The organism is Microbacterium shimangi (genome assembly GCF_043556445.1).
Taxonomy (GTDB): domain Bacteria; phylum Actinomycetota; class Actinomycetes; order Actinomycetales; family Microbacteriaceae; genus Microbacterium.
In genome coordinates, this window is record NZ_JBIGII010000002.1 from 113,884 (window position 1) to 223,512 (window position 109,629).

At 68.6% G+C, this 109,629-nt stretch carries 117 protein-coding genes and 3 tRNA genes (2 of these 120 cut by a window edge); 56 read left to right on the plus strand and 64 right to left on the minus strand.

Annotated elements, in window-relative coordinates; translation table 11 throughout:
- The 3 genes from chvE to ACFXQA_RS01050 form a co-directional block, all read right to left on the minus strand.
- On the minus strand, nt 1-944 hold the 5' portion of the coding sequence (chvE, locus tag ACFXQA_RS01040) for a multiple monosaccharide ABC transporter substrate-binding protein (RefSeq protein ID WP_394517931.1). It extends 181 nt beyond the left edge of the window; 944 of the gene's 1,125 nt are visible here — the first part of the coding sequence; its start codon is at nt 942-944; the stop codon falls past the left edge of the window.
- A gap of 44 nt (nt 945-988) precedes the next feature.
- Nucleotides 989-1,789 carry an L-ribulose-5-phosphate 4-epimerase gene (locus ACFXQA_RS01045; RefSeq protein ID WP_394517932.1) on the minus strand — a complete coding sequence of 267 codons (801 nt, stop codon included), beginning with the start codon at nt 1,787-1,789 and terminating at the stop codon, nt 989-991.
- Between the two features lie 117 nt (nt 1,790-1,906).
- Nucleotides 1,907-2,914, minus strand: coding sequence for a LacI family DNA-binding transcriptional regulator (locus tag ACFXQA_RS01050; protein ID WP_394517933.1), 1,008 nt, complete (start codon nt 2,912-2,914; stop codon nt 1,907-1,909).
- A 138-nt stretch (nt 2,915-3,052) separates the two neighbouring features.
- Between ACFXQA_RS01050 and ACFXQA_RS01055 the strand changes: the two genes are divergently transcribed.
- The gene (locus ACFXQA_RS01055) at nt 3,053-3,619 is read left to right on the plus strand and encodes a hypothetical protein (protein WP_394517934.1); all 567 of its coding nucleotides are present in this window, start codon (nt 3,053-3,055) and stop codon (nt 3,617-3,619) included.
- Here the strand turns inward: ACFXQA_RS01055 and ACFXQA_RS01060 are convergent.
- Complete coding sequence (locus tag ACFXQA_RS01060; RefSeq protein ID WP_394517935.1) at nt 3,603-4,874, minus strand: M20/M25/M40 family metallo-hydrolase; 1,272 nt, start codon at nt 4,872-4,874, stop codon at nt 3,603-3,605. The two genes, ACFXQA_RS01055 and ACFXQA_RS01060, sit on opposite strands and share 17 nt — an antisense overlap.
- An 89-nt stretch (nt 4,875-4,963) precedes the next feature.
- Between ACFXQA_RS01060 and ACFXQA_RS01065 the strand changes: the two genes are divergently transcribed.
- Complete coding sequence (locus ACFXQA_RS01065; RefSeq protein WP_394517936.1) at nt 4,964-5,953, plus strand: Gfo/Idh/MocA family protein; 990 nt, start codon at nt 4,964-4,966, stop codon at nt 5,951-5,953.
- Between the two features lie 12 nt (nt 5,954-5,965).
- Nucleotides 5,966-6,829, plus strand: coding sequence for an NYN domain-containing protein (locus ACFXQA_RS01070; RefSeq protein ID WP_394517937.1), 864 nt, complete (start codon nt 5,966-5,968; stop codon nt 6,827-6,829).
- 14 nt (nt 6,830-6,843) lie between these two features.
- Here ACFXQA_RS01070 and ACFXQA_RS01075 read toward each other — a convergent pair whose 3' ends face one another.
- The 6 genes from ACFXQA_RS01075 to ACFXQA_RS01100 all read right to left on the minus strand — a co-directional run bounded on the left by ACFXQA_RS01075 (nt 6,844) and on the right by ACFXQA_RS01100 (nt 14,465).
- Nucleotides 6,844-8,367, minus strand: a complete 1,524-nt coding sequence (locus ACFXQA_RS01075) for an ATP-dependent DNA ligase (protein ID WP_394517938.1) — start codon at nt 8,365-8,367, stop codon at nt 6,844-6,846.
- A gap of 196 nt (nt 8,368-8,563) precedes the next feature.
- Entirely contained in the window at nt 8,564-9,535 is a 972-nt protein-coding gene (locus ACFXQA_RS01080; protein ID WP_394517939.1) for an epimerase, read from the minus strand.
- Nucleotides 9,532-9,954 (minus strand): DoxX family protein, encoded by a 423-nt coding sequence (locus ACFXQA_RS01085; RefSeq protein WP_394517940.1) that lies wholly within the window; start codon nt 9,952-9,954, stop codon nt 9,532-9,534. Before ACFXQA_RS01085 ends, ACFXQA_RS01080 begins: the two co-directional genes overlap by 4 nt.
- 23 nt (nt 9,955-9,977) lie before the next feature.
- Nucleotides 9,978-10,958 (minus strand): aldo/keto reductase, encoded by a 981-nt coding sequence (locus ACFXQA_RS01090; protein ID WP_394517941.1) that lies wholly within the window; start codon nt 10,956-10,958, stop codon nt 9,978-9,980.
- 41 nt (nt 10,959-10,999) lie between these two features.
- A complete protein-coding gene (locus ACFXQA_RS01095; protein WP_394517942.1) occupies nt 11,000-11,779 on the minus strand; it encodes an LLM class flavin-dependent oxidoreductase in 780 nt (259 codons plus the stop codon).
- Nucleotides 11,780-11,882: 103 nt separating this feature from the next.
- Nucleotides 11,883-14,465, minus strand: a complete 2,583-nt coding sequence (locus ACFXQA_RS01100; RefSeq protein ID WP_394517943.1) for an ATP-dependent Clp protease ATP-binding subunit — start codon at nt 14,463-14,465, stop codon at nt 11,883-11,885.
- A gap of 151 nt (nt 14,466-14,616) precedes the next feature.
- On the opposite strand from ACFXQA_RS01100, the gene ACFXQA_RS01105 reads away from it, so the two are divergent.
- Nucleotides 14,617-15,762: a class I SAM-dependent methyltransferase gene (locus ACFXQA_RS01105; protein WP_394517944.1), complete on the plus strand. Its 1,146-nt coding sequence runs from the start codon at nt 14,617-14,619 to the stop codon at nt 15,760-15,762.
- On the opposite strand, the gene ACFXQA_RS01110 is transcribed toward ACFXQA_RS01105, so the two are convergent.
- Entirely contained in the window at nt 15,759-16,619 is an 861-nt protein-coding gene (locus ACFXQA_RS01110) for a hypothetical protein (protein WP_394517945.1), read from the minus strand. The genes ACFXQA_RS01105 and ACFXQA_RS01110 overlap by 4 nt on opposite strands.
- A gap of 111 nt (nt 16,620-16,730) precedes the next feature.
- Between ACFXQA_RS01110 and ACFXQA_RS01115 the strand changes: the two genes are divergently transcribed.
- Together ACFXQA_RS01115 and ACFXQA_RS01120 are read left to right on the plus strand one after the other, a co-directional pair.
- Entirely contained in the window at nt 16,731-17,108 is a 378-nt protein-coding gene (locus tag ACFXQA_RS01115) for a VOC family protein (RefSeq protein ID WP_394517946.1), read from the plus strand.
- Nucleotides 17,109-17,163: 55 nt separating this feature from the next.
- Nucleotides 17,164-17,925 (plus strand): EI24 domain-containing protein, encoded by a 762-nt coding sequence (locus ACFXQA_RS01120; RefSeq protein WP_394517947.1) that lies wholly within the window; start codon nt 17,164-17,166, stop codon nt 17,923-17,925.
- On the opposite strand, the gene nhaA is transcribed toward ACFXQA_RS01120, so the two are convergent.
- A complete protein-coding gene (gene nhaA, locus ACFXQA_RS01125) occupies nt 17,922-19,793 on the minus strand; it encodes a Na+/H+ antiporter NhaA (RefSeq protein WP_394517948.1) in 1,872 nt (623 codons plus the stop codon). The genes ACFXQA_RS01120 and nhaA overlap by 4 nt on opposite strands.
- A 122-nt stretch (nt 19,794-19,915) precedes the next feature.
- On the opposite strand from nhaA, the gene ACFXQA_RS01130 reads away from it, so the two are divergent.
- Entirely contained in the window at nt 19,916-20,080 is a 165-nt protein-coding gene (locus ACFXQA_RS01130; RefSeq protein WP_394517949.1) for a hypothetical protein, read from the plus strand.
- 233 nt (nt 20,081-20,313) lie between these two features.
- Here ACFXQA_RS01130 and ACFXQA_RS01135 read toward each other — a convergent pair whose 3' ends face one another.
- Entirely contained in the window at nt 20,314-20,772 is a 459-nt protein-coding gene (locus ACFXQA_RS01135) for a DUF3817 domain-containing protein (RefSeq protein WP_394517950.1), read from the minus strand.
- A gap of 265 nt (nt 20,773-21,037) precedes the next feature.
- Here ACFXQA_RS01135 and ACFXQA_RS01140 point away from each other — a divergent pair, with 265 nt between their 5' ends.
- Nucleotides 21,038-21,289, plus strand: coding sequence for a DUF4287 domain-containing protein (locus ACFXQA_RS01140; protein WP_394517951.1), 252 nt, complete (start codon nt 21,038-21,040; stop codon nt 21,287-21,289).
- 41 nt (nt 21,290-21,330) lie between these two features.
- Complete coding sequence (locus ACFXQA_RS01145; protein WP_394517952.1) at nt 21,331-21,552, plus strand: hypothetical protein; 222 nt, start codon at nt 21,331-21,333, stop codon at nt 21,550-21,552.
- Between the two features lie 69 nt (nt 21,553-21,621).
- On the opposite strand, the gene nrdF is transcribed toward ACFXQA_RS01145, so the two are convergent.
- The 4 genes from nrdF to nrdH are packed head-to-tail and all read right to left on the minus strand — an operon-like array spanning nt 21,622 to nt 25,490.
- A complete protein-coding gene (gene nrdF / locus ACFXQA_RS01150) occupies nt 21,622-22,602 on the minus strand; it encodes a class 1b ribonucleoside-diphosphate reductase subunit beta (protein ID WP_394517953.1) in 981 nt (326 codons plus the stop codon).
- Nucleotides 22,603-22,654: 52 nt separating this feature from the next.
- A complete protein-coding gene (gene nrdE / locus ACFXQA_RS01155) occupies nt 22,655-24,811 on the minus strand; it encodes a class 1b ribonucleoside-diphosphate reductase subunit alpha (RefSeq protein ID WP_394517954.1) in 2,157 nt (718 codons plus the stop codon).
- Nucleotides 24,793-25,257 (minus strand): class Ib ribonucleoside-diphosphate reductase assembly flavoprotein NrdI, encoded by a 465-nt coding sequence (gene nrdI / locus ACFXQA_RS01160; protein WP_394518063.1) that lies wholly within the window; start codon nt 25,255-25,257, stop codon nt 24,793-24,795. Before nrdI ends, nrdE begins: the two co-directional genes overlap by 19 nt.
- Nucleotides 25,257-25,490 carry a glutaredoxin-like protein NrdH gene (gene nrdH, locus ACFXQA_RS01165; protein WP_394517955.1) on the minus strand — a complete coding sequence of 78 codons (234 nt, stop codon included), beginning with the start codon at nt 25,488-25,490 and terminating at the stop codon, nt 25,257-25,259. Before nrdH ends, nrdI begins: the two co-directional genes overlap by 1 nt.
- Before the next feature lie 344 nt (nt 25,491-25,834).
- On the opposite strand from nrdH, the gene ACFXQA_RS01170 reads away from it, so the two are divergent.
- The 3 genes from ACFXQA_RS01170 (at nt 25,835) to ACFXQA_RS01180 (ending at nt 29,292) form a co-directional block, all read left to right on the plus strand.
- Nucleotides 25,835-27,040, plus strand: a complete 1,206-nt coding sequence (locus tag ACFXQA_RS01170) for an MFS transporter (RefSeq protein WP_394517956.1) — start codon at nt 25,835-25,837, stop codon at nt 27,038-27,040.
- Between the two features lie 88 nt (nt 27,041-27,128).
- Nucleotides 27,129-28,028, plus strand: a complete 900-nt coding sequence (locus tag ACFXQA_RS01175; protein ID WP_394517957.1) for an intradiol ring-cleavage dioxygenase — start codon at nt 27,129-27,131, stop codon at nt 28,026-28,028.
- Nucleotides 28,029-28,077: 49 nt separating this feature from the next.
- Nucleotides 28,078-29,292, plus strand: a complete 1,215-nt coding sequence (locus ACFXQA_RS01180; protein ID WP_394517958.1) for a glycosyltransferase family 4 protein — start codon at nt 28,078-28,080, stop codon at nt 29,290-29,292.
- A 6-nt stretch (nt 29,293-29,298) separates the two neighbouring features.
- Here the strand turns inward: ACFXQA_RS01180 and ACFXQA_RS01185 are convergent, their stop codons facing one another.
- Entirely contained in the window at nt 29,299-29,703 is a 405-nt protein-coding gene (locus ACFXQA_RS01185; RefSeq protein ID WP_394517959.1) for a pilus assembly protein CpaE, read from the minus strand.
- Between the two features lie 227 nt (nt 29,704-29,930).
- Here ACFXQA_RS01185 and ACFXQA_RS01190 point away from each other — a divergent pair, with 227 nt between their 5' ends.
- From ACFXQA_RS01190 to ACFXQA_RS01200, 3 genes are all read left to right on the plus strand, one after another.
- A complete protein-coding gene (locus ACFXQA_RS01190) occupies nt 29,931-31,094 on the plus strand; it encodes an acyl-CoA dehydrogenase family protein (protein WP_394517960.1) in 1,164 nt (387 codons plus the stop codon).
- 55 nt (nt 31,095-31,149) lie between these two features.
- Nucleotides 31,150-32,433 (plus strand): DUF445 domain-containing protein, encoded by a 1,284-nt coding sequence (locus ACFXQA_RS01195; RefSeq protein WP_394517961.1) that lies wholly within the window; start codon nt 31,150-31,152, stop codon nt 32,431-32,433.
- Nucleotides 32,434-32,529: 96 nt separating this feature from the next.
- Nucleotides 32,530-32,997, plus strand: coding sequence for a SixA phosphatase family protein (locus ACFXQA_RS01200; RefSeq protein WP_394517962.1), 468 nt, complete (start codon nt 32,530-32,532; stop codon nt 32,995-32,997).
- Nucleotides 32,998-33,033: 36 nt separating this feature from the next.
- Here ACFXQA_RS01200 and ACFXQA_RS01205 read toward each other — a convergent pair whose 3' ends face one another.
- Complete coding sequence (locus ACFXQA_RS01205; protein ID WP_394517963.1) at nt 33,034-34,041, minus strand: LacI family DNA-binding transcriptional regulator; 1,008 nt, start codon at nt 34,039-34,041, stop codon at nt 33,034-33,036.
- 148 nt (nt 34,042-34,189) lie between these two features.
- Here ACFXQA_RS01205 and ACFXQA_RS01210 point away from each other — a divergent pair, with 148 nt between their 5' ends.
- The 4 genes from ACFXQA_RS01210 to ACFXQA_RS01225 are packed head-to-tail and all read left to right on the plus strand — an operon-like array spanning nt 34,190 to nt 39,450.
- Nucleotides 34,190-35,428 (plus strand): sugar ABC transporter substrate-binding protein, encoded by a 1,239-nt coding sequence (locus ACFXQA_RS01210; RefSeq protein WP_394517964.1) that lies wholly within the window; start codon nt 34,190-34,192, stop codon nt 35,426-35,428.
- A 7-nt stretch (nt 35,429-35,435) separates the two neighbouring features.
- On the plus strand, nt 35,436-36,596 hold the full coding sequence (locus ACFXQA_RS01215; protein WP_394517965.1) for a carbohydrate ABC transporter permease: 1,161 nt from the start codon (nt 35,436-35,438) through the stop codon (nt 36,594-36,596).
- A complete protein-coding gene (locus ACFXQA_RS01220; protein ID WP_394517966.1) occupies nt 36,593-37,516 on the plus strand; it encodes a carbohydrate ABC transporter permease in 924 nt (307 codons plus the stop codon). The genes ACFXQA_RS01215 and ACFXQA_RS01220 overlap by 4 nt, the downstream gene beginning before the upstream one ends.
- Nucleotides 37,513-39,450 carry a glycogen debranching N-terminal domain-containing protein gene (locus ACFXQA_RS01225; RefSeq protein ID WP_394517967.1) on the plus strand — a complete coding sequence of 646 codons (1,938 nt, stop codon included), beginning with the start codon at nt 37,513-37,515 and terminating at the stop codon, nt 39,448-39,450. Before ACFXQA_RS01220 ends, ACFXQA_RS01225 begins: the two co-directional genes overlap by 4 nt.
- 290 nt (nt 39,451-39,740) lie before the next feature.
- On the opposite strand, the gene budA is transcribed toward ACFXQA_RS01225, so the two are convergent.
- From budA to galU, 6 genes are all read right to left on the minus strand, one after another.
- Complete coding sequence (gene budA / locus ACFXQA_RS01230; RefSeq protein WP_394517968.1) at nt 39,741-40,472, minus strand: acetolactate decarboxylase; 732 nt, start codon at nt 40,470-40,472, stop codon at nt 39,741-39,743.
- 62 nt (nt 40,473-40,534) lie between these two features.
- Nucleotides 40,535-40,610: transfer RNA gene (locus ACFXQA_RS01235), tRNA-Ala, on the minus strand.
- Between the two features lie 67 nt (nt 40,611-40,677).
- Complete coding sequence (locus tag ACFXQA_RS01240) at nt 40,678-41,622, minus strand: large exoprotein (protein WP_394517969.1); 945 nt, start codon at nt 41,620-41,622, stop codon at nt 40,678-40,680.
- An 84-nt stretch (nt 41,623-41,706) separates the two neighbouring features.
- Nucleotides 41,707-42,579: an LLM class F420-dependent oxidoreductase gene (locus ACFXQA_RS01245; RefSeq protein ID WP_394517970.1), complete on the minus strand. Its 873-nt coding sequence runs from the start codon at nt 42,577-42,579 to the stop codon at nt 41,707-41,709.
- Nucleotides 42,580-42,631: 52 nt separating this feature from the next.
- Nucleotides 42,632-43,261 (minus strand): GNAT family N-acetyltransferase, encoded by a 630-nt coding sequence (locus ACFXQA_RS01250; RefSeq protein ID WP_394517971.1) that lies wholly within the window; start codon nt 43,259-43,261, stop codon nt 42,632-42,634.
- Nucleotides 43,262-43,282: 21 nt separating this feature from the next.
- On the minus strand, nt 43,283-44,173 hold the full coding sequence (gene galU, locus ACFXQA_RS01255) for a UTP--glucose-1-phosphate uridylyltransferase GalU (protein ID WP_394517972.1): 891 nt from the start codon (nt 44,171-44,173) through the stop codon (nt 43,283-43,285).
- Between the two features lie 64 nt (nt 44,174-44,237).
- Between galU and ACFXQA_RS01260 the strand changes: the two genes are divergently transcribed.
- Genes ACFXQA_RS01260 through mscL form a run of 3 tightly spaced genes read left to right on the plus strand, consistent with a single transcriptional unit; the run spans nt 44,238 to nt 45,621 of the window.
- A complete protein-coding gene (locus tag ACFXQA_RS01260) occupies nt 44,238-44,834 on the plus strand; it encodes a 5-formyltetrahydrofolate cyclo-ligase (protein WP_394517973.1) in 597 nt (198 codons plus the stop codon).
- A gap of 19 nt (nt 44,835-44,853) precedes the next feature.
- Nucleotides 44,854-45,156: an FmdB family zinc ribbon protein gene (locus ACFXQA_RS01265; protein WP_394517974.1), complete on the plus strand. Its 303-nt coding sequence runs from the start codon at nt 44,854-44,856 to the stop codon at nt 45,154-45,156.
- 33 nt (nt 45,157-45,189) lie between these two features.
- A complete protein-coding gene (gene mscL, locus ACFXQA_RS01270) occupies nt 45,190-45,621 on the plus strand; it encodes a large conductance mechanosensitive channel protein MscL (protein WP_394517975.1) in 432 nt (143 codons plus the stop codon).
- Between the two features lie 16 nt (nt 45,622-45,637).
- Here mscL and ACFXQA_RS01275 read toward each other — a convergent pair whose 3' ends face one another.
- Nucleotides 45,638-45,844: a hypothetical protein gene (locus ACFXQA_RS01275; protein ID WP_394517976.1), complete on the minus strand. Its 207-nt coding sequence runs from the start codon at nt 45,842-45,844 to the stop codon at nt 45,638-45,640.
- On the minus strand, nt 45,831-49,541 hold the full coding sequence (locus tag ACFXQA_RS01280; protein WP_394517977.1) for an AAA family ATPase: 3,711 nt from the start codon (nt 49,539-49,541) through the stop codon (nt 45,831-45,833). Before ACFXQA_RS01280 ends, ACFXQA_RS01275 begins: the two co-directional genes overlap by 14 nt.
- 193 nt (nt 49,542-49,734) lie before the next feature.
- Here ACFXQA_RS01280 and ACFXQA_RS01285 point away from each other — a divergent pair, with 193 nt between their 5' ends.
- The 7 genes from ACFXQA_RS01285 to ACFXQA_RS01315 all read left to right on the plus strand — a co-directional run bounded on the left by ACFXQA_RS01285 (nt 49,735) and on the right by ACFXQA_RS01315 (nt 52,473).
- Nucleotides 49,735-50,250, plus strand: a complete 516-nt coding sequence (locus ACFXQA_RS01285) for a methylated-DNA--[protein]-cysteine S-methyltransferase (RefSeq protein ID WP_394517978.1) — start codon at nt 49,735-49,737, stop codon at nt 50,248-50,250.
- Between the two features lie 214 nt (nt 50,251-50,464).
- Entirely contained in the window at nt 50,465-50,809 is a 345-nt protein-coding gene (locus ACFXQA_RS01290; RefSeq protein WP_394517979.1) for a histone-like nucleoid-structuring protein Lsr2, read from the plus strand.
- 221 nt (nt 50,810-51,030) lie between these two features.
- Nucleotides 51,031-51,384 carry a DUF7882 family protein gene (locus tag ACFXQA_RS01295; RefSeq protein ID WP_394517980.1) on the plus strand — a complete coding sequence of 118 codons (354 nt, stop codon included), beginning with the start codon at nt 51,031-51,033 and terminating at the stop codon, nt 51,382-51,384.
- Nucleotides 51,385-51,389: 5 nt separating this feature from the next.
- The gene (locus ACFXQA_RS01300) at nt 51,390-51,671 is read left to right on the plus strand and encodes a hypothetical protein (RefSeq protein WP_394517981.1); all 282 of its coding nucleotides are present in this window, start codon (nt 51,390-51,392) and stop codon (nt 51,669-51,671) included.
- A gap of 43 nt (nt 51,672-51,714) precedes the next feature.
- Nucleotides 51,715-51,786, plus strand: a tRNA-Arg gene (locus ACFXQA_RS01305).
- Between the two features lie 101 nt (nt 51,787-51,887).
- The gene (locus ACFXQA_RS01310) at nt 51,888-52,223 is read left to right on the plus strand and encodes a DUF7882 family protein (RefSeq protein WP_394517982.1); all 336 of its coding nucleotides are present in this window, start codon (nt 51,888-51,890) and stop codon (nt 52,221-52,223) included.
- Entirely contained in the window at nt 52,210-52,473 is a 264-nt protein-coding gene (locus ACFXQA_RS01315; protein WP_394517983.1) for a hypothetical protein, read from the plus strand. Before ACFXQA_RS01310 ends, ACFXQA_RS01315 begins: the two co-directional genes overlap by 14 nt.
- Here ACFXQA_RS01315 and ACFXQA_RS01320 read toward each other — a convergent pair.
- Nucleotides 52,470-52,820: a hypothetical protein gene (locus ACFXQA_RS01320; RefSeq protein WP_394517984.1), complete on the minus strand. Its 351-nt coding sequence runs from the start codon at nt 52,818-52,820 to the stop codon at nt 52,470-52,472. The genes ACFXQA_RS01315 and ACFXQA_RS01320 overlap by 4 nt on opposite strands.
- A 107-nt stretch (nt 52,821-52,927) precedes the next feature.
- Here ACFXQA_RS01320 and ACFXQA_RS01325 point away from each other — a divergent pair, with 107 nt between their 5' ends.
- A complete protein-coding gene (locus tag ACFXQA_RS01325) occupies nt 52,928-53,911 on the plus strand; it encodes an arsenic resistance protein (protein ID WP_394517985.1) in 984 nt (327 codons plus the stop codon).
- Here ACFXQA_RS01325 and ACFXQA_RS01330 read toward each other — a convergent pair.
- Nucleotides 53,899-54,402 (minus strand): DUF4188 domain-containing protein, encoded by a 504-nt coding sequence (locus ACFXQA_RS01330; RefSeq protein ID WP_394517986.1) that lies wholly within the window; start codon nt 54,400-54,402, stop codon nt 53,899-53,901. The genes ACFXQA_RS01325 and ACFXQA_RS01330 overlap by 13 nt on opposite strands.
- A 73-nt stretch (nt 54,403-54,475) precedes the next feature.
- On the opposite strand from ACFXQA_RS01330, the gene ACFXQA_RS01335 reads away from it, so the two are divergent.
- Nucleotides 54,476-55,096 (plus strand): MerR family transcriptional regulator, encoded by a 621-nt coding sequence (locus tag ACFXQA_RS01335; RefSeq protein ID WP_394517987.1) that lies wholly within the window; start codon nt 54,476-54,478, stop codon nt 55,094-55,096.
- A gap of 11 nt (nt 55,097-55,107) precedes the next feature.
- Here the strand turns inward: ACFXQA_RS01335 and ACFXQA_RS01340 are convergent, their stop codons facing one another.
- The 8 genes from ACFXQA_RS01340 to ACFXQA_RS01375 all read right to left on the minus strand — a co-directional run bounded on the left by ACFXQA_RS01340 (nt 55,108) and on the right by ACFXQA_RS01375 (nt 64,772).
- Nucleotides 55,108-55,470 carry a UBP-type zinc finger domain-containing protein gene (locus ACFXQA_RS01340; RefSeq protein ID WP_394517988.1) on the minus strand — a complete coding sequence of 121 codons (363 nt, stop codon included), beginning with the start codon at nt 55,468-55,470 and terminating at the stop codon, nt 55,108-55,110.
- A 28-nt stretch (nt 55,471-55,498) separates the two neighbouring features.
- On the minus strand, nt 55,499-59,005 hold the full coding sequence (locus ACFXQA_RS01345; protein ID WP_394517989.1) for an error-prone DNA polymerase: 3,507 nt from the start codon (nt 59,003-59,005) through the stop codon (nt 55,499-55,501).
- Between the two features lie 39 nt (nt 59,006-59,044).
- Entirely contained in the window at nt 59,045-60,679 is a 1,635-nt protein-coding gene (locus tag ACFXQA_RS01350; RefSeq protein ID WP_394517990.1) for a DNA polymerase Y family protein, read from the minus strand.
- On the minus strand, nt 60,679-61,398 hold the full coding sequence (locus tag ACFXQA_RS01355; RefSeq protein ID WP_394517991.1) for a hypothetical protein: 720 nt from the start codon (nt 61,396-61,398) through the stop codon (nt 60,679-60,681). The genes ACFXQA_RS01350 and ACFXQA_RS01355 overlap by 1 nt, the downstream gene beginning before the upstream one ends.
- 86 nt (nt 61,399-61,484) lie before the next feature.
- Nucleotides 61,485-62,060, minus strand: a complete 576-nt coding sequence (locus ACFXQA_RS01360) for a cysteine hydrolase family protein (RefSeq protein WP_394517992.1) — start codon at nt 62,058-62,060, stop codon at nt 61,485-61,487.
- A gap of 37 nt (nt 62,061-62,097) precedes the next feature.
- Nucleotides 62,098-62,595, minus strand: a complete 498-nt coding sequence (locus ACFXQA_RS01365) for an HNH endonuclease (protein WP_394517993.1) — start codon at nt 62,593-62,595, stop codon at nt 62,098-62,100.
- 341 nt (nt 62,596-62,936) lie between these two features.
- Entirely contained in the window at nt 62,937-63,686 is a 750-nt protein-coding gene (locus tag ACFXQA_RS01370; protein ID WP_394517994.1) for a M23 family metallopeptidase, read from the minus strand.
- A 387-nt stretch (nt 63,687-64,073) separates the two neighbouring features.
- A complete protein-coding gene (locus ACFXQA_RS01375) occupies nt 64,074-64,772 on the minus strand; it encodes an iron-dependent transcriptional repressor DtxR (RefSeq protein WP_394517995.1) in 699 nt (232 codons plus the stop codon).
- A gap of 104 nt (nt 64,773-64,876) precedes the next feature.
- On the opposite strand from ACFXQA_RS01375, the gene serC reads away from it, so the two are divergent.
- The gene (gene serC / locus ACFXQA_RS01380) at nt 64,877-65,989 is read left to right on the plus strand and encodes a phosphoserine transaminase (RefSeq protein WP_394517996.1); all 1,113 of its coding nucleotides are present in this window, start codon (nt 64,877-64,879) and stop codon (nt 65,987-65,989) included.
- 100 nt (nt 65,990-66,089) lie between these two features.
- Here the strand turns inward: serC and ACFXQA_RS01385 are convergent, their stop codons facing one another.
- A complete protein-coding gene (locus ACFXQA_RS01385) occupies nt 66,090-66,629 on the minus strand; it encodes a DUF3027 domain-containing protein (RefSeq protein ID WP_394517997.1) in 540 nt (179 codons plus the stop codon).
- Nucleotides 66,613-66,996: a cold-shock protein gene (locus ACFXQA_RS01390; protein WP_394517998.1), complete on the minus strand. Its 384-nt coding sequence runs from the start codon at nt 66,994-66,996 to the stop codon at nt 66,613-66,615. Before ACFXQA_RS01390 ends, ACFXQA_RS01385 begins: the two co-directional genes overlap by 17 nt.
- A gap of 116 nt (nt 66,997-67,112) precedes the next feature.
- Between ACFXQA_RS01390 and ACFXQA_RS01395 the strand changes: the two genes are divergently transcribed.
- From ACFXQA_RS01395 to ACFXQA_RS01420, 6 genes are all read left to right on the plus strand, one after another.
- Nucleotides 67,113-67,379 carry a multidrug ABC transporter ATPase gene (locus ACFXQA_RS01395; protein ID WP_394517999.1) on the plus strand — a complete coding sequence of 89 codons (267 nt, stop codon included), beginning with the start codon at nt 67,113-67,115 and terminating at the stop codon, nt 67,377-67,379.
- A gap of 2 nt (nt 67,380-67,381) precedes the next feature.
- The gene (locus ACFXQA_RS01400; RefSeq protein ID WP_394518000.1) at nt 67,382-69,103 is read left to right on the plus strand and encodes a helicase-associated domain-containing protein; all 1,722 of its coding nucleotides are present in this window, start codon (nt 67,382-67,384) and stop codon (nt 69,101-69,103) included.
- 53 nt (nt 69,104-69,156) lie between these two features.
- Nucleotides 69,157-70,806: a DNA repair helicase XPB gene (locus tag ACFXQA_RS01405; RefSeq protein ID WP_394518001.1), complete on the plus strand. Its 1,650-nt coding sequence runs from the start codon at nt 69,157-69,159 to the stop codon at nt 70,804-70,806.
- 56 nt (nt 70,807-70,862) lie between these two features.
- Entirely contained in the window at nt 70,863-71,555 is a 693-nt protein-coding gene (locus tag ACFXQA_RS01410; protein WP_394518002.1) for a response regulator transcription factor, read from the plus strand.
- 157 nt (nt 71,556-71,712) lie between these two features.
- On the plus strand, nt 71,713-73,374 hold the full coding sequence (locus ACFXQA_RS01415) for a sensor histidine kinase (RefSeq protein ID WP_481825240.1): 1,662 nt from the start codon (nt 71,713-71,715) through the stop codon (nt 73,372-73,374).
- A gap of 236 nt (nt 73,375-73,610) precedes the next feature.
- Complete coding sequence (locus ACFXQA_RS01420) at nt 73,611-73,898, plus strand: WXG100 family type VII secretion target (protein ID WP_394518004.1); 288 nt, start codon at nt 73,611-73,613, stop codon at nt 73,896-73,898.
- 83 nt (nt 73,899-73,981) lie between these two features.
- On the opposite strand, the gene groL is transcribed toward ACFXQA_RS01420, so the two are convergent.
- The 5 genes from groL to ACFXQA_RS01445 form a co-directional block, all read right to left on the minus strand.
- Nucleotides 73,982-75,601, minus strand: coding sequence for a chaperonin GroEL (gene groL / locus ACFXQA_RS01425; RefSeq protein WP_394518005.1), 1,620 nt, complete (start codon nt 75,599-75,601; stop codon nt 73,982-73,984).
- A gap of 176 nt (nt 75,602-75,777) precedes the next feature.
- Complete coding sequence (locus ACFXQA_RS01430) at nt 75,778-75,978, minus strand: cold-shock protein (RefSeq protein ID WP_394518006.1); 201 nt, start codon at nt 75,976-75,978, stop codon at nt 75,778-75,780.
- A gap of 136 nt (nt 75,979-76,114) precedes the next feature.
- Nucleotides 76,115-76,705 (minus strand): LytR C-terminal domain-containing protein, encoded by a 591-nt coding sequence (locus ACFXQA_RS01435; RefSeq protein ID WP_394518007.1) that lies wholly within the window; start codon nt 76,703-76,705, stop codon nt 76,115-76,117.
- Between the two features lie 35 nt (nt 76,706-76,740).
- Nucleotides 76,741-77,010, minus strand: coding sequence for a DUF3263 domain-containing protein (locus tag ACFXQA_RS01440; RefSeq protein WP_394518008.1), 270 nt, complete (start codon nt 77,008-77,010; stop codon nt 76,741-76,743).
- 9 nt (nt 77,011-77,019) lie between these two features.
- Nucleotides 77,020-78,021, minus strand: a complete 1,002-nt coding sequence (locus ACFXQA_RS01445) for a DUF2332 family protein (protein WP_394518009.1) — start codon at nt 78,019-78,021, stop codon at nt 77,020-77,022.
- 74 nt (nt 78,022-78,095) lie between these two features.
- Here ACFXQA_RS01445 and msrB point away from each other — a divergent pair, with 74 nt between their 5' ends.
- Genes msrB through ACFXQA_RS01460 form a run of 3 tightly spaced genes read left to right on the plus strand, consistent with a single transcriptional unit; the run spans nt 78,096 to nt 79,668 of the window.
- A complete protein-coding gene (gene msrB / locus ACFXQA_RS01450; protein ID WP_394518010.1) occupies nt 78,096-78,503 on the plus strand; it encodes a peptide-methionine (R)-S-oxide reductase MsrB in 408 nt (135 codons plus the stop codon).
- Nucleotides 78,500-79,075: a nitroreductase family protein gene (locus ACFXQA_RS01455; RefSeq protein WP_394518011.1), complete on the plus strand. Its 576-nt coding sequence runs from the start codon at nt 78,500-78,502 to the stop codon at nt 79,073-79,075. The genes msrB and ACFXQA_RS01455 overlap by 4 nt, the downstream gene beginning before the upstream one ends.
- 47 nt (nt 79,076-79,122) lie before the next feature.
- Nucleotides 79,123-79,668, plus strand: coding sequence for a cysteine hydrolase family protein (locus ACFXQA_RS01460; protein WP_394518012.1), 546 nt, complete (start codon nt 79,123-79,125; stop codon nt 79,666-79,668).
- 34 nt (nt 79,669-79,702) lie between these two features.
- Here the strand turns inward: ACFXQA_RS01460 and ACFXQA_RS01465 are convergent, their stop codons facing one another.
- The 4 genes from ACFXQA_RS01465 to ACFXQA_RS01480 form a co-directional block, all read right to left on the minus strand.
- Entirely contained in the window at nt 79,703-80,248 is a 546-nt protein-coding gene (locus ACFXQA_RS01465) for a CPBP family intramembrane glutamic endopeptidase (protein ID WP_394518013.1), read from the minus strand.
- A gap of 114 nt (nt 80,249-80,362) precedes the next feature.
- On the minus strand, nt 80,363-80,533 hold the full coding sequence (locus tag ACFXQA_RS01470; RefSeq protein WP_394518014.1) for a hypothetical protein: 171 nt from the start codon (nt 80,531-80,533) through the stop codon (nt 80,363-80,365).
- Nucleotides 80,534-80,649: 116 nt separating this feature from the next.
- On the minus strand, nt 80,650-82,083 hold the full coding sequence (locus ACFXQA_RS01475; protein WP_394518015.1) for a sensor histidine kinase: 1,434 nt from the start codon (nt 82,081-82,083) through the stop codon (nt 80,650-80,652).
- On the minus strand, nt 82,080-82,784 hold the full coding sequence (locus ACFXQA_RS01480; RefSeq protein WP_394518016.1) for a response regulator transcription factor: 705 nt from the start codon (nt 82,782-82,784) through the stop codon (nt 82,080-82,082). The genes ACFXQA_RS01475 and ACFXQA_RS01480 overlap by 4 nt, the downstream gene beginning before the upstream one ends.
- Nucleotides 82,785-82,876: 92 nt before the next feature.
- Between ACFXQA_RS01480 and ACFXQA_RS01485 the strand changes: the two genes are divergently transcribed.
- The 4 genes from ACFXQA_RS01485 to ACFXQA_RS01500 all read left to right on the plus strand — a co-directional run bounded on the left by ACFXQA_RS01485 (nt 82,877) and on the right by ACFXQA_RS01500 (nt 85,745).
- Nucleotides 82,877-84,325 (plus strand): DUF2079 domain-containing protein, encoded by a 1,449-nt coding sequence (locus tag ACFXQA_RS01485; RefSeq protein WP_394518017.1) that lies wholly within the window; start codon nt 82,877-82,879, stop codon nt 84,323-84,325.
- Nucleotides 84,326-84,371: 46 nt separating this feature from the next.
- Nucleotides 84,372-84,881, plus strand: a complete 510-nt coding sequence (locus tag ACFXQA_RS01490) for a DUF1990 family protein (protein WP_394518018.1) — start codon at nt 84,372-84,374, stop codon at nt 84,879-84,881.
- A gap of 66 nt (nt 84,882-84,947) precedes the next feature.
- A complete protein-coding gene (locus ACFXQA_RS01495; RefSeq protein WP_394518019.1) occupies nt 84,948-85,175 on the plus strand; it encodes an RNA-binding S4 domain-containing protein in 228 nt (75 codons plus the stop codon).
- Nucleotides 85,176-85,334: 159 nt separating this feature from the next.
- Nucleotides 85,335-85,745, plus strand: a complete 411-nt coding sequence (locus tag ACFXQA_RS01500; RefSeq protein WP_394518020.1) for a hypothetical protein — start codon at nt 85,335-85,337, stop codon at nt 85,743-85,745.
- 156 nt (nt 85,746-85,901) lie between these two features.
- On the opposite strand, the gene ACFXQA_RS01505 is transcribed toward ACFXQA_RS01500, so the two are convergent.
- On the minus strand, nt 85,902-86,396 hold the full coding sequence (locus ACFXQA_RS01505; RefSeq protein ID WP_394518021.1) for a MarR family winged helix-turn-helix transcriptional regulator: 495 nt from the start codon (nt 86,394-86,396) through the stop codon (nt 85,902-85,904).
- Nucleotides 86,397-86,485: 89 nt separating this feature from the next.
- Here ACFXQA_RS01505 and ACFXQA_RS01510 point away from each other — a divergent pair, with 89 nt between their 5' ends.
- Complete coding sequence (locus tag ACFXQA_RS01510; protein ID WP_394518022.1) at nt 86,486-87,415, plus strand: NADP-dependent oxidoreductase; 930 nt, start codon at nt 86,486-86,488, stop codon at nt 87,413-87,415.
- Nucleotides 87,416-87,433: 18 nt separating this feature from the next.
- Here the strand turns inward: ACFXQA_RS01510 and ACFXQA_RS01515 are convergent, their stop codons facing one another.
- Entirely contained in the window at nt 87,434-88,486 is a 1,053-nt protein-coding gene (locus ACFXQA_RS01515; RefSeq protein ID WP_394518023.1) for an SDR family oxidoreductase, read from the minus strand.
- Between the two features lie 85 nt (nt 88,487-88,571).
- Between ACFXQA_RS01515 and ACFXQA_RS01520 the strand changes: the two genes are divergently transcribed.
- Nucleotides 88,572-88,886, plus strand: coding sequence for an ArsR/SmtB family transcription factor (locus ACFXQA_RS01520; protein ID WP_394518024.1), 315 nt, complete (start codon nt 88,572-88,574; stop codon nt 88,884-88,886).
- A 40-nt stretch (nt 88,887-88,926) separates the two neighbouring features.
- Here ACFXQA_RS01520 and ACFXQA_RS01525 read toward each other — a convergent pair.
- Both ACFXQA_RS01525 and ACFXQA_RS01530 read right to left on the minus strand, forming a co-directional pair.
- Nucleotides 88,927-88,999, minus strand: a tRNA-Thr gene (locus tag ACFXQA_RS01525).
- Nucleotides 89,000-89,032: 33 nt separating this feature from the next.
- Entirely contained in the window at nt 89,033-90,001 is a 969-nt protein-coding gene (locus tag ACFXQA_RS01530) for a DsbA family protein (protein ID WP_394518025.1), read from the minus strand.
- A gap of 247 nt (nt 90,002-90,248) precedes the next feature.
- Between ACFXQA_RS01530 and ACFXQA_RS01535 the strand changes: the two genes are divergently transcribed.
- Together ACFXQA_RS01535 and ACFXQA_RS01540 are read left to right on the plus strand one after the other, a co-directional pair.
- Nucleotides 90,249-91,352, plus strand: a complete 1,104-nt coding sequence (locus ACFXQA_RS01535; protein ID WP_394518026.1) for an ABC transporter ATP-binding protein — start codon at nt 90,249-90,251, stop codon at nt 91,350-91,352.
- A gap of 94 nt (nt 91,353-91,446) precedes the next feature.
- Nucleotides 91,447-92,751, plus strand: coding sequence for a DUF4032 domain-containing protein (locus ACFXQA_RS01540; RefSeq protein ID WP_394518027.1), 1,305 nt, complete (start codon nt 91,447-91,449; stop codon nt 92,749-92,751).
- A gap of 91 nt (nt 92,752-92,842) precedes the next feature.
- On the opposite strand, the gene ACFXQA_RS01545 is transcribed toward ACFXQA_RS01540, so the two are convergent.
- The 3 genes from ACFXQA_RS01545 to cysS are packed head-to-tail and all read right to left on the minus strand — an operon-like array spanning nt 92,843 to nt 95,950.
- Nucleotides 92,843-93,484 (minus strand): NAD(P)-dependent oxidoreductase, encoded by a 642-nt coding sequence (locus ACFXQA_RS01545; protein WP_394518028.1) that lies wholly within the window; start codon nt 93,482-93,484, stop codon nt 92,843-92,845.
- A 38-nt stretch (nt 93,485-93,522) separates the two neighbouring features.
- Complete coding sequence (gene rlmB, locus ACFXQA_RS01550) at nt 93,523-94,524, minus strand: 23S rRNA (guanosine(2251)-2'-O)-methyltransferase RlmB (RefSeq protein ID WP_394518029.1); 1,002 nt, start codon at nt 94,522-94,524, stop codon at nt 93,523-93,525.
- Entirely contained in the window at nt 94,517-95,950 is a 1,434-nt protein-coding gene (cysS, locus tag ACFXQA_RS01555; protein ID WP_394518030.1) for a cysteine--tRNA ligase, read from the minus strand. Before cysS ends, rlmB begins: the two co-directional genes overlap by 8 nt.
- Nucleotides 95,951-96,012: 62 nt before the next feature.
- On the opposite strand from cysS, the gene ACFXQA_RS01560 reads away from it, so the two are divergent.
- Nucleotides 96,013-96,933, plus strand: a complete 921-nt coding sequence (locus ACFXQA_RS01560; protein ID WP_394518031.1) for a DMT family transporter — start codon at nt 96,013-96,015, stop codon at nt 96,931-96,933.
- 16 nt (nt 96,934-96,949) lie between these two features.
- On the opposite strand, the gene ispD is transcribed toward ACFXQA_RS01560, so the two are convergent.
- Nucleotides 96,950-98,143 carry a 2-C-methyl-D-erythritol 4-phosphate cytidylyltransferase gene (gene ispD / locus ACFXQA_RS01565; RefSeq protein WP_394518064.1) on the minus strand — a complete coding sequence of 398 codons (1,194 nt, stop codon included), beginning with the start codon at nt 98,141-98,143 and terminating at the stop codon, nt 96,950-96,952.
- 26 nt (nt 98,144-98,169) lie between these two features.
- Nucleotides 98,170-98,652, minus strand: coding sequence for a CarD family transcriptional regulator (locus ACFXQA_RS01570; RefSeq protein WP_394518032.1), 483 nt, complete (start codon nt 98,650-98,652; stop codon nt 98,170-98,172).
- Nucleotides 98,653-98,783: 131 nt separating this feature from the next.
- Here ACFXQA_RS01570 and ACFXQA_RS01575 point away from each other — a divergent pair, with 131 nt between their 5' ends.
- Nucleotides 98,784-99,290: a DNA modification methylase gene (locus tag ACFXQA_RS01575; RefSeq protein WP_394518033.1), complete on the plus strand. Its 507-nt coding sequence runs from the start codon at nt 98,784-98,786 to the stop codon at nt 99,288-99,290.
- 54 nt (nt 99,291-99,344) lie between these two features.
- Here the strand turns inward: ACFXQA_RS01575 and ACFXQA_RS01580 are convergent, their stop codons facing one another.
- Nucleotides 99,345-100,028 (minus strand): winged helix-turn-helix domain-containing protein, encoded by a 684-nt coding sequence (locus ACFXQA_RS01580; protein WP_394518034.1) that lies wholly within the window; start codon nt 100,026-100,028, stop codon nt 99,345-99,347.
- Nucleotides 100,025-101,242 carry a sensor histidine kinase gene (locus ACFXQA_RS01585; protein WP_394518035.1) on the minus strand — a complete coding sequence of 406 codons (1,218 nt, stop codon included), beginning with the start codon at nt 101,240-101,242 and terminating at the stop codon, nt 100,025-100,027. Before ACFXQA_RS01585 ends, ACFXQA_RS01580 begins: the two co-directional genes overlap by 4 nt.
- 171 nt (nt 101,243-101,413) lie before the next feature.
- Between ACFXQA_RS01585 and phoU the strand changes: the two genes are divergently transcribed.
- Entirely contained in the window at nt 101,414-102,073 is a 660-nt protein-coding gene (gene phoU / locus ACFXQA_RS01590) for a phosphate signaling complex protein PhoU (RefSeq protein WP_394518036.1), read from the plus strand.
- Nucleotides 102,074-102,273: 200 nt separating this feature from the next.
- Here phoU and ACFXQA_RS01595 read toward each other — a convergent pair whose 3' ends face one another.
- Nucleotides 102,274-103,023 (minus strand): phosphoglyceromutase, encoded by a 750-nt coding sequence (locus tag ACFXQA_RS01595; protein ID WP_394518037.1) that lies wholly within the window; start codon nt 103,021-103,023, stop codon nt 102,274-102,276.
- A 41-nt stretch (nt 103,024-103,064) separates the two neighbouring features.
- Here ACFXQA_RS01595 and ACFXQA_RS01600 point away from each other — a divergent pair, with 41 nt between their 5' ends.
- Nucleotides 103,065-103,868, plus strand: a complete 804-nt coding sequence (locus tag ACFXQA_RS01600) for a class I SAM-dependent methyltransferase (RefSeq protein ID WP_394518038.1) — start codon at nt 103,065-103,067, stop codon at nt 103,866-103,868.
- 41 nt (nt 103,869-103,909) lie between these two features.
- On the opposite strand, the gene ACFXQA_RS01605 is transcribed toward ACFXQA_RS01600, so the two are convergent.
- The 4 genes from ACFXQA_RS01605 to ACFXQA_RS01620 form a co-directional block, all read right to left on the minus strand.
- Nucleotides 103,910-105,025, minus strand: a complete 1,116-nt coding sequence (locus ACFXQA_RS01605; protein WP_394518039.1) for an FUSC family protein — start codon at nt 105,023-105,025, stop codon at nt 103,910-103,912.
- Nucleotides 105,026-105,032: 7 nt separating this feature from the next.
- Nucleotides 105,033-106,139, minus strand: coding sequence for a CAF17-like 4Fe-4S cluster assembly/insertion protein YgfZ (gene ygfZ, locus ACFXQA_RS01610; RefSeq protein WP_394518040.1), 1,107 nt, complete (start codon nt 106,137-106,139; stop codon nt 105,033-105,035).
- Entirely contained in the window at nt 106,139-106,738 is a 600-nt protein-coding gene (locus tag ACFXQA_RS01615) for a nitrobindin family protein (RefSeq protein ID WP_394518041.1), read from the minus strand. The genes ygfZ and ACFXQA_RS01615 overlap by 1 nt, the downstream gene beginning before the upstream one ends.
- A gap of 127 nt (nt 106,739-106,865) precedes the next feature.
- Nucleotides 106,866-107,177, minus strand: a complete 312-nt coding sequence (locus ACFXQA_RS01620) for a hypothetical protein (RefSeq protein ID WP_394518042.1) — start codon at nt 107,175-107,177, stop codon at nt 106,866-106,868.
- A gap of 107 nt (nt 107,178-107,284) precedes the next feature.
- On the opposite strand from ACFXQA_RS01620, the gene ACFXQA_RS01625 reads away from it, so the two are divergent.
- From ACFXQA_RS01625 to ACFXQA_RS01635, 3 genes are all read left to right on the plus strand, one after another.
- A complete protein-coding gene (locus ACFXQA_RS01625; RefSeq protein WP_394518043.1) occupies nt 107,285-107,971 on the plus strand; it encodes a response regulator transcription factor in 687 nt (228 codons plus the stop codon).
- A 45-nt stretch (nt 107,972-108,016) separates the two neighbouring features.
- Nucleotides 108,017-108,649 carry a LysE family translocator gene (locus ACFXQA_RS01630; protein WP_394518044.1) on the plus strand — a complete coding sequence of 211 codons (633 nt, stop codon included), beginning with the start codon at nt 108,017-108,019 and terminating at the stop codon, nt 108,647-108,649.
- A 96-nt stretch (nt 108,650-108,745) separates the two neighbouring features.
- Nucleotides 108,746-109,629, plus strand: the start of a protein-coding gene (locus tag ACFXQA_RS01635; RefSeq protein ID WP_394518045.1) for an RNA degradosome polyphosphate kinase. It continues 1,282 nt past the right edge of the window; the window shows 884 of its 2,166 coding nt (coding positions 1-884); its start codon is at nt 108,746-108,748; the stop codon falls past the right edge of the window.

The following is a 109,629-nucleotide window of genomic DNA, read 5'->3' on the forward strand; positions in this document are numbered from 1 at the left end:
ACGGCCACGTCCGCGAGCTCGCGGGTGTCCTTGAAGATGGTGGCGTACTGCTCGCCGCTGTTGATGGCCTTGACCGAGTCGATCTCGGCATCCTGACCCGAGATGATCGGCCACTCTTCGCCGACCGAGTATCCGGCGTCGGTGAGTGCCGAGATGATGCCGCGCGAGATGCCGTCGTAGGGCGACAGGATCGCGTTGACGGTCGAACCGTCGGAGTAGTTCGCCGTGACGATGTCTTCCATGCGGCTCTGGGCGGCTTCACCCTCCCAGCGGAGTGTGGCGACCTGCTCGATTTCGGTCTGACCCGACTTGACCACGAGTGTTCCGTCGTCGATGAGCGGCTGGAGTACGTCCATCGCGCCGTTGAAGAAGAAGAACGCGTTGTTATCGTCGAGCGAGCCGGCGAACAGCTCGATGTTGAACGGACCCGCGGGTGCGCCCTCGATCGGAGTGCCGTCGAGCTCGGTCAGGCCGAGGCCGTTCAGGACCGACCAGGCCTGCTGCTGGCCCACGAGGAAGTTGTCGAACGAGGCGTAGTAGCTGACGCTGTCGGTGTCGCGCAGGAGGCGGTCGTACGCGATGACGGGGATGTCGGAGTCGGCGGCCGTGTCGAGCACCTCGGTCAGCGTGGTGCCGTCGATCGAGGCAACGATGAGCGCCTCGGCGCCCTTGGTGATCATGTTCTCGATCTGCGAGACCTGCGTGGGGATGTCGTCCTCTGCGTACTGGAGGTCGACGGTGTAGCCCTGCTCCTCGAGCGCGGCCTTGACGGCGTCGCCGTCCTGGATCCAGCGCTCGGAGCTGCGGGTCGGCATGGCAACACCGATGAGTCCGCCGCCGCCGTCACCCTCGCCGCCATCTCCGCCAGCGCCTCCGCCCGCGCATCCGGAGAGCATGAGCGCTCCCACTGCGACCGTCGCGAGGAGAATCTTCTTGCCTTTCACTGTGTATCCCTTTCGTAGGACTTCTTCGTCTTGGTGTTCGTTATTCAGTTATCTGCTGTCCGACCGGAGATCTTCTCCGGTCGGCGACCGCGACGCGCCGGGGTTGCCCGGCGCTCGACGGTGGTCTGGTGGTCGCGATTGCGGCGACGGTCGTACAGGCGATCGATCGCCTCGGCGGGTATCGGCTCGAGCGTTCCGCCATCACGGGCCACGTGCACCGTGCGGGCGATGTCTTCGAGCACGACCGCGACGCGGACCGCGTCTCGCGGCGTCTCGCCGATCGTGAACGGGCCGTGGTTGCGCATCAGCACGGCCTGCGACCGGGAGTCCTGGAGGGTCTCGACGATGCCGTGTCCGATCGAGTCGTCGCCGATGATGGCGAACGGGCCCACCGGAACCGGGCCGCCGAACTCCTCGGCGGCGCCGACGAGGGCGCACGGGATCTCTTCGGCGCGAGCCGCCCACGCCACCGCGTAGGTCGAGTGGGTGTGGACGATGCCGCCGACCTCGGGCATGTTGCGGTAGACGTACGCGTGCGCCGCGGTGTCGCTCGACGGGGCCCGCCCGCTGCCGGGTGTTCCCTCGACGACGTTGCCGTCGAGATCGCACACGATCATGTTCTCGGGCGCGAGGTCGTCGTACGAGACGCCGGACGGCTTGATGACGAAGAGCTCGGCACCGGGTACACGACCCGAGACGTTGCCGCCGGTCCAGACGACGAGTCCGTGGCGCACAAGTTCACCGTGTAGAGCCGCGACATCGGCCCGCACACGGGCGACGGCGACCTCGGTCTTCACGCCTGCCACGTACGGGTCGGGTCGCTCGGCATCACTGCCAGCGCTCATCACGACTCCTTCGTCATCCCCGCAAACCGGCCATGTGACCGTTCACATTGCGCAACTATAGCCAGTTCCGGCGCGTCAGTGTCAAGCGCGGTACATCTCGTCTTGGTAACGCCGCGGTCAGAGGTGCGCGGCGACGCCGCTGGAGGACCGCACGATGAGCTCGGGCATCAACGCCGTGTACGCGACATCGTCAGAGCCGAGCAGCAGATCGACGCATCGGCGACCCAGTTCGCGGAAGTCCTGGCGCACGGTCGTCAGCGGCGGCCAGAAGTGGGCGGACTCCGGAATGTCATCGAATCCGACGATGCTGACGTCGCGCGGAACCTCGAGACCCTCGTCGCGGATCGCGTGGATGAGCCCCAGTGCCATCTGGTCGTTGGAGGAGAAGATGGCCGTGAAGTCGCGGACGCCGAGCAGTTCCCGTCCGGCGTAGTAGCCGAACTCGGCCGTCCAATCGCCGAGGATCGGCGCGGTGGTGGGGATGTCGCTGGCCGACATCTCGGCGAGGAACCCGCGCATTCGCGCCTCGGCCTCGATCCAGTCCTGCGGACCGGCGAGGTGGTAGATGTTGCGATGGCCCAGCTCGATCAGGTGCCTGGTCGCCAGGCGGGCGCCGGCGACCTGATCGACCGAGAGCGTGTGATCCGAGACGAGGTCGGTCGACTGCAACGTCACGTAGGGCACGTCGAGCTGCTCGGCGGCGAGCACGCGCAGCACGCGCGCCTGCGGCGCGATGACGACCAGGCCCTCGACGGACTGCGCCATGAGGTGCGAGATGCCCGCGGGGATCGACTCCGGATCTTTCACGTCGATGTTGGCCGTGCTGACCCAATAACCGCGCGCCCGGGCCGCTGCCTCGATCGCAGCGATGCTCGACGCCGGCCCGTACTGCGTCGACCCGGCGGCGAGAACGCCGATCGTCTGGGAGCGTGAGGTGACCAGTGCGCGGGCGGCGCGGTTCGGTCGGTACTGCAGTTGTGCCATCACCTCGACCACCCGCGCCCGCGTCTCGGGGCGGATGCTCGGGTGGTCGTTCAGAACGCGCGAGACGGTTTGGTGCGAGACCTCGGCCAGGCGCGCGACATCACGGATGCTGGGCCTGCGCCCACCAGCGTCGTCGCTCATCCACGGCCTCCAGCATGTGCACGGTCACATTGAGCACCCGCGTTGGGGCCAATGAGCCGTCATCGAGCGTGTGACTGTCACACCGCACGACTCGAAACGGATTCTGTCACATTCCAGCCGCCCGCTTACACTGACCGAATGTCGGACTTCGCGCGGTTCCTGCCGCTGAACGGGCGCCCTCAGGGTGCCGAGACCGGCGTCTCGAGCGACCGGCGCACAGCCCTCGCCGAGCTGGTCGAGCGCGCGGCAGAGCTCGTCGCCGGCGTTGCATCGGAGCGTGGAGTCGCCACCGACACCCTCGTCGAGGCCTTCATCGACAACGCCGAACTCCGCTCCGATTTCGACGCCGTCGGCCCCGGCCCCGCTGCACTGGGCGCGCTGGCCGCAGCCGTTCGTGACGGCCGGCGGCGCCGCATCCGAGCCCTCTCGGCCGGCGCCCGCGCGCTTCTGCTCCTGCAGCGCGAACTCGACGCCGAGAGCCATCTCGATGCGGGCGTTGCCGGCACCGTCGCGCTGCACCTCGCAGCATCCGCCCCGTTCGCGCGTCGCGCGGCCGTCAAGGGCCACACGATCCGCGCGACGGATGCCGACTGGTCGTTCGGGAGCGGGCCTGTGCTGGAGGGCACGGCCACCGCGATCGCCGCTTTCCTCCTCGGCGTGTCCGACGACCCCCCGCGACCGCCGGCCGTCACCGGTCGCGGATGAGCGCCCGGTAGAAGCCGATCCCCCGCAGCCAGACGTCGACGCCGATGCGCTCGTCGTGGGAGTGCAGGGCGGCGCGCTCGTCGGCAGTGAGCGCGAACGGCGCGAACCGGTACACCGCATCGCAGATCTGGGTGAACCACCTGCTATCGCTCGCGCCGAGCTGCAGGTACGGAAGCGGCACGACGTCGTCGCCGAGCGAGCCGCGCACCGCGCGGGCGACCCTCCCCCACTCTGGGCCCTTCCAGGGTGAGACCGTCGACGGGTTGCTTCCCCGCTGCACATCGATCTCGACGAGCGGGTCGCCGATGGCGCGCCGCACGTGAGCGACGGCCGAGTCGACCGAGTCGCCCGTGAGCAGACGGATGTCGACCGTCGCACGGGCCCGCGTCGCCAGCACATTCTGTCCGTCCGAGCCCGACAGCTCCGTGACCACGGCCGTGGTGCGCACGACCGCGTTCATCTCGGGACCGAGATTCGAGAACACCCGCGCGAGTACCGGGCCGAACGTGTCGAGCCGCCGGAGCACGTGCCGAAGCGGCCCCGCAGCGTGGGGCGCGGCCGTGGCGAGCATCGCTCTGACGGGCGGCGCGACCCGCCGCGGGAACGGCCGACGCTGCAGACGGTCGACGGCGCGTGCGAGCCGCGCCGTCGCGGGCATCGCCGGAGGAGTCGATGCGTGTCCGCCTCGCTCGCGGACGGTGAGTCCGAGAGCGAGGATGCCACGCTCGGCGACGCCGATCATCGCCGTGGGAGCCGTCACACCGGGCAAGACCCCGCGCACGACGGCGCCGCCCTCGTCGAGGACGAGGGAGGGGCGGACACCGCGGGAGCGCAGCACCTCGACGATCGCCCGCGCACCGCCGCCCGCCACTTCTTCGTCGTGGCCGAAGGCGAGGTAGACGTCTCGCGGCGGGGTCTCGCCGTCGGCGAGGAGCGACTCCACCGCCTCGGCGATGGCGACGAGCGCACCCTTGTCGTCGATGGCGCCGCGGGCGTGGATGGTCGCGTCGGGCCCTTCGCCCGTGATCTCGGCGGCGAACGGCGGATGCTGCCATTCCTCGGGCACCACGGGCACCACATCGATGTGCGCCATCAGCACGAGAGGGTCCGCGGCCGAGAGACCCGGCCATCGATAGAGCAGGGAGTGGCCGTTCACGACCTCACGCTCGAGGGCCGCGTGCAGCAGCGGGTAGAGACGCTCGAGGGTGGCCGCGAACGAGTCGAACGCGGCGATGTCGACTCGACCGACATCCACGTGAGAAACCGTGGGGATCCGCAGCAGTTCGCGGAATCTCTCGACCGGGGACGACACCCGACGAGACTACGCCCCGATAGTCTCGGACCATGGACGGACTTCGATGGGGCATCCTCGCCACGGGTGGGATCGCGCACGCATTCACCACTGATCTGAAGACGGCGGGTCGCACCGTCACGGCCGTGGGCTCGCGCCGCCCCGAGGCGGCGAAGGAGTTCGCCGCCGAGTTCGACATTCCGCACGCACACGGTTCGTATGAGGCGCTGGTCGCGGATCCCGACGTCGACATCGTCTACATCGCCACGCCGCATCCGTTCCACGCCGAGAACGCCCTTCTCGCGCTCGACCACGGCAAACACGTCCTCGTCGAGAAGCCGTTCACTCTCAACGCGGCCGAGGCCGCCGCCGTCCGCGACCGCGCCGCCGAGCGAGGCCTCCTCGCGATGGAAGCGATGTGGACGCGGTACCTGCCGCACATGATCCGGATCCGCGAACTCATCGCCGCCGGCGCGCTCGGCGAGGTGCGGACCCTCTTCGCCGACCACACCCAGCAGATCTCCGACGACCCGGCGCACCGACTGAACGCGATCGAGCTCGGCGGCGGTGCGCTGCTCGATCTCGGTATCTACCCGGTCTCGTTCGCGTGGGACATCTTGGGCGCACCCACCCAGGTCAGCGCGCAGGCGCGGATGTCCGACGCCGGCACCGACGCCGAGATCGCGACCATCTTCCGTCACGCCGGCGGGGCGCTCTCGACGACGATCTCTTCGTCGCGGGGGGCCGGCCCCAACACCGCGCACATCGTCGGCACCGAGGCGCGGATCGACATCGACCGGGTCTGGTACTCGCCGACCAGCTTCCGCCTGACCTCTCCGGACGGCGAAGTCCTCGAGGAGTACCGCGACGAAACCGAGGGCCGCGGAATGCAGTACCAGGCGCTCCACGCCGAGAAACTCGTGGCCGAGGGCCGACTGAGGGGCGACCTGCTTCCCATCGACGAGACCGTGCAGATCATGGCAACCCTCGACGAGGTGCGCGCGCAGATCGGGCTCCGGTACCCCGGGGAGCACGCGGAGTAGCAGACTGGGTGAATGCCTGAAACGCAGACAGCCCGCGTCGCCGTCTACCTGGACTTCGACAACATCGTGATGTCGTGGTACGACCGCGTGCACGGTCGGAACGCCTACTCCCGCGATCGCCAGCGCATCGCCGAGAGTCCGATCGCCCCCGAGGTCGCCGAGCGTCTCGCCGCAGCCACCATCGACGTCGGCGCGATCATCGACTACGCCGCCTCCTTCGGCACTCTCGTGCTTACGCGGGCATATGCCGACTGGTCGGCGCCCGTGAACGCCGAGTACCGCACCCAGCTCGTCGCCCGATCGATCGATCTCGTGCAGCTCTTCCCCGCGGCGGCGTACGCGAAGAACGGCGCCGACATCCGTCTGGCCGTGGATACCGTCGAAGACATGTTCCGGCTCCCCGATCTGACCCACGTCGTCATCGTGGCGGGTGACTCCGACTATGTTCCGCTCGCACAGCGCTGCAAACGGCTCGGTCGCTACGTCGTCGGAGTGGGGGTCGCGGGCTCGACCGCGAAATCGCTGGCCTCGGCGTGCGACCGCTTCGACGCCTACGACTCGCTTCCCGGCGTCGTGAGAGAAACGCCGACGAAGAAGGATGCTGCGCCCTCACGGACGCGAGTGCGCAAGCGCTCGACCGACCCGGCCGTCGATCTTCTCGAGCGCGCCCTGCAGCTGGAGAACGAGCGCGCCGACGAGGAATGGCTGCACGCTTCGGCGCTGAAGGATCTGATGAAGCGCCTCGACCCGTCGTTCAGCGAGAAGGGGCTCGGCTTCCGGAGCTTCTCCGACTTCGTCAAGGCGCACCCCGAGGTCGTCGAAGTGGATGAAGCGTCGAACGTCGTCTTGGTGCGCTCGATCGCGCGCCCGGCCTGACGCCGGCCTGAGCCTCAGTCGCGCAGCATCCGTCGCAACGCCTGAATCGTGTCGGCGTCTGCCGCACGCTTGTCGGAACGGTAGGCCTTCACCCGGGCGAACCGCAGCGCGACGCCGCCGGGGTATCTCGTCGAGCGCTGCACACCGTCGATCGCGATCTCGACGACGGTGACCGGAGCGACCGTGAGACCGTAAGGGGTCTGCGCGGTCTCGATCGTTGGAAAATGTTCGGTCTGCCAACGGAGGAGCTCGTCGGTGAGCCCCTTGAAGGTCTTGCCCACCATCACGAAGCCACCGGGCTCGGTGAACTCGCCCTCGGGGTCGAGCGCACCGAGGTGGAGGTTCGAGAGCCAGCCGGCCCGGCGGCCCGAGCCGTGTTCGACGCCCAGCACGACCAGGTCGAAGGTGTGCACCGGCTTCACCTTCAGCCAGGTCTTTCCGCGGCGGCCTGCCATGTAGGGCGCATCGGTGGCCTTCACCATGACTCCCTCGTGACCCGCTTCGAGCGCACTGCGGGCGAACGTCTCGGCGTCGTCGGCGACGTCGGTGACGAGGGAGGGAATGCGGAGTTCACCGACCACGCGGGTGAGCTCGGCCGCTCTCACCGACTGCGGCTCGTCGAGCAGATCGCGCCCGTCGACGTGGAGGATGTCGAAGAACCGCGGCCGCAGCGCGACCTCGCGCGCGAGGTCTGCCCCGAAGCGGGCCATGGTCTCTTGAAACGGGCGAGGTGCGCCCGACTCGTCGAGCGCGAGGGTCTCGCCGTCGAGGATCACGTCGGTCGCGGGGAGACCACGCACGACGTCGACGATCTCGGGCACCCGGTGCGTCACCTCGGCGAGAGAGCGCGTGTAGACGTGCACGTCATCGCCCCGCCGGTGCACCTGGATGCGGGCCCCGTCGAGCTTGTACTCGATCGAAGCCGTTCCGAACTCGGCGAGAGCGTCGCGCACCGTCGCCGCCGTCGCCGCCAGCATCGGCATCACGGGCCGACCGACGACGAGGCCGACGTCGGCCAAGGCCGCCGGCGGTTCGGTCAGGGCGGTGCGGGCGGTCTCGCCGGTGTCGCCCGAGAGCATGGCGGCGCGGCGCACGATGACCGGGTCGCGCCCGGAGGCGCGGGCGATCGCATCGAGCAGGATTCCTTCGAGCGCACCGGTGCGCAGCTCCCCCAGCATCGCCCGGGTGAGGTAGTTCCACTCGACCGCCGTCGACCGCTCCGCGAGCGCCTCGAGCGTGCGCGTGCGCTCGGCGGCGGAGCCCGCGCCTCCGACGGCCGCGAGGGCGGTGAAGGCCTCGTCGACGTCGCCGATCGAGAGCGAGGGCTCGGCGGCGTGCGTGACGGTCAGACCTGCCAGCGACCGCCACCCCACTCCGAGCCGCCCCTGCCGAAGCGCCGCCGTCAACAGCCCCACGGCGGGCGCGATCTCGACGGGTTCGGCCGACGCGAGCAGACTCGCCAGGGCCTCGGTCTTCGCCAGTCGGGATCGGGTCGCCGTGACCCTGTCGAGGGTCGTGACGAGGTCGGCGAGCAGCATCCTCGAATTCTCACACGGACCCCCGACACCGGTGCGGGAGCCTCCCTCGAATGTGGAACGACCGATTCGTCGGCTCGCGCGGCCCGAAGATGCTCGCGCGGTCCAATTTCTCGGCTCGCGCGGCCTAAAGATGCTCGCGCGGTCCACTTATGCACCGCGTCCGCACGAAACGACCGCGCGACCTCCGCACGAGCGGTCAGCGCGAGGCGATCTCGCGCACGGCCGGTTCGAGCTCGGGGTAGTGGAAGACGAAGCCCTCGTGCAGGAGACGTTCCGGCACGACCCAGCGACTCTTGAGCAGCAGCTCGGATTCGACGCGCAATGCCCACATCGCCGGCTCGAGGATGAAACGGCCCGCGGGCAGACCGATCGGGGCGCCCACCGCACGACGCAGCGTCGCCATGAGGGTGCGGTTGTCGGTCGGGTTCGGAGAGGAGAGGTTCACCGTGCCGGAGAACGTGGGCGTGTCGCGGATGAACCGCATGGCCGCCACGACGTCGTCGATGTGGATCCAGCTGAAACGCTGGCGACCGCGCGAACGGTGCCACGGAGCCCGGCCGTCGCCGGTCGGGTTATTGCCGATGCCGCGGTAACGCCGGTGAGGAAGCCAGGGTCCGTCGTACTGGGGGCCGCCGAGTCCGAGCCGAGCCAGGCGCAGCAGCATCGACGTAGCCGGCCCGTCGCCGAGCACGATCGCCATGCGCAGGGCGACGCGCCGGGTGCCCGGCAGGTCGCCGTCGAACAGTTCGGCCTCCCACGCGCGGGCGACATCGACAGAGAACCCCGCGCCGAGGTCGCCCCCCGAGTCGGTCTGCGGGTGGTCGAGCGCATACCGGTAGATCGTCGCCGTGCTCGCGTTCATCCAGATCGCCGGCGGCGAGGCCGCAGCGGCCACGGCTTCACGCAGAGCCCGGGTCGTCTCCACCCGTGAGCGCAGGATCTCGTCGCGGTTCGCATCGGTGTAACGGCAGGCGACGCTCTTCCCGGCCAGGTTGACCAGCAGCTCCGCGCCGTCGACCGCGCGCCGAAGCCCCGGGGTGTCATCCCACGAGACATCGGGCCCTCGACGCCCGACGCGTGTCAGGGAGTAGCCCTCATCTCGCAGCCAGGCGATGACGGCCTCGCCGATGAAACCGCTGCCGCCCGCCACCACCGCACGCCGGGTCATCGCCGCATCCCGTCGGGCCTCGTGGCCCACACCGCCCACGCGACGAGGACGGGTTGCAGGAAGAGCCGCCAGAACCGGGCCCGGTCGGTGCGCATGCCGGGGACGGGACGGCCGCTCTGCCAGTGATGCACATTGCCCGGGAATACGGCGATGAAGAATGCGGCGATCATGCCGCCGATGCGACTCCGCTCGCGCGGCAGCACCCACAGGGCCGCTCCGAGCAGACCCTCGACCGCGCCGGAAGCGACGACGATCGCGTCTTCGTCGGTGCGCAGCATCCGTGTCGCCCACTCGGGCACGACGATCCGGTACCCGCGCCGACCCCACGTCAGATGGGATACGCCCGCGCCGACGAGGAGCACGGCGAGCGACCACCGGGCTCCGGTGCGCAGGCGTCGCACGACGATCGATTCGCTCATGGCCGTCGTGGGTTCGGTGCGGATCACCAGCGCGGGTGCACGGCCTCGCGGAAGAACCGGTCGTAGATGTCGTGAACGCCGGCGTCGAACTCGGCGGGCAGCTCGACCGATCCGGCGGCGGCATTGCCCTCCGCCTGCGCACGGTTGCGGGCGCCGGGGATCACGGTCGACACGCCGTCGAGGTTCGAGACCCACGAGAGGGCTGCGGCGGCAGGAGTGACGCCCTCGGGCACGAGCGCGGCGAACTCCTGAGCGGCGCGGACGCCGGTCTCGAAGTCGACCCCCGCGAAGGTCTCGCCGACGTCGAACGCGCTGCCGTCGCGGTTGTAGTTGCGGTGATCCGACGCCGGGAAGGTGGTCTCCGCCGTGTACTTGCCGCTCAGGAGCCCCGATGCCAGGGGCACCCGCACGATGATGCCGACTCCGGCAGCCGCGGCGGCCGGGAGCACCTCGTCGAGCGGCTTGAGGCGGAAGGCGTTGACGATGATCTGCACACTCGCGGTGCCCGGCCGCGCGATCGCGGCGAGGGCTTCGTCGCAGGTCTCGACGCTGACGCCGTAGTTCGCGATGCGCTGTTCGGCGACCAGGGTGTCGAGCGCGTCGTACACGGCATCGGAGGAGAAGACCGGCGTCGGCGGGCAGTGCAACTGCACGAGATCGAGTGTGTCGACGCCCAGATTCTCACGCGAGCGATCGGTCCAGGCGCGGAAGTTGTCGAGCGTGAACTGAGCCGGGTCTTGCGGGCCGCGGCGGCCCATCTTGGTCGCGACGGTGATCTCGAGGTCAGGATGCTGCGCCAGGAAACGGCCGATGAACTGCTCGCTCCGCCCGTCGCCGTACACGTCGGCGGTGTCGAAGAAGGTGACCCCCGCGTCGACGGAGGCACGCAACACGTCGAACGCGCTGCTCTCGTCGACGTCGCCCCAGTCGGCGCCGAGCTGCCAGGTGCCGAGACCGATGGCCGAGATCGTGCGGCCGGTGCGTCCGAGAATTCGCTGTTGCATGTCGCGAGCCTAGCCAGTCCCGACCGATTGACCCGGGTCGCCTACGACCCCTGGACGACCGGTGCGGCGCGCGCTATGAACGCCAGCATCGCCCCGATGCTGTCGTCTGCGGTGATCGCGCGCAGGACGACCTCGTCGACCGCCGAGCGGTAGTCGGGCAGGCCGTCGACGAGCGCCGGCTCGTCGCGGAAGGTGGTTGCGGGGGCCGCGACTCCCATGCGCGCGAAGTTCGCGGCGTAGTTCGGGTACGAGGCGTACCGCGCCGTCTCGACGTCGAGCCGGGCCGACGCGGCGGGGTCCACGGCGGTTCGCACGTACACGGCGACATGGGTGTCGGCGGATGCTGCATGGAGCGCCCCCGCTTGAGTTGCGGCGATGCCCGGGGGCACCCAGTTCAGCAGCACCCCGTCGGCCCGTTCGGCGCCGAGGTGGCGCATCTTGGGTCCGAGCGCGCCGACCATCACGCGCGCGCCGAGGGCGCCACGGAGCAGATCGACGGCATCGCCCACGCGGGCCAGCGCGCCTTTGGGCTGCACTCCCGAGCCGATACCGAGAACGAGACGCTCCTGCGGAAGCTCGAGGTCGACGACCTCACGCGCCACGTCTTCAGCCGGACGCCGGTCGACGGGGATGACACCCGTAGCGAGAATCAAGCGGTCGGTCACCGCCGCGGCCGCGGCGAGCGCCACCAGGGCGTCGCCATCGGGTGTGTCGTTGACCCACAGCCCCGCGAACCCCGCGGCCTCGACGGCCGGCGCCAGGCGGGCGATGGCTTCGGGGCCAAGCGCGCCGGCGACCCCTATCGAAACTCGTCCGGTCATGGTCTCACTCTGCCAGCACCGCCCGACCACCGCGAGACCGCACGTCGACGGCGAGACCCCGGTCGTGAGCCGGGGTCTCGCCACGCACATGCGGTCTCGCGGGTCAGGCCGCCTGGGCGATGTGAGCGACGGAGCGCACGACCAGGGCGCCGTCGACGGCGGTCACCGCCACCGCTCCCCCGTCGGTGACCGCGCCGGAGACGAACAGGTCGGCGACGCGATCGTCGATCTCGCGTTGGATCAGCCGGCGGAGCGGCCGCGCGCCGTATTCAGGCTCGTACCCGTGCTCGGCGAGCCAGTCGATCGCCGACTCCGAGACCTCGATCGTCACCTCGCGCTTTGCGAGACGTTTCTCGGTCGCGCCCAGCATCAGCCGGACGATCTGGCGCAGCTGCGGCTGGTCGAGCTTGCGGAACAGTACGATGTCGTCGATGCGGTTCAAGAACTCCGGCCGCATTGCCTCGCGCAGACGTCCCATCACGCGGACGCGCAGGTCGCTCTCCGACCCGAACCCCGTGGCGCCGCCGCCGTCGGCGATGAAACCGATGGCCCCGGCGCGCGACGCGAGGAACTCGCTGCCGATGTTCGAGGTCATGATGACGACCGTGTTGCGGAAGTCGACCGTCCTGCCCTGGCCGTCGGTGAGGCGTCCGTCGTCGAGCACCTGCAGCAGCAGGTTGAACACGTCGGGGTGCGCCTTCTCGATCTCGTCGAACAGCACGATCGAGTACGGGTTGCGACGCACCCGCTCGGTGAGCTGACCGGCCTCGTCGTAGCCGACGTATCCGGGAGGGGAACCGACGAGACGCGACACCGTGTGGCGCTCGCCGAACTCGCTCATGTCGAACCGGATCACGGCCCCGTCATCGTCGAACAGCGATGCCGCGAGCGCCTTGGCGAGCTCGGTCTTGCCGACGCCGGTGGGCCCGAGGAAGAGGAACGATCCGACCGGACGATTCGCGTCGCCCATACCCGTGCGGTTGCGTCGCACGGCGGTGGAGACCGACGCCACGGCGGCGTCCTGCCCGATCACGCGGCCGTGCAGCTCCTCCTCGAGCGTCGCGAGACGCTCCCGCTCGCCCTCGGTGAGCCGGCTGACCGGAATACCGGTGGCACGGCTGATGACCGCCGCGATCTCGGGTTCGCCGACGACCGTCGCCCCGGTCCCTGAGCCTGTCACCCCGGTCCCTGAGCCCGTCGAAGGGCCCGCCGTCGCAGCATCCAGCTTCTTCTGCACCGCGGCGATCTCGTCGCGGATGCGAGAGGCCTCCTCGTAGTGCTCGCTGGAAACCGCCGCGTTCTTGTCGGCCTCGAGCGTGGCGAGGTTCTCGATCAGCCCCGTGATGTCGACCTTCAGACCGAGTCGCAGCCGCAACCGCGCGCCGGCCTGATCGATGAGGTCGATGGCCTTGTCCGGCAGGACGCGGTCGGTCACGTACCGATCCGACAGCTCGACGGCCGCGCGGAGGGCATCGTCGGTGTAGGTGACGCCGTGGTGCTGTTCGTAGGCCGAACGGAGGCCGCGAAGGATGAGCACGGCGTCTTCGACGGAGGGCTCTCCGACCCGCACCGGCTGGAAGCGACGTTCGAGCGCCGGGTCTTTCTCGATCGTGCGATACTCCCGCAGGGTCGTGGCGCCGACCAGGTGCAGGTCGCCGCGCGCGAGTCGCGGCTTGAGTATGTTGCCAGCGTCCATGCCGCCGTCGCCTGCACCGCCGGCGCCGACGACCGTATGCACCTCGTCGATGAAAACGATGAGTTCGCCGTTCTGCGCCGAGACTTCGTCCATCGTCTGGGTCAGACGCTCTTCGAAGTCGCCGCGGTAGCGAGTGCCCGCCAGCATCGCCGGAAGATCGAGCGCGATGACCCGCTTGCCGCGCAGCTGCTCGGGCACCGAACCCGCGACGATCGCCGAGGCGAGCCCCTCGACGACGGCCGTCTTGCCGACGCCCGCCTCGCCGACGAGAACCGGGTTGTTCTTGGTGCGTCGGCTGAGGATCTCGATGGTCTGCTCGATCTCGTCGCTGCGTCCGATCACCGGATCGAGGTTGCCCGCCGCCGCGCGGGCGGTGAGGTCGGTGCCGAAGCGGTCGAGCATGGGAGTCTCGGATGCCGCAGCGCCAGGCTGCGCCGATGAGGGCGCGCCGGTCGGGCTGACGGTTTCACGGACGGCCTGGGTCAGTGCCTCGGCCGTGACACCCGCTTGGGCGAGGATCTGCCCGGCGGGGGCGTCCTGGGCCAGCACGAGCGCGAAGAAGAGGTGCTCGGGGTCGACGTAGGTCGAGCCGGCCGACCGAGCGACCTGGTACGCCAGGAACAGGGCGCGCTGCACCGAGGTGGTGACGACGGCCCCGTCGACGTCGGCGGGGGCGGATGCTGCCGGCAGCCGACCCTCGGCTGCCTGGGCGATCGCGCGCGGATCGGCGCCGATGCGCTGCACGGCCTCGTTCGCCGGCGACTGGTCGACGAGGATCCGGAGCACGTGCAGCGCGTCGAGTTCGCGCTGTCCGCGCTCGAGGGCGAAACGTCCGGCGAGCCGGAGCGCGTCTTGGGTGCGCGAACTGAGGAAGCGGCTGAGGTCTATCGAGCGTTCGGCTCGCGCCTGCTCGCCGGCGAGGTAGCGCGCGAGGAACTCGTCGAACGAGCTCGCGCCGTCGTCGTTCTGGGGTGTGAAGTCTTCGGGCATGTCCCTGTGTCTCCTGGGTGAAGTGAGCCTGTGCGACTCAACTCGACTTTACGTAGTTGAGTGACGCTGTATCAACTTCAACCGGAACGCTCCGGATGTATTCCCGCATGCCCCTCAGGTGACGCCCACGGGAGCCGACTACCGTAGCGGGGTGACCTTCCCCCTTGACACCCTCCGCCGCTGGCCCGATGTCGAGGCGCCCGACCTGCAGGCCGCGGACGCGGCCGACCGCCTCCTGCTCGATGAGTCGGCCGATGCCCGCGCCGGGCTGGCCGACGGTGCGCTCGTCGTCCTCGGCGACGGCTACGGGGCTTTGACGCTGGCCGCGGCCTCTGACGGCGCGCGCGGCATCCGCGTGCACCAAGACGCGCTCACGGGCGAGCGCGCGCTCGCCGCCAACGCCGAGCGGCTCGCCGCCGAGGGCGTGACCGTCGACGGCTTCCGTTCGATGCCGCTCGACGCCGAGGTGCTCAGCGGCGCGGAGGTCGTCCTCCTCCGCCTGCCGCGATCGCTCGACGAACTCGACGATGTCGCCGCTCTGATCGCGCAGCATGCGGCACCCGGTGTGCAGGTGTTCGCGGGCGGGCGGATCAAGCACATGACCGTGGCGATGAACGATGTGCTGCGTCGCTACTTCGACGTCGTCGACGTCACGCACGCGCGGCAGAAATCCCGCGTGCTCATCGCTCGCGGTCCTCGCAACGGGCGCGATCCGCAACCCCGCCGTGCCACGCACGACGGACTCACCGTCTGCGCGCTGGGCGGGGTCTTCGCGGGTACCTCCATCGACCTGGGCACGCGGTTCCTTCTCGACAGCCTCCCCGAGACCTTCGCCGGCGGCGGCACCGCCGATGACCCGGTCATCGACATGGCGTGCGGTTCGGGCGTCGTCGCCACGATCCTCGCCCGACGGGGCCTGCACGCGTACGCGTCCGACCAATCGTCCGCCGCCGTGATCTCAGCCCGGGCCACGGCCGAGGCGAACGGCGTCGCCGAGCTCGTCACGGTGGTGCGGGACGACGCCTTGTCTTCACTCGCCGACGGCAGCGCGTCGTTCATCGCCCTCAACCCCCCGTTCCACGTCGGAGCCGTCGTGCACGAGGGCGCGGCCCCGCGGCTGTTCGAAGACGCTGCCCGGGCGCTCCGGCGCGGCGGCGAACTGTGGACGGTCTGGAACTCCGCGTTGCTCTACCGCCCCGCCCTCGAGCGGATCGTCGGACCCACCCGCCAGATCGCCCGCAACAAGAAGTTCACCGTGACGGCGTCGGTCCGGAGCGCCTCGGCGTACGACCGCTAAGCCGCAGAAGGTTCCGCGGCGACCCGCGCGCGGGGATCGACATCGTTCCAGAACTCGATCGTCTGCACGACCCAGAAGACCGCGAAGAGCAACAGGGCGGCCGCTTCGCCGATGAAGAACAACGGCACAGCCGGTTCGGCCCCGGCGACCACGACGCCGATCACCAGGGCGAGGGCGAGAGCGATCCCCGCGGCGATCACCCCGTACGCGACCCGTAGCCGGGTGCGGCGGGAGTCGCTGCCGGCCGGTTGCCCTGCGGCGAGCGCGGCGACCAGGGCGATGAGCGTGAAGAAGACGACTGCCGCCGCGTTGTGCGCACCGAGCAGGAACGTCGAGGGCGACAGCATCCACCATCCGCCCAGCGCTGCGACGACGACGCCCGCTGCCGCGACCGAGACGATCATCGCGCGGTCGAAGGTTCCCCGGGCGAGGGCGACGATCGACACGGTGGCGATGCCGACGACGGCCACGATGCCGAGCGAGATCAGGCTGTTGGCGATGCCCGGCAGAAACTGCTCGGGGACGCACGAGCTACCGCCGGCGCACCCCGCGGCGATGTCAGCGGGTGCGACCGGGGTGGGCACGAACGCGATGACGGGCGCGAGAAGCGCGGCGACGTCGAGGAGCATCTGCTCGACACTGCGTCCCGACAGCACGAGGAGGGCCAGAGCGACCGCGCAGAGCGACCCGACGAGAACATCGCGGGCCGGCGTGTAGAAGGCGGCGCTGACCGAGGCCAACGGGCCGCCCGTCACGATCTCGACCGTGAGGGAAACGGCGAGGAAGGCGATGACGCCGACGAGCGAGAGACGCACGTACCGGTAGGTGCGTTGCGTCGACGTCGATCGCAGGCGCATGCGTGTGTCCGTTCGTTCGCGTTGCGTGGGAGTCGTCGGTGGTTCTCCGCCGCCCGGGTGATGTCTGCACCCCTTCCTAGGCTGGCCTCATCGACAGGAAGGCGCCAGAGCATGGACTGGAAGATCGAGCTCATCTTCGTACCCGTCACCGACATCGATCGCGCGAAGGAGTTCTACGAGCGCATCGGTTTCCATGCCGACCATGATCAGCAGGTCGACGACGAGCTGAGGTTCGTCCAACTCACGCCGCCCGGCTCCGCGTGCTCGATCGCCTTCGGCACGGGTCTCGGCATCGACCTCGAACCCGGGAAGCAGAACACGATCCAGGTCGTCGTCCCCGACGCCGACCGTGCACTGAGCGATCTGCGCGCCGTGGGTGTCGACGCGCTCGGCGTCGACGAGCAGGCCTGGGGGCGGTTCGTGACGTTCGACGACCCCGACGGGAACACGTGGACGCTCCAGCAACTGCCCGAGCGCGCCGCCACGTAACCCTGGGCGGCGACGCGACCGCAGGCGAGGTGGGCCGCGCGCCTAGGCTGAGCGCATGACGCAGTTCGCCGCGGGAGTCCGCATGCTCGCGCAGGGTTTCGGCTGGTGGCGGCGACGGCCCGGGGTCATGGCCGCCGGGCTTGTCCCCGCGCTGATCGTGGGGGCCGTCCTCCTCGCCGGCGTGATCACTCTCGCCGTGTTCGTCCCCTCCATCGCGACAGCCCTGACACCGTTCGCCGACGAATGGCCGAGCGTCTGGGCGAACGTCGTGCGTTTCGCGGTCGGTGCGGCGACGTTGGGCGCCGCCCTCGTCATCGCGGTCGTCTCGTTCACGGCCTTGACGCTGCTCATCGGCGAGCCGTTCTACGACCGCATCTGGCGATCGGTCGAAGACGCGACGGGGGGCGTGCCCGACGTGCCCTACGGTTTCGCGCGCGCCCTCGCCGATACGGTCTGGCTCATCGCTCGCGGCATCGGCGTCGCCCTCCTCTCGGGCGTCGTCGGATTCGTTCCCGTCGTCGGAAGCGCGGCCGGCGCGGTGCTCGGCATCGTGCTCACCGGGTGGCTCCTGACCGACGAACTCACGTCTCGCGCGCTGACCGCCCGCGGCGTCGACGCCGCACGCCGGCGCCGGTTGTTGCGCGCGCACCGAGGCGAGGCGCTCGGCTTCGGCGTGGCGACGCAGTTGTGCTTCCTCGTGCCGCTCGGAGCCGTCGCCGTCATGCCGGCCGCCGTCGCGGGGTCGACGATGTTGGCCCAGTCGCTGCTCGCCCGCTCACCTATCGACGGCGAGGCCGCGGTCGCGTCCCCGCGCTAGCTCGCCGAGCCCGTGGCCGGGGTCTCCGCGCCCTTGGCCGGGCCGTTCTCCAAGCCCCGGATGAGGCTCGCGGAGTCGTAGGGCCCGATGTGGCGCCGCCCGTTCAGGAAGAACGTCGGCGTCGTGTTCAGATCCATGATCTCGGCGTCGAGCCGGTCATCCTGAATGTGGTGCGCGACCTTCGCCGAGCCGAAGTCGTCGGCGAAGCGCTCGGGGTCGAGGCCCAGCATCTCGGCGTAGCGGAATAGGTCATCGCGCTCGAGGTTGCGCTGGTGGGCGAACAGCTTGCCCGCCATCTCGAAGAACTTCCCCTGCAGCGCGGCGGCCTCGGCCGCCTGCGCGGCCTCTTGCGCGTGCGGGTGCGGCTGATCGAGCGGCAGGTGACGCCAGACCCACCGGATGTCGTCGCCGAAACGCTCGCGGACGGCGTCGACCGAGCCGGTCGCCCGGCTGCAGAACGGGCACTCGAAGTCGCCGTACTCCACGATCTCGTAGGGCGCGTCCATCGAGCCCCTGATGTGGTCGCGCTGCGGGTCGACGGGACGCGCGAGCTTGAATCCGACGGGGCGGGGCGGGCTGATCCGGTCACCGACGGTCAAGATCGCCCACCCGAGGAAGAAGGCGATGACCGATGCCGCGAGCACCGCGACGCGCGCGAGGTCTTGCGTGTGAGGATCGCTGATCGCGATCGGGACGAGGAAGAGCGAGATCGTGAACCCGATGCCCGAGAGCGCCGCACCGCCGGCGACCCTGTGGAGGCTCAGCCCTGGCGCGAGCTGACCGCGTCCGACGACTCCCACCAGCCAGGTGGCCACGGTGATGCCGAAGAATTTGCCGAGGACGAGACCCGCGACGATGCCCCACGCGACGGGCGACATCAGAGCGTCGCGGAGCGTCTCACCGTCGATGTGCACTCCGGCGTTGGCGAGCGCGAAGACCGGCAGCACGCCGTAGGAGATGTACGGGCGGAGGCCGGTGTCGATGCGTTCGTTGATCGAGATGGATTCGCGCAGGCTCCGCGTCACCGCCGCCGCGTATGCCGAGTTCGGCGACTCGCGGAACGCCTGGGTGAGTTCGACCGACCGCTCCACGTCGTTGCGCCGGGGCGGGAAGACGGGGATCAACAGTGCGACGGCCACACCGGCAAGGGTCGGGTGCACCCCCGCGAGGTAGACAGCGACGAACAGGGCAGCTCCGAGGGCGCCGTAGGCGAAACCGCGGCCGACCGGGAGGAACCGCACGAGCGCGATGAGAACCATCAGCACGACCGCGATCACGAACGGGGGCAGGCTCAGGCCGCTGTTGTAGAAGAGGCCGATCACCAGCAGCGCGCCGATGTCGTCGACGACGGCGAGGGTCAGGAGGAAGGTGCGCAGGCGCGAAGAGAACTTCGGGCCGATCAAGGCGAGCGCGCCGAGAAGGAACGCGGTGTCGGACGAGATCACGACGCCCCACGCGTCGAATTCGCCGTCCCCGAGGTTGAACAGGATGAACACCCCCGCGGGCACCACGAGACCCGCGACAGCGGCGGCGATCGGAACGACGGCACGGGAGCGATCGGTGAGCTCGCCGATCGTCAGCTCGCGCTTCACCTCGAGGCCGACCAAGAAGAAGAAGAGCGCCATGAAGCCCTCGTTCACGAGAGCGTGCAGGCTGAACGTCCACGAGGCGTCGCCGAGCGATGCCCCGAGCGGCAGATCCCAGAACTGGTGGTAGCTCTCACCGGGGAGGTTCGCCCACACCATGGCGATCACGACGCCGACGAGCATGAGGGTGGCCGAGAGACGGTCGCCGCCGCGCAGCTTCTTCTTGTGCGGCGTCGGGGAGGGGCGCGGAGCTCCGGTCGGAATCAGCGGAATCGTCGTCACGCTACCCATCCTGGCCCTCGGACATGTCGAGCGGGTCACCGGACGGAGACGCGGATGCTTCGTGCTCGCGGGCTCCGATGAAGCATCCGCGCACGGTAACCTGGGAAGAGGAGGCACCACCCATGTACATCATCGCTTTGATCCTGCTGCTCGGCGGCATCTTCCTGATCGGCATCTCGTTCTCGATCGTCCCGATTCAGGCGCTGGTGTTCATCGTCGGCATTCTGTGCGTCGCGGCCTCGCTGGCGATCCCGTTCCACTTCAGCGGGAGCGCTTCGCACCGCTGACCTCCACCGTCGCCGCCCGCCTTCGCGATAGGCCGGCGGAATCGGGTGGTCTGCGCCTCTTCGGCGTGCCGGGTGACTTCACCCCGGCCTTTCTCGCGTGCATGTCCCGAATTCCGCAAGGAATCGGCCCGATCGTTGCGGAAAATGGGACACGCTCCCGGCCATGTCCCGAATTCCGCCAGGAACCGGCCGATTCGTTGCGGAAAATGGGACACGCACAGCCCTAGGGGGCGTCAGCGCCCGGGCGGGCCCGCCACCAGCAGCACGACGTAGAGCGCGACGACGGCGACGACGAGCAGCCCGACGAAGAGCGGTGCCCGACGCAGGAAGAAGCGCAGCGCCCGGTCGACGGGGCGCCGATCGCGGGGGTCGTCCGTCTCGGTGAGGCGCCAATCGCCGGCCAGGCGACCCGACCGCTGCAGCCACAGCTCCGTCGGCAGCGTCGCGTAGGGAACGACCGCGCTGGCGACGGCGAGAAGGGCGACGCCGATCTGCCACCGCTGGTGCAGCGCGACGATGACGGCAGTCGCCCCGTAGGCGAGGAAGACGAACCCGTGGACGGCCCCACCGATGGTCACGGCGAGCGGCCAGTCGAAAACACCGCGGACGATCAACCCTCCGATCAGCAGTGTCCACGAGATCATCTCGGCGACGGCGAGCGTGCGGAAAAGCGACAGCGGCGTGCGGAACACGTCTCTCCTCGGTCGGGACGGGGAGCGTCCAGCCTACGAAACCGGCGCCCGCCCCGCCGCCCGATGCGGCAACCGTCGAGAGATCAGCGTCGGCGGGCGGCCGCGATTCCGACGAACATCAGCAGGCTGAACGTGCCGATAACGAGGAACGCGAAGGCGAAGAGCTCGAACAGTTCCGGGTCCATGCGGCCAGACTATGGCGGGCGGCCGACGACGGATAGAGGGGATGCTGCGCGCTCCCCGCGGTCGGCCCTACGCTGAGCGCATGAGCAGCCGTGTCAGCGCCCCCGTCTTGGTTCCCGGCGACAAGCCGAAGGGACCGGCGTCGTACTTCCCGAGCATCGAGAAGACGTATGGTCGCCCGATCCAGGACTGGCTCGACCTGATCGTCGAGCAACTCGATGCGGGAAAGCCGCACATGGAGGTCGTGACCTGGCTCAAAGACGACCACCAACTCGGCCACGGTCATGCCAACGCCTTGGTCGCCTACGTGCGCGCCCAGCTCGCCAAACCCTGACCGGTATCGCCGGGCGACGGCCCGAGGCGCACAATTGAGCCATGGGACTGTTCGCGTCAAAACCCGAAGACCCGACCGAGTGGGCGGGGCTCCCCTCCGAGCCGTTGCGTGAACGCACCGAGGCTGACCTGCTCGACGATCCCCCCGTCGCCGCCGGCATTCTCGGGGACACGCCCCCGGGGGTGGCCTGGATCGAGATCCCCGTCGTGCCGCCCGCCGACGGCGAGCCCGCGGGCGACGCCGCAAGCGACCCCACCGACTGAACGAAGCGGCGCAGGACACACGAAGGGGCGGATGCCGCAGCATCCGCCCCTTGGTTTGTTCGCTTCGACTCAGAAGTCCCAGTCGTCGTCTTCTGTCGCCTCGGCCTTGCCGATGACGTACGACGAGCCCGAACCGCTGAAGAAGTCGTGGTTCTCGTCGGAGTTCGGCGACAGGGCCGACAGGATCGACGGGTTCACGTTCGTCACGGTCGCCGGGAACATGGCCTCGTAGCCCAGGTTCATCAGCGCCTTGTTCGCGTTGTAGTGCAAGAACTTCTTGACGTCTTCGGTGAGACCGACGCTGTCGTAAAGGTCTTGCGTGTACTGGATCTCGTTGTCGTAGAGCTCGTACAGCAGCGAGAACGTGTAGTCCTTGATGTCGTCGCGCTCGGCCTGCGTGACCTTCTCGAGACCCTTCTGAAACTTGTACCCGATGTAATACCCGTGCACGGCCTCGTCGCGGATGATGAGCCGGATGATGTCGGCGGTGTTCGTCAGCTTCGCCTTCGACGACCAGTGCATCGGCAGGTAGAAGCCCGAGTAGAACAGGAACGACTCGAGCAGGGTCGAGGCGACCTTGCGCTTGAGGGGTGAGTCGCCGCGGTAGTACTCCATGACGATCTGAGCCTTCTTCTGAAGGTTCGGATTCTCGACCGACCAGCGGAACGCCTCGTCGATCTCGGTCGTCGAGCACAGCGTCGAGAAGATCGACGAGTAGCTCTTGGCGTGCACCGACTCCATGAACGCGATGTTCGTGTACACGGCCTCTTCGTGAGGTGTGATCGCGTCGGGGATGAGCGAGACGGCGCCGACCGTGCCCTGGATGGTGTCGAGCAGGGTCAGGCCCGTGAACACGCGCATCGTGAGGGTCTGCTCGTCGGGGGTCAGCGTGTTCCACGACTGGATGTCGTTCGACAGCGGCACCTTCTCGGGCAGCCAGAAGTTGTTCACCAGACGGTTCCAGACCTCGAGGTCTTTGTCGTCCTGGATGCGGTTCCAGTTGATCGCCTCGACGTGCGAGAGCAGCTTGAGCGGTTGAGGAGGAGTCATGGTTGTTCCTTAATTGGCGCCGGACCTGCCGGTCCGTGAGCCTGTCGAAGGGTCACAGCATGCATGAGACGCAACCGTCGACCTCGGTGCCCTCGAGCGCCATCTGACGGAGGCGGATGTAGTAGATCGTCTTGATGCCCTGGCGCCACGCGTAGATCTGCGCTTTGTTGATGTCGCGCGTGGTGGCGGTGTCTTTGAAGAACAGCGTCAGAGACAGACCCTGGTCGACGTGCTGCGTCGCCGCGGCGTAGGTGTCGATGACCTTCTCGTAGCCGATCTCGTAGGCGTCCTGGTAGAACTCCAGGTTGTCGTTCGTCATGAACGGCGCCGGGTAGTAGACGCGGCCGAGCTTGCCTTCCTTGCGGATCTCGACCTTCGAGGCGATCGGGTGGATCGAGCTCGTGGAGTTGTTGATGTACGAGATCGAACCGGTCGGCGGCACAGCCTGCAGGTTCTGGTTGTAGATGCCGTGCTTCTGGATCGATGCCTTGAGCTCGGCCCAGTCACCCTGCGTGGGGATGTGGTGGCCGGCGAAAAGCTCGGCGACCCGCTGCGTCTTGGGCACCCACTGCTGCTCGAGGTACTTGTCGAAGAAAGACCCCGACGCGTACGTCGAGTCTTCGAAGCCCTCGAAGGCCTGGCTGCGCTCGATCGCGATGCGGTTCGATGCCTGCAGCGCGTGGAAGAGCACCGTGTAGAAGTAGATGTTCGTGAAGTCGATGCCCTCTTCGGAGCCGTAGTGCACGTGCTCGCGCGCCAGGTAGCCGTGGAGGTTCATCTGTCCGAGGCCGATCGCGTGGGTGCGGTCGTTACCGTCTTCGATCGAGCGGACGGAGCGGATGTGGCTCTGGTCGCTGACCGCGGTGAGGGCGCGGATGCTGGTATCCACCGTGAGACCCAGGTTGCCGCCGTCCATCGCCAGGGCGATGTTGAGCGAGCCGAGGTTGCACGAGATGTCTTTACCGATCTGGTTGTACGACAGATCTTCGTTGTAGGTCGTCGGGGTGTTGACCTGAAGGATCTCGGAGCACAGGTTCGACATGTTGATCCGGCCCTTGATCGGGTTGGCCTTGTTCACCGTGTCTTCGAACATGATGTACGGGTAGCCCGACTCGAACTGGATCTCGGCGAGGGTCTGGAAGAACTCCCGCGCGTTGATCTTCGTCTTCTTGATGCGCGCGTCGTCGACCATCTCGCGGTACTTCTCGGAGACCGAGATGTCGCCGAACGGAACGCCGTAGACCTTCTCGACGTCGTACGGCGAGAAGAGGTACATGTCTTCGCCGTTCTTCGCCAGCTCGAACGTGATGTCGGGAACCACGACGCCCAGCGACAGCGTCTTGATGCGGATCTTCTCATCGGCGTTCTCGCGCTTGGTGTCGAGGAACCGCATGATGTCGGGGTGGTGCGCGTTCAGGTACACCGCACCCGCGCCCTGGCGGGCACCGAGCTGATTGGCGTAGCTGAAGCTGTCTTCGAGGAGCTTCATCACGGGGATGATGCCGCTGGACTGGTTCTCGATCTGCTTGATCGGCGCACCCGCCTCGCGGATGTTCGAGAGGAGCAGAGCGACACCGCCGCCGCGCTTGGACAACTGGAGGGCGGAGTTGATGCCGCGGGAGATCGACTCCATGTTGTCTTCGATGCGCAGCAGGAAGCACGACACGAGCTCGCCGCGCTGCGCCTTGCCCGTGTTGAGGAACGTGGGGGTCGCGGGCTGGAAGCGACCCGAGAGGATCTCGTCGACGATCTGCATCGCGAGCTTCTCATCGCCGTCGGCCAGACCGAGACCCGTCATGACGACACGGTCTTCGAAACGCTCGAGGTAACGCTTGCCGTCGAAGGTCTTCAGCGTGTAGCTCGTGTAGTACTTGAACGCGCCGAGGAACGACTCGAAGCGGAACTTCTTGCCGTAAGCGAAGTCGTTGAGCTGCTGGATGAAATCGAGCGAGTACTTCTCGATGACGGCCGGCTCGTAGTACTCCTTCTCGACGAGGTAGTCGAGACGCTCTTTCAACGAGTGGAAGAAGACGGTGTTCTGGTTCACGTGCTGCAGGAAGTACTCCCGCGCCGCGCGCTTGTCGGCGTCGAACTGGATCTTGCCGTCCGCGTCGTAGAGGTTCAGCATCGCGTTGAGGGCGTGGTAATCCATACCCTCGAAGCGCGCTTCCGCCTTGAAATCGAGATCCTTTAGAGCCGTTTCCACCATCGTTCCAATCCTTCGTTGACGCGATCGACGTCTTCCGGCGTGCCGAACACTTCTACCCGGTACAAGTGCGGCACGGAGCACTTGCGGCTGATGACGTCACCGGCGAACCCGAAGTGCTCGCCGAAATTCGTGTTGCCCGCGGAGATGACCCCGCGGATGCGGCTGCGGTTTCCCTGATCGTTCAGAAACCGGATGACCTGCTTGGGAACCGCGCCCTTCTCGACGTCACGGCCCTGACCGCCGCCATAAGTGGGGGTCACGAGCACGTACGGTTCGTCGACGTGGAGCGCGGGTTCGGAGGGGAGAAGAGGAATCCGCACCGCTCGCGCCCCGAGCTTCTCGATGAAACGTGCGGTGTTGCCCGACACGCTCGAGAAGAACACCAGGAGCGGCGCGGCGCGGGATGCGTCGGCCGCGCTGCGCTCAGCGATCGCGGCCTCCACGATCACGCCAGACGCGAGGCGAGCTCGTCGATCTTGTCGGGACGGAAGCCCGACCAGTGGTCTTCGTCGGTGACGACGACGGGAGCCTGGAGGTAGCCGAGCGCCTTGACCTGCTCGAGCGCACCGGCGTCTTGCGAGAGGTCGAGAACCTCGTATTCGATGCCCTTGGAATCCAGCGCGCGGTACGTCGCCGTGCACTGTACGCACGAGGGCTTTGTGTAAACCGTAATAGCCATCAGAACCGTTTCTCCCCTCTAAATCTGTTGGTGTTCCCGGTGGACCTCCGCCGGGACCTCAATACTACATATGGGTGCCGACATCGGAAGCCACCACAAGGGGTAGTAGTTACATTCGTGTAGTTTCGCACCGCTCTCCACAGATACAACACATGTTGTCCACCGTTTCATCCACAGGCGCGGGGTCGATCTCGAACCTGAAGAACGCCTGAACGACGGGCTTTTCGGGCGGGGCTCCCGCATCCCTCCACAGGCGAGACGCTAGGGGGACCCTCCGACATCGCGATACCTGTGGAATGCGCCGCGACGGCGTGTCGCGTCGGAGTGGGTAGCGTAGAGCGGTCATGGCTGGTTACGGAGATCTTCTGCGCACCCGCGGGGTGGCGCGCATCATGGCGGCGCAGCTCACGGCCCGCTTCCCCAACGGAATGACCAGCCTCGCCGTGCTTCTCCACATCGAGCACGTCACGGGCTCCTACGGCGCTGCCGGCCTGGTGCTCGCGGCCACGTCGATCGGCCAAGCCGTCGCGGGCCCCGTCACCAGCCGCTGGATGGGCCGGTGGGGCATGCGTCGCGTCCTGTCGCTGACCCTCGTCATCTGCGCCGCGACCATCGCCGCCCTCGCATTGCTCGACCTCCCCGTCCCGGGCTACATGGCGCTGGGGCTCATCGCGGGGTTGGCGACACCGCCGGTGCAGTCAGCCGTCCGCACCATCTACCCCAAGATGGTGACCTCGAAACAGCTCACCCCGCTCTTCTCGCTCGACGCATCTCTGCAGGAGATCATCTGGATCGTCGCACCGGTCGTCATCACGTTCGTCGCCACACAGGTCGGCACGGTCGAGGCGCTGCTGCTGATCGTGGCGATCCTCCTCGGCGGCGGCTCGTGGTTCATCCTCTCCCCCGAGGTCGGTCGCGTCCGCATCCCCCGGAGCCGTCGCGGCTTCGGCCGTGTTCTCGCCAAACCCCCGGTGATCCTCGCGACCGTGTCGGGCTTCCTCCTGATCGGCGCCTGCTCCGCGGTCGAGGCCGGCGTCGTCGCGACGTTCGGCCACGGCGGACCGGAGGCGGGCATCGTGCTCGCGATCTTCTCGATCGGCAGCCTCGCCGGAGGCCTCAGCTTCGGGCACATCCCGATGGGCCCCTGGGCGATGGCGCGCCGTCTCGCGATCGTCGCGGGCGGCCTGTCGCTCACGATGATCTCGCTCGACATGTGGTGGCTGGGCGGCACGCTCTTCCTCGCCGGAATCGGCATCGCGCCCGCGCTGGCCGTCATCTTCGCGATCACCTCGGCGAGCGTGCGCTTCAGCGAGACCGCGGAGGCCTACGGGTGGGTCGGCACCGGCCAGCTGATCGGAGCGGCGGCGGGCTCCGCCGTCGCCGGGTTCCTCATCGACGCCGGGGGCGCCCAGGGTGCCTACGTCGCCGCGGCCGTGTTCGCGGTCGTCGGCGCCGGCGCTGCCGCCGTCTTCGTGCGCGGATTCCCCGACCTGCGCGGGCGGGATGCGAGCCCGGCGGCCGATACCGAGCCGGTTCCGACGATCACCTGATCCCCCGCACAGGATCGGCATAGCGGCCGCATAGCGAATCGGTCTTGGCTCTTCGTCATCGCCCTACGCCGACGACGAGGAGACCACCATGACCGACCCGCGCTGGACAGACGACGACGGCCAAGAGATCGACGAAGACCATCGAGGACTCGTCTACGACGTGCAGACCCTGATCCACCGTCGCCGCGCGCTCGGCATCTTCGGCGGCGTCGCCCTCACCTCGCTGCTCGCCGCGTGCGGGGTGTCGACCCGAACGGCGGATGCCGCAGCCAGCCCGTCGGCGACGGCCTCGGCGACGGCGACGCCCACCGCCACCGCCACCGCCACCGCCACCGCCACCGCCACGGCTGCAGCATCCGCCCCGCTCGACGAAGTCCCCGACGAGACCGCCGGCCCGTACCCGGCGGACGACTCGAACGGGGTGAACGTGCTCGACGATTCGGGCATCGTCCGGCAAGACATCCGATCGTCCTTCGGCGCGTCCACCGCGACCGCCCCCGGCGTGCCGCTGACGATCGCACTCACCGTTCGTGATGCGGCGACCGGAGCCGCCCTCGCGGGCCGCGGCGTGTACCTCTGGCACTGCGACCGAGCCGGCGCCTACTCGCTCTACAGCAGCGGGATCGAGAACGAGAACTACCTGCGCGGGGTGCAGGAGACCGATGCGAACGGCACGGTGACCTTCACCTCGATCTACCCCGCCTGCTACTCGGGGCGCTGGCCGCACATCCACTTCGAGGTCTACGCCGACGTCGCCACCGCCGTCGCGACAGGACCGATCGTCAAGACCTCCCAGATCGCACTGCCGCAGGAGACGAACGACCTCGTCTACGCCACGAGCGGCTATGAGCAGAGCGTGCGGAACCAGGCGCAGACCTCGCTCAGCCGCGACATGGTCTTCAGCGACGACGTCGGCATCCACCAGATCGCGACGATGGCGGGCTCGGTCGCGGCCGGGTACACCGCCTCGCTCGCGATCGGGGTGTGAACGCCGACGCGTCTTCCACGGCAGAGTGGGAGCGGGCGAAGGGGGAACCATGACGGATGCAGCGGCCGGGACGATCGGGTACGTGATCGAGGTGTTCCCGCGCTTGTCCGAGACGTTCATCGTGACGGAGCTGAACGCCCGGGAAGCCCAGGGCGAAGAACTCGCCGTGTTCTCGCTCCGTCCGCCCGACGATCAGCGTCGCCATGCCGCCGCCGAGACCCTGCGGGCCCCGATCGAGTACCTCCCTCTCCCCCGCCCATCGCCCACCGGCCGATCCGATGTCGACACGGCGACGAGGCGCGACGGCTCCGACCTGCCCACCGGGAATGCCGGCGACCGCGCGCAGGCGATCCTCCTCGCCGAGTCAGCGCGCCGCCGCGGTGTCACGCACCTGCACGCGCATTTCGCCGGCACGGCCACGACCGTGACACGTCTCGCGTCGCTGATCAGCGGCATCCCCTACTCCTTCACCGCTCACGCTGTCGACATCTTCCGCGACTCCGTGTCGATGCCCGATATCGCCCAGAAGGTGCGAGACGCCGCTTTCGTCGTCACCGTCAGCGACTACAACCGGGCGTTTCTCGAGCGTCACGTCGGCCATGCGCACAAGATCCACCGGGTGTACAACGGCATCGACCTCGAGCTGTTCGTCTCCGCGCCTCGACGTCTCCGTGCTCATGCGAGCGACGATCTCCGGCTCCTCGCCGTCGGGCGTCTCGTCGAGAAGAAGGGGTTCGCTCTGCTGATCGAAGCGGTCAGGCGCGTGCGTGAGCGCGGCGGCGCCGTGACACTCGACATCGTCGGGTCAGGCGAACGGGAGCACGAGCTCGCCGAGCAGATCGCGCTCTCGGGGCACTCCGACGCGATTCGGCTTCTCGGCCCGCTCACCCAGGATGATGTGGCTGCGAGGCTGCACGACGCAGACGTCTTCGTCGCACCGAGCATCGTGGCCGCCGACGGCAACGCCGACGGTCTCCCCACCGTCCTTCTCGAGGCGATGGCATCGGGCATCCCCTGCATCTCGACCGACGTCACCGGGATTCCCGAGATCATCCGCCCCGGCGAGACGGGCCTGCTCTGCCGCGGGGGCGAAGTCGATGATCTGGTCGCCGCGATCGACACGACGCTCTCCCCCGGTTTCGACGCGGCCTCGCTCGCCCGCAACGCGCGCGCGCTCATCGAGCGGGAGTTCGACGCCCGCCGTCAGGCCGCGACCCTCGCCGCCCTCACCGCGCCCAGCGGGGCGGAACGAACGTCGGGGTGAGGCCCATCACGCGATCCGGCGCAGATGCTCCAGAACGGCGAGCGCGTACGCGTCGGACGGTTCCGGATGCTGGAACGTCCGGGTCTCCGCACCGATGACGGCTTCGACCTCGAATGTGTCGGCGAGGCGCCGCAGCATCCGGAATCCGCCGCGGAGCATCTCTCGCAGCTGCTCCTCGGTGGGCAGCCAGAGCGCATCCTGCAATGCGACCGAGTCGAGCGCCCACTCCGTCGTCCCGTTGAAGGCGAGGATCGTGCCCGTCGAGTACGCGCGCGGCTCGATCGTCATCTCGCTGACCGTGAAGACGTCGGCGTCGAACTCGGGTTCGTCGAGTTGAAACCGGTCGCCCGACCGTGGCTGCCATTTCAGGCCGGCTTCACGCAGGGCCAGGGCCGACTCGGAGGAGATCATGCTCCAAGTCTGCCGGTCCTGCGCGCCGCAGGCTCCTCCGTTCGCGCTGCGCGTCCTCCGCCCTCCGTTCGGCGGAGGGGATACGGCGGGCGGAGGGCCCGGATAGTGCCGCGCAGCCCTCCCCCAGGCAGATGCCCTCCGCCGAGCGGAGGGGCCGGAGGTGCACCGCGAACGGAGGATGACGCAGATGCGGCCGCCGCCCGCCGACACGGGCGGACAATGGAGGGGTGACCGACACGTTCGACCCCGCCCGTATCCTCCCCGACGCCCTGCTCGAGCGGATCCGCGAGCGCGCGGCGGTGCACGACCGCGACAACACCTTCCCCGAAGACGATCTCCGCGAGCTTCGCGAGGCGGGCTACCTCTCGATGCTCGTCCCCGCCGACCGCGGGGGTCTCGGGCTGGGTCTTGTCGAAGCATCCGTTCTGCAACAGCGCCTGGCGGGAGCCGCCCCCGCCACCGCCCTCGCGATCAACATGCATCTCGTCTGGACCGGCGTCGCGAAGGTGCTGCAAGACCGGGGCATCGACGATCTCGCCTTCGTGCAAGAGGGCGCCGCGGCCGGTGAGGTCTTCGCCTTCGGCATCAGCGAAGCCGGCAACGATCTGGTGCTGTTCGGAAGCGGGACGGATGCGGCGCCCACCGCCGACGGCGGGTACGCGTTCACCGGCACGAAGATCTTCACCTCGCTGTCGCCGGTCTGGACGCAGTTGGGGGTGCACGGGCTCGACACGACATCGCCCGACGGCCCGAAGATGGTCTACGCCTTCGTCCCCCGGAGCGACGCCGTCGTCACCCGCGACGACTGGGACACCCTCGGCATGCGGGGCACCCAGAGCCGCACCACCGAACTGCACGGTGCTGTCGCCCCCGCCGACCGTGTGGTGCGCCGGGTCGAACCCGGCCCGCAGCCCGACCCGATCGTCTTCGGCATCTTCAGCGTCTTCGAGATCCTCATCGCGTCGGTCTACACCGGCATCGCCCGCCGTGCCCTCGATCTCGCGGTGAGCGCGGCATCCGGCCGCCAATCGAAGAAGACGGGCAAGGCTTACAGCCAAGACCCCGACATCCGGTGGCGGGTGGGGGCGATGGCCCTCGAGTACGAGGCCCTGCCGCCGCAGCTGACGGCGCTCGCGCGCGATGTCGACGACCGCGTCGACCACGGCGGTCGGTGGTTCTCGCTGCTCTCCGGGATCAAGCACCGCGCGGTGGTGTCGGCCAAGCACGTCGTCGACGAGGCGATCCTGGTAGCGGGAGGGTCGTCGTTCTTCGCGTCGAACGAGTTGTCGCGGCTCTACCGCGATGTGCTCGCGGGCTTGTTCCACCCCTCCGATCCGGAGTCGGCGCACGGCACGGCCGCGAGCGCATGGCTCGGGCCGATCGAACCCTGATGCACGCCGCGGGCAACCCCCGCTGGCGGCGTCCCGTGCGTGCGAGGATCAGGACATGTTCTCCACTCCCGCCGCACTCCTGACCCCGGCCGATCAGGAGCGGCGACGCGGCCTGCGTCAGATGAAGGGCGTCGCGCTCGGCGCGCTCGTCTTCATGGCGGTGCTGTTCGTCGTGGCGTACCTTTTCCAGGAGCGCTACCCGTGGCTGCAGTGGGTGCGCGCCGCGGCCGAGGGCGGCATGGTGGGCGCCCTCGCCGATTGGTTCGCCGTCACGGCGCTGTTCCGCAGGCCCCTGGGCCTGCCGATCCCCCACACCGCGATCATTCCGCGGCGCAAAGACGAGATCGGCCGCACGCTCGGCGAGTTCGTCGAGACGAACTTCCTCTCCGGACCGATCGTGCGGGCGCGGCTCGAGAACACACCCCTCGCCGCGCGCTTCGGCGGGTGGCTGCGCCAGCCCGCGAACGCCGAGCGTGTCGCCACCGAAGGAGCCTCGGTCGCGACCGCGGTGCTGGGCGCTCTCAGCGACGACGACGTGAGCGATCTGATCGGCGACCTCGCCCGCGAGCACCTCATCTCACCCGACTGGGGACCATCGGTCGGCGGATGGCTCGAGAAGGTGACCGAGACGGGCGCGCACCACGCGGCGGTCGACCTCGCAGCAGAGAACATCGTGGCCTGGCTGCACGACAATCCGCAGTCGTTCGACGGACTCGTGTCGAAGCGGCTTCCGTCGTGGGTGCCGGGCATGGTCGTGCGCCTGATCGACGACACCCTGTACCGCGAGGCGGTGTCGTTCGTCACGGCCGTGCGCGCCGACCAGGATCACCCGGCCCGTCACGCGATCGATGCCTACCTCGCGCGTCTCGCCGACAATCTGCAGCACGACCCGGAGACCATCGGCCGACTCGAAGACGCGAAAGTCTCGATCTTCGACAGCCCGCGGGTGCGGGGTCTTGCCACCGAGGCGTGGGAGACCGCGAAGAGCGGGCTGCTCACCGCCCTCGCCGATCCGCAGAGCGGCCTCCGCGTCCGCGCGACGGCGGCTCTCGTCGACATCGGCGAGCGACTCGAGACGGATGCGGCGCTGCAGCACCGCGTCGACGGGTGGGTCATCGACGCCGCCGTCTTCGTCGTGGAGCGCTACCGCCACGACATCGCCTCGATCATCACCGACACCGTGCAGCGGTGGGATCCGGTCGAGACGACGGAGAAGATCGAACTCATGGTCGGTCGCGACCTGCAGTACATCCGCTTGAACGGCACCATCGTCGGCGCCTTGGCGGGGGCCGCGATCTTCACTCTCGCCCACCTCGTGCTCGGCGGGGCGGTAGCCTGATCCCGTGGCCGCAGCATCCGCCGTTCCGGCGCTCTTCTCCGAGATGCCGTCGCCTGCCGCCCGCTCGCTGAGCGCCCGTCGGCGCGAGGTGGGGGCGTGATCCAGTTCGTCGTGGTGCGCCACGCGACGGCCGAGCACGGCGGACTCGAGCTCGTCGACCACCAGCGTCGGCTCAGCGCGCGGGGTCTTCGCGAGGCCGACCAGATGGCCAAGCGCGTGCTGCGCTCCGGGGTGCGGTCCGAGGTCGTGCTCACCAGCACCGCCGCCCGCGCCACCGCGACGGCGGCCCCGTTCGCGACCGCTTTCGGAGCCGACCTCATCGAGATCGCCGACCTCTACGCCGCGTCGGGCCGGGCGATCCTCGCCCTCGCCCGAGCGCACGGCGCCGCCGAGCTCACGGTCGTCTCGCACGATCCCGGGGTCAGCGAACTCGTCAGCGAACTCTCGGGCGACGAGGTCGCGATGACCACCGGAGCGGTCGCCGTCTTCACGTGGAACGACGGCGACTGGGACGACGTCGGAGTGCTCCCCCCCGACGAGGTCACCCTCTCGACTCCGGTCTGATCGCGCGCCGCGCAACCGCTTCTGTCGGTCGCGCCGTCAGCGTGTGACCAGACGCGGCTCGACGAGCACATGGGCCGAACCGGATGCTGCGGGGCGAGGCGCGACGATGCTCCCGGTCTCGCCCATCAGCAGTTCGAGTGCACCCGCCGCGACCTTCTCGGGCAGCTGCTCGACGCTGGACAGACCCAGCGCCTCCACGGCCGGGGTGTTGTCGAAGCCGACGACGAGCAGGCCCGGCCTGCCGGCATCGGCGGCGGCGAGGTGCGCGCCGATGGCGAGGGAATCACTCGCGCACACGATCGCGTCGACGGCATCGTCTGCGAGAGCCGCCGCGACCACGGAGCGCGCGGCATCGACCCTTTCTTCGCTCACCCACCGCGGTCCCGCCGCGCCGTTCGCGGTGAGCGCTTCGCGCCACCCGCGTTCCCGATCGTCGCCGGTTCCCGAACCCGACGGCCATCCGAGGAATGCCACGCGCGGCCCCGCGGTATGGACGCCGTAGTCGGTCGCTTCACGCGTACCGACGGCGCCGTCGACGTCGACCCAGAGATGGGCAGGACGCACGACGTCGTCCGAACCCCAGGGGCGCCCGAATGACACGAAAGGGAGGTCGCGCTCGACCAGCCAGCCGGTTCGGGGGTCGCCGTGGAACGTGCCGGTGACCACCACCGCGTCGACCTCGCCGCCCTCGAGCAGGTCGCTCAGCCGGGCGATCTCGTCTTCCGGAGAACGGGCCGCGTAGAGGAGGATCCGCATGCCGCGGTCGCCCGCCCGGTCGGTGAGCGCGTGGACGAACCGGTCGAGCACGACACCCGAGATCCCGCCCGCGTACGGGTCGAGACGTATGCCGATGGTCGAGCTTCGCCGCGTGCGGAGGCGGCGGGCGGCCATGTGCGGGCGGTACCCGAGCCCGGCGATGGCCTCTTCGACACGGAGGCGGGTTTCATCGCGCACGATCTCGGGCGAGTTGAGCACGTTCGAGACGGTCTGTCGCGAGACGCCGGCCACCCGTGCCACGTCTTCGACGGTCGGCGCCTTCGCCATGCAAACCTCCGGTGGGATCGTTCAAATCGTCATCCTACGGTGACCACCGCGGGCCTTGACATCGGCCGCGCCGCATACGTACCGTAGACGAATCGGCAGTTTGATCGTTCAAACTCCCACACATGGCTCGTCGAAGGAGAAGAGACACATGCCACGGCACACCACTCGCGCACTCGTCGGAACGGGCGCACTGCTCGCCGCATCCGCGCTCGCACTCACCGCCTGCGGATCAGGCTTTCAAGAACCCGCCGAATCCGGAGACGCTGCCGGCGGCGGCTCACTCAGCATTCTGATCGGCTCGTCCGGCGACGCCGAGACGGCTGCCGTGCAGGCCGCGGTCGACGCATGGTCGGCGGAGTCGGGCGTCGACGCCACCGTGCAGACGGCCAACGACCTGCCGCAGCAGCTGTCGCAGGGCTTCGCTGCCGGTTCGCCGCCCGACCTGTTCTACCTCGCCCCCGAGGCCCTCGCCGGTTACGCCGAGAACGGTTCGATCGCCGCCTACGGCGATGAGCTGTCGAACGCCTCCGACTTCTACCCCTCGCTGGTCGAGAACTTCACCGTCGACGGGCAGTTCACCTGCGCACCGAAGGACTTCTCGACGCTCGCGCTGATCATCAACTCCGACGTGTGGGCCGCAGCCGGCCTCACCGAGGCCGACATCCCCACCGACTGGGACCAGCTCGCCGCGGTGGCGCAGCAGCTGACCGCTGACGGCCGCGTGGGCCTCGCCTTCGGTGCCGAGTACCAGCGCATCGGCGCCTTCATGGCGCAGGCCGGTGGGGGCATGGTCGTCGACGGCGAGCCCGTCGCGAACAGCGCGGAGAACGTCGAGGCGCTCACGTTCGTCAAAGACCAGCTCAACGCCGGCACCTTCGCCTTCGCCGCGGACGTCGGTGCGGGCTGGGGTGGCGAGGCCTTCGGAACGGGGGCCGCGGCCATGACCATCGAGGGCAACTGGCTCGTCGGCGGTCTCGCCGCCGACTACCCCGACGTGAACTACACGGTCGCCGAGCTTCCGGCGGGCCCGGGCGGCCAGGGCACCCTGCAGTTCACGAACTGCTGGGGCATCGCCTCCGACAGCGCCAACCAGGAATCGGCTCGCGAGCTGGTCGAATACCTCACCGGCACCGACCAGCAGCTCGCCTTCTCCGAGGCGTTCGGTCCGATGCCGTCGATCGAATCGGCCGCCGACGCCTGGACCGCGGCGAACCCCGACCTCAGTGCCTTCCTCGCCGGCGCCGAGTACGCCCAGTTCCCGCCGAACATGGCGGGGGCCTCCGACGTGGTCACCGACTTCAACGCGCAGATCGAGACCTTGAAGACCGGCGACCCGCAGGCGATCCTCGACACGGTTCAGTCGAACCTCGAGGCGATCGTCGAATAGGCACGACATGACCGCTCTGGCAACTGCGCCCGACGCCTCCGGCAAGGGCGACGCCACACCCCGCGGCCCCCGTCGTCGCGGCGGATCCTCCTCCCAGGGGATCCGCCGCGGCGAGGCCACCGCCGGCTGGCTCTTCACGCTCCCCGTCCTGGTGATCCTGGGCGTCTTCCTGCTCGTGCCGGTACTGATGGCGCTGTGGGTCAGTTTCTCCGACTGGTCGGGCCGCGGAAGCCCCCTCGCTCCCGGCGTCGGCTTCGTCGGGCTCGACAACTACGCCGAGGTCACCACCGGCGGCGGCCTCGCCGAGCGGGACTTCGGCACGGCGCTGCGCAACAACGCGTGGTACGTGTTCCTCGTCGTCCCCCTCCAGACCGCCCTGGCGCTCTTCCTCGCCCTTCTGGTCAACCGCGCGGTGCTGCGCGGCCGAGGATTCTTCCGTACGGCCTTCTACTTCCCCTCCGTCACGAGCTCGGTGGCGATCACCGTCCTGTGGCTCTTCCTCTTCTCGGCCTCCGGCGCGGTCAACGAGGTGCTCTCGTGGGTCGGGATCAACGGGCCGAACTGGTTCAACGAACCCAGCGGCGTGCTGCACAACATCCTCGGCGTCTTCGGGGTCCAGTCGGGTCCCGCGGCTCTGACCGACAACAGCTTCCTTGGCCTGTCGTGGTGGGACTGGCTCGCCGGCCCGTCGGTCGCGATGTCGGCGTTCATGCTGATGGCGATCTTCACGACCTCGGGCACGTTCATGCTGCTCTTCCTCGCCGGACTCCAGAACATCGGCGGCGACGTCGAAGAGGCCGCGATGATGGACGGGGCCAACGCGTGGCAGAGGTTCTGGCGCGTGACCCTCCCCCAGCTGAAGCCTGCGCTGTTCACCGTGCTCACCCTCGGCCTGATCGGCTGCTGGCAGGTGTTCGACCAGATCTACACCGGCACGCAGGGCGGCCCCGGAAAGACGACGGTCACCCCGGCCTACCTCAGCTACCAATCGGCGTTCCTCTCCCAGGAGTGGGGTCGCGGCGCGGCGATCGCTTTCGTGCTCTTCGTCATCATCGTGTTCTTCACGATCGTGCAGCGGTGGGTACTGCGCGACCGGCCGGTGTCGCGACGCCGCATCCGCGAGTACGAGGTGTCGGGTCGCCCGCGCCAGAAGGAGGCCCTCCGATGAGCGGCACGACTCCCCTCGAGAGCGAAGTGCTCGTCGCCCAGAACGTGCGCGAGCGACCGGCGCGTGCGCCGCAGCGAAAGGTACGGCTGCCCCGCAAAGTGCTGGCTTGGCAGCTCGCGCTGTACGCCGTGCTCATCGTGCTCGCGCTCATCTACATCTTCCCGTTCCTCGTTCAGGTGGCCACGGGATTCAAGACGAACGCGGATGCGACGGCCGAACCGCTCTCGCTCGTACCGAATCCCTTCACCTTGGTCGCGTTCGAGCGCCTCTTCGGCGGTTCGGACTTTCCGACGTGGTTCATGAACTCGGCGATCGTGACGATCTTCGTCACGGTCGGGCGCGTGTTCTTCGCGTCCCTCGCCGGTTATGCCCTGGCTCGACTGCAGTTCCGCGGCCGGGGGCTCATCTTCGCCGCCCTGATCGCGGTGATGGCCGTTCCGACCGTCGTGCTCCTCATCCCGAAGTTCCTCGTGATCAACCAGCTCGGCATCTACGATTCGTACGCCGGCATGATCCTGCCTCTTCTGGTCGACGCCGCGGGGGTGTTCATCATGAAGAACTTCTTCGACTCGATCCCCGTGTCGGTGGAGGAGCAGGCCCGCATCGACGGAGCCGGTACGTTCCGCGTGTTCTGGTCGGTGGTGCTCCCGATGGCACGTCCCGCGCTGATCACCATCGTGATCCTGTCGTTCCAGGGATCGTGGAACGAGCTGAGCCACTTCATCGTCTCGACGCAGTCACCCGAACTGACGACCCTGACCAAGGGCGTCGCGTCGCTGGCGAGCGGTCAGCTCAGTCAGGGCAACGAATACCCGATCAAACTCGCCGCGGCCGCGATCATGACCATCCCCGTCGCGGTGATGTTCTTCATCTTCCAACGCCGCATCATGAACGCCAGCGAAGGAGCCGTCAAAGAATGACGCACCCCACCACCGATCCGCAGACCCGCGCCGAGGTCACGCCGCAGCATCCGTTGCAGCCGCTCCTCAACGACGGCGTCATCGCGCTTCGCGCCCCCACCCAGGTGTGGTCGAGTCGTACCGGTGACATCGGAGCCGCCGCGATCGACGGGGTCTACCACGGTGACGTGCGTCACGTCAGATCCCTCCAACTGACGAGCGGGGGGTCGGCGATCGAATGGATTTCGACCGCACCCGACGGCCCCTCGCGCGTCGTCTTCGGCGGACTCCTGAGGAGCCTCGACGACGCGACCCCCGACCCCAAGGTGCGCATCGTGCGCGAGCGGTGGGTGGAGGCGGGCGCGATCCGCGAGCGCTGGACGGTTCTCTCCCGGGTCTCCGAACCGCTCGACACGACCCTGAGCCTGCGCATCGAGCCCGATTTCTCGCTGCTGCACGAAGTGAAGTCCGGGTTCGATCGTCCGCGTGCCACGCACACGACGGTGAAGGATGCTGCGGCCACCGTCGCCAGTGGCCCCCAGTCGTTCACGCTCACCGCCCCCGGAGCCGACGTGCGCGACGCCGGTGCCGCGGTCACGGCCTCCTGGCCGGTGCGCGTCGAACCGGGGGGCAGCACGCACGTCGAGTGGACGCTCGATCTCACCGACGAGACCCTCGTCGTGCAGGCGGCACGCTCAGCGGCCCGGTGGGACGCCGCATCCGTCGCCTCCTCCGCGCCCGACCCGCGCCTCGGGCGCTGGCTCCGCACCGCCCTCGGCGACCTCGATGCTCTCCGTCTCGCTCTTCCCGGCGCTCCCGACGACGCGTTCTACGCCGCCGGGGCGCCCTGGTTCTTCACGCTCTTCGGCCGGGATTCACTGTGGGCGGCGAGGCTCGCGCTTCCGCTCGACGTCGGCATCGCCGCATCCACTCTCCGCGTGCTGACGCGGCTGCAGGGCACCCACGACGACCCGGCCACGGCCGAGGAGCCCGGCAAGATCCTGCATGAGCTGCGGGGATCGGCCCTCGAACTCCCCGGCGAGGGCATCGTTCTGCCGCCGCTCTACTACGGCAGCGTCGATTCCACTCCGCTGTGGATCTGCCTGCTCGCCGATGCCTCGCGCGCGGGCATGCCCGACGAAGAGGTGCGCGAACTCCTGCCCGCCCTGCGCGGCGCGCTGGGCTGGCTGCGCGATTCGGGCGACAGCGACGGTGACGGGTTCCTCGACTACATCGACCGCCTCGGCACGGGCCTGGCGAATCAGGGGTGGAAAGACTCGGGCGACTCGATCCAGTGGCGCGACGGCCGTCTCGCCGAGGGCCCGATCGCGCTCTGCGAAGTGCAGGGCTACGCGTACGAGGCAGCCGCCGCGGGTGCTGACCTGCTCGACAGGTTCGGCGACGGATCCGACGACACCGCGGCGCTGCGCTCGTGGGCCGCGCGGCTGAAGGCCCGCTTCGCCGAGGCGTACTGGGTCGAGACGCCGGAGGGCCGTTACCCCGCCGTCGCCCTCGACCACGCGAAGAACCCGGTCGACACCCTCACCAGCAATATCGGGCACCTGCTGGGCACGGGCATCCTCGAGCCCGAAGACGAACGACACGTCGCCGATCTGCTTCTCGGTGCGTCCGTCTCGAGCGGCTTCGGCATCCGCACCATGTCGACGGGCGCGGCGGGATACTGGCCGCTGTCGTACCACGGCGGCAGCGTCTGGGTGCACGACACCGCGATCGCCGTGCACGGAATGCTGCGGGCGGGCCTCGAACCGCAGGCCCGCACCGTCGTCGACGGACTGCTCGCCGCCGCCGAGGGTTTCGACTACCGGGTTCCGGAACTCCACGCGGGCGACCCCGCCACGGAGACGACCGTTCCGACGCCCTACCCCGCAGCCTGCCGCCCGCAGGCCTGGTCGGCCGCCGCCGCCGTGACCTGCCTGGTGGCGCTGACCGCCTGATCTCGTCGAGAATTCAGCATCAAACGGCTGGTCCGAGGTTCAGCGGCAGCTCGGCGGCCTCGCCGACACCGGCGTGCCACTCGTCGCGCTGCTGCAGGTGCAGGGAGCGATCTCCCTCCCGCTGCACCCTCCGCCGCCCGGTGGTCGAGGCATGTCCCGAATTCCGCAACGATCGAGCCCATTTGTTGCGGAAAGTGGGACACGCTCGCGCCGGTGTCCCGAATTCCGCAACGATCGCGCCCATTTGTTGCGGAATTCGGGACATGCCCGGGCGCACAATCGGGCGGTGGCTACCCTGCTCCGACGCCGCCCTCGACCGCGACGATGCGGTGGTCGTTGTCGTGCGTCAGCTCGGTGCGGAGGAAGAGCTCGTCGGTCGGCAGGTGCAGGTGAAAGCGCGAGAACGCGGTCACGCGCAGCTCGCCTCGGCGCACCGTCAGGTCGAGCACGTGTCCACCGGCCAGGCGGTCGGCGGAGAGAAAATGCAGGTGCAGCCCCGCGACGGCGATGCCCTGATAGATCGCGGGAGCCCAGAAGCCCACGAGGGTGCCCTCGCGCTCGACCACCTCCGTTTCGACCTGCTCGCGGGTGACCTCGTCGAGAGGGGGCAACGGATGCTGCTGGCGCGGCGTCACGCGGATCCGCACCCGCCCGACGACACCGTCGAACCGCACCGAGTGAAAGAGGTTGCGGCTGAGCAGGTGCCCCTCGACCGCCGCCGTGAGGGCCTCCAGGTCGAGGTCGTTCGCATCCGAGGCCACCTCGGTCGCCTCGGATGGCGCCACTTCGACGAAGGGCAGGGTCGCGGCAGCCGCCATCCGCGCCGGCGCCCCCTCGACGGTGCACTCGAAGGCCTCGCCGTCGACGATGACGACCTCGCCGCCGAGGCGGTCGCAGCATCCGATTCCGAAGTCGCCGCGCTCGAGCGCCTCCGCCACCGTCATGCCCGACTCGTAGGCGCCGGCGAGGAGGGCGTCGAGCACGGCGAACTGGGTCAGGGCACCGGCAGAGAGGATGGTCACGGGTGCGAGGCTACCGCTCCATGAGAGAAGGCCCCCGGCGAACCGGGGGCCTTCTCGTGTTCTGGTGGACCTGAGGGGAATTGAACCCCTGACCTCCTCGATGCGAACGAGGCGCGCTACCAACTGCGCTACAGGCCCGAGAACTCACCAACATTATCACGGTGAAATCGCGCAGACGCGCCACCGCCGGCCCCCGCGGGCGGGGCTACTGGCCCGATGCGCGCCGCTCGAGCAGATGACGCACGTGCGCCTCGATCTCGGCGTCGTCGACGTATCCCATGCGGGAGAACTCCGACCGGCGGGCGACCCGTGCGGTCTCGATCGACGGCGGCGCCTGCTGCGCGGCGATCGTGCGCTGCGCCTCTTCGCGCGCAGCTGCACGCAGTGCTTCCCGCGCAGCCTGCTCATCGAGCACGGCCGCGGCGCGCGATCCCGCCGAAGACACGAGCGGACGAGGCAGTTCGCGTGGCGTCCAGGCGGCTGCTCGGGCGATCTCGAGCGACACGTCTTGCACCGCACCGGCCGCGCGCGCGACGGGGGCAGCAACGGGGATCTCGACCGCGCGGGCGGCGACGCGTGAGATGCGGTGCAGCGCGAGCACGCACATCGCGGTCACGAGCGAACCGACCCAGACGAGGGCGGCGGATGCTCCGATCGCGGCCTGCCAGATTCCCACGCCGGTGACGGCGAGGGCGACGAACGCGACCGAGGTCGTGGTCAGGCGAAACATGCGGCGTGCGCGTGCACGGCGGGCGGCCGGAAGAGCGCGCGATGCGGCATGACGGGCTCGGGCGATCTCGCGCGCGGCGGCGAGCTCGGCCCGAGCTGCCTCGCGTTCGGCGGCACTCTGCTCGCGTTCGACGTCGAGGCGGGCGCGCGCGATGGCGAGTTCGGCCTGCGCGTTCTGCTCCTGCGCACGACGGGCGAGCTTCTGCTGGGCGAGGGCTGAGCGCGCCGAGAGCTCGAGGCGCACCTCTTGCGGCGTCTCACTCGTCTCGGCGAGCACGCGGATCGCCTGATTCAGACGCACGGCATTGCGCTCAGCGGAGGTGTACTGGTGACGGCTATGCCACGAGGGCAGCAGATAGACCAGCCAGAGCACGACGGCGACAGCGACGATCACGCCGCCACCCCATACCTGTCCGCCCATGCGCACCACGGTATTCGACAGCATCCGTCCCGCCCGGCAACCGCGCGCCGTGTCGCGGGGCGGATGCTGAGCATCCGCCGAACGTCAGAGCTGCGCGAGCCTCGGCAGCACCTCTTCGGAGATGCGGGCGACCTGGCCGACGGGGTCGGAGTCTGCCGGGTCGCGCCCGAGCACGACCATCGTCACGCCGAGGTCGGCGAGCTGCTGCATCTCGCCCAAGAACTCAGTCGAGTACGGGTCACGGGAGCCCGAGATGACGGTCTTCTCGATCGCGTCGTAGTCGGTGCCGAGCCGGTCGCAGTGCGCGCGCAGCACGTCGAGAAGGCGGGCCACTTCGGCGGGTTCCGCCGTGGTGAGGTTCACGATCTGCGCGTACTGCGCCACCATCCGGAGCGTCTTCTTCTCGCCCTTGCCGCCGATCATGATGGGCGGATGCGGGCGCTGGATCGACCGCGGGCTGTTCAGCGTCTCGTCGAGGCTGTAGTGCGCACCCCGGTACGCACCGTCGTTCTCGCTCCACATCTGCAACGAGATCTGGAGCGCCTCTTCGAGACGCTCGAAGCGCTCCGAGATGGACGGGTACGGGACGCCGAGTCCGTGGTGCTCCCGGTCGTACCAGGCCGCACCGATGCCGAGCATCGCGCGGCCCGAGCTGAGCACGTCGAGGGTGGTGACGATCTTCGCGAGGAGCGCCGGGTAGCGGTAGGTCACGCCCGCCACCAGGGGTCCGAGGCGCATCGAAGAGGTCTGCCCGGCGAGGTAGCCGAGGGTCGTGAACGCTTCGAGCATCGGCTCGGTGGCCGGGGCCGCCGCTTCCATCTGAAACCAGTGGTCCATCACGGTGAACTGCGCGAAGCCGCCCTGCTCGGCGGTGCGGGCGGTGTCGCCCAGCACTGTCGGAAGCGAGTCGGGGGCGCCGGGGACGGTGTAGTTCCAGAAGTGGTAGCCAGCCTGCATACGGTCAGGCTAGACCCGCGGTGGCGCGGTGAGGGCCGCGTTCACCGTTTGGTCACGTGTGCAGCCGATCGGCCGGCGGAACCGTCGCCGCGTCTTGCGGCGCACGCCCGGAGGCCCACCGCTCGAGCACACCCTCGGGCACCTCTTCGCGCACGAGGGCGAAGGCGTAGTGATCGCGCCAGTCGCCGTTGATGTGGATGTACCGCCGGCGGAGCCCTTCGTACCGGAACCCGAGCTTCTCGACGACGCGCAGGCTCGCCTGATTCTCGGGGCGGATGCAGATCTCCATGCGGTGCAGGCGAAGCTCGGTGAAGCACAGGTCGGTCGCCAGCGCCACCGAGGTCGGGGTGATGCTCTTACCCGCGAAGCGTTCGCTCACCCAATAGCCGATCGTCGCCGACGACAACGATCCGCGGGCGATGCCCCACACGTTGAGCTGACCGGCGACCTGGCCGTTGTACTCCATGACCAGCGGCACGCCGAGGCCGTCGCGATGCTGTTGCAGAAGACGACGCACGCCCAAGCGCATGTCGAACGACACGGGCCCGTCGGGACTCGTGGCCTCCCACTGCCGCAGCCACGAACGGTTCGAGAGCAGTTCGTTCTGCAGGGTGCGGGCATCGCGCGCGCGCACCAGACGCACGCCGACCGGGCCGTGCAGTCGGGGAACGGAGAGGTCCATCCCACTCCCTCGAACGAGCGGTCAGAGCGTGGCCGCGAACTCCTTGAACCAGGGACGCAGCTGCGGCCCGAGATCGTCTCGATCGGAAGCCAGCTGCACGATGGCCTTGATGTAGTCCACTCTATCGCCGGTGTCGTAACGGCGGCCACGGAAGATCACGCCGTACACCCCGCCACCGTCGCCGCCGCCGGTCGCGAGCTCTTCGAGCGCGTCGGTCAGCTGGATCTCGCCGCCCTTGCCGGGTTCGGTGTGCTCGAGGATGCGGAAGACGTCGGGGCCCAGTACGTAACGGCCGATGATGGCGAGGTTCGACGGAGCATCTTCTTTCGACGGCTTCTCGACGAGCTTCGTCACCTTCACCACGTCGTCTTCGTCGGTGGCCTCGACGGCGGCGACTCCGTAGAGGTGGATGTGCTCGGGGTCGACCTCCATCAGGGCGATGATCGTCGCGGTGCGCTTGTCGTATTCCTCGAGCATCTTGGTGAGGAGAGGGTCGCGCTCGTCGATGAGGTCGTCGCCGAGGAGAACAGCGAAGGGGTGATCGCCGACGTGGCCTTCGGCGCGCAGCACGGCATGGCCGAGGCCCTTCGGCTCGCCCTGGCGCACCATGTGCACATCGGCGAGATCCGATGAGTGCTCGACCTTGGCGAGCTTCTCCAGGTCGCCCTTCTGGCGGAGCTTGTCTTCGAGCTCGGGTACCGAGTCGAAGTGGTTGGCGATGTTGTTCTTGTTGCGGCCGACGATGATCAGAACGTCGGTGATGCCGGCTGCTACCGACTCCTCGACGACGTACTGGATCGCGGGCTTGTCGACGACAGGGAGCATTTCCTTCGGCATCGCCTTCGTGGCGGGCAGGAATCGTGTTCCGAGTCCCGCGGCAGGAATGACGGCCTTGAATGGCTTGTGCGGCATGCGAATACATTAGCGGTCCCGCATCGACGGCGACGTAACACGGGGCGCCCGTACAATCGACTGCATGCCCGACCGCATCGAACAGGCAAAGCGTGCGCTGCGCGCCGACCTTCGCGAGCGTCGGCAGAATCTCTCCGAGGCGGCTCGCGCCGAGGCTGCTCTCGGCGTCCAGGCCCAGCTCGACGCCCTCGTCGCGCGCGCGGGCGCGGCGAGTCTGTCGTGCTTCCTCTCGACGACGACGGAGCCCGGCACCCGCGAGTTCGTCGAGGGGGCCGTGAGCCGCGGCGTGCGAGTGCTCCTCCCCATCTCGCGCGACGACGGACTGCTCGACTGGGTCGTCGCCTCACCGGGCGGTGACATCGCCGAGGGGCTTTTCGGACTGCCCGAACCCGTCGGCGAGGTGCTCGGCCCGATCGCCGTCAACGACGTCGACCTGCTCGTCATTCCTGCCGCCGCCGTCGACCGGTCCGGTATGCGCCTGGGCTGGGGCCGAGGGTTCTTCGACAAGACCATCGGATCGATGGAGCGTTGCCCTCCCGTGTACGCGGTGATCTTCGACTCCGAGTTCATCGACGACGTGCCCCGCGATGTGCACGATCAACCGGTCTCCGGAATCGTCACCCCCACGCAGACCATCACCTTCACCTCAGCGACCCGCTGACTCTCGACCTTGGAGCACCATGCCCACCTACGCCTACGCCTGCAAGACGTGCGGACACCGCTTCGACACCGTGCAGTCGTTCTCCGAGGCCTCGCTCACCGTGTGCCCCGAGTGCGGCGGCGAGCTGCGTAAGCAGTACGGCTCGATCGGCGTCACGTTCAACGGATCGGGCTTTTACCGCACCGATTCACGCGCCGGCGAGAGCAAGAAGGCGGATGCTTCGTCGAACTCCGGCTCGACGAGCGGCGAGTCGTCGTCGTCTGCGCCGTCGACATCCGCTAAAACCGAATCGAAAGCATCCCCCGCCCCGTCGGCATCTTGACCCGCTGACCGGCCGCCGACTCAGGAGCAGACCATGATCAAGGGTTTCAAGGAGTTCATCCTCCGCGGCAACGTCATCGACCTCGCCGTCGCCGTCGTCATCGGCGCAGCGTTCACCGCGATCGTCAACGTGATCGTCTCGAGCCTCATCAACCCGCTCATCGCCCTGGTGTTCAACGCCGGTTCGATCAGCGAGGCTCTCGTACTCCCCGTGCAGACATGGAGCGGCGAGACGGTGACGTTCTCGTTCGGCGCGATCATCGGGGCGATCATCAACTTCCTCGCCGTCGCCGTCGTCGTCTACTTCGTCTTCGTGTTCCCGATGAACCACATCAAGCAACGCGCCGCTGCCCGGGCCGGCATCAGCGAAGCGGCCGACGAGCCCAAGCTCCCCACGGAGCAGGAGATCCTGCTGCAGATCCGCGACCTTCTCGAGAAGCAGAACGGCTCGTCACCCCGCGCCTGACCCAGCCGACCTGCCCTCAATAGTGCGGGGGCACGTCTTGACGGAGGCGGTCGTCGTTCGGACCCGCACCCGCGGTGGACGAGGCGGCGGCAGCATCCGTCCGCTCTTCATCGGCCGGCACCGGCTCGGCCGACGTTCCGGGCGCGGGCGTCAGTCGCGCCCGACGTGAGCCGGCGACGCGCTCGACACGCTGCCTGTCCCGCGGGGTCTCACTCGATGACATCGATCGGCTGCGTGCTCGATTCGGCCGTCGGCCCGTCGACCTTCACGCCGAGCAACCCGGCGATGCGCGCGGCGACGGCCGCCGGATCGCTGTAGAGGTCGAAGGAGTGCACACGCACGTAGTGCCACCCCAGCCGTCGGAGGATCTGCGGGCGCAGGCGCAGCGACTCGCGGAGCGAATCGCCCACCGTCTCGGGGTCGCTCTCGGCGACGACGGCCTTGCCGCCGTGCTGGGCGACCAGCGGCAACAGGCCGCGGTAGTGCACGTCGACGGCGATGCCGAGGCGACGAAGCTCTCGCGCGAGCGCCAGGGTGAGCGGGTCGGCGAGGTCTTCGAGGCGTGCCTCTCGACCCCGGGAGGCGAGGTTGCCGAGGATGCCCATGAGCGTCGCCGCTCCGTACTCGAGCCGACCATCGTCGAACGACGACGGCCTGATCGACGACACGATCACCATCGACCTGCGCGCGCGGGTCATGCCGACCGTGAGCAGCCGCTCGCCGTCGGGGGTCGAGAGGTCGCCAAAATCGCTGAGCACCCGACCGTGCTTGGTGAGTCCGAACCCCAGCGAGAAGATGACGCGGTCGCGGCTCTCGGCGACCGACTCTTCGAGCGTCAGCACGGCGAAAGGCTCGGCGGTGTCGCGCGAGACGAAGTCCGATACGTCGGAGCGTCCCGCGAACGCGGCTTCGACCGCGGCTCGCACACGCTCGGCGTGACGGGCGCTGGCGGTGACGACCATGAGCGACTCGGCGCCGCGGTTCACCGCGTGCTCGACGACGAGGGTGACGACGCGAGCGACTTCGGCGTCGGGGCTCTCGACTGCTCCCGAGATGGGGTCGGGGGTTCCGGTGCCGCCCTCGACGTAGTCCATGCTCAGACTGCCGCGGCCGAGGTAGGAACCCGCCCAGGGAAGAGAAACGATCTCGCCGCCGTAGAACGCATCGTTCACGAGTTCGGCGAGGTCTTCACCACCGGCCCGATAGCTGCGGGTGAGGGTCTCGACCGGAAGCAGCTCGGCGAGCCGCTCGAAGACCGACGCATCGTCGAAGCCCGTCTCGTCGGCTTCGCCGTCGTCGTCGGAAGCGAACGTGGCGCCGACTCGGAAGGGGGTGGGCTTCTGGGTGACCGGGTCTCCGAAGACGACGATCTGTCCGGCGCGGCGCACCGCGGGCGCCGCTTCCGCCAGGCAGAGGGCACCGGCATCGGCGATCAGCACGACGTCGAATCCGTCGGTGTCGGGAATCTCGGGCACCTCGTAGGGCGAAGCGAGCCAGACGGGGGCGAGCGTACGCAGCAGCGAAGGGGCGACGTCGGTGAGTTCGCCGGCGGTGGTCGCACCGCGCTTCAGCGCTTCTTTCAGGGCGACGGCCTCATCGGCGCGGTCGACGATCCCGATACGCCACTGCTGCGCGAGTCGGGCGGCGAGAAGTGGTCCGGATGCTGCGGCGTGCGCCTCGTCGACGAGGCGGAAGTCACGTTCGAGCCGATCCACCACAGAGGTGTTCGCGCCGAGAAGTGCGCGGTCGGTGCGCAGGAGATGCTCGAGCGCCGACTGCCACCAGGCGAACTCGAGTTCGTCTCCGACGCGGTCTTCGGGCACGTGGCGGACCGACATTTCGAGCAGCAGCGGCTCGAGGCCGAGGTGGGCGAGCTCGGAACGCAGTTCTGCGCGCTCGACCAGATTGTCGAAGAACGTCGACTCGGCGGCGAGCCCGGCGAGCGTCCGCACGAGCCGACCGACGGGAAGGGTCGCCAGACGAGCGGAGTTCTGGCGACCGAGAATCGTGTCGAGTTCGGCGAGTTCGGCGTCGACCCGTTGCCACGCGACCGAGACATCGGCGAGTCCGAGCGGCACTTCGGGAGTGACCCCGGCCTCGACGAACCGCTGCCATTCGGTGCGCTGCTGCTGGATCCGCACGAGAGCCTCGTGCATGTCGGTGACGTGGACACCGGGGCGCAGGTACTCGCGCGACAGGCGCTTGAGTCGGCGACGGTTGGGTCCACTCATCTCCGCAGCATCGCGGCGCGGCGCGTAGGCCTGGATGAGTTCACCCAGCGGCCGCTCGAAAACGGTGGGGCTGAATCGATCGAGCGAGTCGCGGATGCCCTGCAGCAGGCGCAGGTAGGCCCCGAGCTCGGAAATCGTCTGGAACGGCCGCATGCGCGTCTGCGCGATGAGTTCGTACCCGCGCTCGAGCAGGCTCGGCACGTCGCGCCGGTGCAGCTTGCCGGCGAGCGCGTGCGCCGCGCGGGCGTCTTCGGTGCGGGTGAACGACACTCCGTACCAGGGCGAGTCGTCGGGCCCGAAGCGGAACTCGCCGAGGCGAGCGGCGGCGGCGAGCGCCGCACCCGCTTCGGCGCGGCGGTCCGCGAGTCCCTCGAGGGTCGCCACGTCGAACCGCGCGGTCGTGGACGGCGCGGGCGAGCGAGCGGCGAGCGACGTCAGCGTGCGCAGGATGTCGAGGGCCGAGACGCCCAACGACGTGTGTTCGACCGTCACCGCGTGGCGGTAGTCGCGCAGCACCGTCCGCAGGCGCACCAGCGCGTCGTCGATGTCTGAGACGCGGGGCTGTTCGGCCTTCTCATTGCGACCGATCGCGCGGATGAGGTCGCGGCGCAGATGCGTCGGCGAGACGGCGAGTCCATCGAGGCCGATTCCGGTGAGACGGTGCCGGATGCCCTCGAGCGTCGAGCGGCGCGCGCTCACGATGAGGACCCGCTTGCCGGCCTGCACGAGCTGACCGACCGCGTTGATGATGGTCTGGGTGCCGCCTGTGCCCGGGAGCGTGTGCACGGCCAGTGACTGGCCGGCCGAGATCCGGGCGAGAACCGCTTCTTGTTCGGCGTCCGCGTCGAGGAGGAGGGCGTCCGAGGCGGGAGCGCGCTCGTCGGGCCCGGCGACCGAGGGCGCCGGGCGACGCTGCATCACCATGGCACGGTCGGCGGGGTGGCCCGCGAGGGCGTTCAGAACGGGGTGGTCGAGCCGTGCGGTGTCGCGAGCCATCGCCGAGCCGACATCGGCGAAGGAGGAGATCACGAGGCGGGGGTGCACGACGAACGTGGGGATGTGGGTGGTCAGTGCCCGCAGATGATCGATGACCGGCTGGGGCTTGAACACGCCACGGTCATAGGCCAGGCCTGCGAGCGCGACGCTGTCGATGCGAATGCCGAAGTGAGTGAGGAAGGCTTTCGCGAGTTCGGGGTTCACCGCGAACGATCCGTGCAACTTCACCTCGAAGTCGCCGTGGTGACGTCGGATGGCGAGGGGCCGCAGCAGCACGGGGGCAGACCAGGCCACGCCCCCGATGCGCCAGGCGGCAAGCCCCACGGCGAGGTGCACCGGCTCGAGGCCCCGAGAGGTGCGGAGTTCGACGTTCTTCGCCGTGATCCGCTCGGCCGCCATGCGGGCCGTCCGCAGAGCCACCTCGTCGCGGAAGAGGTTGGACAACAGCGTCGAGCGGCCGGTGATGAACTGCGGCAGGCTCCCGGGATGGGCTTTGGTGATGTCGATTCCGGCATCGGACGCATCGTCGAACCTCAAGAGGGTCGACCGCCCGCCGAGTGCCGCCGCCTCCGAGCGCAGACGCGCCCGCTCGGGCTCGGCGACGTGCATGACCGTCACCCCGGGCTCGGAGAGACCGAGATCGCCGGGGTTCACCGATGACGCCGACACGTCACCCTCCGCGCCGACTACCATGCCCTCTGCTCGCCACACACAGTCACACTAAGCGGGGGTCCGCTCCCTCCCCGGTATCCCGAGGCGAGTTTCGCCGTATTGCCCGACACGCCGGGTGATCGGCGTTTCCTCCCCAGGCCCTCGAGGTCGCGACCTTGTCCCCCGTTCCGGAACACCCATCCCCCGTCGTGCACGGGCCCGAGAAGATGAAGACATGACCCGCTTCACCACCGCCTGGCACCCGACGCCCGTGGGCGACGTGCTGCTCGCCTTCGCCGACGGCGGCGACCTCGTCGCCCTCCAGGTCGAGCACGACGAGCGCACGCATGCCATCGAACAGATGGCCCGACGCCTCCCGGGCACACTCGAGCACGACGACGACGCCGCCGAGGCGGTCGCTGCGCAACTCGACGAGTACTTCACCGGTGCGCGTCGGACCTTCGACCTGCGCCTCGACTGGCGACTCGCGCGCGGATTCACTCGCACGGCGCTCGAAGCCGTCTGCGAGATCCCGTACGGCGAGACCGCCGCCTACGGCGAGGTCGCGATGCTCGCCGGCAATCCCCGAGCCGCACGAGCCGTCGGCACCGCGTGCCGCACGACTCCCTTCTCGATCGTCGTCCCCGTGCACCGGGTCGTCCGCGCCGACGGTTCTCTGGGCGAATACGGCGCCCACCCCGAGGTCAAATCGCACCTTCTCGACCTCGAGCGAGAAGCCGCAGGCGGGTAGGCCGCCTGCGGGGTGGAGGTGGCGGGAAACAGCATCCGCCGCCTCCACCCTTCGCAATTCGAAACCAATTCTTTCTGACCGCGTCCTATGAATCACCTCAGCCTTTGCGACAATCTCCCCACCGCATTTACTCGCCATTCCGCGACGGCTTCTGAAGAAGCTACGATGAATTCCGGCCCTACCCGTAAACGGCCGGCAGGAGACGAGAAAGCAAATGGCACGTAAACAGATCACCCAGATCATCGATGACCTCGACGGAAAGACCCTCGACGAAGGGGGCGAAACCGTTCTGTTCTCGCTCGACGGGCGCCCCTATGAGATCGACCTCTCGTCGGCGCACGCCGAAGAGCTGCGCGAAGCGTTGAAGCCGTTCATCGAGGCCGGCCGCTCCGTGGGCGCGTCCGCGCGCACCGTGACGTCGCGCAGCCGCGCGACCCGCCGCCAGGATGGACGCGACCTCAGCGCGGTTCGCGCGTGGGCGCGCGAGAACGGCCACACCATCAGCGAGCGCGGTCGCGTTCCCGCCGCAATTCTCGAGGCATACGACGCAGGTCAGTAACCACCGACCGGTTCGTTCTCCGGCGGGGCGTGAGCATTCCGTCCTGCCGGGAACGAACGGACGCGACTACCGCACATTTACCGGCATCCCGACACCCCCTTGACCGCACCGGAGCGACGCCGCACCGTGGGGTAGTACGGCATTCACCCCGGCTTGCGGCTCTTCGCCCCCGATTCTTCGGGATCGTCGCGCGCTGGGGATGTGTCAGGCCGGAGGCCGCAGTGGGATATTTCACCTACGACAACGACACGAAGACCGAAATCGAAGACCGCCTTCTTGCACATCTGCAGGTCGTCATCGGCACCAAGCTACGGCGCTCAGAGAGCTTCTACTTCACCTGGAAAGATGAGGCGTCCCTCGGGTCGGGCCGAACCACCGTGTGGATGCACCCCGGTGCGGGTCTGAAGTTCAAATTCGCGGGCAGCCGTCAGCCGGAAATCAGCCGCGCGTGGTTGACCGCGCTGGCCTATGCGGCAAACCTCCCGACAGGGTTGTACGCGGTACGAGAGCCATCCGGTCGCACGTCCGAACCGACGCGCATGTCGGCGTCGGAAGACATCGGTTCGGTCGTCTGAGACCGATGGGTGAACTCCTTCTCGCCACCGGAATGACCCTGGTGACGACGGACGCCGTGGGTGCGGTGGTGGTGGAGTACGCGGCGCTCCTCGCCGCCGGTGTCGCGTCGGATGTGATCCGCATTCCCGTCGTCGTGAGCGGAGGCGTCCGCATGTGCGATGTGCTGCTTCAGCCGACGGCGGCCATCGCCCACATCATGGACGGTTCGTTCGAGACGAAGATCGAGGGCTCCGACATGGCCGTCGAAGACATCCACAACCGCATGCGCGCCGAGTCGGGGGGCTGACCCCTCTGCGCCTCGCCGAAGGGGTCGGTAGACTGAGGCGCCCGCCTCTGTAGCTCAATGGAAGAGCAGCTCCGTCCTAAGGAGAGGGTTGGGGGTTCGAGTCCCTCCAGGGGCACCGAGAGATCGGCGCTACACCTTCATCGCCCGCATTTCAGCGGGGGTACCGGTGGGTCGGATGTGTGACACGCTGTCACTCCCTCCCCCCGAAAGGCTTCCGTGGGAAAATTCATGTTCGAAGGCCAGTTGAAGGCCGACTTCGAAGACCGGCTGCTCTCGCATCTTCAGACAGTGATCGGCGCCAAACTGCGCCGGGGCGAATCCTTCCATTTCACGTGGAAGGACGACCTGAGCATCGGCAACGGACGAACGTCGATCTGGGTGCACCCGAGCAGCGTTCTGACGTACAAGTACTACGGAGGGCGTCAACCCGCGCTGAATCGGGCGTGGATCGACGCATTGATGTACACGGCGAATTCCCCGCGCGGGCTCTACGTCGTGCCGGAGCCGACCGCCGTCCGGCAGCCGGAGGCAGCGACCGATGAAGCGTATTGACATCTCCTACGGAGGACAGTCGTACTCCGTAGGCAACCGCGACATCGACGACTTGCTCGCGGACATCCTCACCCGCCTCGCGGCGGCACCGGCGTACTGGCTCGAAGTGAACGCCGGCGAGGGCGAACCGAGGTCGACGCAATTGCTGATCACCGCGGGTGTTCCGCTCGCGCTGACGCCGATCCCCGGCGATGAGCCCGAGGGCGGCGAGGCGACCGCCGACAGCGGGCAGCCCGCCCCGGCGCTCTAGAACTCGTCGAGCTCCGACCATCCTTCGCCGGGCTCCAACGGCTGGGCCTGCACGCTCGGTGTGGCCGATCCGAACTGGCGGAGCCTTTCGGCCTTCATGCTGAGCTCGTCGACGAGATCGGAGTCGATCGGGTCGGCCCATTCGGAGTCTTCTGCGTCTGAGAAAAGTTGACTGGACGGGCCGACCAAGAACTCCGAGCGTCCGGCACCGCCGTCTTCCCGGACGGTGGGGAGGACGACGGTGTCCGATGACTCGGTTTGCGCCAGAGCCTGCGCGTAGTCGATGAGTGCGTGCGCGATCTTCGTCCCCGTGAGGATCGAGTCGCCCGAATAGTGGATCCTGTCCATCCTCAACTTGTACACCGGGAAACTCCGCGGTCAGCCTCCCTGTCGCCCGCGAGCTTTTTCGGCTACGACGTGTCGGGCGCGAGACGCGTTTCAGGCAGGCTGGGGGGATGCGTCGACTTCGAGACGCGGCGGAGCACCACCAGGTGGTGCTCTACGTCGCGGCCATCATGGCGGGTGCCGTCGTGGGTCTGGCTGCGCCGTCTGCCGCGCCGGCTCTCGAGGCAGCGATAACTCCGGTTCTCGGACTGCTGCTGTTCGTGACCTTCCTCGGTGTCCCGTTCTCGCATATCGGGCGGGCTCTGCGTGACCTGCGGTTCGTCGGATCGATCGTCATCGCCAACTTCGTCTTCGTGCCGGTGCTCGTCTTCTGTCTCAGCCGGTTCGTGGCCCACGAACCCGCTCTCTTCGTCGGCGTGCTCCTCGTTCTGCTAGCACCGTGCGTGGACTACGTCATCGTCTTCGCCGGGCTTGCCGGAGGTTCGCGCGACCGCCTCCTCGCAGCGACCCCGCTCCTCATGGTGCTGCAGATCGCGCTGCTGCCGCTGCTCCTGTGGTGGACGGCGGGCTCCGACGTCGTGGCCGCGTTCGAAGTGCGCCCGTTCGTCGCGGCGTTCGTCACCCTCATCGCGCTACCGCTCGCAGCGGCAGCGGCAACGCAGCTGCTCGCCCGACGGGTGCCTCCTGCGCGTCGGGTGACGGAGGGGGCACCGGCCACGATGGTGCCGCTGATGATGCTCACCCTCGGCATCGTGGTGGCGTCTCAGGTGTCAGCGGTCAGCGCCTCGCTTCTGATGTTGGTGAGCGTGGTGCCGCTGTTCGCGGTCTTCCCCCTCGTGGCGGCGCCCACCGGCGCGTGGGTCGCACGCCTCGCCGGGGTGGACACGCCGGGTCGACGCGCGGCGGCGTTCAGTGCAGCGACGCGCAATTCGCTCGTCATTCTGCCTCTCGCACTCGCCCTGCCCGCGCCCTACGCCCTCGCGCCCCTCGTCGTCGTGACGCAGACCCTCGTCGAGCTCATCGCCATGGTGGTGATGGTCAGCCTCGTTCCGCGCTTCATCCGCGACCGCCCCGGCACCGCCTACCGCTCCTGAGCGCCCCCACGCCCGGAGCGGGGCGTCTGCCCGAGTCGATCCTTCGCACGGTCGGCACCGCGGCGGACGGGCACCGACTGCGTCGCCCCGGCGAGCCCGCCCACAGGGGTGTCGACGTACATGGACTCCGCACGGTCGACCACGAAGGTCTCATGCCAGATGCCGACGGCACCCGGAGCCTGTCGCGCGCGCCGGTTGAACTCGGCCCATGCGGGACGATGCGCGGCCGTCCGATCACTCGCGTAGTGGTACAGCTTGTCGATCGACGACCAGTACTGCACCAGCACCGGCCCACCGCGCCCCACCGTCAGCCGGTAGCCCATCAGCCCCGACTCGGGGTCCGTCGACAATTCCGTGAGCATAGGGGGCATGGCACGGAAGACCGGTATCCACAGGTCGGGCCGCCACAGACGGTTGACCGTCATCCCGATGAGGAAGACGACGAGTTCGCCCTCGTGCTCATGGGTTCGGCGGCCTGGGGTGACGCTCATGTCTGAACTCCTTACAATCGGAAAGTATCACTTCCCATAATTGGGTATCGGCACTTTCTAGTCAAGGGGTGGCATGAAGATCTCGCAATTGGCGGTCGACAGCGGTGTGTCCGTCGGGACCATCAAGTACTACCTCCGCGAGGGGCTCCTCCATGACGGAGCACTCACCGCCGCGACCCAGGCGACGTACGACGACACTCACCGTCAACGTCTCGGTCTCATCCGCGCGCTCGTCGGGCCGGCGGGTCTCTCGATCTCAGCAGCCCGCGAAGTTCTGGCGACGCTCGACGGTCGACGAACGGGTCTGCACGACCTGCTCGGACACGTGCACCACACCACCGGACCGCGGGTCGGCGCGGAGCAGGACCTCACCGCCGCCCAGCAGCTCCTCGACCGCTGGGGGTGGCGGTGCGAACCCGGCGACCTCCCGACGGTGGGCGCCCTCGCCCGCGCCCTCGATGGGCTCACGGCCGCCGGATTCACGTTCTCCGACGATGAACTCGACGACTACGCCGCGCGAATGCTCGATCTGGCGCACACCGAGGTCGCCCGCGTGCCCGTCGACTCCCCGGAGGCTGCGGCGCGCTACGTTGCGCTCGGCACCGTTCTGGCCGAGCCGCTGCTGTTGGCGCTTCGCCGACTCGGTCACCAGCACGCATCACGTGAACGCTTCGGCGACGCCCCCACCCCGTGAGGGCGGCGGGCTCAGCGGTCGCGAGCGCGGGCGGCGAGGAGTCGGCGCCAGTTGCCGGGAACCCGCCCCTCCGGGCCCGGTGACGGCTGCTCGATGGGTCTGCTCTCGGGCGGGGCGAGGTCAGGACCGGTCACGGTCTCTTCGGCCTCGTAATCCCACCACCAGTCTTCGCCGGGCTCGAAGCTGCGCATGTACCGGTGCCCCGTCGCACGCCAGTGCGCGGTGGCGTGCTGGCCGAGCGAGTCGTCGCAGCATCCGATGTGGCCACAGGTCGCGCACCGACGAAGGTGCACCCACCATCCGTCGAGGTGATCGCACTCCGGGCACCCCGTGCCCGACGGTGCCACTGTCACGTCGATCTGATCCCCGCTCATCCGGCCCTCCGTGGTCGACTCTAGGGCCTCACCGGAAGTCGCGGGAGGCATGCGCCACCCCGACCCTCAGGTCTTCGAAACGGTCGGCGAGCAGGTTCGTCACCCCCTCCATCGAACGCTCGAGGACTCCGCGCACGATGAGAGCGGGCGACTCGCGGGCGACCCGCCGGTAGCGGTTCCACACTCCGACCGAACAGATCACGTTCACGAGACCGTGTTCGTCTTCGAGGTTGAGAAAGGTGATTCCGGATGCTGTCGCTGGGCGCTGTCGATGAGTGACGAGCCCCGCAACCTCGACCCGCCTGCCCGACTCGTGGGTGCGCAGTTCATGGGAGGTGAGCACTCCCCGAGCATCGAGCTGCGATCGATAGTGGGCGAGGGGGTGATCGGTGGTCGAGACACCGGTGGCCCAGAGATCTGCAGCGAGCACCTCGTAGCTGGTCTGATCGGTGAACAACGGCGGCTGCACGGAGGTGAGCGAGTCGGGGAGGTACTCCACCCGGTCTTCGGCGGCCGAACCGGCGAGCCAGATCGCCTCTCGCCTACTCAGCCCGAAGCACTCGAACGCGCCCGCCGTCGCGAGCGACTCGAGCTGGGTGGCCGTGACTCCGGCGCGCCGGACGAGATCGCGCATGTCACGGTAATCCCCGCCGCGGTTCCGCTCGGCGATGATGCGCTCGGCCACTTTCTCGCCGATACCGTGGACGCCGGCGAGTCCGAGCCGGACCACGAATCCGCCGTCGCGCCGGTGCGCTTCGTACTCGTCGGGCTCGGACGCATCGAACTCCCCCGTCGGCGGCTGCACGCTCTGCGCACACGCATCGAGGCCCGTGGGGCCCGGCGCCGACGAGAATCGAGGAGATCTCGGGGATCGAGGACCGATCGGCCCCGCAGCATCCTCGATTCTCGAGGTGTCCTCTGGTTCGGAGGCGTCGACTCCTCCACCGGCAAGAGGTTCGAGCGTGGCCTCGGCCTTCGAATGCCGCAGATCGGGGCGACGCACTTCGACGCCGTGCCGACGGGCGTCGGCGGTGAGGGTCGCGGGCGAATAGAAGCCCATGGGCTGCGCCCGCAGCAGACCCGCGAGAAATGCCCCCGGGTAGTGCAGCTTGATCCACGAACTCGCGTAGACGAGCAGCCCGAACGACAGCGAATGCGACTCGGCGAACCCGAAATTGGCGAACGCCTGGATCTTCGCGTAGATGTCGTCGGCGACCTGGCCGACGAGACCGTTCTCTTTCATGCCTTCGTACAGCTTGTCGCGGAGCTTGTCGATCTTCTCGAGACCGCGCTTGGAACCCATGGCGCGACGCAGCAGGTCGGCGTCTTCCCCGGTGCAGTTGCCGACGGCGACGGCCATCTGCATGAGTTGCTCCTGGAAGACCGGTACCCCGAAGGTCCGCTCGAGTACCGGCTTCAGCTTCTCGTGCGCGTACGTGACCTCTTCCTGACCGAGCTTTCGTCGCACGAACGGGTGCACCGCCCCGCCCTGGATCGGCCCCGGCCGGATGAGTGCGATCTGCACCACCAGGTCGTAGAACTTGCGGGGTTGCAGGCGCGGCAGCAGCCCCATCTGGGCACGGGATTCGACCTGGAAGACCCCGATCGAATCCGCTCGGCAGAGCATGTCGTAGACCGCCTTCTCCTCCTTCGGCAGGGTCGAGAGCTCCCACTCCTCGCCCGTGGCGTCACGGATCAGGTCGAAGCAGTACTGCAGAGCGGCCAGCATCCCGAGCCCGAGCAGGTCGAACTTCACCAGGCCCATCCAGGCGGCATCGTCTTTGTCCCACTGGATGACCGTGCGGTTCTCCATGCGCGCGTGTTCGATCGGCACGACCTCGCCGACGGGACGATCGGTGAGCACCATTCCCCCGGAATGGATGCCGAGATGGCGGGGCGCCTTCAGCAGTTCGGCCGCGAACTCGATCACCTGGTCGGGGATGTCGTGGTCGGCACCCGTCTCGAGCACCGCCCCCCACCTCTCGACCTGCTTCGACCACGCGTCCTGCTGCCCGGGGGAATGGCCGAGCGCCCTCGCCATATCGCGGACGGCGTTCTTGGGTCGGTACTGGATGACGTTCGCCACCTGCGCCGCCCGATCGCGGCCGTACTGGCCGTAGACCCACTGGATGATCTCTTCGCGCCGATCGGAATCGAAGTCGACGTCGATGTCGGGCTCTTCGTCTCGAAGACTCGAGAGGAACCTCTCGAACGGCAGCTTGTAGTAGATCGAATCGACCGCCGTGATGTCGAGCAGATAGCAGACGGCGCTGTTGGCCGCGGAGCCGCGACCCTGACACAGGATGCCTCGGCGTCGCGCCTCTTGCACGATCCCCCAGACGATGAGGAAGTACCCGGGGAAGTCCTTCATCTCGATGACCTCGAGTTCGCGTTCGATCCGCTTGCGGTCTTCGAGGGTCAGCCCCGGGTACTTGCGTGGCACGGCCTCCCATACGAGATGGCGTAGGTACGACATCGGGGTGTGCCCCTCGGGCACCTTCTGCTTCGGCAGGGCGGGCTTCGCCCGGCGCAACGGAAAGGCGAGCTCATCGGCGAGCGAGACGGTGCGCGAGACCGCGCCCGGATACCGAGCGAAGCGGCGGGCCATCTCTTCACCCGAGCGCAGGTGCGCTCCGGCGTGAGCCGGAAGCCACCCGTCGAGCTCGTCGAGCCCCCGCCCCGCCCGCACCGCCGCGACGGCGGCGGCGAGCAGCTCGCGTTGCGGAACCGCGTAGTGCACGTTGTTCGTCGCCAGGAGGGGAAGACCCCGATCGGCGGCCAGGCGGGCGAGGACATCGTTCGTGCGACTGTCGAGCGGATCGCCATGATCCATCAACTCGACGTGCACGGCATCACGACCGAAAAGGGTGACGAGTCGGTCGAGTTCGATCCCGGCAGCATCCGGCCCCTCCGCAGCGAGAGCGCGACGCACGGCCCCCTTGCGGCATCCGGTGAGCACCGCCCACTGGGAATCACCGGGGCCGCCCGATCGCTCACCCAGCTCTGCGAGGTCGTAGACCGGACGCCCCTTCTCGGCACCGCGCAGCTGCGCCGCGGTCAGCGCCGCGGCGAGGCGGTGATACCCCTCTTCGCCGCGCGCGAGCACCAGCAGGTGCGAACCCACCGGGTCGGGCTCGCCGTTCTGCGGTTTGGGCAGCTCGAGCGAGAGCTCGGCGCCGAACACCGTCTTGACCTGCAGCTGCTCGGCCGCCTCGGCGAATCGGACGATGCCGTAGAAACCGTCGTGATCGGTGACCGCGAGAGCGTGGAGTCCGAGTCGCTCGGCTTCTTCTGCCAGCTCTTCTGGAGAGGACGCCCCGTCGAGGAACGAGTACGACGAATGCGCGTGCAGTTCGGCGTAGGGCACCGCCCCGTCGGGCCGTTCGATCTTGGGGGTGACATAGGTGCCGCGTTTGTGCGACCAGGCCGGGCTGTCGCCACCGTCTGCGCCGGCGGGGATGTCGCGGGGACGCCGCGTGTCGCTGAGCGCACGCTCGATCTCGGACCACGGCACGGGCGGGTTGTGCCAGCCCATCAGCCTCTCGCCCCCGTGCGCTCGCGCGATTCGCGGGGGTCAGTCATAGCGTCCCTCTGCTCTCCACTCGCCCGCTTCGCAGATCAGGAGCCACGCGGCCCCCTCGGCGTCGACGATCTGAAACCGGTGCGCCCGCCGCCCGCGGAGGGGATCCCATCTGCGTTCGCTGATCGGCCACGGACCCGCCCACGCATCGATGCGGCGCCGTCGCCCCGCCGCCTCGAGGTGCGCCGGGGGTGCGCTCAGCACCTCGCGCTCCCCCACCGACACCACAGACCCGGCGATGTCGGTCACCTCGACCAGGCGCGGCTCGGGGAACACCGTCGCGGGCAACGGATCGGGAAGACTGCCCGGCCACGGCCGTGAGCGCTCTTTCGCGGTCACCGCCCGGTCACCCCACGGCACCGGCACCTGGCGCTCGGCCAGCCAGCGGCCCCCACCGATGACCGGTGTGACGACGCTGCGATGCCCGAGCATCGCCTGCACGCGCGACAGGGCGTGGTGCACGCGTTCGTCGGGTCCTGCACCGAACAGCCCTCGGACGTGATGGGATGCTTCGTCGACCGCCTCGGGAGAGATCCGTACTCCGGTGACACCACTGCCGAAAGTGCCCTGTGCCTCACGGAGGGCGGCGAGCTGCCACCGCACCCGGTCGACGACGGCGGCCGCGTCGAAGGACGCAGGGTGCAGCCACACCCTCTCGCTGCGTTCGCCGCGATCGCCGGTGAGTTCGACGCGCAGTTCGGTGCAGACGAGATCGACGGCTCCGAGGCCCGCGACGAACTCGTCGGCGGCGATCCGCATGCCGAAGGCGATCTGCTCGGCGAGCTCGAGGGGCGGCTCGAAGGCGACCGACCGATGCAGTTCGGGCGGGGGCGTGCGCGGCTGAACGGGATGGGAGTCACGGCCCGAGGCGAGCGCGTGCTTTCGCACCCCCGGTTCGCTGAACCGCTCCCGCACCCGATCGACCTCCATCGCGGCGAACCCACCGAGGGTGTGCACGCCGAGTCGCGAGAGGAGCCCGGCGAGCTCACCGCCCGCGGCCGCAGACGGCATCCCCGGAGAGGCATCGATCACGGAGATCGGCAGGGGGGCGAGAAAACTCGCCGATTCTCCTTCGGGCACCACCCGCACCGGCGCGTCGGCGCGAGCAGCACGTGCGGCCTGCTCCGCGGCGAACGGCCCGTCTGCCACACCGACCCGAACACCCGTGATGCCCTGCTCGGCGAGGACGGCGAGCAGCACGTGCGCAGCCTCCGCCTCACCGCCGTAGTAGCGCGCCGGCCCGCGTGCGCGCAACGCGCAGAGCCCGGCGCGCACGATCTGCACGCCGGGGGCGAGCTGCTCGATCTGCGTCACCACCGGCGAGAAAGCCCGATGGTCTCGGGCATCGTCGGCCGCGATGACCACCAGCCGAGGACACACCGCCTGCGCGTCTCGACGGCGCTGCCCGCGCCGCACTCCCTGATCACGTGCAGCCGACGAACATGCGATGACGACGTTGCGTTCGAACACGGCGGTGGGAGCCCCCGCTTTCGCCGCGGCCGTCGCCGACGGCTCTCGCAGATAAGCCGTGACGGGCCAGTCGGGAAACCAGAGCACGAGGCTGCGCGTGGGCGATCTCTCGGTGCGGGGCGCCGACGCTCTCTCTGGGCTACGGGGCGGTGCGTTCATCAGCCGGCCACCGCCGTTTCGTACTCGTCGGGGAGCGCCCGCAGCCGCGGCTGCTCGCCGACCTGACCCACGAGGCTCACCGTGCCGTCTGCAGCGGGCAGCAGCATGCGCGCACGCCTCGCCCCCGGGGATCGCCGATGCGTCACCGATACGGTGAGTTCGCGCCCCGCCAGGTAGCCGTGACCGTTGCCGAGGCCCGCCCATCGCGAGTCGGTGACATCGATGGTGGCTTCGGCCTGCGGCCAGGCACCCTGCACGAGAAGCACCGAACCCCGATCGCGCAGCCGCGCAGCCAGCCGTGCCACCTCTTTCTCGGATACCCGCGAGGGCGGGCGCACGGCGACCACCGGCAGTACCTCTGCAATCGTCGCGGTGACCGCCAGCCACCGGGGCCCGGGGTCCGGAACGAACACCAGCCGCTCGAGGTCGAGGCCGTAACGCTCGGCCGCCTCGGCGCCGAGCTCGGGCATGCCGACCGCACCGCACCACGCTCCGTCTTGAGAGGGACGCGCCATGAGCGCCAGAAGCAATGACGCAGACGGGCTGAGCGAATAGGCCGCGCCGGGCCGCAGGCCACCGCCGGGCAAAAGCGAAGTGAAGGCCGGGTGTGTCGGCAGCACCGGCGCATCGAGCCGACGGCCCTGCATCCGCTCGAGCTGCGCACGCAGCTCGTGGATGTCGTTCACCGCCTCGGCGCTCGTCGCCATCATCGCCCTCATCGACTCAGGCTAGAACTAATGTTCTAGCGGATCAAGATGAGATGAGCGTATGAACGACCTCCGACATCGGATATCGGGGTTATTCGTCAGTTATGTTCGATACTCGCCAGAATCTCCGAGGTGGTCTCGATCCGCGCGAAACCCCCGCCCTGCAGCACCAGAGCCGTCGCCGCCATGAGGTCAGCGGCGGAACGCTCCACGCGCCCGAGACCGGAGATCTCGGAGACGAGATCGAAAGTACGGGTCGCGTCGAGCGCGACGGTCACGTCGTAGCCGAGGTTTCCCGCCATCCGCGCGGTGGTCTCGACGCACATGTTGGTCTGGATGCCGCAGATCACCACCGAACGGATGCCGCGTTCCTGCAGCCATGCGTGCAGATCGGGTTCTCCGTAGAACGCGGAATTGACGTGCTTGGTCACGAGCACCGACGGCGACGCGGCGGCGACCGCATCGATCAGCGCATTCCCGTCTGCATCCGGATGAAGCGGCGAAGCCGCAGACTCCGAATCGTGGCGGACGACCACCAGCGGCTCGCCGGCCCTCTCCCATTCCGAGACGAGTGCGGCGACGTGGCGTTCGCAGTCGGGGTTGGTCGTCGGTCCCCAGAAATCGAGGTCGTCGAACCCCCGCTGCATGTCGATGACGAGAAGGGCACGTGGCATCACCCCAGCACATCACATGCCGGCGACAGCGCGCGACTCAGGCGGCGAGCGCCAGATACGGCTCCCAGCGCGGGTCGGCGCGCTCGGTGCCGCGCACGGTCCACTGCGAGCCCCGAGGCGCCTGGGGCACGAGACGCAGCTCCCAGTGCATCTCCTGAGGCGTGCGGTCGCTCTTGACGTTGTTGCACACCAGACAGCACGCCACGAGGTTCTCCCAGGTGTCTTTGCCCCCGCGGGAGCGCGGCATCACGTGGTCGATGGTCGAGGCCGCCTTGCCGCAATACGCGCAGCGATGGGCGTCTCGACGCAGCACCCCTCGCCGCGTGACCGGCACACGGCGCGAGCCCGGTACCCGCACGTATCTCGAGAGCACGATGACGGCCGGGCGATCCCAGTGGCCGGTGCTCCCCCACACCGGCTCGCCCTCGACGTGCTCGATGACGGTGGCTTTCTCGCTCATCACGAGCACGAGGGCTCGCTTGAACGACACGACCGCGAGCGGCTCGTAGCCCGCGTTCAGTACCAGAGTGCGCATTTCGGCATCCTCTCGAACGGTCCGGGACGGCTTCCCGGGTTATTCGACGTGCGACGCGTGTGTCTGCGGAGGGTATGAAAAAGGCGCTGTCTTCACAGACAGCGCCAGGCAACTGCGGCTACGCCGCAGCATCCGATCTCACGATGCCGAAGGACGAGCAGACCGAGCGCATCCATGGTTCGGATACGTGGTGTTGCGCCCATCGGCTTCCTCCGCTTCTCTCAGCGTCGAAGAAAGGGTAACCCACCCCCGCGCACCCGCGGGTCGCCGGAAAGGGAAACAAAAGGCGGCGTGTCGGAGAACGAATTCTCCGGCACGCCGCCCGTGATGTTCGAAGGGTGTCAGCTGGCGTTCTGCTCGAGCCAGGCCCACGGGTCGACCACGGCGTTGTTGATGTGCACCTCGAAGTGCAGGTGGTTCGCCGTCGAGCTGCCGGTGCTGCCGACGAGACCGATGATCTGCCCGGCTTCGACCGTCTGGCCCGAGACGACCTGACGGCTGCCGTAGGTCATATGGCCGTAGAGGGTGCTGACCCGCTGGCCGTCGATGACGTGGTCGATCGTGACGGCGACGCCGTAGCCGCCGAAGCTCTCTTGCGAGACACGCACGACGCCCGCCGCGGCGGCGAACAACGGGGTGCCGCCGGGTGCGAGGAGGTCGACGCCCTGGTGGTAACCGGAGTCGCCCAGGCCACGACCCTTGGTGAAGCCCGAAAGCGGCCAGCGCACCTCGCCGGAGCCGGGGGCGGTCATCGTGAGATCGACCGGGGTCGAGAACGGGGTGGAGCTGGAAGTGGTGGTGGTGACCCGCGCGGCGATCTGTCGAGCGCGCTCGGCAGCCGCTTCGGCCGCCTTCTTCTTCTCGATCTCTTCTGCCGTGGTCGCCGAGTAGCTGCTGCGGTCGAGCTGCACCGCGGTGACGTCGGAGGCCACGACGAGCGACTGCGCATCGTCTGCCGCCATCTGCTGCAAGGTCTTGGCCTCGGCGGTGGGCCGCCAGGCCGCGTAGGCCGGCAGAGCGACGGTCGCGATCAGGCCGACGACCATCGTCAGGATCACAACGGTGCGGACCGGCTTGACCTGGGCGCGCACGGAACGGGGCGCGGTGGCGGGAGCCGACTTCGCGACGGTCCGCGGCGTTGCCCGCGGTGGTCGTGAGCGGGGGTGCCGTCGATCGCGGTTCCTGCGGGTGAGATCGGTCACGTCTTGCTCGGGTGCAGACGCGTCCGAATGGGTTGGTTCAGCCAAACTTTTCCTCCGGCGCCTCTGCGTGGGAACGCTGACTCGTCGACACTCGGTGTGGGGCACGATGTGCGGGTTCACCCTCTGCGGACGACGAGCCGATGAGGCAATCTGCGAGGGGTCCGTTGGCGGGCTTCTCGCCTGTGGACGAAAGTCACGCTACCGGAAGGTAACGAATAAGTCACGCCGAGGGCCGGCCGGCGGTGGATAACTCCCCCGGAGCGGGCGCGGGGAGGATCAGCGCGCGTCGACGAGGAAGATGTGCGAGGCGACCTCGACGGGAAGCTCGAGGCCTTCGAAGGAGCCGTCCATCTCGACGAGGACGTACCCCTCGTTGAACCGGTAGCTCCCGGTTGCACCGGGCATCACACCCGCTTCTTTGAGCTGCTGGAGCAGCTCGGGGTCGACCTGCGCCGGCTCTGCCAAGCGCCGGACGGTGCCGGTGATCGGGCCGCCCTCGTCTGTCAGCTTGCGGACGAGGCCGACGACGCCCTGCTCGAAGGTGTTCGCCGGGTGATCGCCGAGCTGATCCAACCCGGGAATCGGGTTTCCGTAGGGCGACTCGGTCGGGTGGCCCAGCAGTTCGACGAGGCGTCGCTCGACCTGCTCGCTCATGACGTGCTCCCACCGGCAGGCCTCTTCGTGCACGTAGGCCCAGTCGAGCCCGATCACGTCGCTGAGCAGACGCTCGGCGAGACGGTGCTTGCGCATCACGTCGACCGCCTTCTGGCGCCCGGAGCCGGTCAATTCGAGACGACGATCTTCGGAGACGACCACCAGACCGTCGCGCTCCATGCGTCCGACCGTCTGCGAGACGGTGGGGCCGGAATGACCGAGTCGTTCCGAGATGCGCGCGCGCAGAGGAACGATGTTCTCCTCCTCGAGTTCGAGGATCGTGCGGAGATACATCTCGGTGGTGTCGATGAGATCTGTCATGGGGTCCTCAGCCGTGCGAAGGGGGCACTCCAGCCTATCCGCTGGCCCGGACACCGGGCCGGGGGCGGACGGGCCGTGCGGGCGGCTGACCATACAATCGAGCCATGTCGCACGTGGAACTGCCGAAGGATCTCCTGCCCACCGACGGTCGATTCGGCTGCGGGCCGTCGAAGATCCGCGGGGCGCAGCTCGAAGCCCTCGTGACCCGCGGCGCGGGGATCCTGGGCACCTCGCACCGCCAGGCACCGGTGAAGAATCTCGTCGCCGGCGTCCGCGCGCAGCTGGCCGAGCTGTTCCGCCTCCCCGACGGGTACGAGGTGATCGTCGGCAACGGCGGGTCGACCGCGTTCTGGGACGCCGCGGCCTTCGGTCTCATCGAGTCCCGCAGCCAGAACCTCGTTTTCGGCGAGTTCGGCGGCAAGTTCGCCGCCGCCGCGAAGACCCCGTGGCTCGAGGCACCCGACGTGCGCAAGGCCGAGCCCGGCTCGAGCGTCGTCGCCGAGGCCGTCGAAGGCGTCGATGTGTATGCCTGGCCCCACAACGAGACGTCTACGGGTGTCGCCACGGCGATCGCCCGCGTCGCGGGTGATGCCGGTGCACTCACGGTCATCGATGCGACCAGCGCCGCCGGCGGCATCGACTTCGACGTCCTCGAGACCGACGTCTATTACTTCGCCCCGCAGAAGAACCTCGGCTCCGACGGCGGACTCTGGTTCGCCGTCGTCTCGCCCGCCGCCATCGAGCGGATCGAGCGGGTCGCCGCATCCGGTCGCTACATTCCCGAGTTCTTGAGCCTGAAGAACGCCCTCGACAACTCGCGCCTCCAGCAGACGCTGAACACCCCCGCACTCACGACCCTGCTGCTGCTCGACGATCAGTTGTCCTGGATCCTCGGCAACGGCGGTCTCACCTGGGCAGACGCCCGCACGCGCGAGTCGTCGGGCGCGCTGTACTCCTGGGCTCAGGGATCGACGTTCGCGACACCGTTCGTCGCCGACGCCGCAGACCGTTCGCCCGTGGTGGTGACGATCGACTTCGACGAGAACATCAATGCCGCAGCGATCGCGCAGGGCCTCCGCGCGAACGGCATCGTCGACACCGAGCCCTACCGCAAGCTCGGTCGCAACCAGCTGCGCGTCGCCACCTTCGTGTCGATCGAGCCCGACGATGTGCGTCAGCTCATCCGCTCGATCGACTACCTCGTCGAACGGCTCTGACAGCGCCGAGTCGACAGATCGACCGGGCGTCTGACGATCGGCGCGGCGCGCTGAGTATCAGACGCCGCGCCGATTCAGACGGGCGGATGCTGCGGAGACGTCAGCGCTCGTCGTCGTCGAGCGCGGGCTCTTCCAACTCCGGCGCGTCGCCGTCGAACTCGTCGTCGGGGGCGTTGTCGTCGAGCTGGTCGATGTCGACGCCGTCGACGTCACCGGCATGAGTGCGACTCACGGCCGCGTCTTCGTCGTCGTCATCGAAGTCGTCATCGTCGTCGAGGTCGTCGTCGTCCCCCGACTCGGCGGCCTCCGCGAGCGCCGTCTGAGCGGCCTGGTAATCGGCCAGCCGTTCGTCCCACGGCACCCAGTCGGGCGCGAGCAGGGCGCCGTCGCCGGGAAGCAACTCGACCTCGAGCACGGTCGGGGCTTCGCCCTCGACGCGATCCACCGTGACGGTCCAGAACCAGCCGGGGTAGCCCGGCAGCGTGTTGGCGAAACGCAGCGAGACCGCTCCACCCTCTTCGACGGTGTAGCCGGCGGGTTCGCCGATCGTGTGCGCCGGCGTCACCTCGCTGAGGGCGACCACGGCGAGGTCTCGCGCGGCCAGCAGGTCGGCGTCTACGGACTCAGGCGTCGAAGTCATCGGCTACCTTGCGCAGCACAGCCGCGATCTTCTTCGAGTGCGCACCGTTCGGGTAACGACCGCGACGCAGGTCGCCGCCGATGCCGTCGAGGAGCTTGACGAGGTCTTCCACGATGATCGCCATGTCGTCGGCGGGCGTGCGAGCACGTTTCGCGAGGCTCGGCGGGGCATCGAGAACGCGCACCGAGAGCGCCTGAAGGCCGCGCTTGCCGTCGGCGACACCGAATTCCAGCCGGGCGCCGGCCTTGAGGGCGGGGGTACCGTCGGGCAGCGCCGTGGCGTGCAAGAAGACGTCCTGGCCGTCATCGGTCGTGATGAAGCCGAACCCCTTCTCCTCGTCGTAGAACCTGACTTTGCCGGTGGGCATCTGGCACAACCTCGCGGGAGTTCGGGAGTCCGTGCAGCGCACGGACGGTGGGATCGGGGCAGGCGAGCCCCTCGCCCCAGCCTACGACACGCCCGCCAGGCGCTACGCTGGGCCGGATGAGTCCTCCAGCGCGTGACGAGATGCCGGTGCGCCGTATCGACCGTTTCCTCACCTTCATGTCGCTGGGCCTGATCGTGGTGTCGATCCTCTGCGTCTTCGCGGCGATCTTCTCCCGCCCGCTGGGAGTGACCAACTACGGCGAGGGCCTCTGGCCGCTCATCCTCCTCCTCCCGAATATCGCGCTTCCGCTCGGATTCGTGCTGATCGTCGTCTTGTTGGTGATGAGCTTCCTGCGGAGGGCTCGGGCCAACAAGGGTCATTGACCATGGCCGCCGCCTCCGACCAGCGCGCGCTCGCGTCGACCCTCACCGACCGCGGCGACGCGGAGTTCGCGCAACTCTTCGCCGTCCGGGGCGTCTCGCCCACCGCGACCTGGCGCGATCTGTACGACGCGGCCGAAGCGCTGCTCGAACCCACCGCTGTCGGTCGGGCGCTCGACGCGCTGCCCGCCGCCGCGGCGTACGCACTGACGACCGCGGTGACCACCGGGACTCCCGTGGCGGAGTCGGCGCGCGCAGATCTCGCCGCCCGAGCGCTCGCCACAGCCGACGGCGAAGTGTTCCAGGCGGTCGGCGACGCCGTCCGCGAGCGTCTTCCGATCACCGATCCGCCCATCGCCGCGAGACCGGCATCGACGCCCGACGATGACGCCGCCGCGGCCGAGCGCGCGTTCACGTCGGCAGCATCCCTCGCCGACGTTCTCCTCCTCTGCCTCGAAGCGCCGCTCGGTCGCATCGGATCCGGAACGCTGGGCGCGGTCGACCGCCGTCGCCTGGTCGAAGCCGGGGCGATCGCCCACGCCGAAGACGCCGACCCGCTCATCGAGGTGGCCGAAGCCGGGGGGCTCCTCGTCGGTCGCGAGCGCACCTGGCTGGTCACGCGCTCCGCCCGCGAATGGCTGCACGCGACGACGGCCGTGCGGTGGGAGACGCTCGCACTGAGGTTGCGCGACGCCCTGCCCGAGGGCCTGCGCTCGCCCGGCGGCGGATGGATCTCGGCCGCGGAGTGGCCCTCCGCCTACCCCTTCCTCCGCTCGTGGCCCGCCTCTGCCGAGCAGTGGCGGCGGCGATGGGTCGCATGGGGGCTGTTCACCCCGCTGGGGGCGGAGCCGACGTGGGTCACCCCTCTCGCCCGGGGCGAAGGCGTCGACGCCGACGTCTGGGCGAAGATGCTGCCGACCGAGGTCGACCGCCTCTACCTCCAGAACGACCTGACCGCGATCGCGCCAGGCCCGCTCGCCCCCGAACTCGACGTGCGGCTGCGCACGATGGCCAACCGGGAGTCGCGCGCTCAGGCGACGAGCTACCGGTTCACGGCGTCCACGATCGGTGCCGCGATCACGGCCGGCGAAACGGCGGAGTCGCTGCGCGAGTTCCTCGAGTCGGTGTCGTTGACCGGTCTCCCCCAGCCCCTCGCCTACGTCATCGAGAGCACCGCCGCCCGGCACGGGCAGATCCGCGTCGGACGCGACGACGACGCCGGGCTCACCCGCGTCACGAGCGATGACCCGGCCGCGATCGCGACGATCGCCGTCGATCAGGCTCTGCGCTCCCTCGGGCTTCAGCGCGAGACCGACGATCTCATCTCGCGTGTTCCCGTCGACAGCGTCTATTGGGCCCTGGCCGACGCGCGGTATCCCGTCATCGCCGTCGACGGCGCGGGTTCGACGCGCACCCTCGATCGCTCGCGCATCGCCGAAGACCCGATCGCGGAGCCTGCGACCCAGAAGTACGCGGCCCTCCTCGCGCGGTTGCGCTCCGGCGGTTCCGACGGCGATGCCGCGTGGCTCGAGCGCGAGCTCGACCAGGCCGTGCGCGCCCGCGCCGTCGTCGATGTCGTCGTGAGCCTGCCCGATGGCAGCACACGCACCTTCCGCCTCGAGGCGACGGGTCTCGGCGGCGGGCGTCTGCGGGGCCGCGACCGAGGTGCCGACGTCGAACGTACGCTGCCTCTGCGGAGCATCGTGAGCGTGCACCCGGTCTTGTGATCGGGCACCCGCGGCGCCCTCGTCGATCGCACGGCCCCGTAGAATAGGCACCTATGGCTGACGGCCCACTCATCGTTCAGAGCGACCGCACGGTCCTCCTCGAAGTCGCGCACCCGGATGCGGAGAGCGCCCGCCACGAGTTGGCGATCTTCGCCGAACTCGAGCGCGCCCCCGAGCACATCCACACCTACCGGATCACGCGGCTCGGGCTCTGGAATGCCCGCGCCGCCGGTCACGGTGCCGACGACATGCTCGCCACCCTCGAGCGGTGGTCGCGCTTCCCGGTGCCCGCATCGGTGTCGATCGACATCAGCGAAACGGTGAACCGCTACGGGCGCCTCGTCATTGAACGCGACGCCGAGGGTGCGCTCGTGCTCCGGTCGACGGATGCGGCCGTGCTCGCCGAAGTCGCTCGGAACAAGCGCATCCAGCCGCTCCTGCTCGGGCGCCCGTCCCCCGACTCGTTCGCGGTCGACGCCTGGGCGCGCGGTCACATCAAGCAGGAACTGCTGAAGATCGGCTGGCCCGCCGAAGACCTCGCCGGCTACACCCCGGGAACACCGCACGAGATCGAGCTCGCCGAAGACGGATGGACGCTTCGCCCCTACCAGCGGCAGGCGGTCGACATCTTCGTCGAGGGCGGCTCCGGCGTGGTCGTGCTGCCCTGCGGGGCGGGCAAGACCCTCGTCGGCGCGGCGGCGATGGCCGAGACGAAGACCACGACGCTCATCCTCGTCACGAACACCGTCAGCGCACGGCAGTGGCGCGACGAGCTGCTGCGTCGCACCTCGCTGACCGCCGACGAGATCGGCGAGTACTCCGGTCAGGCGAAAGAGGTCAAGCCGGTCACGATCGCGACCTACCAGATCCTCACCGCGAAGCGGGGCGGGCAGTACGCGCATCTGGCCCTCCTCGATGCGCTCGACTGGGGCCTGGTCGTCTACGACGAGGTGCACCTTCTCCCTGCCCCGGTATTCAAACTCACCGCCGACCTGCAGGCGCGGCGACGCCTGGGGCTCACCGCCACCCTCGTTCGCGAGGACGGGCGCGAGGGAGATGTCTTCAGCCTCATCGGCCCCAAGCGCTTCGACGCGCCGTGGAAAGAGATCGAGGCCCAGGGCTTCATCTCACCCGCCGCCTGCTACGAGGTGCGCGTCGATCTGCCGGCCGGAGACCGCATGGAGTACGCCGCGGCAGCCGACGAAGACCGCTACCGCCTGGCGGCGACAGCTCCTGCGAAGATCGACGTCGTGCGTGGCCTGGTCGACCGGCACTCCGGCGAGCGCATTCTCGTGATCGGCCAGTATCTCGATCAGATCGATCTGCTCGCAGAATCGCTCGGCGCCCCGAAGATCACCGGCGCGACGCCCATCCCCGAGCGTGAAGAACTCTTCCAAGCCTTCCGCGTCGGAGACATCAGGGTGCTCGTGGTGTCGAAGGTCGCGAACTTCTCGATCGACCTCCCCGAAGCATCCGTCGCCATTCAGGTCTCGGGTTCGTTCGGCTCCCGTCAAGAAGAGGCTCAGCGCCTGGGCCGTCTGTTGCGCCCCAAGAAGTCGGGCAACACCGCCAGCTTCTACACGCTCATCGCGCGCGACACGGTCGATCAGGACTTCGCGCAGAACCGGCAGCGCTTCCTCGCTGAGCAGGGCTACGCCTACACGATCCTCGACGCCGACAGCATCCTCACCCCGGCCGCCTGAGCGCCGTACCGCGCGGTGTTCAGCGCATCCATGGCTGAAATGGCGATAATGAGCGCATGAACGCACCGCGCATCCTCGTCGTGGACGACGAACCGAACATCCGCGACCTGCTCATCACGAGCCTGCGCTTCGCCGGGTTCCAGGTCAGGGCCGTCGCCAACGGCGCGCAGACCATCTCGGCCGTGCTCGAGGAAGAACCAGACCTCATCGTGCTCGACGTGATGCTCCCCGACATGAACGGCTTCAGCGTCACCAAGCGACTTCGCGGCGCCGGTTACACGGCGCCGATCCTGTTCCTCACCGCGAAGGACGAGACCGAAGACAAGATCACCGGCCTCAACGCGGGCGGAGACGACTACGTCACGAAGCCTTTCAGCCTCGACGAGATCGTCGCGCGCATCCAGGCGATCCTGCGTCGCACGATGCAGGCCGACGAGGAGTCGGTCATCCGCGCCGGTGAACTCACGATGGACCAGGACACCCACGACGTCACGATCGGCGATGTGTCGATCGACCTCAGCCCGACCGAGTTCAAGCTGCTGCGCTACCTGATGCTCAACCCGAACCGCGTGCTGTCGAAGGCGCAGATCCTCGATCACGTCTGGGAGTACGACTTCAACGGCGACGCCGGCATCGTCGAGAGCTACATCTCCTACCTGCGCCGCAAGATCGACCCGCATTCTTCCGAACCCCTGATCCAGACCAAGCGGGGCTTCGGTTACATGCTCAAGGCCGGCAAGACCGTCTGATCGCCCGCGAAAGCGGGGGGCACGATCGGGGGCCATTCTGAGCGACAAACAAGACGCCGTCACCTCGTGGTGGCGCAGCCTCAGCCTGCGTGCGAAGGTGACCGGCGTCACGGTCACGCTTCTCGCGGTGGGGCTCCTCGCTGCGGGCATGGGGACGATGGCCTTCCTGCGCACGACGCTCGTGAACAACCTCGATGCGTCGCTGCAGCAATCGGTGGTCGGTGATCTGGCGAGCAGCGTCTTCGACATCAGCAGCACTGATGGCGTCATCCGTTTCGAGCCGCGCGACGATGCCGCCCTGACCGAAACCTTCGTGGTGATCTACAGCCCCGACGGCGCGATGCAAGCGGTCTACGACGGAACGAACGCGACGGCGGCAGCCCCTGCGATCCCCGATTCGTGGCCCCTCGAGGTCACGTACTTGAGGATGAACGAGGCGTTGATCCTCAGCGACCCCGACACCGGCGTCCAGTTCCGCGGCGCCGTGGGCATCCTGCCTGTCGACGGCACCGCCCAGGTCTACACGCAGATGGCCATTCAGCCGCTCGCTCCGACGGAGCGGGTCGTCGGAACGTTCGTCGGCATCTACAGCATCCTGGCCCTCCTGATCCTGCTGCTCAGCGCCCTGCTGACCCGTTACCTCGTCACCCTCACCTTCCGCGGCCTCAGCCAGGTCGAGGCGACCGCCATGTCGATCGCCGCGGGCGACTTCAGCCAACGTATGGCCGACGTGGTTCCGGGCACCGAGGTCGGCCGGTTGAAGGGGGCCATCAACACGATGCTGGGGCGCGTGGATGCTTCGCTGCGGCAGCGCGACGCGACCGTGCGCCAGATGCGGCGGTTCATCGGTGACGCCAGCCACGAGTTGCGGACCCCCCTGGTGACCGTGCGCGGCTACGCCGAGCTGTACCGCATGGGCGCCATCCGCAGCGAAGAAGACGTGGCGCAGTCGATGGAGCGCATCGAGAAGGAAGCGATCCGCATGGGGGTGCTCGTCGAAGACCTACTCGCGCTGGCTCGCCTCGACGAGCAGCGCGATGTCGAGATCACGCCGGTCGATCTCCGGCCGATCGCGCGTGATGCCGCGCTCGATCTTCGTGCCGCCTCTCCGCAGCGGGTCGTGACCGTCGAGGATACGACAGCGGTCGCCGACGTCCCCGTCCCCGTCTCCGAGCCGGAGCCGGCGCCCGCGCCCGCGCCCGCGGAACCGATCGGGCCCGTCGATACCGCGGAGTCGAAGCCGACGTCCGAGGCGCGTCGGCGCACCTCCCCGGCGACCTCGGCGATCGCGATCGCGGGTGGGGCGTTCTCCCGACTGCGCCGACGCCCGCGGTCAGACGACGCGGGGGCGGATGCCTCTGTCTCGCCCGAGATCGAGATCGTCGAGCCGGTGGTGCTCGGCGAGGAGAACCGCATCCGCCAGGTCGTCGCGAACCTGCTCGGCAATGCGCGCAGGTTCACCACCGAAGACTCCCCCATCGACCTTCGGGTCGGCACCGATGCGACCGCGGGCATGGGCTGGATCGAGGTCATCGACCACGGCGACGGGGTTCCCGAGCAGATTCGCGATCAGATCTTCCAGCGGTTCTGGCGCGCCGATACTTCGCGCACCCGCGAGACCGGCGGCGCAGGGCTCGGCCTGTCGATCGTGGCATCGATCGTGGACGCCCTCCACGGCACCGTCACCGTCTCGGACACGCCGGGCGGCGGTGCGACCTTCCGGGTCTCGTTCCCCCTCGTCGAGGCGGAGACCGAAGAGCTCACCGACGTCGACACCCGCCCGATTTCCAGCATCCGCCGAGATCCCCCGGCTCGCTGACGCGGCTCTTCGCGCCGTCCGCGCGACTTCGCAGCAGCACCCGCCATCGGCGCTGCACTTTGCGTCATCCGCGCCAGTGATCGATGGCGCGGATGACGGCAAATGCAGCGGACCTGAGAAACCCTCGCTCCTCCCCAGGCCGCGGGCTCGCCGACGAGTGCACAGCCGTGGCGGGCGCAGCTTCTCGGCGCGCGAGGCGAGCCTACATTTGCGGCATCCCATCGAAAGGAATGCCCATGGCCGTCTTCTCCGTCGACAGCGACGCCGTCCTGTCCGCCACTTCACTCGTGCAGGGCACGGTGAGCAGACTCGAGTCGGAGTCCACCGCGCTGCTCTCCCAACTCACCCAGCTCCAGGGCTCGTGGACGGGCTCGGCGGCGATCGCCTTCCAGGGTGTGGTCGAGCGCTGGCGAAGCACCCAGCGCCAGGTCGAAGAAACCCTCGGCGACATCAACAGCGCGCTCTCTGCAGCCGGACGCCAGTACGCCGACGTCGAGCAGGCCAGCGCCAGCCTGTTCCGCTGACCCGCGCCAGGAACGAAAGAACGGCCCCTCCGCTGCTCTGACGAGCTGCGGAGGGGCCGTTCTTTTCGACTATGACGCGTGGATCAGAAGTCCATGCCGCCGGTCGGGTCACCGGCCGGAGCCGATGCCTTCTCGGGCTTGTCGGCGACGACGACCTCGGTGGTGAGGAAGAGGCCGGCGATCGAGGCTGCGTTCTGCAGCGCCGAGCGCGTGACCTTCGCCGGGTCGATGATGCCCTGCTCGAACAGGTCGCCGTACTCACCGGTCGCGGCGTTGAGGCCGTGTCCGACCGGGAGGCCTGCGACGGTGTTCGCGACGACGCCGGGCTCGAGACCGGCGTTGAGCGCGATCTGCTTGAGCGGAGCTTCGATCGCGACGCGGACGATGTTCACGCCGGTCGCCTCGTCACCCGTGAGGTGGAGGTTGGCGAGCGCGACCTTGCCGGCCTGGATGAGCGCCACGCCGCCGCCGGCGACGATGCCCTCTTCGACGGCGGCCTTCGCGTTGCGAACGGCGTCTTCGATGCGGTGCTTGCGCTCCTTGAGCTCGACCTCGGTGGCTGCGCCCGCCTTGATGACGGCGACGCCACCGGCGAGCTTGGCCAGACGCTCCTGGAGCTTCTCGCGGTCGTAGTCGCTGTCGGTGTTCTCGATCTCGCGACGGATCTGGGTCACGCGACCCTCGATCTGCGATGCCTCGCCGGCACCCTCGATGATCGTGGTCTCATCCTTCGTGATGATGACCTTGCGAGCGCGGCCGAGCAGGTCGGTGGTCGCGTTCTCGAGCTTGAGACCGACCTCTTCGGTGATGACCTGGCCACCCGTGAGGATCGCGATGTCCTGCAGCTGCGCCTTGCGGCGGTCGCCGAAGCCGGGAGCCTTGACGGCGACCGACTTGAAGATGCCGCGGATCTTGTTGAGAACCAGCGTCGCGAGAGCTTCGCCCTCGACGTCCTCGGCGATGATGAGGAGCTCTTTGCCCTCCTGGATCACCTTGTCGACGATCGGGAGCAGATCCTTGATGTTCGAGATCTTCTGGTTCGCGATCAGGATGTAGGGGTCTTCGAAGACCGCTTCCTGGCGCTCGGGGTCGGTGACGAAGTAGGGGTTGATGTACCCCTTGTCGAAGCGCATACCCTCGGTGAGCTCGAGCTCGGTGCCGAACGTGTTCGACTCCTCGACGGTGACGACACCCTCTTTACCGACCTTGTCGATGGCCTCGGCGATGAGCTCGCCGATGGCGGGGTCAGCAGCCGAGATCGATGCGGTCGCGGCGATCTGCGCCTTGCCCTCGACCTCTTTGGCGCTGGAGAGGAGCTCGTCGGTGATGGCCTTTACGGCCTTCTCGATGCCCTTCTTCAGTGAGATGGGGTCAGCGCCGGCTGCGACGTTGCGCAGGCCTTCGCGGACCAGAGCCTGCGCGAGAACCGTGGCGGTCGTCGTGCCGTCGCCGGCAACATCGTCGGTCTTCTTCGCGACCTCTTTGACGAGCTCGGCGCCGATCTTCTCGTACGGGTCGTCGAGTTCGATCTCTTTGGCGATCGAGACGCCGTCGTTCGTGATGGTGGGAGCGCCCCACTTCTTCTCGAGCACGACGTTGCGACCGCGGGGACCCAAGGTCACCTTGACGGCGTCGGCGAGAATGTTGAGGCCGCGCTCGAGACCGCGACGGGCCTCCTCATCGAAAGCGATGATTTTTGCCATGTTTGGTCGTCCCTCCCGGACGTTGGGTACACAGATCTTTGGCACTCACCGAAGGCGAGTGCTAATCCATCTTGGCACTCTCCCCTAGGGAGTGCAAGCTGCGGCAGGAGGGGGATGGACGAGAAACACCGCAGCATCCGAGACCGGATGCTGCGGTGTTGAAAGGTTGGGGAGGGTCAGACCACTCGGACGGATTCGGCCTGAGGACCCTTCTGTCCGGTGCCCACCGTGAACTCGACCGCCTGGCCCTCCTCGAGGACGCGGAACCCGGTCATGTCGATGTTCGAATAATGGACGAAGACATCCTGACCATCACCGGCGGTGATGAAGCCGAAGCCTTTTTCAGCGTTGAACCATTTGACGGTGCCCTGGGTCATGCGACTCTCCTGATGCTGTGCGACGGGCACCATCGTAAGCATGCCGCACACACCGGATCAGTGCGTATCGCCATACTGTGACACGCGTGCATCGAGATCTTTACCGGCCCGAAACACGGCGCCCGCGACGGTGCTTCTACGGCGCGGGAGAGGCAGTGACGCGGTCGGTTCCGATCACGACGACCAGCCGCAGCGCCTGTGTCTCGTCTGCCTCGGTGTCGGGGTCGTCCTCGACGGGATAGGCGTCGTACGCGGTGCTCTGCGCCACGTCGGCTCCGCCGATGACCTCGGCCACCCCTGCCGCGGCAGCCTCGTCTTCGGGCTGCGAGTAATAGACCGTGGTGGTCTCGAACGACGTTCCGGCGTCGCCCGGCAAAACGGATTCCATCGTCCATCCCGCGGCGACGAGCACTTCGCGCACTTGCGTCGCAAGACCGGCCTGGCCCGACGCGTTCAGCACGATGACCGTCGACGAGCTATCGATCACGGCCGTCGGCGCCGGCGCCACCGACGACGTCGGCTCGGGAGTGGGAAAGAGCGTCACACGACCCGAGATGAGCAACGACGCGAAGATTCCCGCGGCCCCCAGAACGATCGTGGCGATCACGGCCCAGAGCAGAATGACCCCACCGCGCATGCGCGGGTTCTCTGCCCGGTGCGCGCCGACCCGGCCGCTCTCGTCTGCGAGGTCGTCAAAGCGGTCTCGCGGCATCGTCGGTCTTGGCACCCGACGATGCTACCCGCCAGGGCTCTCGAGGCCCGTCAGCTCGATGCCGAGCGCGTCACGCGGGCGGCGCGCACCGCTTCCCGCTCGTCACGCATCCGTCGCAGTCGCCGCACGAGCATCGGGTCGAACTCCAACGCGTCGGCGGTGTCGATGAGCCGGCCGAGCAACTGGTAATACCGCGCGGGGGGCATGCCGAGCTCGGCACGGATGGCCTCTTCTTTGGCGCCGCTGCGGCGACGGCCCGGAGCCACCACCGACTGCGCCTCGAAGACGAGAAGGGCGCGGTCGCGATCGGAGAGGGGCACATTCTCACGCTAAACCCGCGTGAGCGGGTTTGCGCTCCGCCACTCCACTGTGGCGCCGAGCGGGTCGACCGAGGCCACGATGTCGCCGTCGAGGGCGAGGGCGAACCGCCCCGGCCACGGTTTCGGCACCGAGCTCCACCCGTCGTGAAGAGCGGGCGCGTCGATCGTGATCCACCGGCCGGCTGCCCGCGCCGCATCGATGAGCGCACGACGCGATCGGCGAGGGACGTGCGCGAGCACCCCCGGGGTGGTGACGACGAGCGTCGCGTCCGGCGGCGCGAGCGCAGCGACCGCGGGAAGCAGATCGGCCGCGTCGCCCGACACCAGCAGCGGTGGATCGGCCGCGACGACATCGAGCGCCGCCGCCATCCGGTCGGCGCGGCCGCCTTCGCCTGGCCACGCGAGGCCGGTGATCCACCGGCGATCGTCGGGGTCGCGAGCATCGCGCGGGTGCAGATCGATACCGGCACGCCACACCACTTCGGGCAGGCGCACGAGAGGGTCGCCGTCGAGGGCGCTCTCGAGTACGACAGATGAGACACCGTCGGACGGATCGATGGCGACCACGCCATCACGGGTCGCGTACCGGTACGAGTACCGGTCGGGGTAGAGACAGATTCCCGCGCTCGCCCCGACTTCGAGAAGCGCGATCGGCCCATCGATCAGCGAGAGCGCGGGCAGCAGCGCCGCGCACCGGAGGGGTTCATTGGTCTGGATGCTGCGCGCACCGCACTCCGCGACGGCCGTCTCGGCGTTCGCCGACAGCCAGCGGGCCCAGGCCGGATAGTCGCCTTCGGGCGCACCGAGAAAGCGCGTGACGGCGAAGACGAGCGGCGGCTGCCGATGCGTGTCGGGGATGCGGGCGAGAATCGAACGCGTCTCAGGGTCGGCGGCCACTCCCGCCGCCCACTGCGCGTACAGATCGGATCGACCGGGCGCCTCGACCTCGGCGAAATGCTGATATCGGGCGGCGATGACGGCGTCGGCGTCGGCCGCAGCATCCTGATCCACTCTCCCATCATCGCGGCAACCCCGGCGCCGACCGCCCGGCCATCGGGTTGAATGGAGCAGAAGAGGAGGCGCAGATGACATACGCCGTGAACAAGACCGATGAGCAGTGGCGCTCGGAGCTCGATTCGGACCAGTACGCCGTTCTTCGGCAGGCCGCGACGGAACGCGCGTGGACCGGTGAGCTGCTCGACGAGAAACGGGCCGGCCTGTACGCGTGCGGGGCATGCGGAGCCGAGCTGTTCCAGAGCGGCACCAAGTTCGACTCGAACTGCGGGTGGCCGAGCTTCTACGAATCCGTTCGTCCCGACGCCGTCGAACTCATCGAAGACCGCACCGTCGGAATGGTGCGCACCGAGGTGCGCTGCGCCGCGTGCGGTTCGCACCTCGGCCATGTCTTTCCCGACGGGTACGGCACGCCGACGGGTGACCGGTACTGCATGAACTCGCTCGCGTTGACGTTCACCCCCGGCGGCGACGAATGAGCACGACGCTCGAGGCCGTTCGATCGCGTCGATCGTGGTCGAAGGTCACCGATGTCGCCCCCACCCGCGCGGAGATCGAAGTGCTGGTCTCTGCCGCGGGGAGGGTCGCCGACCACTCGTCGCTGCGCCCGTGGCGGCTCATCGAGCTCCGCGGCGACGATCGCGAGCGTTTGGGTCGGGCCATCAACAAGGCAGCCGGCCAGAAGGGTGCCTCGTCGAAGCCGATGCGCGCCCCGTTGCTGATCGCCATCGTCGCCAGCTACCGCAAGAGCAAGGTGGCGCGGTGGGAACAGGAGGCCGTCGCCTCGGGCGTCGCGCACATGCTGAGCCTGCTGCTCGACGATGCGGGATGGGGCGTCCTGTGGCGCACCGGGGACTACACCCGGAGCAAGGCCGTCGCGAAAGCGCATGGTCTCGAGAAGGACGAAGAGCTTCTCGGTTGGTTGTATGTCGGCGGTAAGCCTCCCACCCGGAAGATCGCTCGCCGCAAAGCCGTCGACGCCCGCCGTCACCTGTCCCGCATGCCGCGGGGCAAGAAAGCCGACGAACTCGACGCGACCGACGCCGACTGACCCGCCCGGCGCGACGATTCGCGGAGCGTCGCTGAAAGAATCGGTTTATGCCCCCATCGACAGCACTCCTCGTCATAGACCTGCAGGTGGGAGTAGTGGCCCGCTGCTTCGACGTAGAGGCGGTGCTTCGTAGCTCCGCAAAGCTCGTGGACCGCGCTCGAAGCGAAGGAGTCCCGGTGGTATGGGTTCAGGATCACGGCGGCTTCGCAGAGGGAACTGATGCCTGGAACCTGGCGCCCCCGCTCGAGAGGCAAATCAGCGAGCCCCTGGTGCGGAAGACGTACCGCGACTCGTTTGCCGGCACTGACCTTCAAGAGATCCTCACCGGGCTCTCTGTGACCCATCTCGTTGTCGCCGGCGCGCAGAGTGACTACTGCGTACGCACGACGACACAGGCCGCGGCCTCCCGAGGCTACGACGTCACTCTGGTGTCCGATGCGCACACGACCACGGACGCCGAGCACGACGGAGTCGCTCTGACCGGCGAACAGATCGTCGCCCACACCAACATGTACTTCAGCGGCCTGCGCTACCCGGGGCAGCGCTTTGCCACCGCGAAGCACGACGTCGTGGCGCTGTCGTCTACCCCCTGAGCCGTTCGGCGGCGGGTCCGGCCACGCGCTTCGCCTACCCGGCGATGATGCCCGCGGCGACGTTGCTGATGGCGTGAACGGCAGCGCCGGGGACGAAAGAGCCGGTGCGGTACCTCAGCCACCCCAGGAGCAACCCCGCAGCGAACTGCACGGGAATGATCGGCCAGGTGCGGACGTCGATGGCAAGAAGGGCCAGGTGGGGCAAGACGAAGAGCACGGCCTGCAGAACGTTCCCCCACGCGAAACCGAGGCGGCGCATGAGCACTCCTCCCAGCAATCCCCGAAAGAGCACCTCCTCACCTACCGCCCGGAGGATCACCGAGAGGACCCCCGCGACCGAGGTGATCTGCGCGATGGTGACCCCGGGCATGCTGAGAACTTCGGCGGGTATCAGAACGATCGCCAGCCAACCCGTGAGCACCAGGGGAAGCAGCAGCACGAGCGCCCACGCATACGCGGAACGTGATCCGCGCGTCGCACCGACGCGTTCGAGCGCATGTCTGAACGACCTACTGCGCCCTCGCGACTGCACAGCGACGTAGGCGACGACGGGAAGGCAGAACAAAACGAACTCGATCACGTGGCCACGCTACTTCGCGGGAGAATGCCGAACATCCACCGGAGGATGTATACGTCATGGCTCCACAGGATGACTCGCTGCGGCCAGAGCAGGCAGTGTCGTCGCGGGCAGCCCCTAGGAGATGCCGCCGACGTTGCGGGTCGACGGAATATCGAATCGCTGAGGGGTTGTGGGGTCCTGTTCGCCCGCGGCTCGCGCCGCACGAATCTCTTCCTGGGTGCGCGGCCGCCCGGTGAGCACCCACTTCAGGCGAGTCCACAGCGAGGGTGATTCTGGATCGTCCATCGAAGCCTCCTTGTTCCGACGGGGTGTCCGCGGCCCCGGCTGCGAGTCTCCTCGGGTCGGCCGAGCCTCGTCAAGGGCGTCGGGTGGTTGCCGCCCTTGCCGGGATCGCTGCGCTGTCACCGCGGAAGAGTCACGGTGAACGCCGTGCGGGTCGGTGTCGAGGTGACGGCGAGCGCGCCCCCCTCTCGAGCCGCGATCTCGCGGACGATCGCCAATCCGAGCCCCGCGCCGCCGGTGTCTCTGGACCGCGATTCGTCGAGACGAACGAAGGGTTCGAAAATTCGTGCCTTGTCGCCGATCGGGATCGGTGAACCGTCGTTCGCGACCTCGATCCGCACCACGGCGCCGTCGACCCTCAGGTCTATCTCGACGTGAGTGCGCGCATGGCGCGTGGCGTTCTGGAGGAGGTTGACGAGGACGCGCCGCAGATCTCGAGCGGAAAGCCGCACCGGGATACCGCCGGTTGGTGCGGGGTCCGAAACACGGATGTCAACGCCGGGGGATCGTTCCTCGACCTCCGCGAGGGCATCCCGCAAGACGGCCCGGGCGTCCGCACACGTCCCCTGCGGTGGCTTCTCCGAACGACCTGCCGCCGCGAGCTCGAGGAGATCGTGGGCGAGGTCCTCCAGTCGTCGGGCTTCCCTATGCACGTGCGCCAGAGTCTGTTCAGCGGGCACGAGACCAGGGTGTGCCTGTGCTATTTCCAGGGCGGCGATGAGCGAAGTGATGGGGCTGCGCAGCTCGTGGGCGGCGTCCGCGGTGAATCGGGTCTGGCGGATTGCGGCCTCGTCGACCCTGACGAGCATCGCGTTGAGCGTCGCGGCGAGGGCACGGAGTTCGTCGGGCGAATCCGGGACCGCGATGCGCGCTCCGTCGGGGGCACCCGACATTGCGTCCGCGGCACGTCGCATCTGATCGACGGGACGAAGCGACCGTTTCGCGGTGATCGCCGCCGTGCCTGCCAGCAGCGCGACGGCCACGATCACGCCCGACCAGAGGAAGGGATCGATCGTCGCAACAGCCCGATCGGCGGCGGCGGCGGTGACGAAGACGTAGGCGCGATACGTCGCCAGATTCGGATCCGCGAGCGGACCGCCAGGAGGGTCCGCGCGATCGAGGAGACTGGAGGCGTTGAGCGTGCTGCTCACCGCGGTGAGGGTCTGCCCCGACAAGGGTCCTGCGGTGATGGTGCCGGTCCACACTTCTCCCCCCGTCTGCTCCGCGTCTTCGCGCGGGGGCGACATGATCGGGCCATCGATCTCGGCGTCGGCGAGCACCGGAGAGGACGAGATCAGAGCCCCATCGCTGCGAAGGAGTTCATACGGCAGGGATCCGAACTCGCCGGACAGACGCACGTTCTGGCGGGTCGCATCGATGATCTGCGAGGCCTGGGCGCCGGCCAACTGCTCCGTTGCTGCCATCTGGGTCGAATGGAGGGCCGAGCGCACAAGCAGTGCTCCGCTCGCGAGCAACACCGAGGCGAGGATGCCCGCGGTCAGTGCGAGGCGCGTCGCTACGCTCCCCCAGGCAGGCGTTCGAACGGCCTTCACGCCGGGTCCTCGATGTGCCGATCGGCCGCGGGTCGATCGTCGATCAGGCGGTAGCCGGCGCCGCGCACGGTCTCGAGAGAACGGCGACCGAACGGCGCGTCGATCTTGCGGCGCAACACGCTCACTCGGGCCTCGACCAGGTTCACATCGTCAGCTTCGTCCGGCCACGCCTCCCCGAGCAGAGCCTCTTTCGACACAACGGTGCCCGCCGCCCGAGCCAGTATCTCGAGGATCATCCATTCCCGCCCGCTGAGCTCGATGTGAACCCCGGCGCGGCGAACATGACGCCGGGCGGCGTCCATGACGAGATCACCGATCGCGATCACGCTCTCGGTGATCTCGGTCGGGCGGCGCAGCAACGACCGAATGCGCGCAACCAGCACCGGGTAGCTGAACGGCTTCCGAAGGTAATCGTCCGCCCCGCTTTCCAAGGCCTCGACCTCATCGAACTCCCCGTTCTTGGCCGTCAGCACGATCACGGGTGTCCTGACCCCGTCGGCGCGCAACCTCGCAGCCACTGCGAACCCGCTCAGTCGAGGGAGCATCAGGTCGAGGACGATCGCGGAGTAGGCACCCGTCGCTGCCATCAGATAGCCCGAGCGGCCGTCGTGGACGGTGTCGACCACAAAGCCCTCCGCAGTGAGTCCCGCGGCGAGAACTTCGGCGAAGGCTCGTTCGTCGTCGACGACCAAGATGCGCATAGCTCAGTGTCACACCCCCGCGCAGACCGATCCTGACGGCGACGTCAGCGTGCGTCAGGTGCGGATCAGCGACCCGCTCTGACCATGAGCTCATGGCCCACCGACTTCTCGCAGCCCACGCCGCACAGAACCCCCTGCCCCCGCACGCCCGTCGGTCGGCGTCTTTCGACCGCGCTCACGGCCTGGGGTGGGGAAGTGCGCTGGTGTTCGCTGCGATCTTCGCGACGCTGGCGCTGCAGCGGCACGCGCAGTTGCTGACCACGGGGTACGACCTCGGAATTTTCGATCAAGGGGTGCGCGCCTACTCCGAGGGAAAGCTCCCCTCGTCGCTGTTGAAGGGCATCGACTACTCGTTGCTGGGCGACCACTTCTCCCCGATCTTGGCGACGCTCGCACCCTTCTACGCGGTCTTCGGGGGCCCGCAGTTGTTACTCGTCGCCCAAGCCGTGCTGCTCGCCGTCGGGGTCGTGCCGCTCACGATCTGGGCTGCCCGTATCGTCGGCCTGCGGACGGCGATCGTCGTCGCGCTCGGTTACGGATTCGCCGGCGGCCTTGCCCATGCGGTCGTGTTCGATTTCCACGAGATCGCGTTCGCCGTACCCCTCTTGGCGTTCTCGCTCACGGCGCTCGGCACCCGGCGCCTCCTGCCTGCGGCGCTCTGGGCCGCGCCTCTCGTGCTCGTGAAAGAAGACCTCGGGCTGACCGTGGCGGGGATCGGCGCGCTCATCGCCGTCCTGGCCGCGCGTTCCGATCGGTCCGGGCGTCGGTTGGGCATCGCGACGGGCTTGTTCGGTGTCACAGCGACGGTCCTAACGAGCTACGTCGTCATTCCCCTGTTCAACCCGGTCGGAAACAACAACTACACGGGCCAGGTCGGATTCGGCAGCGCGGTCACCCAACTGCTGACGCTGATGTCCAACGACATCAAGATCGCCACCATCGCGGTGCTGCTCCTCCCCACCGCTTTCGTCGCACTCCGCTCGCCGCTGGTGCTCGTGGTGATCCCGACCCTCGCGTGGCGGTTCTTGTCCGACAACCCCAACTACTGGGGCAGCTCGTACCATTACGACGCGGTCCTCGTGCCGATCGTCACCGCCGCCTTCATCGATGGGATGCTGCGGCTCCGGCACGACGCGGGATGGACCTCGTTCCGGCACCGTCTTGTTCTTCTCGTGAGCCTGTCGGCGACGACGGCGCTGCTCACGGTGTCTCCGCTCGCCCAACTGCTCTCCCCGGCCCTCTGGGAGGCCAGCGACCACGTGGCCGCCGCTCGGACGGTGCTGGCGCGAATCCCCGACGGAGCAACCGTGGCGGCATCGAACTCACTCGCCGCACAACTCACCGGCAGAGCCGAAGTCAGCCTCCTGGGCATCGTTCCGATCGAGATGAGCAAGCCCCAGTTCATCGTCGCCGACATCTCGGACCGCTATCAGTTCCCCGTCGACGCAGACGGGATCGTCGAGATCGCCGCGTCGGCGCAGCGCATGGGCTACCGCGTGGTCGACGTAGCTGACGGCTTCATCCTCCTCGCCCTCAAGTGACGCCCTGTCGGCGACTCACGCAATCGCGACGGCCTAACGTGGGCGAATGGAGAAGGTGACATACGCCGAGGTCGGCGCCACCGCCGGCACGTTGCCCCACGGCTATCACCACGTGCGCGTCGAGCGCGACATCGGTCGCGGACGAGAAGTCTTCGATCGCGCCTCGGACGATCTGTTCGCCGGTCTCGTGCAGCGTCGAGCGGGTGCCGACATCGAACTCTCGGAGGTGCCGCTGCGCGAGGGTACGCGCGTGCGGATGCGGTTGCGTGTCGGCCCGCTGGTGTTCCACATCCCCTGCCTGGTGGTGTGGGCGGAAAGGACCACCTACTCGTGCGGATTCGCGTACGGGACTCTGCCCGGTCACCCCGAGCGCGGTGAAGAGCGGTTCTCGTTGCGTCTCATGCCCTCCGGTGAGGTCATCTTCAGTATCGTCGCATTCTCCCAACCCGGCCGCTGGTTCACCCGGCTCGGTGGGCCGATTGCTCGCGTGGTGCAGGCGCGGATGACCCGGCGTTACCTGTCAGCACTCGCACCTGCTCCGGACCGGCAGAAATAGCGCACGGGTCCGCTCCGGATCGGCGAGTATGAGCCGGCGTCGGCTTCGGTTGGCTAGCATTCGGGGATGACGAACCCGGGCGCGATCGACGACCTCTCCATCGGTGGCGACGGCATCCGACTGGGGCAGCTCGTGAAGTTCGCCGGCCTCCTCGACTCCGGCGGAGACGTGAAAGAGGCCATCATCGACGGTTTCGTGACCGTGAACGGTGAGGTCGACCGCCGCCGCGGACGGCAGCTGCAGATCGGCGACATCGTCACTTTCGAAGGACGCAGCGTCCGCGTCTGCCCGTGACCGAAGAGACCCTTCGCCCGTTCCGTCGCGGAGCGGTCCGCCGCACCTTCGAGCCCGACCTACAGTGATCACGTGAGTCGAACGTCGTATGCCTGCACGGCCCCCGGATGCACTTTCGTTCAAGAGTGGCGCGGCAGACAGGCCCGACGGGAACCCGCTGTGAGTGATCGCAAGACGCACACCGTCGAGGCTCACGACGGTCACGGCAGCTATGCCGTGACGGAGCGCTGGGCCTGGCTACCGACGTTGATCGTTGTGAACGCGCTCACCCTCGTCCTCAGCACGGTCGCGGCGATCGGATCCGCCGATGCCGGACCGCTGCTTCTCCTCGGGCTCATGTTCCCGCAGGTGTGGGGGTGGTTCAACGCACCGTGGCTCGGTGTCATCACGGTTGCCGTCGTCGCCATAGCTGCCTGGATCTACGCCGAGGCCCGGCCCGCGGGGACGCCCTTCGAGCGCCGTTTCACGGCCGGCGTGACCATGGGCGCGTTCGTCGCGGCACTGACATTTCTCGCCCTGGCGCTCGGCCTGCTGGCTTTCCTCGTCATCGGCTTCAACATGCGCGGATGATCGGCTGACCGCAGTCCCGAGGTCGACCTGCACCAACTCAGGCTGGATGCTGCTGTCGGGCCGGTTTCGGGCCGACAGGGGCAGGGTGCGTGTGTTCAGCCTGAGTTAGTGCAGGGCGGATGATCGACTGACCGCCGACACAGGTCGACGACACCCCTACTTTCCTCGGCGGGGGGCCGCAGAGCGGGGAGGGGCCGCTCGCAGGTGTTCGCTGACGCGACCGAGGATGCGGGCGAGTTCGCCGGCGTCAGCGTCGGCGAGAGGCGCGAAGAGCAGCCCGTACACCGTCGCGATGTGCCCCGGGAACACTTCGGCGAGCAGGCCGCGGCCGGCAGCAGTGATCGCCGCGACGGTGCTGCGTTCGTCGTCCGGGGAGGGCGAGCGGGTGATGAGGCCGCGCTGCTCGAGCAACTGCGCCTGATAGGTGAGTCCGCTGCGGCTGTACACCACGCCGTCGGCGAGGTCGGTCATCCGCTGATGGCCGTCCGGGGAGTCGCCCAGGCGCGCCAAGAGCTGGAACTGGATGTAGCTCAAAGCCCCCACATCGCGCAGTTGCTTCTCGACCGCCGGGCGCAGCAGGCTCCCCACCTCGGTGAACGCGAGATACGCGCTGAGCTGCGTGGGCGTCAACGTTGCAGGTGTCTCCGTCATTTCCCCATCCTATCGCTTGCTTCGAATTCAAAGCAGTGCTACCGTCCTCATATCGCTTCGAATTCGAAGCATTAACGAGGGAGAGAATTATGAAGGCAGTACAGTTCCACCAGACCGGCGGACCCGAAGTTCTGCAGTACGGCGACATCGCGCAGCCCGTGCCCGCGGCAGGCGAGGTGCGGGTACGCGTCGCCGCATCGGCGTTCAACGCGGCCGACAACGGCATGCGCGCAGGCTTCTTGCCGATCCCGATCCAGCTCCCCCACGTTCCCGGCTACGACGTCTCCGGCACGATCGATGCCGTGGGCGAAGGCGTCGACGGGCACGAGATCGGTGACGCGGTGATCGGCTTCCTGCCGATGGAACGCGATGGTGGCGCCGCGGAGTATGTCGTCGCCCCCGCGGACGCGGTGGTCGCGGCGCCGAAGACCATTCCCCTGGCGGATGCTGCTGCGCTGCCCTCGGTGGCCTTGACGGCATGGCAGGCGCTGTTCGACGAGGGTCGTCTCGAATCGGGTCAGCGCGTTCTCATCGTCGGCGCTGGTGGAGTCGTCGGGAAGTACGCGATCCAGCTCGCGAAGCGCGCCGGTCTGCACGTCATCGCGACGGCCAGCCCGCGCAGCATCGATGCCGTGCGCGCCGCGGGCGCAGACGAGATCATCGACCACACCGACACCGACCTCCTGCGCGCCGTCGACGGACAGGTGGATGTGCTTCTGAACCTTGCGCCGATCGAACCGGAGCAGTTCACCGAGTACGTCGCTGCGGTGCGCGACGGGGGTGCGGTCGTCAGTACGACCGCGTTCATGGCGACGCCGGGCGACGACGGCCGAGGCGTGCGAGCGGCGACGGTGTTCGTCAGGCCCAACCGTGAGCGACTCGAGCAGCTGGTGTCTCTCGTGGACGATGGCACGCTCACCGTCGAGGTCACGCGGCGGATCCCGCTGACCGAGCTGCAGGCGCTCCACGCCGAGGCAACCGCCGGGCGCGTCGTCGGAAAGGTCATCGTCCTTCCCTGACACGCGATCACCGCGCGATCACGGGATCAGCCTGCGGTCGCGCAGATCTTGGAAGATGCGGAGGAACATCGCCTCGGTGTCGACGAACTGGTGGAACCCCGCCCGACGACTCTTCGACGTGTCGGCGATCACGTCGTAGTCCCACCCGAAGACGAAGTCGCCGAACGCCCAGGACGACACGTCCGAATACGGCGTGGGGACGAGCCCGTGCCTCGCGATCATCTCGTCCCACAGCTGAGCTTTGTCAGCCATGACCTCGGTCAGGCTCATCTGCAGCGGCGGGGCGGTGTCCAGCTCGAAGAACGCCGCGAGCTTCGGCCACATCGCCGACCAGCGGAACAAGTCGCCGTTCGTGATGTTGTACGCCTGGTTCCGGCTCTCCGGGTTCGTGGCCGCCCACGCGGTTGCTCGGGCGAGCAGGTCGGCGTCGGTCATCTCGATGAGCGACGTGTAGGCGCCGGCCTTCCCCGGAAACCGGAGGGGCACTCCGAGCTCTTTGCTCATCGAGGCGTAGACGGCGATGACCATCGCCAGGTTCATCGGATTCCCCAGCCCGACGCCGGCGACGACCGACGGCCGTAGCGCCGACCAGGACCACGAGGCGCCCACCTGGCGCCGTTCCAGGAACTGCTGCTGGTCGACGTTGAACTCCGGAGGCATGTGAGGCGGATCGTCTTCTTTCGCGGGGGTGGCGAAGGGCCCGAGGTGTGCGCCGTAGACCTTGTATCCCTGCATGAGACTGATGTGCTCGAGGCGCGGCGCGACGGGTTCGATCGCGTCGACGACGTTCGTCAGCATCGCGAGATTGGGTGCGACGAGTTCGGCCCAGGTCGGCCGATCCTGATACGCGGCGTAGAAGATGTGGGTCACGTCCATCAGGTCCCGCAACTTTTCCGCCGTGCCCGCCCGATCGAGCAGATCGATCGACCGGTGTCGCACGTGGCCGCCGTCGGGTCCGCCGCGGCGCGAGAGCCCGACGATCTTCCAGCCGCCCTCCCGTTCGAGATGAGTGATCAGGTTTCCCCCGATCACGCCCCGTGCTCCGACGACCAGTGCTTTCCGCTCCGTCATGCTCATCCCATCGTTAAATCGTGATTTACCGATCTAAGAGGTACCACACCATCGGTTAATCGCGATATTGCGATACCCTGGCGGGGTGACGGAGTTGACGGATGAGCAGCGGGCGGCGGCGTTCAAAGCGCTCGGGCACCCGACTCGACTGGCCATTCTCGGCTGGCTGGAAGAGCCCGGGTCGTTCCCCCCGCAAGATCGGCCGGCGGAGGAGGTCGGTGTGTGCCTGAAGCACATTCAGGCACGTGCGGGCGTCTCGCAGTCCACGGCATCGCAGTTCATGTCGACGCTGCAGCGTGCCGACCTCGTCACGTGCACGCGGATCGGCCAGTGGTCGCACTACCGCCGCAACGAACACACCCTGGCGGCCCTCGGCCACGCCCTCATCGCGAGCGGGTAAGCATCCGGCGATACAGCCGTCGCGCTCCACGTCTCCTCTGTGCCGACTACAGGACTTGAACCTGCAACCCCCGTATTACAAGTACGGTGCGCTACCAATTGCGCCAAGTCGGCGGAGCGAACAGTCTATCGGCGCGACGAACGTGCTTACGGAGCGACGGATGCTTCAGCCGTCGGCGTGGCAGACGGGGTCGCCGTCGGAGTCGGGGTCGGAGTCGCCGTGCTGAAGTACGCGTCGCTGGCGACGGCGAAGACGAACTGCTGGAACTCCTTGGGGTCACCGAGGGCCCCGACGTACGGGGTTCCGTTGACGAGAACCTTCGGTGTGCTGTCGAGCGTGAGGTCGTCGGTGTCGGGCAGGCCCTTGAGCGCGCGATCGGTTGCGGCCTTCGCCCAGGCGGCGAACTCCTCGTTCTCGATGCACGAACGCACCGTCTCGGGGTCGACGACGCTCGAGCCCTGCGCGAGGTCGGCGAGCTGGTCGTCGGTCAGCCCGTCGCTATCGATCTCGGGCTGAGCGCGCAGCAGCTCGTAGTTGAACTCGAAGAACTGCGCCGGCGAGTGGGTCGCGACGCACGCCGCCGCACTGGCGGCACGCAACGAGTACTTCGTGCCGTTCGACTTCGCCGTGAGCATGGCGACCGGGTAGTACGTCAGCGAGGCGGTGTCGTTGCTCACCCACTGCGAGAGCTGCGATTTGTTCGCGAGCTGGAACTCCCGGGCGCCCGTCGAGAGGTAGTCGACGTAGACGCGGATGTCGACGACCGGAGCGGCCGTCGGAGTCGCGGTGGGAGTGGCCGTCGCATCCGGTTCCAGAGGCGTCGCCGCGGCTTCGTCGAGCGAACCGCTGTTCGACGTATCCTCGAGGCCCGAAACGGCAAAGCCGTCTTGCTCGGCATTCGCGGGCTGCGCCTGCGGGATCGAGGCATTGGAATTGAGCGCCCATGCGACGGCGAATGCGGCCGCGCCGACGAGGACGAGGGCGCTCGCGCCCAACAGCACACTGCGAAGAACACGCAGGCGCGACTGCTTCGTCTGAACCTGCTGCGCTTTCTCGCGGACGGCCTCTCGGCGGTCGCGCTTCGCGGGCACGTTCGGGGACTCGTCGTTGGACATGAAACCTTCTGGAAAGACGTGCGCCGGGCTCGGGCCCAGCGTGCCGCGCAAGAGGGCGGCCGATGGTCGATGCTAACGAGGCAGGCTGGGAAAAGCCCAGACGACGGCACATCGAGAGCAGGCGACCTGCGGCGATCGACGTGTCATAATGACCCTGCGCCCTCAGGTGTGCGCACGGGGTTCCACCCCGCTCATTCCATCACTACGGATCGTCCGGCACGTACCTGCCGGTGAAGGAGAAGAGATCATGGCGTCCGTCACGTTCGACAACGCAACCCGTCTGTACCCCGGAGGCACACGCCCCGCGGTCGACAAGCTCAACCTCGAGGTCGCAGACGGCGAGTTCCTCGTCCTCGTCGGCCCCTCCGGCTGCGGCAAGTCCACGTCGCTCCGCATGCTGGCCGGCCTCGAAGAGGTCAACGAAGGCCGCATCCTCATTGGCGACCGCGACGTCACCGATGTTCCCCCGAAAGACCGCGACATCGCGATGGTCTTCCAGAACTACGCGCTCTACCCCCACATGACCGTCGCCGAGAACATGGGCTTCGCGCTGAAGATCGCCGGTGTCGGCAAAGACGAGCGTGCCACCCGCGTGCTCGAGGCTGCGAAGCTCCTCGACCTCGAGGAGTACCTCACCCGCAAGCCGAAGGCGCTCTCCGGTGGACAGCGTCAGCGCGTGGCGATGGGTCGTGCGATCGTCCGTCAGCCGCAGGTGTTCCTCATGGACGAGCCGCTGTCGAACCTCGACGCCAAGCTCCGCGTGCAGACCCGCACCCAGATCGCGTCGCTCCAGCGCCGCCTGGGCGTCACGACCGTCTACGTCACGCACGACCAGACCGAGGCGCTCACCATGGGTGACCGCATCGCCGTGCTCAAGGACGGCCTTCTGCAGCAGGTCGGCACGCCCCGCGACCTGTACGAGAAGCCGCGCAACGTGTTCGTCGCCGGCTTCATCGGCTCGCCCGCGATGAACCTGTTCACGGCCGACCTGGCCGAAGGCGGCGTGAAGTTCGGCGATTCGATCGTCGGAATCGAGGCCGATACGATCGGCAAGGCCAACGGCTCCGAGGTCACCATCGGTGTGCGCCCCGAAGACATCCAGGTCTCGCCCGCCGACGGCCGCGGTCTCAAGGTGGTCGTCGACCTCGTCGAGGAGCTCGGCGCCGACGGCTACCTGTACGGGCACACCGAGGTCGCCGGCAAGCGCACCGACCTCGTCGCCCGCGTCGACGGCCGCAACCACCCGAACGCCGGCGAGACGGTGACGCTGGCGCCGGTTCCCGGTCACATGCACGTCTTCGACGTCCAGTCGGGCGAGCGCCTGAACGACAAGGCGATCACCTCCGCCTGAGTCATCCCGCCTCAGCGCAAGAAGCATCGTCGCGGCGCGTCCGTCGGTCCCCGAGTGGCCGAGGGCGCGCCGCGACCATTTTCAGGAAGGCCCCGTGACCGACTCCCTCAGCATCACCGCCAGCTCCGTCGACCCGGGGCTCCTCGCCCTGCCGTGGTCGACGCCCCTGGCCGACTGGCCGAGCAGCGCGATCGTGTTCCTCCCCAAAGGGCTCTCCCGCCACCTCGTGCGCTTCGCCAACCTCTCCGGGCGGGTCGTGGCGATCAAAGAGACGACCGAAGAGATGGCGCGCCGCGAATACGACATGCTCGGCAACCTCCACCGGCTCGATGCCCCGTGCGTCGAGCGGGTGGCCGTCATCGCCGGACGAACGGATGCTGCGGGCGAGCCGCTCCCGGCGGCGCTCGTCACCGCGCACCTGCGCTTCTCACTGCCCTACCGCGCACTGTTCACCCAGGTGCTCCGGCCGAACACCGCCACCCGTCTCGTCGACGCGCTGGCGGTTCTGCTCGTGCGCCTGCACAACGTGGGGTTCTTCTGGGGCGACGTGTCGCTGTCGAACACGCTCTTCCGCCGCGATGCGGGTGCCTTCGCCGCTTATCTGGTCGACGCCGAGACGGGCGAGCTGCACGAGAGCGGCCTGACCCGCGGGCAGCGTGAGCACGATCTCGACGTCGCACGCACGAACATCGCGGGCGAGATCATGGATCTCGAAGCGGGCGGGCGCCTCGAGGGCGGTATCGACGCCGTGCAGATCGCCGACGGCATCATGTCGTCGTACTGGTCGCTGTGGGCCGCCCTCACCGACCAGGAGACGTTCACCGTCGACGAGTCGTGGCGGATCACCGAACGCGTGCAGCGACTCAACGCCCTCGGCTTCGACATCGGCGAGATGTCGATGCAGACCACGTCCGACGGCACGTTGGTCTCGATCGAGCCCAAGGTCGTCGACGCCGGGCATCACCAGCGCCGCCTCATCCGTCTGACCGGCCTCGACGTCGAAGAGAACCAGGCGCGGCGCCTGCTGAACGATCTCGACGAGTTCCGCGCGCGCGTGTCGCGCCTGGGCGCCGACGAAGAGATGGTCGCCCACGAGTGGCTCACGCGTGTCTTCGAACCCGTCGTCATGGCGATCCCGTTCGATCTGCGCGCCAAGCTCGAGCCCGCCGAGGTGTTCCACCAGGTGCTCGAGCACCGCTGGTACATGTCACAGGCGCGGGGCCGCTCGGTCCCTCTCGCCGAGGTGCTGACGTCGTACATCGACGATGTGCTCCGTCACCGCCGCGACGAGGCGACCCTCATGGGCCCTCCCACCGACACCCTGTCGATACCCGTCGTCACCGGCAGCATCCCCGCCCCTGATCCGACCGAGCAGGTCGACTGGCGCGACCTCGTCTGACGCGCCACCCGCCGAAACCCCGACGGGCCGGCGAGACCCCGACATTTCTGCGTGGGTCTCGCCGGCCCGTCCGGGTCTCGCGCTCAGAGGTTCAGTAGCCGACGGTGAAGCGGCCGCGCGGATGCTTCGGCGACTCGATCTCGTCGATCACGGCGACGCCCAGATCGGCGCCCGAGAGGAACGATTCGCCGTCTGCTCCGACGACGAGGACGTCGCCGCCGTCGCGGTAAGAACCCGTGCGCTCACCCGGGGCCCAGACGCCGAAGCCGCCGGCGGGGTGGATGTAGAACCAGTCGCGCGAGATCGGGGTCTCGCTCAGGTCATCGAGGATCTCGACGGCCTCGCGCGCTTCGGGCTTGTAGTCCTCGGTGAAGCCATCCGTGTCGATGAGGCGCGGACCGCCTTCGGCGACCAGGCTTCCGCCAGCACCGCCGATGACGCCGACCCGCACCGTCTCGGGGAGGCCGGCGACGAGCTGGGCGACCGCCGGACGCACCTTGCCGAGCATGTCGCCGCGCGCGGGAACGGCCACCACGACGAGATCGACGCCTTCGAGTTCGGCGACGAGACTCGGAACGTCGAGAAGCGTGCCCTCGATGTAGGTCGCCCCCTCGACGCGCTCACCTGGCACGGTGCGCGCGACCGAGACGACGGTGTGTCCGCGGCGCACGGCCTCGGTGACGATGTGGCTGCCGGCGTAGCCGGTGCCTCCGATGACAGCGATTCGAGCCATGATCTTCCCTTCGATCGGTGAGCGGATCAGTGCGGGCGTCACTCGCGGACGGCGCGGAGCATCGAGACCTGGTACAGCGCGACGGACGCCGCGATGCCCGCGTTGAGCGACTCCGCGGCAGCGGAGATGGGGATGGACACGATCTGGTCGCACGTCTCGGTGACCAGGCGCGACAGCCCCTTGCCCTCGGAACCGACGACGATGATCACGGGGCGGTCGGCGAGCTCGAGCGCGGGAAGCGACACGTCGCCTCCGCCGTCGAGGCCCAGGACGAACACGCCCTGCTTCTTGAAGTCCTTCAGCGTCGCGGTGAGGTTCGGGGCGAGTGCCACAGGAACGCGAGCCGCGGCGCCAGCACTCGTCTTCCAGGCGGCAGAGTTCACACCGGCGGAACGCCGCTGCGGAATCACGAGGCCCTGTCCGCCGAATGCGGCGGTCGAGCGGATGATGGCGCCGAGGTTGCGCGGATCGGTGACACCGTCGAGCGCGACGAGCAACGGCAGTTCGCCCGAATCGACGATCTTCTCGAGGAGGTCTTGCGGGTGGGCGTACTCGTACGGCGGCACCTTGAGCGCGACGCCCTGGTGCACGCCGTCGAACCCGGCCATGCGGTCGAGCTCGGGGCGGGTGACCTCGAGCACCGGGATCTGCCGGTTCGTCGCGAGTGACAGCATCTCTTTCACCCGGTCGTCCATCTCGACGCGCTGGGCGATGTAGAACGCGGTCGCGGGGATCTTCGCCCGGAGCGCCTCGAGCACCGAGTTGCGCCCGGTGACCGTTTCGGTGTCGTCGTCCTGCTTCGGACGCCCGCCGCGACCGCCGGTGTTGCCGGTCGCCCGAACCGCCGGGCGCCCCTTACCGCCCGCCGCGGTGAAGCGCTCCTGGGCCGCCTTGCGCTTGCCCGCGGGGTGCCAGGCGCGCTCTTCGGCCTTCGGTGTCGGTCCGCGCCCCTCGAGCGAGCGGCGGTTCTTGCCGCCGGTGCCCTTCGTGGGGCCCTTCTTCTTGCCACGCCCGGCGGACGGGTTTCCGAAACTAGCCACGGTTCACACTCCAATGGGTCCCGTCGGGACCGTCTTCGAGGACGATGCCGGCCGCCGCGATCGCGTCGCGGATGCGGTCGGCCGTCGCCCAGTCTTTGCTCGCGCGCGCGTCGGCGCGCTGATTGATCATGGTGACCACGAGGGCGTCGAGGGCGGATGCTTCTCCCCCGCCACCGCCCGTCGCCCAACGCGGGTCGAGGGGATCGAGGCCGAGGATGCCGGTCATCACCGCGACGGAGGCGAAGGCCTCAGCGACCGCCTTCTCGTCGCCGCGCTCGAGGGCGACGTTACCCTCTCGCACGGCATCGTGAATCGCCGCGAGGGCCTGCGGCACGCCGAGATCGTCGTCCATCGCCGACGCGAACCGTTCAGGAACCGACGCCTCGGCAGACCAGCGGCCTTCGGCCGGGGTGAGCAGGCGTGCAGCGCGCTCCTGGAAGGAACGGATGCGCTCGAGCGCGGCCTCGGCCTCGTCGAAGGCGCGATCCGAGATGTCGAGGTTGGAGCGGTAATGCGCCGCACCGAGGGCGTAGCGGACGACCAGCGGGTCGCGGCTCGAGAGCACCTCGTCGGCGAGGACGAAGTTGCCCAGCGACTTCGACATCTTCTGGCCGTCGACGGTGACGAGTCCGTTGTGCACCCAGTAGCGAGCGAACGCGTCGCCCGCGGCGGTGGACTGCGCGAGTTCGTTCTCGTGGTGCGGAAACCTGAGGTCGAGTCCGCCACCGTGGATGTCGAACTCATCGCCGAGGTAGCGACGCGACATCGCCGAGCACTCGATGTGCCATCCGGGTCGCCCCGCGCCCCACGGGGAGTCCCAGACGGCACTCTCGGGTTCGCCGGCTTTGGCGCCCTTCCAGAGCGCGAAGTCGCGCGGGTCGCGCTTGCCCCGCGGGTCGGCGTCGGCGGCCGGCTCCATCGCGTCGAGCGACTGGCGGGTCAGCGAGCCGTAATCGGCCCACGACCGCACGTCGAAGTACACGTCGCCCGCCGCATCCGTGGTTCCTGAGCCTGTCGAAGGGTACGCGTGGCCGGCGTCGATCAAGCGCGCGATGAGTTCTTGCATCTGCGGGATGGATGCGGTCGCGCGCGGCTCGTAGGTCGGGGGCAGAATACCGACGGTCGCGTACGCCCGCGAGAAGGCGAGCTCCATCCGGTAAGCCAGCGCCCACCAGGGCTCCTGCTCCGTCGCGTTGGCGAGAACCTTGTCGTCGATGTCGGTGACGTTTCGCACGAAGGTGACGCGTCCGAAACGGTGGGTGAGCCAACGACGCAGAATGTCGAACGCGAGCGCCGCGCGCACGTGTCCGATGTGCGGGCCCGACTGCACCGTCGGCCCGCAGACGTACAGGGTGACATTCCCGGGGTCGAGAGGAGCGAAGTCGCGCAGGGCCTGCGCCTTCGTGTCGTACAGCCGGATAGTCACCTTCCCAGACTACCCGGGGCCCTCGCGGCGTTCCGGATCGGTGGACCCGATAGAACTAGAGGGTGCTCGCCCTGATCGCCGTCGTCGCGGCCGCCGTCCTGTTCGGCACCACCGGCACCGCGCAGGCGCTCGGCCCGGCCGACACCACTCCCCTGGCCGTGGGCGCGATCCGCCTCGCGATCGGAGGAACGGCCCTCGCGGTGGTCGGCCTGTCGCTCGGTGCTCGATCACGCCGCCGGGCGTCGGCGCCGCCGCGGCCGGCGCTCGGCGCGCTCGGTCTCATGACGGTGACCGGCGTCTGCCTCGCGCTGTACCAGCCGCTCTTCTTCCTGGGGACCGAGCGCAACGGCGTGGCCGTCGGAACGGTCGTCGCGCTCGGATCGGCGCCGGTGATCGCCGGACTGATCGAGTGGGGGCTGACGCGACGGCGACCGTCCGCCGTCTGGATAGCCGCCACCGCCCTCGCGCTCATCGGTGTCGTCGTCCTCACCGTCGGCGCGGACGGTGGGGGAACCGGCGCCGATCCGCTGGGGTTCGCCGGGTCTATCGGGGCGGGAGCATCGTTCGCGATCTTCGCCAACGCCCAGCGGCGGCTGATGGACGGTGGCTGGGATCCGTTCACGGTCGCCGGCGCCATGGGTGCGATCGCGGCTCTGGTCGCGTTCGTGGCGCTGCCATTCGTCGATCTCGCGTGGCTGTCGTCACCCGGTGGGCTCGCCGTGGCCCTCTGGCTCGGACTCGCCACCATCACCGTCGCGTACACGCTCTTCACCTGGGGGCTCGGGCGCCTCACCGCCTCGGTCGCGGCGACGCTGACCCTGGCCGAACCGCTGACCGCCGGCATCCTCGGGGTGACCGTGCTGGGTGAACGACTGTCCGCGTCGGCGATCGGGGGGCTCGTGGTGCTGGGCGCGGGCCTCCTGCTTCTGGCGCTCGGCTCTCGAGCGCGCCGCGACCCGAAGCCGTTCGCCGTCGAGGGCTGACCCGATCGGACGCGTCTCAGGCGGGGAGAAGAAGCGCGACCGCCGTCGCCGACACACCTTCACCGCGGCCGGCGAAGCCGAGTCCATCGGTCGTGGTGGCGCTCACCGACACCTGCGCGCCCCCGAGCGCGGCCGACAGCACGGCCTCGGCCTCGGACCGGCGGGCGGCGAACCGTGGGCGGTTGGCCTGCACCTGCACCGCCACGTTGCCGATGCGCCAACCGGCCTCGTCGAGCAGCGCGCGGGTACGTGAGAGGAACGCCTCGGCGTGAGCGCCGACGTACTCGGGGCGGTCGGTGCCGAAGTGCGTGCCGATGTCGCCGAGACCCGCGGCGCCGAGCAACGCATCGACCATCGCGTGCGCGACGGCATCGCCATCGGAGTGCCCCGAAAGGGCGGGCTCGTCGGGCCATTCCAGACCGGCGAGCCACAGGGCGCCGTCGCCGCCGAAGCCGTGCACGTCGGTGCCGAGCCCCACGCGCGGGAAGACCTGGGGGGCCGTGAGCGTCGCGGGCGACGCAGGAGCCGGGGACACCAGGTGCCGTGCCCGATCGAGGTCGGCCGCCGTGGTGATCTTGAACGCGAGGGGGTCACCCTCGACGATGGCGATGGGGTGCCCGGCCGACGCCACGAGCGCAGCGTCATCGGTGTACTCGTGATCGGCGACGCGATACGCGGTGTCGAGGATGTCTCGACGGAACCCCTGCGGTGTCTGCGCCGCCACGAGGTCGGAGCGCTCGACGGCTTCGCGTACGCGGGGCCCGTCGGTGCGCTTCACGGTGTCGACGACCGGAAGCGCCGGCAGTACGGCCGGGAGCCCGTCGTAGAGCGCGGTGAGCACGCGTGCGAACAGACCCGCCGGAGTGAGCGCCCGGGCCGCGTCGTGCACCAAGACGTACTCGACGTCGGGCCACAGGGCACGAAGCCCCGCCGCCACCGACTCTTGACGCGTGCTTCCGCCCGCGACGACCGTGACCAGGTCTCTGCGCGTTCCCGCTGCCGCCAACGCATCGGTCAGCGCATCGCCCTGGTGGGTGGCGGGCGCGACGACGATGACCTGCGCCACCTCCGCCTCGAACACGCCCCGTAGGGCGTGCCGCAGGATCGACGCGTCGTCGATACCGACCATCGCCTTCGGTCCGCCGGCGCCCAGGCGTGTGCCCGAACCTGCGGCGACGACGATGATGGCGACGTGGGGAACGGGCAGCATGCTCACGCCGCCCACGTTATCTGCCTCTAGGAGGCGAGAACCTCATCGAGGACGAGACCCGCTCGCTCCTCGTCGGTCTTCTCCGCCAGCGCGAGCTCGGAAACGAGGATCTGCCGGGCCTTCGCCAGCATCCGCTTCTCGCCAGCCGACAGGCCACGATCCTGGTCGCGGCGCCACAGGTCGCGGACGACTTCGCTGACCTTGATCACATCGCCCGACGCTAGCTTCTCGAGGTTCGCCTTGTAGCGGCGCGACCAGTTGGTCGGCTCCTCGGTGAAGGGCGCTCGAAGAACCTCGAACACGCGGTCGAGACCCTCCTGGCCGATGACGTCTCGAACGCCGACGAGGTCGACGTTCTCTGCGGGGACCTCGATGATCAGGTCGCCCTGCGTGACGTTGAGCTTCAGGTACTTCTTCGACTCGCCACGAATAATCCGGTCCTTGACCTCGATGATCGTGGCTGCACCGTGGTGCGGGTAAACGACCGTCTCGCCAACCTCAAAAAGCATGCAGTTGTGTCCTTTCGGCAACGTCCAGGATACCACAGGCAGGTTTGCGCTAGAGTTCTCCACCCCCGGTCGCGGGCGGGGGTGAACGAACGGTCGCTCCCAGGATCGGGCGGCCCCGTAGACTGCATGACATGCCGTCTGCACTGCTGGGAGGAACCGTGAAATCGCGCCTCATCGCGTCCGTCGCACTGAGTGCCGTCGTTCTCGTCGGAACGAGCGGATGCGCCCTGGTCTCCACCCAGGCGACCGAGATCTCGTACTCGGCCAGCGACGGTGTGAACATCCCGGACTCCGGCCCGCTCGTCGTGCGCAACGCCCTGATCATCAGCGATCCCGAAGGCGAGTCGGCCAACATGATCGCCGCGATCGTCAACGAGTCCGACGACCCGCAGACCCTCCGCCTCGAACTGGGCGAAGGAGCGACGGCGCAGACCGCGACGGTGCGCGTCGGTCCACGCGAGACCGTCAGCCTCGGGAACACCGCCGAAAACGTTCCGCCGTTGCAACTCGACGAGATTGACGGCACACCGGGGTCGACGGTCGCGGTCTACTTCCAGTCGGGCGATTCCGAAGGCGTGCTGTACCAGGTTCCCGTCCTCGACGGTGAGCTCGACTACTACAACGACCTCCTCCCGTAACGACCGCGGGCCCCTTCCCGAAGGAAGAAGCCCGCGTCGGCTGCATCGAGGCGTTCAGCCTTCGAAGCGGTAGCCGAGTCCTCGCACCGTGACGAGCATGTTCGGTTCGCTCGGGTTCTGCTCGATCCGTGAACGGATGCGCTTGATGTGCACATCGAGCGTCTTGGTGTCGCCGAAGTAGTCGGTGCCCCACACGCGGTCGATGAGCTGACCGCGTGTCAGAACACGCCCCGCGTTGCGCATGAGGACCTCGAGGAGTTCGAACTCCTTGAGGGGCATGCTGATCTCGTTGTTCTCGACCGACACCGTGTGCCGATCGATGTCGAGCGTGACCCGCCCCCCGTTGAGCACGCGGTCGTCGAGGTCGGACTCGACCTGCGCGTAACGACGGAGCACGGCGCGCATGCGGGCGAGGAGTTCACGGGCTGAATAGGGCTTCGTGACGTAGTCGTCTGCGCCGAGCTCGAGACCCACGACGATGTCGACTTCGGAGTCTTTCGCGGTCAGCATGATGATCGGAACCGTGGTGCTCAGCCGCAGCTGGCGTGCCACCTCGGTGCCGGGCATACCGGGCAGCATGAGGTCGAGCAGCACGATGTCGGCTCCGCGGTCACGGAACGCGGAAAGAGCGACAGCGCCGTCTTCGGCGATCTCGACCTCGTACCCTTCCCGACGCAGCAGGTAGGCCAGGGGATCTGCGAGATCGGGTTCGTCCTCGACGATAAGCACACGAGTCATACGGTGTCTCCCTTCACGGGGGTGGAACGGGTCGCCGCGGTCGCCTTTCGGGCTTTGCGGCGCACCTTGGTACGCGGCGCCTCGTAATCGGGCGCTTCGGTCAGGGGGAGGCGGATGGTGAACGTCGATCCACGGCCCGGGCGCGACCACAGCCGCACCTCACCGCCGTGGCGCTGCACCGCGTGCTTGACGATCGACAGGCCGAGGCCCGTGCCACCCGTGCGCCGCGATCGCGCCTGGTCTGCGCGGTAGAACCGCTCGAAGACGCGGTGCTGGTCGCTCTCTTGAATGCCGATGCCGCGATCCGTGACGGCGATCTCGACGATCTGCTCGATCGCCTTCACCCCGACCCCGACGCTCGAACCCTGCGGCGAATACGCGATGGCGTTCGCGATGAGGTTGCCCACGGCCTCGCTCAAGACCTGCGCCTCGCCGCGTACGTAGAGACCGCGGGTGCCGCCTCGGACGATCGATACCTGCGCGGAGTCGGCCTGCAACGTGTGGGCGTCGACGGCGCCGGCGACGACCTCGTCGATCGACACGTCTCGCACCTCGGTCAGCTCGGCGGAAGCCTGCAGACGCGAAAGGCTCATGATGCGGGAGGTGAGCGCGCCCAGGCGGGAGGCTTCTGCGCTCAGCCGCGCCGTGAAGATGCGCACCTGGTCGGGGTCGTCGGCGGCCATCTCGATGGCTTCGGCGAGAAGACTGACCGCGCCCACGGGCGTCTTGAGTTCGTGGCTCGTGTTGGCGACGAAGTCGCGTCGCATCTCTTCGACGCGCTCCCGCTCGGTGATGTCGCGGACGAGCACCAGGGTGAGCCGCGGCGAGATGCCCGTCGCACGCGCGGCGACCAATCTCGGCTCGGAGGGCGCGGCGCCGCGGTGCAGGCGCAGATTCTCGGTGACCGGCGCGCCCGTGTCGCGGGCCGCGCGCGCCATGGCTCGCACCTCGTCGCTGGGGATGACCTCGCCCACCCGCATGCCGAAGACCTCTGCCGGGGCCGAGGCCGCCAGCACGGTCGATGACGCATCGGTGACGATCGCGGCGTCGTCCATCGCGTGCAGCACCGCCGACACCCCGGGGGGAACGTCGTCGGACGTCCGCGCTCGCGCGGTGTCGCGCATGCGGAACGCCAGGAAGATCAGTGCACTCACACCGCCCCCGACGACCGCCCCCACGAAGAGGGCGAGCAGCACAAGCTGCGTCTGATCCATACCCCAAGGGTAAACGGCAGGGAGCGTCAACCCCCGCGCAGTCCAGGTCGTACCCCGATCGCACGCGTTACTGTTCACTCCTAAGGCACCGCTCGTTAACCTCGGCTGGGGAAAATCGCCAGGGTCCGCGGGATGCACCGGCGTGCCTGCGAATCAGGAAGGTTGCTGCAAATGCGTGAAGTTTTCCACCAGTCCCTCGAGGACGTTCAAGGGCGTCTCGTCGAGATCGCCGAATTGGTGACGATCGCGATCGAGCGCGCCACCCAGTCGTTCTCCACCAGTGACGTCGCCCTGGCCGAAGCGGTCATCGAGGCCGACGCCATCATCGACGAAAAGGCCGCCGCTCTCGACGAACTCGCGATCGAGATCCTCGCCCGCCAGCAGCCCGTCGCGCGCGACCTGCGCATCGTGGTCACCGCACTTCGCGTGAGCGCCTCGCTCGAGCGCATGGGCGACCTCGCCGAGCACATCGCGCAGCTTTCGCGCTCGCGCTTCCCGGAGCGCGCGATTCCCAAGGGCCTGAAGTCCACCTTCACCCGCATGGGTGAGCTCGACGTGCAGGTCGCCAAGAAGCTCACCGAGCTGCTGCGGACCGAAGACCTCGCGATCGCCGAAGAGATCCGCAACGACGACGACGCGATCGACGACCTGCACCTCAGCGTCTTCGAGAAGGTTCTCGGCGAGGGTTGGACGGGCGAGGCCACCGCGACGGTCGACGCGACGCTGGCCAGCCGCTACCACGAGCGCTTCGGCGACCACGCGGTCTCGGTCGCGAAGCGCGTCGTCTACCTCGCCACCGGCGACTGGGCCGGCGCCGACGACCCGAACTGATCCCCCGGCGTGTCTCCTCCGCTGAGCGGAGGGGATACGCCCGGCGGAGGAACGGAACCCGCGCAAGGACCCTCCCCCGCGCTTATGCCCTCCGCTCAGCGGAGGGCGCGCACTCGCGGGGACGGGATCCGAGGTGCGCATACGACGAAGAGCGGATGCTTTCTCAGCATCCGCTCTTCGTCATTCCCGGGGAGTGGGGGTCAGCCCTTGCCCTGTGCAGCGACGGCGGCGGCGCCTGCTGCCGCGGCCTCGGGATCGAGATACTCGCCCTTGCCGAGAGGGGCGAGGTCTTCGTCGAGGCGGTAGACGAGCGGGATGCCGGTCGGGATGTTGAGCTCGGCGATGTCGTCATCGCTGATGCCCTCGAGGTGCTTGACCACGCCGCGCAGCGAGTTGCCGTGCGCCGTGACGAGCACGGTCTTGCCGGCGCGGAGATCGGGCACGATCTCGGCGTCCCAGTACGGCAGCATGCGGTCGATGACGAGCTTCAGCGACTCGGTGTGAGGTACCTCTCCGTCGATGCCGACGTAGCGGGGGTCGCCGACCTGGCTGTACTGGTCGTCTGCGGGCAGCACCGGCGGCGGCACGTCGAACGAGCGGCGCCAGAGCTTGAACTGCTCGGGACCGAACTCCTCGAGCGTCTGGGCCTTGTCTTTGCCCTGCAGCGCTCCGTAGTGGCGCTCGTTGAGACGCCAGGAGCGCTTGACCGGAATCCAGAGGCGGTCGGCGGTGTCGAGGGCGATGTTCGCGGTCTGGATCGCGCGGCTCAGCACCGAGGTGTGCAGCACGTCGGGCAGAAGGCCCGCCTGGGCGAGCAACTGCCCGCCGCGAGCGGCCTCTGCCTTGCCCTGCTCGGTGAGGCGGACGTCGACCCAACCGGTGAACTGGTTGGTCTTGTTCCACTCGCTCTGGCCGTGTCGGAGGAGGATCAGCGTGTAGGGCGCGGTCATGCCGCCATCCTATCGAGGGCAGCCCTGCCACACTGGGGCGCATGAGCGCGTCGCCGGTGGGTCAGGTCACCCGCGGCACCACTGGCACGAATCGACTGCGTCGAGTCGACCGGTGGATCGCCCGCCACGCCGTGCTGCGGCGCGCCGACGACCCCTTGGTGGTCGACCTCGGGTTCGGCGCCAGCGCCGTGACCACCCTCGAGTTGCGCGCGCGGCTCGCCCGCAGCCGCCCCGACGTCGAGGTACGCGGGCTCGAGATCGACCCCGCGCGCGTCGCGCGCGCCCAAGCGCAGCTCGCCGCCTCCCCCGTGCCCGGGGTCTCGTTCGCCCGCGGCGGCTTCGAAGTGCCGCTCCCCGGCGGACGGCGGCCGGCCGTCATCCGGGCGATGAACGTGCTGCGGCAGTACGACGAGGGCGACGTCGCCGACGCGTGGTCCCGCATGACCTCGCGACTCGCCCCCGGCGGAATGCTGGTCGAGGGGACGTGCGACGAGATCGGACGCGTAGCCACGTGGATCGAGGTCGGCGAGGACGCCGTGCCCCGGAGTCTCACGCTGTCGCTGCGCCTGGCCGAGCTCGCGCACCCGTCGATCGCCGCCGAACGGCTACCCAAGGCGCTCATCCACCGGAACGTTCCCGGCGAACGGGTGCATGACCTCGTCAGCGCGCTGGATCGGGAGTGGGAACGCGCCGCCGCCCAGGCGACGTTCGGCCCGGTTGCGCGCTGGCGGACGGCGATGACCGCTCTCGTCGACGCGGGCTGGCCGCTCCTCGGCCGCAGTCGGTGGCGACTCGGCGAGGTGGGCGTGCCCTGGCACGCAGTCGCTCCGAACCCCGGCCCCTGAGCCTGTCGAAGGGCCCGGACCGGTCCCCCGACCCCGTGCGCTCAGATGCGCGGGACGATCTTCCTCGCTTCGTCGTGGGGCATCCCCGTCGCGGTGAGCAGGTCGACGGCGAGCGGGCGCAGCGCCGCGAGGAGGTTCTGATCGCCGAGTCCCGCGTCCGGCAGCATCGCCGCGGGGTCGAGGCGCGCGGCGATCCCGACGATCACCGAACGAGCGGCAGGCTCGAGCGAGATGTCGTCGAGCGAATCAGCGACCAACCGCGCGCCCCTGCCGAGTTCACCGAGCAGATCGGCGGCGACCTGACGCGGCTGACCGTCGTCGACGAGGTAGAGCGTGCGCCGGGCGACCACACGCAGGTTCCGCGTGGCGAGATCCATCGACTGGCGCACCCGCTCGTGCCGCGCGAGTTCGGATCTCTCGCGGTGCAGGAACGGGGAGATGCGGGCGATCGCGATCCCCGACTCGAGCGACGTGCGCCACTGGTCGACGGGCACCTGCAGCGCGCGTGCCTTTTCGAGCCCCCGTTCTGCGCGCATGCGGTCACCGCGGCGAAGAGCCTGCGCGAGGGTGCCGACGGTGCTCTCCACCGCGATGAAGAGCGCCACCGCGTCGCGGAGCTCTGAGCGGCGACCGCTGCGCGGGACGAGGGCGGTGACGAGCAGCGCGGCGATCCCTCCGACGATCCCGTCGATGAGCCGGAGGAACGGCGGTGCGCCGACACCGACGGTGAGGGCGATGAGGGCCTGGATGGCCGCGGCGATCGCGAACCCGGGCTGCGGCGAAAGAAAACGCGCGACGGTGAGCGTCGCGCCGAGGGCCACGGCGAGCTGCCACCAACCGCCGCCGGCGACGAGCACGATCACCTCCGCGATCAGGATGCCGACCAGCATCCCCGCGACCGTCTCGATGACCCGCCGGGGGCGTGCGTCGCGGACGAGACCGAGACTCGACACCGTGACGGTGGCGGCGACCAGCGGAAGCGAGTGCCCCAGAACCATCGACGCGAACGTGTACGCGCCCGTGGCGGCCACCACGATCTGGATGATCGCCGCCCCCGAGTCGCGGACGCGGAACAGACCCGGCCGCAGCGAGAAACGCGAACGCCACCCGGTCGTGACGACCCCGGTGGTCGGCGCGGGTTCGGACGAGGCGCTCACGACGCCGTCATGACGACGCGGTGCGCCGCCCGAGTCGGGGGAGGCGCGGAACGGATGCGGTGGCCCCGGCGTCGGGCGGAACCACGACCTCCTGGGCCGCAGCGACCGCGCCGTCGCTCGTGTCGACGACCAGATCGATGTCGGTCGGCGCGGAGCGCTTCACGACGGCGAGCGCGATCGGGCCGTCTTGGTAGTGGAGGGCCGCAGACGTGATGGTGCCGATCTCGTTCTCGCCGGCGCGCACCACATCGCCCGGTGCGGGGAGCACGCTGTCGCTCCCGTCGAGGTGCAGGGCGACGATACGGCGCGGGGGATGACCCAGGTTGTGCACCTTCGCGACGGTCTCCTGGCCGCGGTAGCAGCCTTTGGAAAGGTGCACCGCGGTGCGCATCCAGTCGAGCTCGTGCGGAAGCGCACGTTCGTCGGCATCGGCGCTGACACGGGGGCGCCAGGCGGCGATGCGGAGGGCCTCGACCGCGTCACGGCCTGCGAGGGCGATCTCGCCGCGTGAGGCCGCGTCGATGATCCCGTCGAGCTCGGCGGTGGTCACGACCGCCTCGGTCCAGTCGCGGTCGGCGCCGGGGTGCGGCTCGACGGGTGCGTACCCGTAGCCGCCCGGAGAGACATCGGGCCACGGGTCGCGCCAGCGCACCGGCGTGCCGGTGGGTCCGACGGCGGTGAGACCCGCGATGGCGTCGGCGGTGCCGCCGACGATCGCCAGGTCATCCGAGCGGTCGCGCACGACGACCCGGAGCCGGAAGCGCATCTTCGTCAGCCACGAGGCCAGGCCCTCAGCATCCGAATCGTCGACGAGGAGCCACGCGGTCTCGCCGTCGTCGACGACGGAGGCGGCGTGCTCGACACGGCCCTGCGGGTCGAGGATCAGCGTCTCGGTGCCGACGCCCGGCTCGAGATGGGTCAAGGCTTGCGACGACAGCGAGTCGAGCCAGCTCAGCCGATCTTCACCCGACACGGTCAGCACGCGGCGGTCGCCGAGCGGGGCGATCGCACGGCCCGCGGCGAGCGCCCGCTGTTCGGAGAGCGGGCCGCCCACGTGACGGAGGCCCCGGTCGTCGGCGACGGCGGCGGGTACCCGCGAGAAGTCGGCGACCATCAGTCGACCCGCGCGAGACGCGCCGAAGCGTGCGAACGCAGCTCTTCACCGAAGGCGGCGATGTCCCACGCCCACAGCAGGTGGGAGTCGACCAGTCCGTACATGCGGGTGGCCGCGGCGTATTCTTTCGCGCCCGAAGCACGCACGACCGCATCGGTCGCGATGTCGATGCGCGGCCCACGGACCTGGCCGAGGTACAGCTCATGCACGCCGTCGGCATGGACCAGCGACACCTCGATGTCGAAACCGCCGTCGTCGTTGCGCAGCGCCTCGACGTCGTCGACCGTTCGCGCGGGAACGACCTCGCGTGCCGGAAGGAGCCCCGGACCGGCATCGGCGGCTGTCGCCGAACGGCTCAAGCGCCAGTAACCCATCTCGGCCACGAGCGGCGTGGTCGCGTCGCCGGTCTGCAACCAGGCACTCGCCGAGTAGTTCAGGTAGGAGCCGCCGTCATGGCTGAAGCTCACGCGGTGCGCGAATTCTCCGGCGTAGGTGTGACCGGATGCTTCGTAGTCGAGCACGCCGGTGCCCTCCCACACGCCGACGAGCCACGACAGTGGCGCGAGGTCGGCAGGAAGATCGGTGGGGAGGTCGATCACGCTGTCAGCGCTGACCGCGGTACAGGTTCTTCACGACGACCGCTGAGACGAAGGCGATGCCGAGCGAGGCCAGTCCCAAGAGGCCCACGAAGAAGAGCTCGAGCGCAAGGAGATCCATGCGCTCAGTCTATCCGGGAACGATCGCGGTGTACCCGGGCACGATGGCCGCGAGGCCGAAGCCGGCGCTGATCACGCCCAGGACGAGCAGCGACCCGAGCACGCTCGCGGCGACGCGTTCGACGAACTGCTGCGACCGCCCGTAAGCGAGCTGCACCAGGAACGACAGGATCAGGCTGCCGCCCAGCCCGACGATGAGCCACGCGGGCCGCCATTCGAGAGGAACGAAGATGCCGATCGCGATTCCCCCCACCGCGGCGGCGACCCATACGGCGACGACCCCGCCGACGGTGCGGCGCGGGGCGAGTTCAGGACCGGGCATGGCGCCATTCTCGCCTACGAGCACGCCATACGCACACAGCGACAGCCGCGACTGCGCGCGCGCTCTAAGATGGGGACGTCGCGGGGAACGCGACGCGGAGGTCCCCGTTGGCACAGCTTCTCGTTCTGAGTTCCGCCCATGGCGGCGGCTCCGTGCTGCCCGCGCTCGAACTGCTCAGTCATCGAGTGCGGCAGATTCCGGCCGAGCCCGCGCAACTGGTGAACGCGCCCAGTGCCGACGTGCTCTTCATCGACGCCCGTGTCGACCTGGTCGGGGCAAAGTCGCTCTGCAAGATCCTGAACACGACCGGACTCGACGCGCCCATCGTCCTCGTGGTCACCGAGGGCGGGCTGACCGCCGTCTCGACCGACTGGGGGGTCGACGACGTCATCCTGATGACGGCCGGTCCCGCCGAGGTCGACGCACGCATCCGCCTCGCCATCGGGCGGATGGCGAAAGACCAGGTCTCCAGCCGCATCCAGACCTCCGGGATCACCATCGACGAGTCGTCGTACTCCGCGAAGGTGCACGGCAAACCACTCGACCTCACCTACAAGGAGTTCCAGCTCCTGCACTTCTTCGCCACGCATCCGTCGCGGGTCTTCACCCGTGAGCAGCTGCTGAGCGAAGTGTGGGGCTACGACTACTTCGGCGGCACCCGCACGGTCGACGTGCACGTGCGACGCCTCCGCGCCAAGCTCGGTGACCTCGAGCAGCTCATCGGCACGGTCCGCAACGTCGGCTACCGCTTCAACGTGTACGAAGACGACCCGCCCGCGACCGCGACGGCCTGAGCCCTCGCGACGTGCAGCACCGCCCGCGGGCGGTAACGTCTGCTCATGCCGCCCCTCGAGAACCTCGCCGCGTTCATCGTGGCTTCGTTGGTGATCATCCCGATCCCGGGGCCCAGCGTCGTCTTCATCGTCGGGCGGTCGATCGCTCTCGGCCGCCGCGGCGGACTGCTCAGTGTGCTCGGCAACGCCCTGGGCATGCTTCCCCTCCTCCTCCTGGTGGCCGCGGGCCTCGGCGCCATCATCGCGGCGTCGGCGATCGCCTTCACCCTGATCAAGTTCGCGGGCGCCGCCTATCTGGTCTGGCTCGGCATCAAGGCCATCCGCCACCGCAACGACCCGCCGCCGGCCGGTGCGACCACTCCTCGCAGCACCCTGCGACTTCTCGGGGAGGGTTTCGTCGTCGGAGTCACGAACCCGAAGACCCTCGCGTTCTTCGTCGCGATGCTCCCCCAGTTCGTCGACCCCGGCCGTGGCGCCGTTCCGATGCAGCTCGCGATCCTCGGAGTGATCTTCGTCGGCCTCGCCCTCGTCGGCGACAGCGTCTGGGCGGTCGCGGCCGGAACGGTGCGCACCTGGTTCACCCGTTCTCCGAAGCGGCTGTCGGCGCTGTCGGCCACGGGCGGCGTGGCGATGATCGGCCTCGGCGGAGCGGTGGCGCTGTCGAACCAGCGCGTCTGACTTCGCGCGTCATCGATCGTCGAGGCGGATGCTGCGAGGGCGGCCGTCGCGGTCGGCGTTCACGCACGTGTCACCTGGCCCTGCAATGATGAGGGAATGATCCAGGACGACGCGCTCGATTCAGGTCTCGGTGATGCGGACGACGACGACTTCGATGAAGCGGTCGAAGCGGTAGACGCGCAGCTTCCCGAGAATCGCTACCTCGATCGCGAGCTGAGTTGGTTAGCGTTCAACCAACGGGTGCTCGAACTGGCCGAAGATCCCACTCTGCCGACGCTCGAGAGGGCGAACTTCCTCGCGATCTTCGCCAGCAACCTCGACGAGTTCTTCATGGTCCGCGTCGCGGGTCTCGCGCGTCGCATCCTCACCGGCCTCGCCGTCCCGACGAACGTCGGCCGCTCCCCGCAAGAGGTGCTCGCCGACATCTCGGCCGACGCGCACGCGTTGCAGCTGCGTCACGCGGCCGCGTGGAACGACCTGGTGCGCCCCGCTCTCGTCGACGCCGGCATCGACGTCGTCACCTGGGAATCGCTCGGCGACGACGACCGCGAACGGTTCACCGAGTACTTCCAGACCCAGGTCTTCCCCGTCCTCATGCCGCTGGCCGTGGACCCTGCCCACCCGTTCCCGTACATCTCGGGCCTCTCGCTCAACCTCGCCATCAGGGTGCGGAACGCCCGCACCGGCCGGCAGGAGTTCGCGCGCCTGAAGGTGCCGCCGATGCTCCCCCGGTTCGTGAAGGTGTCGGGCGGCGACCGCGTGCGCTATCTGCCGCTCGAAGAGCTGATCTCCAACCACCTGGGCCACCTGTTCCCCGGAATGGAGGTGCTCGATCACCACGCGTTCCGTCTCACACGCAACGAAGACATGACGATCGAAGAAGACGAGACCGAGAACCTCATCCAGGCGCTCGAGGCCGAGCTTCTGCGACGCCGGTTCGGGCCGCCCATCCGTCTCGAGATCACCGACGACATGGACGA

Excerpts from the sequence above, each read along its gene's own strand:
- ACFXQA_RS01045 (WP_394517932.1), bottom strand. The coding sequence starts at position 1,789 with ATGAGCGCTGGCAGTGATGCCGAGCGACCCGACCCGTACGTGGCAGGC.
- ACFXQA_RS01050 (WP_394517933.1), bottom strand. The coding sequence starts at position 2,914 with ATGAGCGACGACGCTGGTGGGCGCAGGCCCAGCATCCGTGATGTCGCG.
- ACFXQA_RS01055 (WP_394517934.1), top strand. The coding sequence starts at position 3,053 with ATGTCGGACTTCGCGCGGTTCCTGCCGCTGAACGGGCGCCCTCAGGGT.
- ACFXQA_RS01065 (WP_394517936.1), top strand. The coding sequence starts at position 4,964 with ATGGACGGACTTCGATGGGGCATCCTCGCCACGGGTGGGATCGCGCAC.
- ACFXQA_RS01070 (WP_394517937.1), top strand. The coding sequence starts at position 5,966 with ATGCCTGAAACGCAGACAGCCCGCGTCGCCGTCTACCTGGACTTCGAC.
- ACFXQA_RS01075 (WP_394517938.1), bottom strand. The coding sequence starts at position 8,367 with ATGCTGCTCGCCGACCTCGTCACGACCCTCGACAGGGTCACGGCGACC.
- ACFXQA_RS01080 (WP_394517939.1), bottom strand. The coding sequence starts at position 9,535 with ATGACCCGGCGTGCGGTGGTGGCGGGCGGCAGCGGTTTCATCGGCGAG.
- ACFXQA_RS01085 (WP_394517940.1), bottom strand. The coding sequence starts at position 9,954 with ATGAGCGAATCGATCGTCGTGCGACGCCTGCGCACCGGAGCCCGGTGG.
- ACFXQA_RS01090 (WP_394517941.1), bottom strand. The coding sequence starts at position 10,958 with ATGCAACAGCGAATTCTCGGACGCACCGGCCGCACGATCTCGGCCATC.
- ACFXQA_RS01095 (WP_394517942.1), bottom strand. The coding sequence starts at position 11,779 with ATGACCGGACGAGTTTCGATAGGGGTCGCCGGCGCGCTTGGCCCCGAA.
- ACFXQA_RS01100 (WP_394517943.1), bottom strand. The coding sequence starts at position 14,465 with ATGCCCGAAGACTTCACACCCCAGAACGACGACGGCGCGAGCTCGTTC.
- ACFXQA_RS01110 (WP_394517945.1), bottom strand. The coding sequence starts at position 16,619 with ATGCGCCTGCGATCGACGTCGACGCAACGCACCTACCGGTACGTGCGT.
- ACFXQA_RS01115 (WP_394517946.1), top strand. The coding sequence starts at position 16,731 with ATGGACTGGAAGATCGAGCTCATCTTCGTACCCGTCACCGACATCGAT.
- ACFXQA_RS01120 (WP_394517947.1), top strand. The coding sequence starts at position 17,164 with ATGACGCAGTTCGCCGCGGGAGTCCGCATGCTCGCGCAGGGTTTCGGC.
- ACFXQA_RS01130 (WP_394517949.1), top strand. The coding sequence starts at position 19,916 with ATGTACATCATCGCTTTGATCCTGCTGCTCGGCGGCATCTTCCTGATC.
- ACFXQA_RS01140 (WP_394517951.1), top strand. The coding sequence starts at position 21,038 with ATGAGCAGCCGTGTCAGCGCCCCCGTCTTGGTTCCCGGCGACAAGCCG.
- ACFXQA_RS01145 (WP_394517952.1), top strand. The coding sequence starts at position 21,331 with ATGGGACTGTTCGCGTCAAAACCCGAAGACCCGACCGAGTGGGCGGGG.
- nrdF (WP_394517953.1), bottom strand. The coding sequence starts at position 22,602 with ATGACTCCTCCTCAACCGCTCAAGCTGCTCTCGCACGTCGAGGCGATC.
- nrdE (WP_394517954.1), bottom strand. The coding sequence starts at position 24,811 with ATGGTGGAAACGGCTCTAAAGGATCTCGATTTCAAGGCGGAAGCGCGC.
- nrdH (WP_394517955.1), bottom strand. The coding sequence starts at position 25,490 with ATGGCTATTACGGTTTACACAAAGCCCTCGTGCGTACAGTGCACGGCG.
- ACFXQA_RS01170 (WP_394517956.1), top strand. The coding sequence starts at position 25,835 with ATGGCTGGTTACGGAGATCTTCTGCGCACCCGCGGGGTGGCGCGCATC.
- ACFXQA_RS01175 (WP_394517957.1), top strand. The coding sequence starts at position 27,129 with ATGACCGACCCGCGCTGGACAGACGACGACGGCCAAGAGATCGACGAA.
- ACFXQA_RS01180 (WP_394517958.1), top strand. The coding sequence starts at position 28,078 with ATGACGGATGCAGCGGCCGGGACGATCGGGTACGTGATCGAGGTGTTC.
- ACFXQA_RS01185 (WP_394517959.1), bottom strand. The coding sequence starts at position 29,703 with ATGATCTCCTCCGAGTCGGCCCTGGCCCTGCGTGAAGCCGGCCTGAAA.
- ACFXQA_RS01195 (WP_394517961.1), top strand. The coding sequence starts at position 31,150 with ATGTTCTCCACTCCCGCCGCACTCCTGACCCCGGCCGATCAGGAGCGG.
- ACFXQA_RS01205 (WP_394517963.1), bottom strand. The coding sequence starts at position 34,041 with ATGGCGAAGGCGCCGACCGTCGAAGACGTGGCACGGGTGGCCGGCGTC.
- ACFXQA_RS01210 (WP_394517964.1), top strand. The coding sequence starts at position 34,190 with ATGCCACGGCACACCACTCGCGCACTCGTCGGAACGGGCGCACTGCTC.
- ACFXQA_RS01215 (WP_394517965.1), top strand. The coding sequence starts at position 35,436 with ATGACCGCTCTGGCAACTGCGCCCGACGCCTCCGGCAAGGGCGACGCC.
- ACFXQA_RS01220 (WP_394517966.1), top strand. The coding sequence starts at position 36,593 with ATGAGCGGCACGACTCCCCTCGAGAGCGAAGTGCTCGTCGCCCAGAAC.
- ACFXQA_RS01225 (WP_394517967.1), top strand. The coding sequence starts at position 37,513 with ATGACGCACCCCACCACCGATCCGCAGACCCGCGCCGAGGTCACGCCG.
- ACFXQA_RS01240 (WP_394517969.1), bottom strand. The coding sequence starts at position 41,622 with ATGGGCGGACAGGTATGGGGTGGCGGCGTGATCGTCGCTGTCGCCGTC.
- ACFXQA_RS01245 (WP_394517970.1), bottom strand. The coding sequence starts at position 42,579 with ATGCAGGCTGGCTACCACTTCTGGAACTACACCGTCCCCGGCGCCCCC.
- ACFXQA_RS01250 (WP_394517971.1), bottom strand. The coding sequence starts at position 43,261 with ATGGACCTCTCCGTTCCCCGACTGCACGGCCCGGTCGGCGTGCGTCTG.
- galU (WP_394517972.1), bottom strand. The coding sequence starts at position 44,173 with ATGCCGCACAAGCCATTCAAGGCCGTCATTCCTGCCGCGGGACTCGGA.
- ACFXQA_RS01260 (WP_394517973.1), top strand. The coding sequence starts at position 44,238 with ATGCCCGACCGCATCGAACAGGCAAAGCGTGCGCTGCGCGCCGACCTT.
- ACFXQA_RS01265 (WP_394517974.1), top strand. The coding sequence starts at position 44,854 with ATGCCCACCTACGCCTACGCCTGCAAGACGTGCGGACACCGCTTCGAC.
- mscL (WP_394517975.1), top strand. The coding sequence starts at position 45,190 with ATGATCAAGGGTTTCAAGGAGTTCATCCTCCGCGGCAACGTCATCGAC.
- ACFXQA_RS01275 (WP_394517976.1), bottom strand. The coding sequence starts at position 45,844 with ATGTCATCGAGTGAGACCCCGCGGGACAGGCAGCGTGTCGAGCGCGTC.
- ACFXQA_RS01280 (WP_394517977.1), bottom strand. The coding sequence starts at position 49,541 with ATGGTAGTCGGCGCGGAGGGTGACGTGTCGGCGTCATCGGTGAACCCC.
- ACFXQA_RS01285 (WP_394517978.1), top strand. The coding sequence starts at position 49,735 with ATGACCCGCTTCACCACCGCCTGGCACCCGACGCCCGTGGGCGACGTG.
- ACFXQA_RS01290 (WP_394517979.1), top strand. The coding sequence starts at position 50,465 with ATGGCACGTAAACAGATCACCCAGATCATCGATGACCTCGACGGAAAG.
- ACFXQA_RS01300 (WP_394517981.1), top strand. The coding sequence starts at position 51,390 with ATGGGTGAACTCCTTCTCGCCACCGGAATGACCCTGGTGACGACGGAC.
- ACFXQA_RS01315 (WP_394517983.1), top strand. The coding sequence starts at position 52,210 with ATGAAGCGTATTGACATCTCCTACGGAGGACAGTCGTACTCCGTAGGC.
- ACFXQA_RS01320 (WP_394517984.1), bottom strand. The coding sequence starts at position 52,820 with ATGGACAGGATCCACTATTCGGGCGACTCGATCCTCACGGGGACGAAG.
- ACFXQA_RS01325 (WP_394517985.1), top strand. The coding sequence starts at position 52,928 with ATGCGTCGACTTCGAGACGCGGCGGAGCACCACCAGGTGGTGCTCTAC.
- ACFXQA_RS01330 (WP_394517986.1), bottom strand. The coding sequence starts at position 54,402 with ATGAGCGTCACCCCAGGCCGCCGAACCCATGAGCACGAGGGCGAACTC.
- ACFXQA_RS01335 (WP_394517987.1), top strand. The coding sequence starts at position 54,476 with ATGAAGATCTCGCAATTGGCGGTCGACAGCGGTGTGTCCGTCGGGACC.
- ACFXQA_RS01340 (WP_394517988.1), bottom strand. The coding sequence starts at position 55,470 with ATGAGCGGGGATCAGATCGACGTGACAGTGGCACCGTCGGGCACGGGG.
- ACFXQA_RS01345 (WP_394517989.1), bottom strand. The coding sequence starts at position 59,005 with ATGGGCTGGCACAACCCGCCCGTGCCGTGGTCCGAGATCGAGCGTGCG.
- ACFXQA_RS01350 (WP_394517990.1), bottom strand. The coding sequence starts at position 60,679 with ATGAACGCACCGCCCCGTAGCCCAGAGAGAGCGTCGGCGCCCCGCACC.
- ACFXQA_RS01355 (WP_394517991.1), bottom strand. The coding sequence starts at position 61,398 with ATGAGGGCGATGATGGCGACGAGCGCCGAGGCGGTGAACGACATCCAC.
- ACFXQA_RS01360 (WP_394517992.1), bottom strand. The coding sequence starts at position 62,060 with ATGCCACGTGCCCTTCTCGTCATCGACATGCAGCGGGGGTTCGACGAC.
- ACFXQA_RS01365 (WP_394517993.1), bottom strand. The coding sequence starts at position 62,595 with ATGCGCACTCTGGTACTGAACGCGGGCTACGAGCCGCTCGCGGTCGTG.
- ACFXQA_RS01375 (WP_394517995.1), bottom strand. The coding sequence starts at position 64,772 with ATGACAGATCTCATCGACACCACCGAGATGTATCTCCGCACGATCCTC.
- serC (WP_394517996.1), top strand. The coding sequence starts at position 64,877 with ATGTCGCACGTGGAACTGCCGAAGGATCTCCTGCCCACCGACGGTCGA.
- ACFXQA_RS01385 (WP_394517997.1), bottom strand. The coding sequence starts at position 66,629 with ATGACTTCGACGCCTGAGTCCGTAGACGCCGACCTGCTGGCCGCGCGA.
- ACFXQA_RS01390 (WP_394517998.1), bottom strand. The coding sequence starts at position 66,996 with ATGCCCACCGGCAAAGTCAGGTTCTACGACGAGGAGAAGGGGTTCGGC.
- ACFXQA_RS01395 (WP_394517999.1), top strand. The coding sequence starts at position 67,113 with ATGAGTCCTCCAGCGCGTGACGAGATGCCGGTGCGCCGTATCGACCGT.
- ACFXQA_RS01400 (WP_394518000.1), top strand. The coding sequence starts at position 67,382 with ATGGCCGCCGCCTCCGACCAGCGCGCGCTCGCGTCGACCCTCACCGAC.
- ACFXQA_RS01405 (WP_394518001.1), top strand. The coding sequence starts at position 69,157 with ATGGCTGACGGCCCACTCATCGTTCAGAGCGACCGCACGGTCCTCCTC.
- ACFXQA_RS01410 (WP_394518002.1), top strand. The coding sequence starts at position 70,863 with ATGAACGCACCGCGCATCCTCGTCGTGGACGACGAACCGAACATCCGC.
- ACFXQA_RS01415 (WP_481825240.1), top strand. The coding sequence starts at position 71,713 with ATGGCCTTCCTGCGCACGACGCTCGTGAACAACCTCGATGCGTCGCTG.
- ACFXQA_RS01420 (WP_394518004.1), top strand. The coding sequence starts at position 73,611 with ATGGCCGTCTTCTCCGTCGACAGCGACGCCGTCCTGTCCGCCACTTCA.
- groL (WP_394518005.1), bottom strand. The coding sequence starts at position 75,601 with ATGGCAAAAATCATCGCTTTCGATGAGGAGGCCCGTCGCGGTCTCGAG.
- ACFXQA_RS01430 (WP_394518006.1), bottom strand. The coding sequence starts at position 75,978 with ATGACCCAGGGCACCGTCAAATGGTTCAACGCTGAAAAAGGCTTCGGC.
- msrB (WP_394518010.1), top strand. The coding sequence starts at position 78,096 with ATGACATACGCCGTGAACAAGACCGATGAGCAGTGGCGCTCGGAGCTC.
- ACFXQA_RS01455 (WP_394518011.1), top strand. The coding sequence starts at position 78,500 with ATGAGCACGACGCTCGAGGCCGTTCGATCGCGTCGATCGTGGTCGAAG.
- ACFXQA_RS01460 (WP_394518012.1), top strand. The coding sequence starts at position 79,123 with ATGCCCCCATCGACAGCACTCCTCGTCATAGACCTGCAGGTGGGAGTA.
- ACFXQA_RS01470 (WP_394518014.1), bottom strand. The coding sequence starts at position 80,533 with ATGGACGATCCAGAATCACCCTCGCTGTGGACTCGCCTGAAGTGGGTG.
- ACFXQA_RS01480 (WP_394518016.1), bottom strand. The coding sequence starts at position 82,784 with ATGCGCATCTTGGTCGTCGACGACGAACGAGCCTTCGCCGAAGTTCTC.
- ACFXQA_RS01485 (WP_394518017.1), top strand. The coding sequence starts at position 82,877 with ATGGCCCACCGACTTCTCGCAGCCCACGCCGCACAGAACCCCCTGCCC.
- ACFXQA_RS01490 (WP_394518018.1), top strand. The coding sequence starts at position 84,372 with ATGGAGAAGGTGACATACGCCGAGGTCGGCGCCACCGCCGGCACGTTG.
- ACFXQA_RS01495 (WP_394518019.1), top strand. The coding sequence starts at position 84,948 with ATGACGAACCCGGGCGCGATCGACGACCTCTCCATCGGTGGCGACGGC.
- ACFXQA_RS01505 (WP_394518021.1), bottom strand. The coding sequence starts at position 86,396 with ATGACGGAGACACCTGCAACGTTGACGCCCACGCAGCTCAGCGCGTAT.
- ACFXQA_RS01510 (WP_394518022.1), top strand. The coding sequence starts at position 86,486 with ATGAAGGCAGTACAGTTCCACCAGACCGGCGGACCCGAAGTTCTGCAG.
- ACFXQA_RS01515 (WP_394518023.1), bottom strand. The coding sequence starts at position 88,486 with ATGACGGAGCGGAAAGCACTGGTCGTCGGAGCACGGGGCGTGATCGGG.
- ACFXQA_RS01530 (WP_394518025.1), bottom strand. The coding sequence starts at position 90,001 with ATGTCCAACGACGAGTCCCCGAACGTGCCCGCGAAGCGCGACCGCCGA.
- ACFXQA_RS01535 (WP_394518026.1), top strand. The coding sequence starts at position 90,249 with ATGGCGTCCGTCACGTTCGACAACGCAACCCGTCTGTACCCCGGAGGC.
- ACFXQA_RS01545 (WP_394518028.1), bottom strand. The coding sequence starts at position 93,484 with ATGGCTCGAATCGCTGTCATCGGAGGCACCGGCTACGCCGGCAGCCAC.
- ispD (WP_394518064.1), bottom strand. The coding sequence starts at position 98,143 with ATGCTGCCCGTTCCCCACGTCGCCATCATCGTCGTCGCCGCAGGTTCG.
- ACFXQA_RS01570 (WP_394518032.1), bottom strand. The coding sequence starts at position 98,652 with ATGCTTTTTGAGGTTGGCGAGACGGTCGTTTACCCGCACCACGGTGCA.
- ACFXQA_RS01575 (WP_394518033.1), top strand. The coding sequence starts at position 98,784 with ATGCCGTCTGCACTGCTGGGAGGAACCGTGAAATCGCGCCTCATCGCG.
- ACFXQA_RS01580 (WP_394518034.1), bottom strand. The coding sequence starts at position 100,028 with ATGACTCGTGTGCTTATCGTCGAGGACGAACCCGATCTCGCAGATCCC.
- ACFXQA_RS01585 (WP_394518035.1), bottom strand. The coding sequence starts at position 101,242 with ATGGATCAGACGCAGCTTGTGCTGCTCGCCCTCTTCGTGGGGGCGGTC.
- phoU (WP_394518036.1), top strand. The coding sequence starts at position 101,414 with ATGCGTGAAGTTTTCCACCAGTCCCTCGAGGACGTTCAAGGGCGTCTC.
- ACFXQA_RS01595 (WP_394518037.1), bottom strand. The coding sequence starts at position 103,023 with ATGACCGCGCCCTACACGCTGATCCTCCTCCGACACGGCCAGAGCGAG.
- ACFXQA_RS01600 (WP_394518038.1), top strand. The coding sequence starts at position 103,065 with ATGAGCGCGTCGCCGGTGGGTCAGGTCACCCGCGGCACCACTGGCACG.
- ygfZ (WP_394518040.1), bottom strand. The coding sequence starts at position 106,139 with ATGGTCGCCGACTTCTCGCGGGTACCCGCCGCCGTCGCCGACGACCGG.
- ACFXQA_RS01620 (WP_394518042.1), bottom strand. The coding sequence starts at position 107,177 with ATGCCCGGTCCTGAACTCGCCCCGCGCCGCACCGTCGGCGGGGTCGTC.
- ACFXQA_RS01630 (WP_394518044.1), top strand. The coding sequence starts at position 108,017 with ATGCCGCCCCTCGAGAACCTCGCCGCGTTCATCGTGGCTTCGTTGGTG.